This window comes from Microbacterium fluvii (genome assembly GCF_025515205.1).
In the GTDB taxonomy this organism is placed as follows: domain Bacteria; phylum Actinomycetota; class Actinomycetes; order Actinomycetales; family Microbacteriaceae; genus Microbacterium; species Microbacterium fluvii.
Map to the genome: position 1 here is coordinate 167258 of NZ_JAOPFX010000002.1, position 112560 is coordinate 279817.

Genomic DNA, 112560 nt, shown 5'->3' on the forward strand with positions numbered 1-112560 from the left:
CCGCCGTCTCGGCCGCGGCGGGTCTGCACGAGGCCCTTGTCGCGCATGCCCTCGAGCGCCTCGCGCGCCGTGACGACGGCGACGCCGAGGCTGCGGGCGAGCTCGGTCTCGCTGGGCAGGCGCTCGCCGTCGCGCAGCACGCCGCTGACGATCGCGTCGGTGAGGCGCTGTTCCACGAGCTCCGCCCGCCCGAGGTCTTCCAGTGGTGAGAACACGACGGCGCGGGCGGCGTCGACTCGACCCGTCGCGTGCGGCATGGGGCTCTCCCGGGGGCGGCCTCTGGGAGGCGGCGAGCGACCGCATCCGATGAGCCGGCCGGTCGTGACAAGACCGTAACACGACGCGTCCTCTTTTGACATCTGGATCCATATGATTTGATTTACCCCGACATCGAGGGAGATCGTCCATGACCGACCAGCAGCAGCCGGCCATCCGGCTGACCGGGCTCACCAAGGAGTTCGGCGCCGTCAGCGCCGTCGACCACGTCGACCTCGAGATCGCCGCGGGCGAGTTCTTCTCGATGCTCGGCCCCTCCGGCTCTGGGAAGACCACCGTGCTCCGCCTCATCGCCGGCTTCGAGCAGCCCACGAGCGGCACGATCGAGCTGTTCGGGCAGGACGTCACCGCCAAGGCGCCGTTCGACCGCGATGTGAACACGGTGTTCCAGGACTACGCGCTGTTCCCGCACATGACGGTGCTCGACAACGTCGCCTACGGGCTGCGTGTACGCGGCATCAAGCGCGCCGAACGCCGCGAGCGGGCCATGAAGGCGCTCGCCGCCGTGCGCCTCGAGCAGTTCGCCGCCCGCAAGCCCTCGCAGCTCTCCGGCGGCCAGCGCCAGCGCGTCGCGCTCGCCCGCGCCACCGTCGTCGAGCCGAAGGTGCTGCTGCTCGACGAGCCGCTGGGCGCCCTCGACCTCAAGCTCCGTGAGCAGATGCAGGTCGAGCTCAAGCAGATCCAGCGCGACCTCGGCATCACGTTCATCTTCGTGACGCACGACCAGGAAGAGGCGCTGACCCTCTCGGACCGCATCGCGGTGTTCCACGACGGCCGCATCGAGCAGCTCGGCTCGCCGCAGGACCTCTACGAGCGCCCCGCCTCGCGGTTCGTCGCCGACTTCGTCGGCACGTCGAACCTCTTCGACGCCGACCGGTCGGCGGCCCTCATCGGCCGCGCGGGGGAGCACTCGATCCGCCCGGAGAAGCTCACACTGGCGGATGCCGCCGCCACCGGCGCCGGCGAGCGCAGCGCCCCCGGCACCGTGGTCGAGTCGATCTACGTCGGCAGCGGCATCCGCCGGGTCGTCGACCTCGACGAGGGCCCTCGGGTCACGGTGCTCGAGCGCAACGACCGCTCGCGCCGCGGCGACTCCGACCGCGGCGACCGCGTGCACGTCACGTGGCACGACGAGGACGTCGTCGCGCTCGTCCCGCCCGGCGCTTAGCCGGATCGGCGCCCCCACGGCGCCGCCCCAGACCGCGGGCACCTGCCCCGGAGCACCACCACACACAGCAAGACACACAGCATCCGAGAGGAAACCATGTTCACGACACGCGGAATGCGCACCGCCGCGGTCGGCGCGCTGGCGATCGGCACGATCGCCCTGCTGGCCGGCTGCGGAACGTCGTCGGGTAACAGCGCCGGCGGCGGCGAAGAGCAGACCGAGCTCGGCGACACCGAGGGTCAGGTGTCGATCCTCGCGTGGCCCGGCTACGTCGAAGACGGCAGCAACGACCCCACGGTCGACTGGGTCAGCGGATTCGAGGAGAAGACCGGATGCACGGTCACCTCGAAGTCGTACGGCACGAGCGACGAGGCGGTCAGCCTCATGAAGACCGGCGACTACGACGTCGTGGCCGCCTCCGGCGACGCGACGCTCCGCCTCATCGCCGCGGGCGACGTCGCCCCGGTCAACACCGACCTCATCCCGAACTACGCCGGCATCTACGACTTCCTCAAGGACAAGGAGTGGAACTCGGTCGACGGGCAGTCGTACGGCGTGCCGCACGGCTACGGCGCCAACCTGCTGATGTACAACACCGACGAGGTCAGCCCCGCGCCCACCTCGTGGAGCGCCGTCTTCGACGACGCCTCGGAGTACTCGGGCAAGGTCACCGCCTATGACTCGCCCATCTACATCGCCGACGCGGCCGTCTACCTCATGGCCCACCAGCCCGACCTCGGCATCGAGAACCCGTACGCGCTCGATGAGACGCAGTTCGCCGCGGCCGTCGACCTGCTCAAGGCCCAGCGCGAGCACGTGGGCGAGTACTGGTCGGATTACCTCAAGGAGATCCAGGCGTTCGAGACCGGCGACTCGGTCGTCGGCACGACGTGGCAGGTCATCCAGAACGTGCTCGCGTCCGAGGACGCGGCGACCGAGGTCGTGCTGCCGGAAGAGGGCGCGACGGGCTGGTCGGACACGTGGATGATCGCGTCGGAGGCCAAGAACCCGAACTGCGCGTACGCGTGGCTCGACTGGATCGCCAGCCCCGAGGCCAACGCGCAGGCGACGGCCTACTTCGGCGAGGCGCCCTCCAGCGACGCGGCGTGCGACTACCGCGACGACTGCGAGGCCTACCACGCCGGTGACGCCGACTACGCGTCGAAGATCTGGTACTGGACGACGCCCATCGCCGACTGCGTCGACGGCCGTACCGACGTCGAGTGCGTCGACTACGCGCAGTGGACCCAGGCCTGGGCCGAGATCAAGGGCTGAGGCCCGCACGAGCCGGGGGCGTCGCACGACGCGCCGCCCCCGGCATCCGCCTTCATCACTCGAGGAACCGATGAGAATCGAACCGCCCGTCGACACCCGCACCGTGCGGGTGCCCTCGCCCGCGGCGACGCCGGCCCGCAGGGCCTCGGCGTTTCTGAGCACGCACCCTCGGACGCGGCTCGCGCTGCTGCTGACTGCTCCGCTGTTCTGGCTCGTGCTCGTCTACATCGTGGCGCTCGTGCTGCTGCTGGTGACCGCGTTCTGGCAGGTCGACAGCTTCACCGGCGAGATCGTCACCGAGTTCACGTTCGACAACATCATCACGGTCGTCACCGGCTCGCTCTATCAGACGGTGACCCTGCGCACCCTCGGTGTCGCGATCGCCGTGACGATCATCGACGTCGCGATCGCGCTGCCGATCGCCTTCTACATGGCCAAGGTCGCAACGCCCCGCGTGCAGCGGTTCCTCGTGATCGCGGTGCTCATGCCGCTGTGGGCGTCGTACCTCGTCAAGGCCTACGCGTGGCGCTCGGTGCTCTCGCAGGACGGCATCCTCGAGTGGATGCTGGCGCCGCTGGGCCTGCACACCCCCGGTTACGGGTTGACGGCGACCATCATCACGCTGTCGTATCTGTGGCTGCCGTACGTGATACTGCCGATCTACGCGGGGCTCGAGCGGGTGCCCGACTCGCTGCTGGAGGCCTCGGCCGACCTCGGCGGCAAGACGTGGCGCACCGTCGGGTCGGTCGTGATGCCGCTGGCGTTCCCGGCGATCATCGCCGGCACGATCTTCGCGTTCTCGCTGTCGCTGGGCGACTACATCACCGTCAACATCGTCGGCGGCGCCAACCAGATGCTCGGAAACCTCGTCTACACGAACGTCGGAGCCGCCAACAACCTGCCGCTGGCCGCGGCGATCGCCCTCATCCCGATCGTCATCATCTTCGGCTACCTCGCCCTTGTGCGCCGCACCGGCGCCCTCGACAACCTGTAGGCCTCATGCGACTGGGAACCTCCGCGCGCGTCACGCTCGCCATCGTCACCGGCATCATCCTGCTGGCCGTCTATGTGCCGCTGTTCGTCGTGCTCGTCAACTCCTTCTCGACCTCCACGTCGCTGTCGTGGCCGCCACCCGGCTTCACGCTGGAGTGGTGGGCCAAGGCCTTCGAGAGCCAGGGGGCACGGGATGCCGTGGCCACCAGCATCCTGGTCGCCATCGCCTCGACGGCGATCGCCCTCGTGCTCGGCACGCTGATCTCGATGGCGCTGCAGCGCTTCGACTTCTTCGGCAAGCAGACCGTGAACCTGCTGATCATCCTGCCGATCGCGCTGCCCGGCATCATCACCGGCATCGCGCTGAACAACTTCTTCCGCACGATCATGGGGGTGCCGCTGTCGATCTGGACGGTCGTCATCGCCCACGCCACCTTCTGCATCGTGACGGTGTTCAACAACGTCATCGCGCGCCTGCGCCGCATGGGCACGTCGCTCGAAGAGGCGTCGGCCGACCTCGGCGCCGGGGTGTGGACGACCTTCCGTCTCGTGACCTTCCCGCAGCTGCGCTCGGCGCTGCTGGCGGGAGGCCTGCTGGCCTTCGCGCTGAGCTTCGACGAGATCATCGTGACGACTTTCACCGCCGGTTCTGGGGTCGCGACGCTGCCGATCTTCATCCTCAACAACATGTTCCGCCCGTCGCAGGCGCCGATCGTGGCTGTGATCGCGGTCGTGCTGGTGGTCGTCTCGATCGTGCCGATCTATCTGGCCCAGCGCCTGTCGGGCTCGGAGCAGACGCACCGCTGAGCCCGGGTACCCGGCGCGGATGCGGCGAAACCCACCCCTCGAGGTGAAGCCGGCCTTGCAGGGGCGGGTTTCGGTGCGAAGGGTGGGTCTCGGTGATCCGCGGGCGGATCGGGGTGGATGCGGCGTCTCAGGCGCCGTGCTCGGCCCGGCCGCGGGCGAAGCCCGCGTCGAACCCGCGCTCGTAGGAGTGCTCCGCGCCGCGGTGGCGACGGTGGGCGCCCGGGTGCCCGTGGTGGTGGCCGTGCTGCTCGGGGCAGCCGTGGCCGTGCGCGAAGCCGCGGCAGTGGTGCCGGCCTGACTCGCGCTCGGGGCCGAACCCGTCGCGCGGGTCGAAGCCGTCGCGTGGGTCGAAGCCCTGGCCGAAGGCGCGATGGGCGCCCGGGCCGAAGCCCGGGGCGAAGCCGCGACCGGGTCCGAACCCGCGACCGGGTCCGAACCCGCGTCGGCCGAAGCGGCCGCCGAAGGCGCGCGGGTCGGTCTCGTCGAAGCCGAGCTCGCCCGCGATCGCCTCGAGCGAGGCCATCGTGGTGGCGAAGTCCTCGGGCGAGACGGCGCCGGCCACACGGGCGCGGATGCCGTCGACCACGGCGCCGAGGCGCTCCTTGGCCGCGCGGCCCTCGTCTGTCAGCGACCAGGTGCCGTCGCCGGCCTCCTGGATCCAGCCGCGGTCGAGCAGTCGGGTGAGCTTCTTGCCGCGGCGGGCGATGAGCTCGGCCAGGCGCGGCTCCTCGACGTCTCCGGAGACCGCGTTCAGCAGCATCCAGTCGCGTCGCGTGACGCCCTCGGCCTCGAAGGCCGCCGCGAACTCGCGGGTCAGCAGTCCGTCGACGGCGCGCAGCCAGAAGCCGAGCGGGCGGCGGTCGGTGGGTGTGGTTTCTGTGTTCATGTCGTTCATGGGGTGTCCTTTCGGGGGCGGCGCTCAGAGGCCTCCGGTTCAATGCATGTCGAATGGCATGTATATGCAGTGTGACATGGATTGCGGAAGCATGTCAAGTCGCATGTAAAATTTCGGGTATGACCGATTCGGATGCCGACGCCATCGCCGAGGCCCTCTCGCTGCTGCGCGGCCGTCGCCCTCGTCCGCCGTGGGCCGACGCCGGGGGGCGCGATCCGCAGGCGCATCCGGGCTTCGGTCCGCACGGCGGGCCCCGCGGCCACGGCATGGGGCCGCATGCGGGCGGTCTGCACGGCGGCATGCGCGGCATGGGTCCGCAGGCCCGCTTCGCGGGCCCCGCGCGCCTGCGACTGCTCGAGGCACTCGCCGCCGCCGACGGCTCGCTCACGGTCAGTGCGCTCGCCGAGGCGGTCGGCGTCGATCAGCCGCGCGCGTCGCGTCTCGTGCAGCAGTGCGTCGAGCTCGGACTCGTTCGGAGAGAAGCCGACCCCGACGACGCGCGGCGCACCCGCATCGCCCTCACCGACGAGGGGTCGCGGCTGGCCCGTGGGTTCCGCGGTCAGCGCCGGGAGGCGGTCGAGGCTGCCCTGGCCGGCTTCACCGCCGCCGAGCGCGAAGAGCTGGCCCGCCTCCTGACGAAGTTCGCCCAGGCCTGGCCCGACCGCTGACCCGCGCCGGCCGGCCGGTCGGGCGCGACAGCTGCCCCGGTTCCGCCCGGCCCGCCCGGCGGCTGCCGCCGCCAGCATCCTTCAGTCGTCACATATGGCGACTGAACCGCTCGCCAAGGTCGCCACATGTGACGACTGAACTTCGGGCCTCCCCGTTCAGTCGTCGTAAACGGCGACCGAATCGCTGCGGAGGTCGCCATACGTGACGACTGAGCTTCGGGCCTCGCCCGGTCGCACTTTAGTGTGACCGGGCCGCGCGGAGGGGCTACTCGCGCGGGGCGGGCACGTGCTTCGGCAGCTTCACGAGCAGCAGCAGGCCGAGGCCGAGAGCGAGAATGATGACGAGGCCGAGGATGCCGAAGTGCGTCGCGCCGAACCATCCGATGAACAGCGACCACAGCAGCGGCGAGAGGAAGCTCATGACCCGGCCCGTGGTCGCGTAGAGGCCGAAGATCTCGCCCTGCATGCCCTCGGGCGCGACGCGGGCCAGCAGCGATCTGCTCGATGCCTGCGCCGGACCGACGGCGGCCGAGAGCACGATGCCCCCGATCCAGAAGATGAGCTTGCCCTCCTCGCGGAAGACGAAGACGAACAGCGCGCTGACGATGAGGATCGACAGTGCCGCGACGATCACGGCGCGCGCCCCGAAGCGGTCGTCGAGGCGGCCGGCGATGATCGTCGAGATGCCGGCGACGATGTTCAGCGCGATGCCGAAGAGCATGACCTCGGTCGCCGAGAACCCGAATGAGACGGCGGCCAGCACGCCGCCGAACGCGAAGACGCCCGCGAGTCCGTCGCGGTAGACGGCGCTCGCGATGAGGAACCAGAACGTCGGCCGGTGGGTGCGGAACAGCCCGACGATGTCGTGCGCGAGCACGGCGTAGCTCTGGAAGAACCCGACCTTGGGGCGGTCGTCGCGCCCAGGGGTCTCTGGCACGTTGAAGAAGAAGGGCAGCGCGAACACGATCGTCCACACCGCGGCCCCGACGGCGATGAGGCGGTAGGCGAGGCCGTTCGAGACGTCGATTCCGAACCAGTCCAGCTGGGTGAGCACCACCACGACGACGAGGGCGAGGATGCCGCCGATGTACCCGAGTCCCCAGCCCAGGCCGCTCACGCGCCCGACGGTGCGCGGAGTGGAGACCTGCACGAGCATCGCGTTGTAATTGACGCCGCCGATCTCGCTGGCCACCGACCCCAGCGCGACGACGATCGCGCCGAACCAGAAGTACTGCGGCTCGGAGTAGACGAAGAACAGGGCGAACTGCGCGAGCGCGAGCGCGACGGTCGCCCCCACGACCCAGCGCTTCTTGGTGCCGCGGGCATCCGATCGCTGGCCCAGCACGGGGGCGAGCACCAGGACCAGGATGCCGGCGGCGAAGGTGATCCAGCCGTACCACTCGGAGAGGTCGGAGAGCCCTCGACAGTACTCGGTGGCAGCATCCGCCGCCCGCGAGCAGACGAGCTCGCCGTCGGCGTTCTGTGCGGCGACCGAATCGGGCAGGAAGCTGTCGGAGACGAGATAGAGCGAGACCCAGACGAAGGTGAGGATCACCGAGTTGAAGGGCTGGGTCGCCCAGTCCCACAGCGCCCACGAGAACACCTGCTTGCGCGGCACCACGGCCGTAGTCGCCTCAGTCACATCGCTCAGGCTAGTGGTCGCCGAGCCGAACCCCTGGCTGAAAAGTTGATATGTGTCGGCTCAACTTCGTTTGACACCTCGCGAGGCCCGGAGTAGCCTTGAGCCATTGCGACTCAAGTCGCGCAGACTTCACCGATTCAGCCACACAAAGGAGAAACACATGGCACGTGCTGTGGGCATCGACCTGGGTACGACGAACTCCGTCGTCTCCGTCCTCGAGGGCGGCGAGCCCAAGGTCATCGCCAATGCCGAAGGATTCCGCACGACCCCCTCGGTCGTCGCATTCACCAAGGACGGCGAGGTGCTCGTCGGCGAGACCGCCAAGCGCCAGGCCGTCACCAACGTCGACCGCACCGTCGCGTCGGTCAAGCGCCACATGGGCACCGACTGGACGTTCGACGTCGACGGCAAGAAGTGGACGCCGCAGGAGATCTCGGCCCGCATCCTGCAGAAGCTCAAGCGCGACGCCGAGCAGTACCTGGGCGACTCCGTGACGGATGCCGTCATCACCGTGCCCGCGTACTTCAACGACGCCGAGCGCCAGGCCACGAAGGAGGCCGGCGAGATCGCGGGCCTGAACGTGCTGCGCATCATCAACGAGCCCACCGCCGCCGCGCTGGCCTACGGCCTCGACCGCGGCAAGGAGGACGAGTTGATCCTCGTCTTCGACCTCGGTGGTGGAACCTTCGACGTGTCCCTGCTCGAGGTGGGCAAGGACGACGACTTCTCGACCATCCAGGTGCGCTCCACCGCCGGCGACAACCGCCTCGGCGGCGACGACTGGGACCAGCGCCTCGTCGACTACCTGATCAAGCAGTTCAAGGACACCTCGGGTGTCGACGTCTCGGGCGACAAGATCGCGCTGCAGCGCCTCAAGGAGGCCGCCGAGCAGGCGAAGAAGGAGCTGTCGAGCTCGACCTCGACCAGCATCAACCTGCCCTACCTGTCGCTGACCGACTCCGGCCCCGTGTCGCTTTCCGAGACGATCACGCGCGCGAAGTTCGAGGACCTCACCAAAGACCTCCTCGACCGCACCAAGAAGCCGTTCGAAGACGTGATCCGCGAGGCCGGCATCAAGGTCGGCGACATCGCGCACGTCGTGCTCGTCGGCGGCTCGACCCGCATGCCCGCCGTCAGCGAGCTCGTCAACCGCGAGGCCGGCAAGGAGCCCAACAAGGGCGTCAACCCCGATGAGGTCGTCGCCGTGGGCGCGGCCCTGCAGGCCGGCGTCCTCAAGGGCGAGCGCAAGGACGTGCTGCTGATCGACGTCACCCCCCTGAGCCTCGGCATCGAGACCAAGGGCGGCATCATGACCAAGCTCATCGAGCGCAACACGGCCATTCCGACCAAGCGCAGCGAGACCTTCACGACCGCCGACGACAACCAGCCGTCGGTCGCCATCCAGGTCTTCCAGGGCGAGCGTGAGTTCACCCGCGACAACAAGCCGCTGGGCACGTTCGAGCTGACCGGCATCGCGCCGGCGCCTCGGGGCATCCCGCAGGTCGAGGTCACCTTCGACATCGACGCCAACGGAATCGTGCACGTGTCGGCCAAGGACAAGGGCACCGGCAAGGAGCAGTCGATGACGATCACCGGCGGCTCGTCGCTGCCCAAGGACGACATCGAGCGCATGGTGCGCGAGGCCGAGGAGCACGCCGCCGAAGACAAGAAGCGCCGCGAGGCCGCCGAGGTGCGCAACCAGGCCGAGACCCTGTCGTACTCGATCGACAAGCTCATCAAGGAGAACGACGACAAGCTGCCCGACGACGTCAAGTCCGAGGTGCAGGGCGACGTCGACGCTCTGAAGACGGCGCTGGCCGGCGACGACGACGAGGCCGTGAAGGCCGCGTTCGACAAGCTCAACCAGAGCCAGGGCAAGCTGGGCGAGGCGATCTACGCCGCGAGCCAGGCTGCCGGCGAGCAGGGCGACCCCACGGTGACCGACCCGGGTAACGGCGACGTGCCGAACCCCGAGGAAGATGTCATCGACGCCGAGGTCGTCGACGACGAGGACGAGAAGAAGGACTGATGACCGACAAGGACTTCGACAACGAAGAGGTCCTTCCTGACGACGAGGGGTCGGAGGCTTCGGCCTCCGGCCCCGAGCCGCAGGAGGAGGGCCTCACGGTCGACGACATCCTGGGCACCGCCCAGAACGCGGATGCCGCCGCCGAAGACGCCGTGATCGCCGATCTCGAGTCGGCCCTGCTCAACGACCTCAAGCGTCTGCAGGCGGAGTACGCCAACTACCGCCGCCGCACCGAGGAGCAGCGCGAGATCGAGAAGGAGCGCGCCAAGGGCGAGGCCGTCAAGGCCCTCCTGCCGGTGCTCGACGACCTCGACCGGGCCGACAAGCACGGCGACCTCGAAGAGGGCAGCCCGTTCTCGGCGATCGCCGAGAAGGTGCGCGGCGTCGCCGAGAAGCTGGGCGTCGAGTCCTACGGCGTCGCCGGCGAGGCGTTCGATCCGCAGCAGCACGAGGCGATCTTCCAAGTGCCCACCCCGGGTGTCACCGAGTCGACGATCCTCGAGGTCGTCGAGGTCGGCTACCGACTGGGTTCGGTCGAACTGCGACCGGCGAAGGTCGTGGTCGCCGTCCCGGCGGAGTAAGGAGCATCCATGGCCAGTCAGGACTGGTTCGACAAGGACTTCTACAAGACGCTCGGGGTCTCCAAAGACGTCTCCGACGCCGACCTGAAGAAGACCTACCGCAAGCTGGCGCGCAAGTATCACCCCGACTCCAACGCGGGCGATGCGAGCGCGGAGGCGAAGTTCAAGGAGGTCAGCGAGGCGTACTCGGTGCTCTCCGACAAGGAGCAGCGGGCGGAGTACGACCAGATCCGGGCGATGGGCTCCGGCGCACGCTTCACGGCGGGCGGCCAGGGCGCCGGCGGCTTCGAAGACGTCTTCAGCCGCTTCGGCGGGGCCCGCGGCGGGCGCACCGAGAGCGCCGACTTCGACGACATCTTCGCGATGTTCAACCAGCAGCAGGGCGGCGGCTTCGGCTCCGGCCGCTTCGGCCAGTCCACCGGCGGATTCCGCGGTTACGGGGGCCCGCAGCGCGGTGCCGACGTGACGGCCCGCACGACGATCGACTTCCTCACCGCCACGAAGGGCGAGACGATCACGCTGCAGGGCGAAGACGGCAAGCCGTTCAAGGTCAAGATCCCCGCGGGGGTCTCCGACGGGCAGAAGATCCGGCTGCGCGGCCGCGGGCGCCCGTCGCCCGACGGCGGCGAGACCGGCGACATCGTCGTGCAGGTCGCGGTGCGGCCGCATCCGGTCTTCACCCGTGACGGCCTCAACCTGCGGGTCACCGTGCCGGTGACCTTCACAGAGGCCGCTCTGGGTGCGACGATCGAGGTTCCGACGCTCGGGGGCGACCCGGTGAAGCTGCGGGTCGCCCCCGGCACTCCCTCGGGGCGCGTGCTGCGCGTCAAGGGGCGCGGCGTCGAGACGGCCAAGGGCACCGGCGACCTGCTCGCCGAGGTGCAGATCGCCGTGCCGTCGCACCTCGACGAGCGCGCCCGCGAGGCGCTCGAGCAGTTCCAGCAGCTCGAGCCCAAAGAGAACCCGCGCGCCGACCTCATGAGCAAGGCCCGAGGCTGACATCATGCGCTCGAATCAGGAGATCTCGCCGACACAGGAGGTTCCGCGGCGAAACGACCTGCCCCGGCGAGATCTCCTGATCTCAGGCGGGTTGCGGGAGGGGCGGTGGCATCGATGAGTGACAGCCCGATCGACGACGACGCGCCGATCTTCGCGATCGCCGTGGCCGCGGAACTCGCCGGCATGCACCCGCAGACGCTGCGGCAGTACGACCGGCTGGGCCTCGTTGTGCCCGACCGCACCCGCGGCGGATCGCGCCGATACTCGCTGCGCCACGTCGGGCAGCTCCGCGAGGTCGCCAAGATGTCGGCCGAGGGCATGGGGCTTCCGGCCATCTCGCGCATCCTCGAGCTCGAGGGGCGTGTGCGCGAGCTGCACCTGCGGGTGCGCGACCTCGAAGAGCGCGTGCGCACCGAGATGGAGCGCCGCCCCGGCGCCCGCGTGTTCGCGGCCGGTGCCAGCGGCGGCGTCATTCCGCTCCGCCACGGCGTGCGGGTGCGCCGCGCGACCGAGGTCGTGCTGTGGCGCCCCCGGCACACGATCGAGCAGGGCCAAGAGCAGCCAGACGACGACTGAGTCGACACGCGGGGGGCGGATGCTGTCGCGCCCGCGTCCCGACGCGTGCCGGCCCGCGCGTCCGATCCGAGCCGCGTGTCAGCCCTGCAGTCGCCCGGCCCGCCGCATCCGCTGCGCCGTCACCGCGATGCCGGCGACGATCAGCCCGAGGGCGGCCAGCGGCAGGAGGGGCGAGACGCCGCCGCCACCGGTGCCGGCGAGATCGTCGGGCGCTGTGTCGGGGTCGTCCGGCGTGGGTGCGGTGTCGGCCGTGTTGACGAGGGTGATCCGCACGAGCGACTGGTCGTTGATCGCCGCGTTCGGGATCACGACCCTGCCGTCGGGCTCCGGCGTGAGCACCTGACCGTCGACAGTCCACGTCGGCGCCCCCCACGAGACGCCGTCGACGTCGGGCAGGTCGCCTTCCTCCACCTCGACGATCGACGAGACCGGAATCCAGTCGCTGGTCAGCACGATGTCCGGCTCGAGTTCGAGGTGGGTCTGCGGTTCGCTGTCGAGCCACCAGTCGACCGGATAGGTCGTGCCGGCGGGCACCGCGTCGGCCCGCGGGCCGTCGACCCGCTTGACGATCGAATAGCGGGTCAGCTGCTCCACCGAGTTGGTCACGGTCGCCTCGGCGGTCTCGCCGGCGCGGATCACGAGGAAGTTCGAGGGCGTCCAGACGATCTCGCCCCAGTTGTAGTCGTCGGGGAGGGCGGACTCTGCGGGAGTCACCTCTTCGAGGCGCACGACCGTGCCGACCGTGAACCGCACGGGCATCCCGTCGCCGTCGAGGGGCCCCGCCGCCGTGCCGTCGGCCGGCAGCTCGAACGTTCCGGTGGTGACCCCCGAGCTGGGGCTCCAGGCGGTGTAGGTCACCGTGAACGTGTCGTCGAGCAGTTCGTCGGCGCTGATGCCGACGAGGTCTTTCGACACAAGGAAGGTGCCCGTGATCAACGAGGCGTCGTTGGTCACGGTGCCATCGACCGTGCCCTCGCCGCCGGTGCCGATGACCAGGCTCGACGAGGAGTAGCCGGGGGCGCCCCAGCGGAGGAAGGGCACGTTGGGTGCCGTGAGCTCTTCATAAGTGACGACCGTGCCGTAAGGGAACTGCAGCGGATCACCGGCGGCGTCCACCGGTCCCACCGGCGTGCCGTCTGCGGGCAGCCGCAGCACGCCGTCGACGGTGCTGCCGTCGGGCAGCGTCGCCTCCCACGCGACGGTGAACTCGATCGAGGAGGGCAGGTTCTCGCCCGAGATGCCTTCGAACTCCTTCTGCAGGGTGAACGTGCCCTGCCGCAGCGAGTTGGCGACCTCGATCGTGATCGCCCCCTCGTCGGTGGGCAGGTCGACCTCGACGGGCTCGCCGAAAGGCGCCGGGTAATCGGTGGAACCGGTGCCGGTCGTCACGGTGATGACGGGCTCCGCCCACCCGCTCACATCGACCGGAGTGCCGCCGTTGGTGGGCACCTCCTCGGCGAGATAGAGCACATCCGCTGCGGGGTCGACGCCGGTGAGCTCGGCCGGCGCATCGATCGGAAGCGGCACGGTCGTGAGGGCCGACGGGGCTGCGCCGTACGACAGGGTGTAGTCGAAGGCGGCCATGCTCGCATCGCCGATCGACTTGACGATCGTGATGGTGCGGCCGACCCCCTCGGGTGCGTAGGTGTTGGTCACGGTGGCCAGCACGTTCTGCCCGCCCGAGGTGATCTCGACGATCCGAGAGGGGCTCCACGAGACACCCGTGAGGTCGTACCCCGGCACATCGGGCAGCGTCGTGCGGTCTTCGACGAGGAGGATGCGGGTGCCCACAGGGAACTGATCGCCGACGTCGACGGGCGTGCCGTCCAGCGGAACGTCGAGGGTGCCGGTGCCGACGAACCCTCCCTCGAACGCGGCCGCCCACGCGACCGTGACGTCGCCGGAGGGGAGGTCGCCGGGGGCTACGCCCTCGACCTCCTTGGCCACCGAGAAGGTGCCGGTGGGGTCGGCCTCGGCGGTGTTGGTCACCGTCACCAGCTGGGGCTCGTCGCCGATGGTGATCGGCGATGGCGTGATCTCGACGTCGGTCCAGGTGTACCCGGGCACCGAGATCGGTTCGATCTCGGCGAAGGTCACCTCGGTGCCGATCGGGAAGTCGACCCCCGCGTCTACCGTCGTGCCGCCGGCCGGCAGCTCGAGCGACGACGAGTACACGGTGCCGTCCGGCTCGGTCGCGGTGTAATTGACCGTGAAGGTCGTGCCGTCGGGCAGCTCGTCGTCGTCGATGCCGACGAGCGCCTTGCGCATCGAGAAGGTGCCGAGGGTCGGCTCGCAGGTGAGCGTTCCGGCGAACAGGAACGAGTGCACCTCGCCGCCCTGCAGCGTGACGTCGCGCCCGAGCACCTGACCGTCCAGCGGTGCGGCGGTGATCGTCACATCCGCGTCGGGGGCGTAGATCGATCCGTCGATCCGCGCTTCGGCGGCCGCCACCGCGACGTCGCCGGTGAGCTCGGACAGATCCCAGAAGATGTAGGGCGAATAGGCGCCCTGCGGGTCGGCCCTCGCCCCGATCACGGTCGTCGTGGTGGGGTCGGTGACGCGGATCACGAGCGGGTTGACGACGCCGGGCGTCGGGCCGGGGGAGAACTGGATGAGCGCGGTGCCGGCGATGTCCTCATAGTCGACGACGTTGGGCTGGTCGGCACTGAGCGGCTCGAGCACGACGCGGCTGCCCACGTCTTCGGCGACCCCCACGTGATGGCCGACGTCGGTGAAGGCCAGATCGTCGAGACACTGCTTGGCCTGGTCGTAGGTCGCCTCCGCGTTCGCCTCGACGTAGTCGGCGACGGCGGTGGCGGAGGTGTCGAACGTGTAGATGCTGCCGTCTCCCGTCGCGGATGCGGGGGGCGCGGCATTCGCCGGGTAATCCTGCGCCGTGGCGTCGATCAGCGGCGTCGCATCGACGGTCGATGCGTCGAGGTTCAGGCGCAGCCAGTCGGCGCGCGCCGCGGCCTGCCACGGGCCGGTGCGCTCGACCATCTTCAGATCGCCCTGCAGCGTCGGGTCGGACGTTCCGGCGCTCGTGATCGCCAGGATGCCGTTGCTGGCCGGCGAGTACGACCCGACGAGCAGGCGCGTCGGGTCGCCGTCGACCGTGGGCAGCGTGTAGTCGGCGGTGCCGGCCGAGACGTGGATGATCGTGTACTGGTCGCTCTCTGCCTGTGACGTGCGCGCGACCCCGCCCGCGGCGAGCGATCCCTCGGTCTCGTCGTTGGCCATCACGAGGTCTTCGCGGGCATACACGGTGAAGCCGCCGTTCATCGCGAACGGGTTGAGGCTGTCGGGATAGGCAGCAGCGGCGGGCGATGCGGGCGTGAGTGCGACCGCGCCGGAGGCGGCCAGAGCCACGGCGAGGGTCGCCGCGGCGAGACGGCGGCGTCGGGGGTACTGGGCGGCGTCGGTGCGCATCGGTGTCCAACCTGATCGGGGCTCGGAGGTCAGTCAAGCACCTTGTTCGCCGCGCGGAACGCCTCGAAATCCGATCGTGACAGGTCTGCGTAGGCGAGCGCCCAGTCCACGAACACGTCGCCCAGAGTGTGCCCCTTGCCGATGTATCCGGCCACCTGCGATGCGCTCGGCGACTGCGCGTGCGCGCGGGCGAGGATGGCCGCACAGGCCTGTGCGTAGGTCACGAAAGCGCGGTCGTCGAGCGCCTCGACGTCGACGCCGCCCTTCATGTCATGGAACTGCCGCACATAGATGTCACCGAGCGCCGCCCTGACGCTCCCGAGGAACGGGTCGGAGTAGGCCTGCAGCACCCGCTGCATCGCGACGACCCTGGCGCCCTGTCCACCGTGTGCGATCTCGGCCTGAAGCGCGGCCGGCTGGCGGATGCCGCCGTACTCCACCAGCACACTCTGGTTCGCCTCCTTCGCCTGCAGCAGCAGGGCGTTGTCGGCGCCGTCCTGGAAGGCGACCAGGAAGCATCTGGTGCCGACACTGCCGACGCCGACGACACGCAGGGCGACATCGCTGGTGACGTAGTTCGACAGCACGGTGCGGATGTCGACCTGGGCACTGGAGAGGTAATCGCCCACGTTGCCCTCGAGGCGCGCGAGCACCTCGGGATCGCTCAACCTCACCATCGTCGGCGGAGTCTCGACGAATACCAGCCTGCCGTGTTCGTTCGCCCTGGTGAGTCTGCGCACGGCGCGCTCGCCGGTGCGCTTCTGGGCATCCTTGATCGCGGCGGTGATGGCTGCGCGCGACTTCTTGTCGAGGCCGCGCACCACCGACTCGAGATCGAAGTGGGCGAAGTAGCGCTCGGTCGGACTCAGCTGCGCGCTGGTCTCGATCGCGCCGGCATAGGTGGCCACCGCTTCCCGGGCGGCGGTCTCGATCACGCCGGCATCGCGTGAGGTCGCCTGCCCCGCCACGACGACACTGGTCACGAGCCGCTTGAGGTCCCACTCCCACGGCGCCCAGGCCGACTCGTCGAAGTCGTTGAGGTCGAAGACGAGGGTGCGCTGCGGCGAGGCGTAGAACCCGAAGTTGGCCACGTGCGCGTCACCGCAGGAGGCGACCAGGATGCCGGTGTGCGGGTCGCGGGCGAGGTCCGCCGCCATGAGAGCCGCGGTGCCGCGGTAGAAGGCGAACGGACTCTGCGACATGCGCTCCGTGCGCAGCGGCAGCAGCTCCTGCAGTCTCGACGCATTCTGACGGTCGATGATCCCGAGCGGATCCCGGTCGGTCGTGGTGCGCCGGGCGAGCGTGCCCCGCGGCGCGTTCTGCCGGGCGCGGCGCCCGAGCTCTCGAAGAGTGCCGGGCTCGGGAGGGTGAACCCAGGTCGCCGAGATCGGGTCGACAGCATCCGTCATGCCGTCATCCTCGCACCCGCGCGGGCGTCGCGTCGCCTCCCGCGCGGGGCGCGGCGCGGCGATGCTTCCTGTGCGGCGCATGCGGGCGCCCTAGAGTGCTCCCATGAGCGGCGAAGGCAGCGCACGCTGGGAGCAGGCCATCCACTGGCCGATGCTGCTCGCGTCGTTCGCCTGGCTCGTGGCCTACTCGTGGTCGGTGATCGCGGTTCCGGTCGGCGCCGACCGCACACTGGCGCTGGCGGTGATGGGCGTCACCTGGGTGTTCTTCGTCGTGGACTACGTCGTGCGGCTCGTGCAGAGCGGCGGCCATCTCTCCTGGGTGCGCGGGCATCTCTGGGAGCTGCTGGTGGTCGCGCTGCCGATGCTGCGGGCCCTGCGCCTGCTGCAGTTCATGACGCTCGCGCCCGGGCTGCGCCGGAGCGCGGGCACAGCGCTGCGCACCCGCATCGCGATCTACGGGGCGGGAGCGGCGCTGCTGCTGGTCTACCTCGGTGGCCTGATCGTGCTCGACGTCGAGCGCCGCGCTCCCGGCGGCAACATCGACACCTTCGGCGACGCGATCTGGTGGGCGTTCGTGACGCTCGCGACCGTCGGCTACGGCGACTTCTATCCCGTCACGATGATCGGGCGCACGGTCGCGGTCGGCCTCATGCTCAGCGGTATCGCCGTCGTCGGCGTCGTGACCGCGACGCTGTCGTCGTGGATCATCGAACGTGCGGCCCTCGGCCGCGACGACGACGAGCCCTCCACCAGGGGGCAGCTGCGCGCCGTGGCACGGCAGATCGACGATCTCGCCCGGCGGCTGGGCGAACCGGGCGACGGCACGGCCGAGAAGGAGGACGCATGACTGCGGCGGAGGCGACGACCGAAGGCCCAGGAGTGCGGGCGATGCTGATCGCCTCGGTGCCGGCGCTGCTGATCGGCGCGGGCAGCGCGCTGGTGCTGTGGGTCATCGACATGCTGGCCCACGGTCTGCAGCACTGGCTGTGGGACACGCTGCCGGCGCAGTTCGGTGCGAGCAGCACGACGCCCTGGTGGATCTTCGTCGTGCTCACCGCGGTCGGACTGCTCGTCGGCGCCGTCGTGCAGTTCGCGCCGGGGCGCGGCGGCGTCGACTCCGCCACGGTCGAACTCAACGCGCCGCCGCCGCCGATCCTCGCGGTGCCCTCGATCGTCATCGCCGTCACACTGAGCCTCGCCGGCGGCGTGAGCCTGGGCCCCGAGAACCCGATCATCGCGATCAACTCGGCGCTTGCGGTGACGCTGCTGGCCGGGATGTCGAAGGTTCTCCCGCCTCAGCTCGTGATCCTGCTGGCGATCTCGGGCACGATCGGCGCGCTGTTCGCGACCCCGGTGGCCGCGGCTCTCGTGCTCACCGGCACGGTCGGGGCGATGCGCGGACCGGGTTCGCTGTGGGACAAGCTGTTCCTGCCGCTGGCGGCGGCCGGCGCGGGCGCTGTGACGATGCACCTGCTCGGTGGCGAATCGATCGCGTTCACCCTCGAGCCGATGGGCGAGATCCAGCCGATGTACCTCGTGCTCGGCTTCGTCGTGGCGGCCGCCTCCGCCGGCGTCGGCATCCTCGCGGCATGGCTGTTCCCGTACCTGCACCGTGCGTTCCACTCCCTGAAGCACCCGATCGTCTTCACGACGCTCGGCGGCGCCGTGCTGGGCGTGCTCGGGATCATCGGAGGGCCGCTGACGCTGTTCAAGGGACTCAACGAGACCGGTGAGCTGCTCACCCACCCCGATGCCTACTCGGCGGGGCAGCTGGCGCTGTTCGCGGGGGTCAAGGTCGTCGCGCTCCTGGTGGCGGCCAGCGCCGGATTCCGCGGCGGCCGGATCTTCCCCGCGGTCTTCATCGGGACGGCGCTGGGCCTGCTCGGCTACGCGCTGATCCCCGGCATCCCGATCGCGCTGGCGGTCGCCTGCGGCGTGATGGGCATCACCCTGGCCGCCACGAAGGACGGCTGGATGGCGATGTTCATCGGCGTCGTGCTGGTCGGCGACGTGACGGTGCTGGCCCTCCTGTGCATCATCGTGCTGCCGGTGTGGCTGCTGGTGACCAAGGCGCCCGAGCTCGTCGTGCATCCGGCGCCGCACGAGAAGGCGCAGGTCGCCTCATGAGGCGCCGCGTCGCCCCCGTCCCACCGCCGGCGGCCCCCGCCCCTGTGCTGTCGCCGTCGCTGCGCATCCTCCTCGGCCTCGCCGCCGCGGTCGTCGTGCTGGCCGGGCTCTCGTTCGCCCGTGAGCTGGTGGGCCCGCTCGCCCTCGCCGCCGTGATCGTCATCATCTGCCATCCGGTGCGCCGGCCGCTGGAGCGCGCGGGCTGGCCGCGCTGGGCTGCCACCACGGCGGTGATCGTGGTGGCCTACGTCGTGCTGGCGATCCTCGCCGCACTGCTCGTGTTCGCCGGTGTGCAGTTCGGCAGACTCGTGGCCGATATGGCCGGGGATCTGCGGGGCACGGCCGACGAGGTCATGGCGTGGCTCACCTCTCTGGGCCTCGACTCGCAGCTCGCCGGCGCGACCGCCACGCTGCTGGAGCCCACCCGCATCCTCGCCGTCGTCACGTCGCTCGGAGGCACAGCGCTGAACGTGCTGACCGCGTTCTTCTTCGTGCTCGCCTACGTGATCTTCATGGCCGCCGACGGTTCGCGCTACGCCCGCGCCGAGAGCTCGTTCGGGCCGCGGGTGCGACCGGCGATGGCGCGGTTCGACTCCTTCAACCGCGGAGTGCGGCGCTACTACGTCGTCAACGCCTCGTTCGGCGCGGTCGTGGCGATCATCGACGGTCTCGCGCTGTGGTGGCTGCAGATTCCGGGGGCGGCCATCTGGGCGATCCTCGCGTTCGTCACCAACTTCGTCCCCAACATCGGGTTCGTGCTGGGGCTCGTGCCGCCCGCCGTGCTGGCGCTGGTGGTCGGCGGGTGGCCGATGATGCTCGCCGTCATCGCCATCTACTGCGTCGTCAACGTCACGCTCCAGGTGCTGATCCAGCCCAAGTTCGTCAGCCATGCGGTCAACCTGAGTCTCACGCTGAGCTTCTTCTCGGTGATCTTCTGGACGTTCATCATCGGCCCGCTGGGTGCCATCCTCTCGATCCCGCTCACGCTGCTGGTGCGGGCTCTCGTGCTGGAGGGCGACCCGAACACGCGCTGGCTGCGCTGGCTGTCGGGCGACCATGCGGCAGCGCACCGATCGGATGCCGGAGGCCCGCCGTGAACGGCGGATCGGGCGGTCGCGGGCTGCGCCCCCTCTCGGCGATGATCGCGGATCGAACAGAGAAGTCTCTGGAGTCGCTCGCCCTCGGGGTCGGCGCGGTGGCGTTCGTGCTCAGCGCCGTTGCCGCCCTGCTGGTCTTCGGCTTGGAGCCGACCCCCATCTCGGGCCACGGATCGGTCGGGCAGTTCTCGGCGATCGCGTCGGCGGTGGTCGGCATCGGCGCCTTCGCCTTCGGCCGATTCGTGCTGAACCGCCGAGGCGAGGGGCCGCGGCCGCTCGGTCCGCTCGACTATCTCGATGTCGCGGCGCTCGCCTTCGCCCACGGGGTCATCGCGCTGCTGGCGTGGCTGCTGGTGGCCGACATCATGGCCGAGGCCTTCGTCGACGCCGAGGTGTTCGCCCTGCCGACCCTCGCCCTGGCCGGTGCGACCGCCGCCGTGACCGCCTACCTCTCCTTCTTCTCTGCGACCCACATGGACCTGCAGCTCCTGGCCGTCGTGCTGGCGGTCTTCCTGGTGCTCGGCATCACGGCGAGCATGCTGACCGCGAGCGACCCGCTGTGGTGGCACGAGCATCTGAGCGCCCTCGGCATGTCCGACGACATCTCCGCGCTCGCCTTCAACCTCACCCTCATCGTCGCGGGAGTCATCGTCACGACCCTCGCCCGCTACACGACGCGCGCGCTGCCGAACGTGGTCGGCACGGGAGGGCGCAGCATCCGCACGTGTCTCGTGATGATCGGCGTGTTCCTGGGCCTTGTCGGCGTGTTCCCCGTCGACAGGTTCTTCTGGATCCACACGGCCGTCGCCTCGGGCATGGTCGTGGCCTACGGCGTGCTGGTCGTGCGGCTGTCGCACTGGATGCCCGGGCTGTCGCGGCCGTTCCTTCTCATGGGCCTGCTGTTCCTGGCGGCCATCGTCGTGCTCGGCGTGCTCTATGCCGTCGGCTACTACACGCTCACGGCCGTGGAGCTCGTGGCCGGCGTGCTGGTGTTCAGCTGGATCATCGTGTTCATCCGCGGCGCCGCGGTGCTGGGGCAGGATGCGCGCGCAGAGGGGCCGCACCCGCGCTGAACGCCGGTGCGGCCCCTCTGCGGTGGATCAGCCGAGCAGTTTCGCCTTGGCGGCGGCGAACTCGGCGTCGTCGAGCACGCCGGCATCCTTCAGCGCCGCGAGCTTCTGCAGCTCGGCGACGACGTCGACCCCGGATGCCGCCGGCACGGGCGGCGGAGGCGGGGGAGCGGCCTGCGCGACCGCGGCCTGGGCGGCGGCCTGCATCTGCGCCTGCTGCTGAGCAGCCGCGTACTGCTGCTGCTCCCACTCCGACTGAGCCTGCTGCTGGCGTCGATTCGACATGCCGGCGTTGACCGCGTTGGCCGTACCGGCGACGACCGCCGTACGGGCGGCGAGTCCGATGAGGCCGGGCCGGCCCCCTCTTCTCATCATGATTCCTCCTCCTCGCTATCGACGACCGAGTCGACCAGGGCGTTGACGACGGGAGCGGGGATGCGCTCCACGCTGAGCACGCGGCCGCCGGAGGCGGCGACGCGCTCGGCGAGCTTGGTCGCCCAGGCGAGTTCGAGCACCGCGAGCATCGCCGAGGTGCCCGGCGGGATGAGCTCGGCGAGCTCGTCCACGTCGTCGTCGCCGGCCAGGCCCTCGGCGGCGAGCTCGACGGTGCCGAAGCCGTACTGGTCGGTCTCGTCTTCGATCTCGGTGACGGTGACCTCGCCCGCCTCGTCCTTGGAGATGATGAGCAGGTCGAGCAGTCTCAGCGTGCCGTCGGCGATCAGGTCGGCGAGCGCCTCGAAGACGTCGGGTGCCGGCCTGTCGCCCTCGAGGGCGACGAGATAGAACTCGACGGGGCCGAATGTGAACGTAGCCACAGCGCACTCCTGTCTGTCAGGCGAGAGCCTTGGCCTTGATGGCGTCGAACTCGGCCTGCGAGATCGCGCCGCTGTCGAGCAGCGTCTTGGCCTTGGCGATGTCGTCGATCGAGCTGCCAGAGCCCGCCGTCGCGCGGATGTAGGCGTCCTGATCCTCTCGCAGCGCCCGCGCCTGCGCCATGCTGCGCCGGCTCATGCCGTCGCCGCGGGCGATGAGGTAGACCAGGGCCGTGAGGAACGGCACGAAGATCAGGAAGATGATCCACACGGCCTTGAGCCAGCCGTTCAGTGAGCTGTCGCGGAAGATGTCGCTGAGGATCGAGAACAGCGCCATCAGATAGGCGATGAAGACGAAGCACCAGAAGAACCAGGCGATCCAGGACCACAGATCCATTGTTTGACCAATCGTCGAGCGTGCCGGTCGGAGTGCCGGCACCTTCACGCTAGGAGCGGGGCGGATCGTCGAGCGTCACCCCGGCCGGGTGAAAAGCCTCGTCGCCGTCGAGCCGCTGGAACGAGAGCACGTCGATGTGCAGATCCGCCAGCATGTCGAGCAGGCCCATCAGCCGGGCCTGGTCGGGCACGGGGCCGACGATCCTCGTGCGCCCGTCGTCGATCGGCTGCAGGTCGAAGCCTCCGAGGGCGGCGCTGAGGTCTGTGCCCAGCCGGCCCGAGATGACGATCTCGACGAGGTGAGATTCCATGCGCCGACCCCCCGGATCTCGGTCATCACGGCTGCCCGTCGCAGTCGTCGGCCCTGTCGCGATTGTGACGGGAGTCATCGCGCCCCGCCTCACCCGTGTGGAATGATTCGGGAAAAGCGGAGGGATTCCCAGGATGCCGCCTCTTGCCGTGCCCCGGCGGCCACCGGCTCACGCGGTGGACCGCCCCTCCCTGCGCGCCGCGCTCGACGCGGGCCTCGAGGCTCCGCTGTCGCTGCTGGTCGCCCCCGTCGGCGCCGGCAAGAGCGTGCTGCTGGCGCAGTGGGCCGCGACTCTCGGGGCGATGCCGGTCGCCTGGGTCGACATCACCGGCGGCGACGCCGACCCGATCGAGTTCACCGACCGGCTGATCGACGCCCTCCGCGCCGCCGTGCCGTCGCTCGCCCTCCCCGGCGTTCCCGTCGCCTCGGTCGTGGGGCGGCTGGGCGAGCCCTTCCTGCACGAGTTGGCCGACTGCCTCGCCGAGGCGGGCGCGCTCGTCGTGGTCTTCGACGATCTCCACCACCTCGGCGGCACCGAGGTGCTCGCCGATCTCTGGCGGCTCGTCGACCTGCTGCCTCCCGGTATCCATTTCGTCTTCTCGTCGCGCGTCGATCTGCGACTGGGGTGGAGCGGGCTTCGCCTGCGGCACGGCCTGGTCGAACTGCGTCAGCGCGAGCTGGCCTTCGACTCCGACGTCGCGGCCGAGGTGATCCGGCGCATCGGCGGCGTCGAAGTGGCCTCCGAGGCGCTCGCCGCCGTGATGGAGCGCACCGAGGGATGGGCGGCCGGTGTGCAGCTGACGGCGCTGGGGCTGCGCCACCACAGCGACCCCGATCAGCTCGTCGAGGCGATCGCCGAGACCGATCGGCTCGTGGTCGACTACCTCGGCGAAGAGGTGATGGACCGCCTGCCCGACGAGCGCCTGCGGGCGCTCGTGCGGCTCGCGGTGCCCGACGAGCTCACCGGTCCGCTCGTGAGCGAGGTGGCGCGGGTGCCCGACGGCGCGGGCCTGCTCGAAGCCCTCGAGCGCGAGTCGATGTTCCTCGCCCCGGTGCCCGGGCAGCCGGGCGTCTACCGGTTCCACCGCCTCTTCCGCGATCTGCTGACGTACCGGCTGCGCGCCGGGAATCCCGCGCTCGAGCGCGAGCTGCTGCTGCGCACCGCCGCGTGGCACCGCCGCGACGGCGACCGCGACGCCGCCGTCGAATGCCTCCTCCGCGCGCACGCGTGGGATCAGGTGCTCGATGAGCTGCTGGCTGCGGGGCGCGACGTCTACGAGGCCGTGCGCACGCCGCGCCTGGCCCGGTGGCTGGGTGCCGTGCCCGCAGACGCGCGCGCGAAGCGCCCGGTGTCCGACGTGCTCCGTGGCATCGCCGAGGGAATGGCGGGGCACGCGGCGACGTGCATCGACGTGCTCGGCGGGGCGCTGGCCTCCGACGGGCTCGGCGAGGGCGAACGCCAGGCGGCACTCGCCTACCGCGCGGTGTGCGTGCAGTTCCTGCCGGACGCCGAGTTCTTCGTGGCGGCCGCCGAGCGTGCGCTCGCCGAGCTGGCAGCCTTCCCCGATGCGCAGACCCCCGACCTGCTCGGGCTCACCGCCCGCCCCTACCTCGAGATGGTCGCGTGGGTGGCGCTGGGGCGGGCGCGCTTCTTCCAGGGCGACCTCGACGCCGCACGCGTCGCGCTGCGCACGGGACTGCAGACGGATGCCGCCGACTACCTGCCGTATCGGGTCCATGCCCTCGGCAGCCTGGCCCTCGTCGACGCCTTCGCGGGGCACCTGTTGGAGGCGGAGTCGCTGGCGGAGGAGGCCGTGGCGATCGGCCGCGACGTGACCACCCCCGGCCATCCCGCGCCGGCCGATGCGTTCCTGGCGCGATCGGTCATCGCCGCTCAGCGCGGAGCGCACGCCTCCGCCGCGGCCGACCTCGCCGAAGGGTGGCGGTGCGCGACGGCGAACAACCGCACGCAGCTGCAGTGGATCGCCCACCTGATCGCCGAGGCGATCGCCCTCGACGGCGATGCGCCCGCCGCGCAGACGCCCCCCGGGCCCCCGCCCTCGGTCGTCGATCGCGCGCTGCGGAGCCTCCGGGCGCAGAGCGGCGGCGCGGGCACCCGCTTCGGACTGTTCGGCGGCCGGCCGCTCGGGGCGCCGCCCGCGGCCGCACCGGAGCCGCTGCTGGAACCGCTCACCGCGCGCGAGTGCGAGATCCTCGTGTATCTGCCGACCCGACTGACCGTCGCCGAGGTCGGTGCGCGCTGCTTCGTCTCGAGCAACACCGTCAAGACCCACCTCGCGCACATCTACCGCAAGCTCGGGGTCGCGACCCGAGACGAGGCGATCCGCCGTGCGTACGAGCTCGACCTGCTCGACCCAGGCGAGATCGTCCATGCCGGGTGACGTGGGCGGCCGCCGGGGCCGCCAGGGTGAGGGCATGAGCGAAGACGGCGCCGGCGCCGCGCCGGTGCCGGCCGTGCAGCCGGATCGCGCGGCGGAGGACGCGGCATCCCACCGCCGCCTCGCCGGCGTGCTCACCGCGATCGACCGGCCGATGGTCTCGGCCTTCGCGGCGACGCTCGGGGTGCTCGGGGCCCTCGTCATCGGGAGCGCGATCGGGCAGATCTCGACGATCATCGTCTACATCGTGCTGGCGCTCTTCCTGTCTCTCGGGCTCGACCCGATCGTGCGGATGCTGGAGCGGCGAGGCATCAAGCGGGGCGGGGCCATCGCGATCGTGTTCGGCGCGTTCGCCCTGCTCATGGTCGCCTTCCTCGTCTTCGTGCTGCCGTCGGTGCTCGCTCAGATCGGGCAGCTCGTCGAGACGATCCCCGAAGCCCTCGCCGGCGTCCCGCAGTCGGCGTGGTTCCAGTCGCTCACTCCCGACGGGCAGGCGTTCGTCATCGACTGCGCGGCGGAGCTCTCGGCATGGATCGCCGACCCTGCCACCCTCGCGGTGATCGGCGGCGGCGTGCTGGCAGTGGGCGCAGGCATCGTCGGCGGCATCTCGGCGAGCTTCATCGTGGTGGCCCTCACCCTCTACTTCCTCGCGTCGCTCGATGCGATGAAGCGGGCGATGTACTCGCTCGCCCCCGCGCGCCGCAGGTCCAGGCTCGCCGACATGACCGAGCGCATCACGGGGTCGGTGGGCAGCGCCCTGATCGGCTCGGTGATCCTCTCGTCGCTCAACGCCGCCGCCGTGCTCGTGCTGCACCTCGTGATCGGCCTGCCCTTCCCCGCGCTCATGGCGGTCGTCGCCTTCGTCATCACGCTGATCCCGCTGTTCGGCTCGGTGATCTTCTGGGTGCTGGCCTCGGCGATCGCGCTGTTCAGCTCGCCGGGGCAGGCGCTCGCGTTCGCACTCGCCTACCTCGTATACATCCAGCTCGAGTCGTATGTGCTGAGCCCGCGGATCATGAACCGTGCGGTCTCGATCCCCGCGGCCCTCGTGCTGATCGGCGCGATGGTCGGCGGCGCGCTGGCCGGAGTGCTCGGGGTGCTCGTGGCCCTGCCGGTGATGGCGTCGATCCTGCTGATCATCCGCGAGATCGTCGTGCCCCAGCAGGACCTCAAGACCTGAGGGCGCCGACGTCGCCGTCAGGCGGGATCGAGCCGGAGCACGTCGCCCGACTCGGCCAGCGGCAGATCGTCGACGATGCGCAGCGACCGGGCGAGTTCGTCGACGCCGCCGATCACGGTGCCGAAGCGCTCGCGGTCGCCGCACACGGCCGTCAGCGTCACCAGGTGGGTGCCGGTGTCCCACGTGTAGGTCGCGAACGGCGGGGGCGTCGCGCCGTCGTGCGCCGGCGGCAGCGGCATGGCGAGCTTCTCGCCGACCCCGAGGTGAGTGCCGCGGAAGCTCTCGGTGTCGTCGTATTCGATCGGCATCGCCGCACGCGCCGCCCGCAGCTGCGGGGTGAGCTGCTGCAGCTGGGCCATCGCCACCAGCAGCTCGGGGTCGTCCTTCCACACCCACACGAGCACCCGGCCGTCGGCTCGGCGGATGAGCGCCGGCGCGGCCTGACTCATCGCCCACGCGGCGAAGCTGCCGCCGGGGCGGGGCGAGGCGCCCATCGCGGCGCCCGCCTGGGACAGCAGCATCCCGATCGCCTTCTTGCGATGGCGACGACCGCGCCAGCCGAACGAGCCGGTGATCGGCACCCAGTGGAGCGGGTCGGCGTCGGCGTGCAGGCGCGGCATGTCTCCAGGGTAGGCGCGGATGCTGGCGCGCCGCTGTGCTCGGTCGCTCCGGCGGGCCCTCCGGTAGAGTTGAGGCGGCCCCGCACACCGCGCCGGGCCGCCGCAGAGATAGGCAGCCACCGATCCCGTGACTTCCCCCGCGACCCCCGACCTCCCGCCCGCCGAGCAGGCGCGCCCGCTCACGGTGCTCATCGGCGCCGACACCTTCACGCCGCACGTCAACGGCGCCGCCCGCTTCGCCGAGCGACTCGCCGCGGGCCTTGTCGGCCGCGGTCACAACGTGCACGTGATGGCCCCCAGCGCCGGACACCGCAACCACGGCGTCTTCACCGAGACGATCGAAGGGCGGCAGGTGATCATGCACCGCCTGCCGTCGTGGCGCTGGTACCCGCACGACTGGCTCACCTTCGTGCTGCCGTGGATGTCGAAGCACTACGCCCGCAAGGCGCTCGACGAGGTCAGACCCGACGTCGTGCACATCCAGTCGCACATCGTCATCGGCCGGGGCCTGGCCCGCGAGGCGCGCAAGCGCGGCATCCCGATCATCGCGACCAACCACGTGATGGCCGAGAACGTGCTCGACTTCACGGCACTGCCGTCGTTCCTCAACAAGACCATCCTCAAGCTCGCCTGGGCCGACGCCGAGCGCACGCTGTCGATGGCGCGCGCCGTGACGACGCCGACCCGCAAGGCCGCCGACTTCCTCGAGGCGACCGTCGACATCCGCGGCGTGCTGCCGGTCAGCTGCGGCATCGAGGCCTCCGACTACACCGCCGATCTCACCCCGCGAGAGGCGAACCGCATCGTGTTCGTCGGGCGGCTGACCACCGAGAAGCAGATCGACGTGATCCTGCGGGCGCTCGCGAAGCTCGACCCCGCGCTGGATGCCACGTTCGACATCGTCGGCAACGGCGACCAGCGACGCAACCTCGAGCAGCTCACGAAAGAGCTCGGTCTCACCGACCGCGTCACGTTCTACGGACACACCACCGACGAGCAGCTGCGGGGGCTGCTCACGCGCGCGAGCGTGTTCGCGATCGCCTCGATCGCCGAACTGCAGTCCATCGCCACGATGGAGGCCATGGCATCCGGTCTGCCGATCGTCGGCGCGGACGCCGTCGCGCTGCCCCACCTCGTGCACGACGGCGAGAACGGCTACCTGTTCGAGCCGGGGGACGTCGACGACCTCGTCGCGAAGCTGACGACGGTGCTGACGGCGGCGCCGGCAGAGCGGCTGCGCATGCAGCAGGCGTCGCTGGAGGGCGTGAAGGTGCACGACATGACGCGCACCCTCGAGACCTTCGAAGCGCTGTACCGCGACGAACCCCTGCCGGAGTAGCCCGCCGTGCACGTTGTGATGTTCGGCGATCAGCACGTCGAGTCGCTCGGCGGCGCGCAGGTCTCGATGCGGCTGCAGCGGCGGTTCCTCGAGAAGCAGGGGCACGTCGTCACGATGGTCGCCCCGCGCATGCACGGCGCGCGCGCGGCAGCGGTCGCTGAGCCTGTCGAAGCGGCGGGTGCCTACGTCGACCTTCCGTCCGTGCCGATCACGCTCGACCGCGAGTACTCGCTGACCTGGCCGGGGCGGCGCACCGATCGCACGCTCGACGCCCTCATGGCGGCGCGGCCGCCGGTGGACCTCGTGCACGTGCAGGCCGACTTCTGGGGCGCCTACATCGGGCACCGGTTCGCCCAGCGGCACGCGCTGCCGGTGGTGCACACGATGCACAACCGCGTCGACGTGGGCATCGAAGCGGTGGCACCTGCCCCCGGGCTCGTGCTGCGCGTGCTCAACGCCTGGGAGCGGCGCGCGCTCGGCGACGCCACCGGCGGAACCGACGGCTGGGCGTACCTGCGCCGGCTCGCGCAGCGCTCCGCCGCCGTCACGGCTCCCTCGGCCCACTTCGCCCGCCGCCTCGAGGCGCACGGCGCCGTGCCGGCCGGTGGCGGCGTCGATGTGGTCTGGAACGGCATCGACGACGAGCTGCTCGAGGCGGCCCTGGCCGGCACGCCACGTGATGCGGGCAGACCGCGCCTCGTGTGGGTGGGGCGCATGAGCCCCGAGAAGCGCCTGCTGCCCTTCCTCGAGGCGGTGGCGCTGGCGGGCATCGACGCCGACGTCGAGGTGATCGGAGGCGGCGGCCAGCTGCGCGCGGCGCAGCGCCTGGTCGAACGGCTGCAGCCGACCGCATCCGTCTTCTTCGCCGGGCGGATGCCGTATGCCGAGGTGCTCGGCGCCCTGCACGCCGCCGACGCCGTGGTGCAGACCTCGATCGGCTTCGAGACGCAGGGGATGACGCCGTTCGAGGCCGCATCGCTGGGGACGCCGGCGGTCGTGAGCGACCCCGACATCGCCCGGGAGCTGGGCCGGGGGTTCTGGGCGGTCGGGGGCGAGCGCGACGCGCCGCCCGAGGTCGCCGACCCCTCGGTGCCTGCTCTGGCCGCGGCGCTGCGGACCGCGGTGGCCGACATCGCCGCCGGCGCGGTGCCGGCGGTCGATCCGACGATCCGCGAGCGGTTCCGCCAGTCGTCGCGCACGGCGGCGATGGTCGAGATCTACGCGCGCGCCCTCGGCCGCTGAGCCGGCGGGTCTGCGGTCAGGGCAGCCGCGTGCGATCGGTGGGGATGCGACGGTAGCCGTCTTTGGGAAGACCGGTCATCGTCGCGAGGAGCCCGGCGAGGGCGAGGGCGCTGAGAAGAAGAAGAATGACCATGGCAGGAACGCTACGCTTGCGGTGAAACTGCCACGAGTGGCAGGATGGACAGGAAACAACGGAAAACTGCCACCTCGACCTCGCGGAGGAACCCCCATGGAATCGGTCGCCGTCATCGTGCAGCCCGGCTTCTCGCCGTTCGAGTTCGGCCTGGCCTGCGAGGCCTTCGGGCTCGACCGCTCCGACGACGGCATTCCGCCCTTCGACTTCCGCATCGTGGCGCCCGAGCCTGGCGCGATCGAGAGCAACATGGCGTTCTCGATCAACGTCGAGAACGACCTCGCCTTCGCCGACGAGGCCGACCTGGTCGTCGTGACCCCGATTCCGCGGTCGACCTGGTCGCAGGTCGATACGCGGGTCGCGGGCGTCGTGCGACGCGCGGCCGAGCGCGGTGCCTGGGTGCTCAGCGTCTGCAGCGGATCGTTCGTGCTGGCGGCATCCGGCATCCTCGACGGGCGTCGCGCGACGACGCACTGGAAGTACGCCGATCTGATGGCGCGCATGTACCCGGCGATCGACGTCGACCCCGACGTGCTCTATGTGCAGGACGGGCGCATCATCACGAGCGCCGGCACCGCGGCCGGGCTCGACGCGTGCCTGCACCTGCTGCGGCAGGAGCTCGGGGCCGAGATGACCAACACGATCGCCCGCCGCATGGTGGTGCCCCCGCAGCGAGACGGCGGGCAGGCGCAGTTCATCACGAAGCCCCTGGCCGAGGTGCGCAGCCAGTCGCTCGCGCCGGTGACCGACTGGATGCTGCAGCACCTGCGCGAAGACCTCACCGTCGACCAGCTCGCAGCCAAGGCGCACATGTCGCCTCGCACCTTCGCCCGCCGGTTCAAGGCCGATCACGGGGCGACGCCGGCGGCCTGGCTCGGCCGGCAGCGGCTGATCCAGGCGCAGCGGCTGCTCGAGCAGACCGATCTCGGTCTCGACGCGATCGCGTATGAGAGCGGCTTCGGCTCGGCCGCCGTGCTGCGGCAGAACTTCGCCCGGGTGCTCGGCATGACCCCGACCGCCTACCGTGCGCGCTTCACGTGCTCGGGCGAGGCGGCCCCGGCGGCCTGAGCGTCGCAGCTAGCCGCGCGGCGGGTAGACGCCCTGCAGGGCGATCACGAAGTACATGCCGAGGTAGGGCGGCAGGTTGTTGTGCGGCTGGGAGCCGCCCGCGATCGTCAGCGCCTGTGGCGACATCGTCGTCGGTGAGGAGCCGGCTGCTGCATAGGCGGGGCGCGTGACGCGCCCATAGCGAGGGTTCGCCCACGTGGCTCCGGCCGGGTCTCCCGTCGTCGCGGCTCCGGCGACCGCGCGAGCCCCGTGCGTGTGCGCGGGGATCTCTGATTCGAGGAGCGTCACGGTGGCAGAACCCGAGGTCTCGCCGAGGTCGCGCTGAGAAAGGCCGGGCCCCTGCCCAGGGGCGATCGCCATCGCGCCGTTGAGGTTCGGCAGCGCGAAGGTGGACCTGCCGTCGCCGCCGTAGGTCGTGCCCAGCAGTGAGAACAGTGCGGTGTTCTGCGAGATCGGCAGCAGCTGACCCGAGCACAGCGCCCAGCCGCGGGGCGCGAAGTTGAAGCCGACGGTGCGGATCTCGGCGACGAAGGGATCACTCATGGCATCGGGTTCCGATCAGTCTCGCGAGGGGTAGATGCCTGCGGTGGCGATCATGTAGGTGACCGCCAGGACCGGCGGCATGTTCTCGTGCGGCTGGGATCCGCCCGTCGACGCGACGCCGGCGGCTGCCATCGTCGTGCTCGCCCCCGTGCCGTACGCCGGTTGGGGCGTGCCTGCCCACACGGCCCCGGTGGGGTCGGTCGTGGTGGCCTGTGCCGAAGAGGCGGTGACCTGATGAGTGTGGATCGGCATCTCGTTCGCGCGGAGGGTGTGTGCCTCTTCTCCGCCCCGCTCGCCCTGGTCGATGCCGTCGCCGACGGCGAAGGGGATGCGACCGCGCAGGTCGGGCAGGGCGAAGTTCGTCTGCCCGTTGCCGCCGTAGGTCGTGCCCAGCAGCGAGAAGAGGGCCTGGTTCTGGTTGATCGTCAGCAGCTGGCCTTCGCACAGCGCCCAGCCCTTCGGCGCGAAGCCGAAGGCCGCGCGCCGGATCTCGCCCATGAAGGGTTCGCTCATCGGCTGTCTCCTCTCGCTCTCACGTCTGCGACGGGTAGATGCCGTACAGCGAGATGATGTGGTTCACCACGACGTAGGGCGGCATGTTGTCGTGCGGTTGGGATCCGCCCTGCACGCTGATCGCCGTGGGCGAGAGCGCGGCCCCGGGTGTCGCCGGTGAGAACGCGTCGGTCGGCTGCGCGGCCCACACCGCGCCGGCGGCGCTGTTCGAGCCGGCGGCCGCCGCCGCTGTCGGCACGTGCGAATGCGCGGGAAGCTGGGTGACCGCGAGCGTCACCGACTCGACGCCTGTCGTCTCGCCGATGGTGCGCGTGCTCAGGCCGGGCCCGGCGCCCCGGCCGATGGCGGCGCGTCCGCGCAGGTCGGGGAGGGCGAACGTCGTCTGCCCGTCGCCGCCGTAGGTCGTGCCGATGAGCTGGAACAGCGTGTCGTTGTCGGCGATCTGCACCAGCGAACCGTCGCAGAACGCCCAGCCGGCCGGGGCGAAGTTTCCCGCGAACTGACGGATCTCGCCGACATACGGGGTGCTCATCGTTCTGCTCCGTTCTCGATCGGCTCGCGGCGCAGCGCGCGATGCGCGCCGACCGCCGGCGCGCCGCAGAATCCTCGCCGCAGGTACATCGCCTCGGCCACGCTGCCGGGTTCGACCGTCAGGTCTACGGCGCGCCCGGCGGCGTCCGCCTCGGCGGTCACCTCGCGCAGCAGCATCCGCGCCATCCCTCCGCCGCGGTGCGCGGGGTGGACGATCAGATCGACCAGGCGGATGCCGTCGCCACCGCTGAGATCGACGATCGCGTAGCCGGCAGCGTCACCGGCGATCCAGGCCTGCGCCGCCGGGTGAGCCGCGGCGAAGGCGCCCAGGCGCGCGGCTCGCTGCTGGCTGACGAGGCTCTCGCGCAGTTCGGAGGGGAAGGCGGCGAACTGCGCGTCGCAGTGCGCGTCGAGCACCGCGGAGACGGCGGGGTCGGCGATCGTCGTGACGCGCACCGTGTCGACCGCGATCATCGGGTGCGGTCCACGGTCGCCTCGAGCGTCGAGGCGCCGCCGGCTCGCACGAGGAAGAGCACGTGCTCGGCGCCGGAGGCGGAGGTGAGCCGGTAGATCGCGTCGCGGGCGTCGCCGGCGTCGGCGGAGAAGAGCAGGCTGTAGGCGTTCTCCGACCCGGCCGGCGCCCCGGGCAGATCGGCCACTTCATCGAGCACCAGCGATGCCGTACCCCACGGCGACAGCGCGGTGTAGCGCTCGCCGACACGGCCGTCGAAATCGGAGCGCACCGGCAGATCGGGGTCGCCCGTCGTCGACGGCGTCGCCGTGCTGCGGGCGGATCGCGGCGCCGCGGATGCGGGCACGGCGACCGCGCCGAGCGCGGCCACTCCCACAGCGGCCCCCAGCACGGTTCGGCGGTCGACGATCGGCCCCATAGCGCACACCTCCGAGCGGGACACTACCGCACATGAGAGCGGCCTCATGATTTCGCCCCACCGCAATATCTGGCGTGCAAAGGCTCGGCGCACCGCTAGGCTCTGGCTCGTATCGTCGAAATCTTGGGGGTTTCCATGGCGGTTGCCCGTCTGCGTGTGCGCTCTGTCGCGCTGACTCTCGCCGTCGCGCTCGGCATCGGCACCGCCGGGCTCGCCACCGCGCCCGCCCTGGCGGCCACGACCACCATCGCCGTCACCACGACGGCCGACGGCGACCCCGCCGGCGCCTGCACCAGTGATGCGGTCGTCGCCGTGCCGGCCACCGTGACCCTGCGCACCGCGCTGTGCGTGGCCGACAACCTCGGCGGCGCCGCGGTGACGGTGCCGGCCGGCACCTACACGCTCACCGCGGGTGCCCTCGAGTTCGGCACCGACAGCGGCACCGAGATCACCGTCACGGGAGCGGGGGCTGCGGCGACCAAGATCGTCGGCGACGGTGCAGAGCAGCTCATGACCCTCGACCCCGACCTCGTCGGCGGCGTCTCGGTGACGCTCGCCGGCCTGACTCTCACCGGCGGCCGAGACAGCGTCTACGGCGGCGGCGCGATCATCGCCGGCTCCGGGCGCACGGATGCCGGCGACACCCTCGTGATCCGCGACGCGGTGTTCGCCGACAACACCGCGGGCGTGACCGACTCGGCCAGCCCCGGCGGCGCCGTGCAGTTCATGGGCGGCACGCTCACCATCGAGCGTTCGACCTTCCGCGACAACAGCACCGGGGTCGCCCCGGGCGGTGCGGTGTTCTATCTCGCGACGGGCGCGCCGCGCGAGGCGTTCACCGTCACCGGGTCGACGTTCACCGGCAACGCCGTGACGTCGACGGCCGCACTCGGCGGCGGCAGTGCGATCGGCTACGGCGCCGACACCGGCTCGGCGGCGACGATCGCGATCGAGGGCAATGTCTTCACGGGCAACACGGCGGCCGGCACGGCGACCGGTCGCGGCGGAGCGATCTGGCAGCAGAGCGGCACCGCGACCGTCAGCAGGAACGTCTTCACGGGAAACACCTCGCCCGGCGCCCGGTCGTTCGAGGTCGCCGCCGGTTCCGCGACGGCGCGCTTCAACCGGTTCGAAGACGGCGGCACTGCGGTGCGAGGGGCGACCTCGAACTCGATCGACGCGGTGCGCAACTGGTGGGGCTGCAACGGCGCCCCCGGCGCGAGCGGATGCGGCGGCGCGGTGAACGCCGTGACGGCCCCGTATCTGAAGCTCTCGGCGTCGGCGACGCCTGCCGCGATCTTCTCCGACGAGACCGCCGCGCTGCGCGCATCGCTGCGCACCGACTCGGCGGGTGTCGCGGTCGCAGCAGCCGACCTGACCGCGTTCGAGGGCGCCCCCGTGAACTGGGCGTCGGTCGCGCCGAGCGGCGCCGCGGTCTCTTCGGCGACGACCATGAGCGCGGGAGAGGCGACGGTGACCTACACCCCCGCCGCGGCCGACGGCTCCGGCAGCGCGACGGCGACCGTCGCCGGCGGCAGCGCCACCGCGACGGTGACGGTGTCGCTGGTCTCTGCCCCGGCGATCAGCCGTCCGCTGGCCGGCGAGACGTGGGACGTCATCGCCGGAGACGACGTCGACCTCGCCGTCTCGGTCTCGGGTGCACCCGCTCCGACCGTCGGCGTCACCGGGCTGCCCGATGGACTCGCCTTCGCGGCGGCGACGGGCGGCGGCTCGATCGTCGGCAAGATCGACCCCGTCGGCGGTGTCGGCGCACCGGTCACCCACCCTGTGACGGTGTCGGCGTCGAACCGAGGCGGATCGGCGACGGCGAGTGCCGGCATCCGCGTCTCGGAGCGTCCCTCGCTCACCAGCGCCTCTGCGGCAAGCGCCGCGCGCGGCGAGGCGTTCTCGTTCACGGTGCGCGCGACCGGACGCCCGACTCCCGCGATCACGATCACTGATCTGCCCGCCGGAGTGGCCGCCGTCGACAACCACGACGGCACCGCGACCATCAGCGGCACGCCCACCGCCGCGGGCGTCCACGCGATCACCGTGGCAGCGACGAACGCGGCCGGCACCTCGGATCAGACGCTCCGGCTCACCGTGAACGCGGCGCCGTCTTTCTCGAGCGCCGATGCCGCGACGTTCACGGTCGGCTCGGCCGGCGTATTCGCCCCGACGGCAGATCCCGGCCACCCCGACGACGTGGCCTTCTCGCTCGCCTCGGGCACCCTGCCCTCCGGGGTGTCGTTCACGCCGGGGGCGGCGGGAACGGCGGAGTTCTCCGGAACCCCCTCGACGGGCACGGGCGGCCGCTACCCGGTCGTGCTCGAGGCGCAGAACTCCACCGGTTCGGCGACCCAGCCGTTCACCCTGACCGTGCACGAGGCTCCGGCCGTCACGACCGAACCGACCGACGCCACGGCGACCGTCGGGGCGACCGTCGAGCTGTCGGCGGCGGCATCCGGCTACCCGGCGCCGACCGTGAGATGGCAGAAGTCGGTCGGTGGCACGTGGACCGACATCCCCTCGGCGACCTCGACCACCCTGCGCCTGACCGCCGCCCTCGGCGATGCGGGCAGCTACCGGGCGGTGTTCACGAACACCGTCGACAGCGTCGCCACCGACGCCGCGGTCCTCGACGTGCAGCTGCCGCCCTCGATCACCACCCCCGTGGCGGCGGAGACCTGGGACATCACCGCCGGTGCGTCGGTCGCACTGACCGTCTCGGCGCTCGGCGTGCCGGCGCCGGCGGTCACCCTCGACGGCCTGCCCGCAGGACTCGTGTTCGCCCCCGCCGCCGGCGGCGGCACGATCGAAGGAACGGTCGCGGCCACTGCTGCCGCCGGCGCCCCGCTGACCTACGCCGTCACGGTGCACGCCGATAACGCGGCCGGCAGCGCGTCGTCGTCGGCGACCATCCGGGTGTCGCAGCGCCCCGCGATCACGAGCGCGGCGACGGCGACGGCCGCGCGCGATGCGAGCTTCTCGTTCACGGTGCGCACGAGCGGCCGCCCCGCTCCGGCGATCACCGCGCCGATCCTGCCGGCGGGACTCTCGCTCACCGACAACGGCGACGGCACCGCGACGATCGCGGGAACCCCCACCTCTGCCGGTGAGTTCGACATCGACCTCACGGCCGTCAACGCCCTGGACTCGGCCGCGCAGACCCTCGTGCTGGCGGTGACCGCCGCGCCGGAGTTCACCAGCGCGGATGCCGTGGCCTTCACCGCGGGCACGGCAGGGCGATTCGAGCCCGCGGCCTCGGCCGGTCACCCCGACGACGTGACGTTCTCGCTCGCCTCGGGCACGCTGCCCGCGGGGCTCTCGTTCACCCAGGGCGCCCCCGGCACCGCCGCGATCGCCGGCACGCCGGATGCCGGCACGGGCGGCGTCTACGCTCTCGAGCTCGAAGCCGAGAACTCGACCGGATCGGTGCAGCAGTCGTTCACGCTCACGGTGAACGAGGCGCCCGCGGTCACCACCGACCCGGCGGATGCCGCGAAGGTCGTCGGCGACGACGTCGAACTGACGGCGTCGGCTTCGGGCTTCCCCGCTCCTACGGTGCAGTGGCAGCGATCGGTCGGCGGGTCATGGACCGACCTCGCCGGTGCCACGGCGACGACGCTCGCGTTCACGGCCGCGCTCGCTGATGCCGGCGACTACCGCGCCGTCTTCACCAACGGCAGCGGCAGCGCGATCACGGAGACGGCCACCCTCGAGGTCGGCACCGTGCCGGTGCTCGACGCCGTCGCCCCGGCGAGCGTGCTGGCAGGTGCCGCGCACACCGTGACCGTCACCGCAGACGGCGTGCCGGACGCGGGCATCACCGCGACGGGCCTGCCCACCTGGCTCTCGCTCACCGACGCCGGTGACGGCACGGCCGTGCTGACGGGCACGCCCGGCCTCGGCGACGCCGGCACCGTGCGCGTCACGGTGACCGCGACGAACGCGTACGGCAGCGATTCGACGACCGTCGAGATCGAGGTGCGCGACGAGGTCGCCCTGCCGGCGACTGCGCCGACGCCCGACGGCGCGCTTGCGGGGGTGCCGGGGCAGCTGCATCCGGGCGACCGCGTCGCGGTGTCGGGCACGGGGTACCTGCCGGGCGCGACCGTGAACGTCGGCATCTACTCCACACCGACGGCGCTGGGCACCGCGGTCGCCGCAGCCGACGGCTCGTTCGCGCTGACGGTGACGGTGCCCGCCGGCATCACTCCCGGCTCGCACGTGCTCGCCGCGGCCGGCATCGGCGACGACGGCACGGCGCGCGTGATCAGTGCCGCCACGACGGTGGTCGCCGCGGCGACCGACGACGGTGACGACGGCAGCGAGGGCTCGGGTGCGAACGTCGATGACGAGCTCGGTGCGACCGGCGGCGTGCTGCCGGCGGCGGGGATGCTGAGCGCCCTGGCGCTGCTGATCGCCGGGGCTGCGGCGATCGTCATGGCGCGTCGAGAGCGTCGCACGCGCCGCAGCTGATCGGACGGTGCTCCGCCCTCGCGCACGACGCGGGGGCGGAGCATTGCCGCGCCCGAGCGCCGATGCTAAACTTGAGCCACAGCGACTCAACTTTGAGTCGCGCAGGTTTTCAAGGAGACACATGAACGCACAACCCATGCCCGGGCAGGAGGAGCAGGGCAGCGCCCTCGAGCAGTTCGGCATCAACCTCACCGACCGCGCGCGCCAGGGCAAGCTCGACCCCGTCATCGGCCGAGACAGCGAGATCCGCCGCGTCAGCCAGGTGCTCACCCGCCGCACGAAGAACAACCCCGTGCTCATCGGCGAGCCCGGCGTCGGCAAGACGGCCGTCGTCGAGGGGCTCGCCCAGCGCATCGTCGCGGGCGACGTGGCCGAGTCGCTCAAAGACAAAGAGCTCGTCACCCTCGACATCTCTGCGCTCGTGGCCGGCGCGATGTACCGCGGCCAGTTCGAGGAGCGCCTCAAGAGCGTGCTCAAAGAGATCACCGAATCCGATGGGCGCGTCATCACGTTCATCGACGAGCTGCACGTGCTCATGGGCGCGGGCGGCGGCGAGGGGTCGGTCGCGGCCTCCAACATGCTCAAGCCCATGCTCGCCCGCGGCGAGCTGCGCCTCATCGGCGCGACGACGCTCAACGAGTACCGCGAGTTCATCGAGAAGGATGCCGCGCTCGAGCGCCGATTCCAGCAGGTCTACGTCGGCGAGCCCAGCGTCGAAGACACCATCGCGATCCTCCGCGGACTCAAGGAGCGCTACGAGGCGCACCACAAGGTCGCGATCGCCGACGGAGCGCTCGTGGCCGCGGCATCCCTGTCAAGCCGCTACATCCCCTCGCGGCAGCTCCCCGACAAGGCCATCGACCTCATCGACGAGGCCGCGTCGCGGCTGCGCATGGAGATCGACTCGGCGCCGCTGGAGATCGACGAGCTGCGCCGGCACGTCGACCGGCTCAAGCTCGAAGAGCTGGCGCTGAAGAAAGAGAAGGACGACGCGTCGAGGGAGCGCAAGGCGGTGCTGCAGCAGACGCTGCAGGCCGAGGAGTCGCGGCTGAAGGAGCTGCAGGCGCGGTGGGAGCGCGAGCGCGCGTCGCTGAACCTCGTCGGCGAGCTGAAGACCCAGCTCGACCAGGCTCGCAGCGACGCCGAGCGTGCGCAGCGCGAAGGCAACCTCGAGAAGGCGTCGCGGCTGTACTACGCCGAGATCCCCGCCCTCGAGCGTCGCATCGCCGACGCCGAGGGTGCCGAGCCGGCCGAGGGTGAGCGCATGGTGAACGACCAGGTCACCGATGAAGACATCGCGGCCGTCATCGCCGCCTGGACCGGCATCCCGGTCGGAAGGCTCATGCAGGGCGAGACCGAGAAGCTGCTGCACCTCGAGCGGGAGCTCGGCCGGCGCCTGATCGGCCAGAAGGACGCCGTCAAGGCCGTGGCGGATGCGGTGCGGCGCTCGCGCGCCGGCATCGCCGACCCGAACCGGCCCACCGGCTCGTTCCTCTTTCTCGGTCCGACCGGCGTCGGCAAGACCGAGCTGGCCAAGGCGCTCGCGGAGTTCCTCTTCGACGATGAGCACGCCATGGTGCGCATCGACATGAGCGAGTACGGCGAGAAGCACTCCGTCTCGCGCCTGGTCGGCGCCCCTCCCGGCTACATCGGCTACGAGCAGGGCGGTCAGCTCACCGAGGCCGTCAGGCGCCGCCCGTACTCGGTCGTGCTGCTCGACGAGGTCGAGAAGGCGCACCCCGAGGTCTTCGACGTGCTGCTGCAGGTCATGGACGACGGTCGCCTCACCGACGGCCAGGGCCGCACGGTCGACTTCACGAACGTCATCCTGATCCTCACCTCGAACCTCGGCTCGCCCGTGCTGATCGACCCGACGCTGTCGCTCGAGCAGAAGCGCGAGACGGTGCAGGCGATGGTGCGCCAGGCGTTCAAGCCCGAGTTCGTCAACCGGCTCGACGACATCGTGATCTTCCAGGCGCTCACCGAAGACGACCTCGCGCAGATCGTCGAGCTCTCGGTCGATCAGCTGCAGCGGCGCCTGCGCGACCGCAGGCTCACCCTGGCGGTCACGCCCGACGCACGCGCGTGGCTCGCCGAGCGCGGGTACGACCCGGTGTTCGGCGCGCGGCCGCTGCGCCGGCTCATCCAGAGCGAGATCCAGGACCGCCTCGCCATGGCGCTGCTGTCGGGCGGTGTGCGCGACGGCGACGTCGTGAGGGTCGATGTCGACGCGGCGGGCTCGCAGCTCGTGCTGACCAGCACCGGCCCCGCGGCCGCGTCCGAGCCCGAGGACGATGTCATCGAGGCCGAACTGCTCGACGAATGAGGTGACCCTCGCGATACGGTCGGTGCATGCAGCTCAGCAGCACCGGCCGTGTCGTCTTCTGGGCCCAGTGGGTGCTGGCGGTGTTCCTGCCGTTCTTCGTGTTCACCGGGCGCGGCTTCGTCGGCGCCGAGCTCGGCTGGATGGCCGTGCTCGGCATCCTGTACGGCGCGATCCTCATCGTGGCGCTGCTCGTGCCGCCGATCGTGGGCCTGTTCGACGTCACGGCGCGCCGGGTGCGCTCGGTGCGCGAAGCGTACGCCGCGATCACGGGAGTGCTGTGGCTGGCACTCGTGGTCGCCGCCCTCAGCATCCCCGATTCCGGCGACGGCGGGCACCTCGACTCCGCGCTGACGGCATGGACCGGCATGAGCTACGAGACGTCGGTCATCGTGTTCGCCATCGCGTTCGCGGTGGCCGTGCTGGCGTGGATCGCGGCGATCGTCGCGGCCGCGTTGGGCGTGGCCCGCAGCCGCCGCGGAGCCTGACCGGGGCGGATGCGGTCACTCGGCCGCGGTGGGAAGCTCCCGCATCCGCCAGAACGGCCCGATCACGACGGGCAGCGCCGAGAGGGCGCAGCCGATCGCGCCGATCCAGATCGTGGTGACCGTGCCCAGCCACGTGCCGAGCCAGCCGGCGGCGAGGGCCGACAGCGGCATGACGCCCCAGACGCAGAAGCGGATCGACGCGTTCATGCGACCGAGCAGGCGCGGCGGCGTGATGCGCTGACGGAACGTCACCTGGGTGATGTTGTAGACGAGCACGCTGAAGCTCGAGAGGAAGCCCTGCACCGCCAGCAGCGCGAAGGCGGCGGGGGTCGGCAGCACGGCGGCCAGCGGCATCGGCAGCATGATGAGGCTGAAGCCGATCGCGCTGATCGGGATCATGCGGGCTTCGCCGATGCGGGCGGCGATGCGGGGGGTCAGCACCGCGCCGACGAGGCCGCCGACGGCGCCGATCGACAGCAGCAGCCCCATGGCGGAGGGGCTGAACCCGATGATGCGCAGGTAGAAGATCGAGATCAGCGTGAAGATGAGCGTGGAGAAGAGGTTCGAGACGCCGGTCGTCGCGACGATGCGACGCAGGAGCGGATTGCCGAACACCCAGCGCAGACCTTCGCCGATCTCGTGCAGCAGCGGGGCGTGCTCGTGCCGCTCGCGCAGCTTCTCGTCGTCGCGGGTGAACAGCAGGGCGACGAACGAGGCGACATAGGTGCCCACCGTCACCACGATCGCGACCGGCGCGGCGAGCACGCCCACGAGCCAGCCGCCGAAGGCGGGCCCCGCGAGGCCCGCGAGCTGCTCGGTCGACTGCAGCTTGCCGTTGGCCTCGCCGATCTGCGTCGGCCGCACGAGCGAGGGCACGATCGACTGGTTCGACACGTCGAAGAAGACCGTCGCCACGCCCATCACGAGCATGACGGCGTAGAGGTGCCACATCTGCAGGTGCCCGAAGAGGGCGAGCAGCGGCAGTGCGGCGAGCGCCAGGGCGCGCACGATATCGGCGGCGATCATGACGTGGCGCTTGCGCATGCGGTCGATCCAGGCGCCCGCGGGCAGCCCCACCAGCAGGAACGCGGCGGTCTGGGCGACTCCGAGCAGGCCCACCTGCCACTCGGTCGCGTGCAGCAGCAGCACGGCGAGCACGGGCAGCGCGAGCTCCACGATCTGCGCGCCGAACTGGCTGAGCGCCTGGCCGGTCCACATCGTGAGGAAGTTGCGATCGCGCCACAGCGAGCCGGATGCGGGGGCGGCGGCATCCGCCGACGGCTCGACTGATTGGGACATGTCAATCAGTCTTGACGAGTGATTGAGAAAAGTCAATCGCGCGGGTACGGTGGACGGCATGGACGACGCGACGGATGCCGAAGCGCGAGCCCGCGCGCGGGCGCTGAGCTCGCCGCTACGGCTGCGCGTGCTGAGACTGTGCCGGTTCGAGGCGCGCACCAACAAGGAGCTCGCCGAGCTGCTCGAGGTCAATCCCGGCACGATGCTGCACCACGTGCGCGCGCTCGTCGACACCGGCTTCCTCGAGGCGCAGCCCGAGCGGGCCGGCGCGCGGGGAGCGCGCGAGGTTCCCTACCTCGCGACCGGCCGTTCGTGGGACGCGCCGATGGAGGATGCCCCGCAGGTGCTGCTCGAGACCGTGCGGCAGCAGCTGGCCGCCGCCGACCCGGAGCGGGTGATGTTCGGCTGGCTCGGACTGCGTCTGAACGCCGAGAACAAGGCCGAGCTCGACCGGCGCGTGCTCGCGCTGTTCGACGACTACAAGGACCGAGGACCCGACCCCGATGGCGAGGCGTACTCGCTCGCGGTCATCACCTCGCCCGAGGTCAACCCGCCGGGACGGTGATGCGGCTCACTCGTCGACGAGCACCGAGTCGGCGATCGGACGCCGTGTGCGGGGTGCCAGCTCACGCTCGCGCAGCGCCTCGGGCGCGGCGTCGACGTCTCCCAGCACACCGACGGCCATCACGGTGACGGCCGCGAGATCGCCGTCGAAGCCGAACGCCGTGGCCAGCGCGGCGCGGTCGAAGCCGCCCATCTGGTGGGTGTGCAGGCCCGAGGCGTGCGCCTGCACGGTGAAGTGCGCGGCGGCCTGGCCGGCGTCGTAGGCGGCCCACGGCAGCGGGCGTCCGTCGAGGGCGGTCGCGGTGGCGAACACGATCAGGGCGCCCGCGTCGGCGGCCCACGCGCGGTTGAAGCCCATGAGCGCATCCACGATCGCCGCGTGCGCGGCGGAGCCCCGGCGGGCGACGACGAACCGCCACGGCTGCGAGTTGTTCGCCGACGGGGCCCATCGCGCCGCCTCGAGCGCGGCCGTGAGCGCCGCCTCGTCGATCGGCGCGGTCGCGTCGAACACGCGGGTGCTCCAGCGCTCGGCGAGCACGTCGAGAATGGGCGCGTCGGTGCGGGCGGTACGGTCGAGGGCGAGGCTCATGGCGTCTCCTGGGGATCAGTCAGCGGGGGAGGTACGCCGTTGTCCTCTGTCCATCAACAGCGCGGGGGAGCGGAGTGTTCCCGCAGGTTCCGCGCTCGTGAACTCCGCCCGATCTTTCCCGGAGGACGCCGTGCCCACCGCATCCGCTTCGGATTACCGTGAACCCATGACCACCGCGACGGCCGACCTCTACGACGACCGAGGAGACGAGCTCGACTCGCTCGCTCTGCAGCTCCACGACTTCGGTGGGCGCACCGCCTTCGACGGGCCGACCCGCACCGTGCGCTGCCACCGCGACAACGCGCTGGTCAAGGCGACCCTCGCGACACCCGGCGAGGGCGCCGTGCTCGTGATCGACGGCGGCGGCTCGCTGGAGTCGGCTCTCGTCGGCGACCTCATCGCGGCCTCCGCCGTCGAGAACGGCTGGGCGGGCGTCATCGTGCACGGCGCGATCCGCGACCGGGAGGCGATCGCGGCGCTGCCGCTGGGCGTCAAGGCGCTCGGCTCCAACCCGCGCAAGAGCGCGAAAGACGGCGTCGGCGAGGTCGACGCGCCCGTGACGATCGCGGGGGTGACCTTCACCCCCGGCGCGCACGTGTGGGCGGATGCCGACGGCGTGCTGGTCGAGCGGCGCTAGGAGCTCAGCGCCTCCTTCAGCGACACCCGCGCTCCCATCCGCAGCAGCGAGTTCTGGTAGATCCTCGCGCCGACGACGACCGCGACGATGCACGTGACGACGAGGATCGCCAGCGACAGCAGCGGCTCCCACCACTGCGCCGTGCCCAGGAACATGCGCAGCGGCATGCCGACCGGCGCCGAGAACGGCACATACGAGAGCACCGCCAGCACGGTGGGGTTGTCGAAGAAGAAGATCACCAGGAAGTACGGCGCCATGATGAGCATCGTGATGGGGGTGGTGGTCGAGCCGATGTCTTCCTGCCGCGAGACCATCGAGGCGGCCGCGGCGAACATCGAGGCCAGCAGCACGAAGCCGAACAGGAAGAACACGGCGAACCACGCGATCGGCATGCCGAGGCCCTGCAGCAGCTCGGTCTGACCCGTCACGCTCAGCCCCACGACGGCGATCGACGACAGCAGCACGATCTGGGCCATCGCCAGCACGGTGTTGCCGATGACCTTGCCGGCCAGCAGCGCCCTGGTGGGGATGGCCGAGATGAGCAGCTCGACGACGCGCGTCTGCTTCTCTTCGACGACGCTCTGGGCGATCGTGCCGCCGAAGAGCGACGCCGCCAGCAGGAACACGACGCCGAACCCGATCGCGGCGATGTAGCCGAGGAACGGGTTGGTCTCCGAGACCTCGAGCAGTTCGACCTGCGGGGTCTGGCTGAGAAGGGTCATGAGGCTCGTCGGCACGCTGTCGTTCGCGACGACCTTGTAGCCGAACGCGCCGCTCTCGGGCACGAGCGCCGCCTCGACCTCGCCGGACGAGACGAGCGCGATCGCCTCATCGGCGGTGTCGGTGACGGTCGCGGTGACGGTCGGGATCCCCGTGACCGCCGCCTCCGTCTCGCTCGTGACCGCGACGTCGATGCCGTCGATGGTCTGCGCCTGGAACCCGCCCCAGATCACCAGCAGCAGCGCTCCGACGAAGAGGATGCCCGTCGAGATGAGGAACGCCTTGCTGCGCAGCTTCGCGCCGATCTCGCGTGCGGCGACCAGCCACACGCTCCGGGCGAACGGCGGGGCGGTCTCGGTGGCCGCGGTCATCGGATCACCTCCGTGAAGATCTCGGCGAGAGTCGGATGCTGCGGCCCGAACGCGGCGACCGGCCCGCGGGCGAGGGCCTCGCGCAGCACCCGCTGCGCCGTCTCGTCATCGGCGTCGAAGGCGACCGTGTCGCCCTCTGCCGAGACGGCGCTGACGCCCGCCTGGGCGGCGAGCCAGTCGAGGTCGTGCGCCGTGAGCGAGAAGCGCGACGAGGAGTATCTGGCGCGCAGCTCATCGCGCGAGCCGGCTGCACGGATCGTGCCCCCGGCGATGATGACGAGGTCGTCGCACAGGCGCTCGACGACGTCGAGCTGGTGCGACGAGAAGAGGATCGCCGCCCCCGCGCGCGCCTTCTCCTGCAGCACGCCCGCCACGACGTCGACGGCGATCGGGTCGAGACCCGAGAACGGCTCGTCGAGGATCAGCACGCGCGGATCGTGCACGAGGGCCGCGGCGATCTGCGCGCGCTGCTGGTTGCCCAGCGACAGCGCCTCGATGTTGTCGTTCAGGCGCTCGCCGAGGCCGAGCTTGGTCAGCAGCACCGTGGCGCGGTCGGTCGCGTCGTCTTTGGCGAAGCCGTGCAGGCGCGCGAGGTACACGATCTGCTCGAGCACGCGCATCTTGGGGTAGAGCCCGCGCTCTTCCGGCATGTAGCCGAAGGTGCGGCGCTCGGCCGCCGTCAGCGCGGAGCCGTCGAGCGTGACCTCGCCGCCGTCGGCGGCCAGCACGCCGAGGATGATCCGCATCGTGGTGGTCTTGCCGGCGCCGTTGCCCCCGACGAACCCGGTGAGCCGCCCCGGGCGCACCTCGAACCCGACCTCATCGAGCACGAGACGCCCGCCGTAGCTCTTGCTGACTCGATCGAGGCGCAGCATCCACTCTCCTTTTCGCCGCCGTCGTTCCAACCTATGGGAGATCACAAACCGAGTGGCAGGTGCTTTCCTGGGAATGGATCTCAGACTGGTCGAGTTGACTGGGAGTGGATTGTCCACGACGGCCACCGCGTCGTCGGCGGCCGTCATGTCTGAAAGAGGGAATGATGGCCCGCACCATCGGCTACATCGTCGGCAGCATCTCGTCGACGTCGATCAACCGCCGCCTTGCCAAGGCGCTCGAGCGTCTCGCGCCGGAGGGCACGACGCTGGTCGAGATCCCGATCAAGGACCTGCCCTTCTACTCGCCCGACTTCGACGCCGACTACCCGCAGGTCGCGCGCGACTTCAAGCAGGCCATCGCCGACGTCGACGGCGTCATCATCGTCACCCCCGAGTACAGCCGCTCGATCCCCGGTGTGCTCAAGAACGCCCTCGACTGGGCGGCCCGGCCGTGGGGGCAGGGCTCGTTCGACGGCAAGCCCACCGCCGTCATCGGCACCTCGGGCGGCGGCATCGCCACCGCCGCGGCGCAGCAGCACCTCAAGGCCATCCTCAGCCACTACAACGCTCCCACGCTCGGCCAGCCCGAGGGCTACGTGCAGACGCTGCCCGGGCTGATCACCGACGAGTTCGAGGTCACCAACGAGGGCACCGCCGCCTTCCTGACCGCCTACCTGGCCGCCTTCGGCGCGCTGATCGAGCGCTACGCGCCCGCGGAGGTCGCCGCGTAAGCGCCCGGCCGGGCCGTTCGGCCCCCGGGCATCCCCCCGTCCCCTGTCGCGAGCTGCTCCCCTGACTGCAGCTCGCGGCAGGGGATCCGTCGTCCCTGTGCCCCTCGGGGCGGTGGGGTGGCGAGACCCGGGCGGCGCGGCGAGACCGGGGTTCACAAGGGCGGTCTCGGGCGCAACGATGGGTTTCGACGGGGCGGATGCCGCCACCGCAGCCGGGAGGAGCCACCATGGCCGGACGCATCGTCATCGACATCTTCACGACCCTCGACGGGGTTGCGCAGGCCCCAGGCGGCCCGGAGGAAGACCCGAGCGACGGGTTTCCGTTCGGCGGCTGGCAGGCGCCGTTCGCCGACCACTCCGGTGGCGAGCAGATCATCGCCGGCATCCAGGCGATGGACGCGCTGCTGCTGGGTCGGCGCACCTACGACATCTTCGCGGCGTACTGGCCGGGCCAGCTCGATCAGGAGCACGACAACGTCATCGCGGCGGTGTTCGACCGCATCCCCAAGTACGTCGCCTCGCGCGGCACACCGACCCTCGACTGGGTGGGGTCGACGCAGCTCGGCCCCGACCTCGAGACGGAGATCGGGATGCTGCGCGACCGGCACGAGAACGTGCACGTGATCGGCAGCATCGACTTCGCCCATTCGCTGCTCGACGCGGGGCTGTTCGACGAGCTCAACCTGTGGGTGTACCCCGTGGTGCTGGGGCGGGGAAAGCGCGTGTTCCCCGAGGGCTCCGCGCCGCAGACACTGAGGCTCGTCGAGTCGGCGTTCACCTCGGAGACCGGGGCCGTGCGGCTGCGCTATGCGCCCGCGGGCCCCGTGCGCACGGGTGACATGGGCGCCGAGGACCGAGGGATGTAGCCTCAGCCGAATATCATCGGGACGTCGTCGTCATCGGACCCGGCCAGGTCGAGGTCGACGACGACGGGAACGTGGTCGCTCGGGATCTCGCCCTTGCGCTCGTCGCGGTGGATCGCCGCACCCGTGACGGCATCGGCGAGGGCGTGCGAGCCGAGCACGAAGTCGATGCGCATGCCCTCGTTGCGGGGGAAGCGCAGCTGCTTGTAGTCCCAATAGGTGAAGCCCGTCGGCACGAGGGGGCGGACCACGTCCGCGAGACCCGCCGCCTCGAGGTCGGCGAAGGCCGCGCGTTCGGGCGCCGACACGTGGGTCGACGCGCCCTCGATCACGGTGGGGTCGCCGTTGTCTGCGTCGGTCGGGGCGATGTTGAAGTCGCCGACGAGCGCGAGGGCCAGGTCGGGGTTCGCCGCCAGCTCGCTGCGGGTGTGCTCGGCGAGGGCCGACAGCCAGTCGAGCTTGTAGACGTAGTGCGGGTCGTCGAGCGAGCGGCCGTTGGGCACATAGAGGCTCCACACCCGCACGCCGCCGATGGTCGCGCCGATCGCGCGGGCCTCGAGCGGCGCATCAGGGCCCTCGTGGCCCTTCGCGAAGCCCGGCATGCCGGGGAACGACAGCTCCACGTCGTCGATCGGCTCGCGGCTGGCGATCGCGACGCCGTTCCACTGGCTGAGGCCGTGCGCGACGACGTGGTACCCGGCGTCTTCGAACGGTCCGTAGGGGAACTGCTCGGGCTTGCACTTGATCTCCTGCATCGCCAGCACGTCGATGTGCTCGCGCACCGCGAACTCGACGGTGCGCGCGACGCGCGCGCGGATGGAGTTGACGTTCCAGGTGGCCAAGCGCATGAACCCAGCCTACGGGCGGGTGCCGACAGCATCCGCCCGCCTGCGGGGGCTACAGGGCCCGCAGGATGTCCTCCACCCGCTCCTTGGCGTCGCCGAAGAGCATCTGCGCGTTGTCGCGGAAGAACAGCGGGTTCTGCACGCCCGCATACCCGGAGGCCATCGATCGCTTGAAGACGATGACGTTCTCGGCTTCCCACACCCGCAGCACCGGCATGCCGGCGATCGGCGACGAGGGGTCTTCGGCGGCAGCGGGGTTGACGGTGTCGTTGGCGCCGATCACGAGCACGACGTCGGTGCCGGCGAAGTCGTCGTTGATCTCGTCCATCTCGAGCACGATGTCGTAGGGCACCTTGGCCTCGGCCAGCAGCACGTTCATGTGACCGGGGAGGCGGCCTGCGACGGGATGGATGCCGAACCGCACCTCGACGCCGCGCTCGCGGAGCTTGTGCACGAGGTCGGCGACGCCGTGCTGGGCCTGGGCGACCGCCATGCCGTAGCCCGGCGTGATGATAACCGACGACGCTCCCGCGAGCATCTCGGCGACGGTCGCGGCGTCGACCTCGCGGTGCTCGCCGAGGTCTTCCTCGCCGTCTTTGCGCGGCGCCTCGATGCCGAAGCCGCCGGCGATCACCGAGAGGAACGACCGGTTCATCGCCTTGCACATGATGTACGACAGGTACGCACCGGAGGAGCCCACGAGCGCGCCCGTGACGATCAGCAGGTCGTTGTTGAGGAGGAAGCCGGCCGCCGCGGCCGCCCAGCCCGAGTAGCTGTTGAGCATCGAGACGACCACGGGCATGTCGCCGCCGCCGATCGAGGCGACCAGGTGCCAGCCGAGGGCGAGGGCGAGCACCGTGACGACCACGAGCAGCCAGATCGACGGCGTGATGACGTACCAGACCGTCAGCACGAGGAACGCGACGAGGGCCCCGACGTTGAGCACGTTCTTCCCGGGCAGCACGAGGGGCTTCGACGACATGCGCGCCGAGAGCTTGAGGAACGCCACGATCGAGCCCGTGAAGGTCACGCCGCCGATGAAGACGCCGATGAACACCTCGGCGTGGTGGATGTCGTTCAGCGAGCCGGTCAGCCCCGTGTCGTAGAGGGCGCCGTTCCAGCCGACGAGCACGGCGGCGAGGCCCACGAACGAGTGCAGCACCGCGATGAGCTCGGGCATGCCGGTCATCTCGACCACGCGCGCCCGCCACAGCCCGATCGCGCCGCCGACGAGCACGGCGACCACGAGCAGCGTGAGCCCCAGGGCGGCCTGCGGCTCGCCCCACGCGCTCGCCGCGGTGAGCCACACGGTCGCGACGAGGGCGATCGCCATGCCGAGGATGCCGTAGAGCACGCCGCGGCGGCTCGTCTCGTGCTTCGAGAGGCCCGCGAGCGACAGGATGAACAGCAGGGCCGCGACGACGTAGGCGGCGGCGGCGACAGAGGTCGCCAGGGCGAGGGAGGTCACTGGCGGTCGCCCTTCTGGAACATGGCGAGCATGCGCCTGGTCACGGCGAACCCGCCGAAGATGTTGATGGATGCCAGCAGCACCGCGATCGCGGCGAGGATCTGCACGGCGAGGTCGGGCGTCGTGATCTGCACCATCGCGCCGACCACGATGATGCCGCTGATCGCGTTGGTGACGCTCATGAGCGGCGTGTGCAGCGCGTGCGCCACATGCCCGATGACGTAGAAGCCGACGACGATCGACAGGGTCAGCACGAGGAAGTGCTGGGGGAGCGGCGCGGGCGCGAACGCGCACACGAGGAACAGCGCGACGATGCCGGCGAGGATCAGCCCGCCGCTGCGGATCGGCGAGGGCTTCGGGATCGGCTTCGCGGCGACGGATGCGGTGGCCGCCGGCTTCGCGGCGGGTGCCGCCGACACCTGCACCGGCGGCGGCGGCCACGTGACGGCGCCGTCGCGCACGACGGTCGCCGAGCGCTGCACGACGTCGTCGAAGTCGAGCACGAGCTCACCGTCCTTGCCGGGGGTGAGCAGCTTCATCAGGTTGAGCACGTTCGTGCCGTAGAGCTGCGACGCCTGGGCGGGCAGGCGCCCCGCGAGGTCGGTGTAGCCGAGGATCACGACGCCGTTGGCGGTCACGGTGCGCTGCCCCGCGACGGTGCCCGCGACGTTGCCGCCTTGAGCTGCGGCCATGTCGACGATCACCGAGCCGGGCTTCATGTTCGCGACGTCGGCCGCCGTGATGAGCTTCGGCGCGGGGCGCCCTGGAATGAGGGCCGTCGTGATGATGATGTCGACGTCGGCGGCCTGCTCGGAGTAGATCTCGGCGGCGCGCTGGTCGTAGGCGGCGCTCGTGGCCTTGGCGTAGCCGTCGGTGGAGGCCGCGACCTCGACGTCGACCGGCAGGTACTCGCCGCCGATCGAGGCGACCTGGTCGGCGACCTCGGGCCGCGGATCGGTGGCGCGCACGACGGCGCCGAGGCTCGATGCCGCGCCGATGGCGGCGAGCCCCGCCACACCGGCCCCCGCGACGAGCACCTTGGCCGGCGGCACCTTGCCCGCCGCCGTCACCTGGCCGGTGAAGAAGCGGCCGAACTCGTTCGCGGCCTCGACGACCGCGCGGTAGCCCGAGATGTTGGCCATGGAGCTCAGCACATCCATCGACTGGGCGCGCGAGATCCGCGGCACGGCGTCCATCGACAGCGCGGTGATGCCGCGGGTGGCCAGCGACGCCGTGAGCTCGGGCTTGAGGGCGGGGCTCAGCATCCCGACGAGCGTCGCGCCGTCGCGCAGGAGTGCGATCTCGGCGGCGGTCGGCGGCGTGATCGTGAAGACGATGTCGGCGCCCCACGCCTGATCGCGCGCCCCGAGCATCGCTCCGGCGGTCTCGTACGCCGCGTCGGGAAACGCCGACTCCGCGCCCGCACCGTGCTCGACGACGACGTCGTAGCCGAGCGCGATCAGCTTGGCGACGGTGTCGGGGGTGCCGGCGACGCGGGTCTCGCCGTCGGGTTCGGCGACGATGCCGATGAGGCTCATGGGTGCTCCTGTCGTCGTGGCGACGGCGCCCGCATCGGGGTCGCCATCGGTGGTCATTCTGTCGGAAGAGTGCACGCCCGCCCCTTTCTTTACGCGGCGGGTGGTCGAAAGAACACCCCTTCTTGCGTCAGAGATGATCAGGCGCCGTCCGTAGACTCGAACCCATGACCGCCGCCTCCACGCCCGAACTCGAAGCCGACCGCCAGGGGCTCATCGCCCTGATCAAGGCCGAGGCCGTCTTCCACGGCGACTTCACGCTGTCCAGCGGGAAGAAGGCGTCGTACTACGTCGACATGCGCAAGCTCACCCTCGACCACCGCGCGGCGCCGGCGATCGGTCGCATCATGCTCGACCTCGTGCGCGGGATCGACGGCATCGTCGCCGTCGGCGGGCTCACTCTCGGTGCCGACCCCATCGCCAACGCCGTCATGCACGAGTCGGCCCGCACCGACGCGCCCCTCGACGCGTTCGTCGTGCGCAAGGAGCCCAAGGACCACGGCCGCGGCCGCCAGGTCGAGGGTGCCGATGTCGTCGGCAAGCGCGTCGTCGTGGTCGAAGACACCTCGACCACCGGCCAGTCGGCGCTCAAGGCCGTCGAGGCGCTGCGCCGCGAGGGCGCGGAGCCGGTCGCCGTCGCCGTCATCGTCGACCGCAAGACCGGCGCGCAGGCCGCCGTCGAGGCCGAGGGCCTGCAGTGGCTCGCCGCGATCGACCTCGACGACCTGGGGCTCGCGCCGCAGTAGGCGGCAGCATCCGCCCCACGTCGTCCGCCCTCGCGTGAGGCGAGGAGATCGCGCCAGGCGAGGAGGTTTCTGCCGGATCCGGCCCTCGCTACGCGAGAAGTCCTCGCTTCGGGCGAGGATCAGCCGCGGAATGCGGGAAGCTGCGAGGCGAGCCCGAGGGCCAGCCCGAGCAGCGTGAGCACCACGATGGCGCGGCGGTTGGTGGTGGCGCCGTGCTCCGAAGCGGTTTTCGAGGTGCGCACGAACATCACGAGGGCCACCAGCAGCAGAGCCAGGCCCGTCAGGGCGAGCACGATCGACACGTCAGTACGTCCTTTCGGGGCGGATGCGGCATCCGCTCACTCGTCGCGATTGCGGCCGTAGCGCTTCACGTACTGCACGATCGTGAGCACGAGGGCGGTCGCGGTCATCAGCAGCACCGCGACCAGCAGCAGGGTCTGTGGTTCCTGAGTAGCGATGCCCTGCATCGCGTATCGAAGGGCGTTCACTCCAGCCCCTCGGGCAGCTCGGACTCGACCGGCTCGGGCGAGACGAGATCGGCCACGGAGTCGAGGATCTCGTCGGGGCGGAACGGGTAGCGCTCGATCTCGGCGCGGTCGCTGATGCCGGTGAGCACGAGCACCGTGTGCAGGCCCGCCTCGATGCCGGCGACGACATCGGTGTCCATGCGGTCGCCGATCATGCCGGTGTTCTCGGAGTGGGCGCCGATGCGGTTGAGGGCCGAGCGGAACATCATCGGGTTCGGCTTGCCGACGACATACGGCGTCTTGCCGGTCGCGTGCGTGATGAGGGCGGCGAACGATCCGGTCGCCGGCACGACGCCGCTCGGGGTCGGGCCGGTGGCGTCGGGGTTGGTGATGATGAAGCGGGCGCCGGCGTTGATGAAGCGGATCGCCTTGGTGATCGCCTCGAAGGAGTACTGCCGGGTCTCGCCGACCACGACGTAGTCGGGCTGCGTCTCGGTCATGACGTAGCCGGCCTCGTAGAGCGCCGTCGTCAGCCCCGCCTCGCCGATGACGAACGCCGTGCCCCCAGGATGCTGCGACTTCAAGAACTCGGCTGTGGCCAGCGCCGACGTCCAGATGCGCTCCTCCGGCACATCCAGCCCGGAGCGGGCGAGGCGTGCGCTCAGATCGCGGGGCGTGAAGATCGGGTTGTTGGTGAGCACGAGGAACGGGGTTCCCGTGTCGCGCCACTGCGCGAGCAGCTCCGCGGCCCCCGGGATCGGCCGGTTCTCGTGCACGAGCACGCCGTCCATGTCGGTGAGCCAGCATTCGATGTCGGCTGAGGTCCGCATGTGGTCAGCGTATCCGCTGGGCGGGGTTCTAGGCTCGGTGCGTGCCCGCGTGGGATCCCGACCTGCTGCCCGACCTGAACGGGCGTACCTATGTCGTCACCGGTGCCAACGCCGGCCTCGGCTATTTCGCGAGCGAGCAGCTGGTGCGCGCCGGCGCCCACGTCGTGATGACGGGCCGCAACCCGCTGCGGGTGGCCGCCGCCCGCGCCGCCGTGCATCGCCGCGTGCCGGGCGCGGCCGACCGGGGCGCCGTCGACACGCTGCTGCTCGACACCAGCAACCTCGGCTCGGTGCGCGCGGCCGCCGCGACTCTGCGCGGTCGCAAGCGCCTCGACGGGCTGCTCCTGAACGCCGGGATCGTGCACCCTCCCGCGCACCGCCAGACGACCGCCGACGGCAACGAGCTGGTCTACGCCACCAACGTGCTCGGCCACTTCGCCCTGGCCGGCGAGCTGCTGCTGCCGTTGGCGGCGGGCCTCGGGCGCATGGTGTGGCTGGGCAGCATGTCGACCTCGCTCACCCCGTACGATCCCGTCGACCCGCAGCTGGTCGACGGCTACACGCCCTGGCGCGCCTACGTGCAGTCGAAGGTCGCGACGACCGCCCTGGGGCTGGAGGCCGCGCGGCGCCTCGGCGCGGCCGGAGTGCCGGTGTCGAGCATCGTCGCCCACCCCGGCTTCTCGATCGGGGGACGCACCGCCGGCGTCGCCGGTGTCAACGAGCCGACCTCGGCCAAGCGCTTCACCGACAGCCTGCTCACCCCCATCGCGCAGTCCAAGGCGCGCGGAGCGTGGGCGCCGGTGCGCGCGCTCACCGATCCGGCCGCGCGCGGCGGCGACGTCTACGGGCCGCGGTTCGTCGTCAAGGGCGAGCCGAAGCGCGTGCATCCCTCCCGCATCACGCGCGACCGCGACGTGGCGGAGCGACTCTGGCAGGACGCCGAGCAGACCACCCAGGTCAAGTGGCGCCTCGACAAGGCGGCGCGGCCGAGTCTGCGGCGCTGGTGGTTCAGCCGCCGATGAGCGGCGAGGGTTCGCTGTGGCATCGCGCGGTGCGTCGCCTTCGCGAGACGTCGTGGGCGATCGACGCCAACGACGGCATCATCGCGACCGCCGGTCTGCTGCAGGGCTTCGCGGGGGCCGGCGCGAGCGACCGGCTGCTGCTGTTCGCCGCCACCGCCGCGATGCTCGCCGGCGGGCTCAGCGCCGGCGGCGCGAAATGGGCCGAGACGGCCGCCGAGCGCGAGGGCCAGCTCGCGGTGGCCCGCCAGGAGGCCGCGGAGCTGGCCGCGGACCCCGAGGGCGAGCTGGCCGAGCTCACCGCCTATTGGGCGGGTCGCGGCCTCTCGCCGTCGCTCGCGCGCGAGGTCGCCGCCGAGCTCACGGCACGCGACGCCCTCGCCGCCCAACTCGACGCCGAGCACGGCCTGGAAGAGATCCTCGCCCCCAGCGCCCCGTGGTGGGCGGGTGTCGAGACGGCGCTCGCCTTCATGATCGGCGCCGCAGTCCCCGTGCTCATCACCTACTTCGCGCCGGTCGCCATCGAGACCTGGGCGATCGTGGTCGCCGTCATCGTCTCGCTCTCGCTCACCTCGCTCGTCGCGGCCGGCGTCGGCAGGTTCTCGGCATTGCGGATGCTGCTGCGCAGCCTCGCGGTGGGCCTGGGCACGATGGGCGTGAGCTACCTCGCGGGCCTCGTGTTCTTCTGAGCCGGCCTCACTGACAGGCGCTCAGGCGGTGAGCCACACGGCGTGGGCCGCCTCCGGAGGGAGGGCGACCTCGGACTCGCCGATGCGCAGGGTGGCGGCATCCGTCACGGTCACCGGCGCGCCGACGGCGACGCCGGCCGCCTCGACGGCGCGCAGCAGATCGGGGTCGCGGTCGCTCACCCGCAGCACGCGGCCGGTGTGCCCGGCGGGCGCCGCCGCGAGCAGCACGAAGTCCTCGCGGTGCACATGCCCACCTGCGTCGGGGATCGCGTCGCCGTGCGGATCGAACCGCGGATGCCCCAGCCGCTCGTCGATGCGCGCCAGCAGCCGGTCGCTGAGCGCGTGCTCGAGCACCTCGGCCTCGTCGTGCACTTCGTCCCACGCGTAGCCGAACTCGTGCACGAGCCACGTCTCGATGAGCCGGTGGCGGCGGATGATGGCCGCCGCGCGCTCCTCGCCGGCTTCGCTCAGGCGGATCGGCCCGTACGGGCGGTGGGTCACCAGACCCTGCGCGGCGAGCTTCTGCACCATCTCGGTGACGCTCGAGGGAGCCAGCGAGAGCTCGGCGGCCAGCTGAGACGGCGTGATCGGCTGCGTCTGCCACTCGGTGTGGTGGTAGATCGTCTTGAGGTAGTCGTCGATCGCGACCGAGTGCGGCATCCGCCAAGGCTACCCGCCGGTCGCGACCAGCCAGATGAGCACGACGTTGAGGGTGATGAGGAAGACGGATGCCGCCACCCCCGCCACCGTGGTGCCGATGCGGTTGCGATGCCGCCCGAGGGTGCGTCGCTGCGCCGTGAGCACGACCAGCGGCACGAGGGCGAAGGGGATGCCGAAGCTCAGCACGACCTGACTGAGGATCAGCGCGAACGTCGGGTCGACCCCGATCGCGAGGATCACGAGGGCGGGGACGAGCGTGATGAGGCGCCGGGCGAGCAGGGGGATGCGCACCTCGAGCAGGCCGTGCATGATCTCGGCGCCCGCGTAGGCGCCGACGGCGGTCGACGCCAGGCCGCTCGCGAGCAGCCCGACCGCGAAGAGGGTCGCCACGAGCGGGCCGATGCCGTCGCGCAGGGCCGCGTAGGCGCCCTCGAGGCTGTCGGTGCCGGGCACTCCGGCGAGGGCGGCCGCCGCCAGCAGCAGGATGCACAGGTTCACCGTGCCGGCGATCGCGAGGGCGATCGTGACGTCCCACTTGGTCGCACGCAGCAGCCGCTTCGTGTCGTGCGTGCGGTCGCGGAACCGGTCGCGGCTGAGCGCGGAGTGCGCATAGATCGCGTGCGGCATGATCGTCGCGCCGAGGATGGATGCTGCCAGCAGCACCGAATCGGCGCCCTCGAAGCGCGGCACGAGGCCGCCCGCGACGCCTGCCGGGTCGGGCGGCACCACGAACACGCCGAAGACGAAGCCGACGGCGATGATCGCCAGCATCCCGATGATGACGAACTCGAAGGCCCGAGGCCCGCGACGCGACTGGATGAGCAGCAGCACGATCGACACGGCGCCGGTGATCGCGCCTCCCCACACGAGCGGGACGCCGAACAGCAGGTGCAGGGCGACCGCGCCGCCGATGACCTCGGCGATGTCGGTGGCCATCGCCACGAGCTCGGCCTGCAGCCAGTAGGCGCGGCGGCCCCAGCGGTTGCGCAGGCGCTCACCGAGCACTTCGGGAAGGCTCTGGCCGGTGACGATGCCGAGCTTGGCCGAGAGGTACTGGATGAGCCACGCCATGGTGTTGCCGAGCACGACCACCCACACGAGCAGGTAGCCGTAGCGCGCGCCCGCGGTCATGTTGCTCGCGACGTTGCCGGGGTCGAGGTAGGCGACTCCGGCGACCAGCGCGGGCCCGAGCAGCCACGCGAGGCGGGTGCCCCGCACGGTCGGGGCTGCGGCGGGTCTCACGTCGTCGTCGATCGCTGTTTTCGGCACACCGAAACCTTAGCCTGTTTTCGGCACGCCGAAAACCCCTGACCGCCGGGCGGCTGGGCGGCCCTGCTTCGGTCGTCACATACGGTGACCTCTCGCGGGTTCACGTCGCCGTATGTGACGACTGAACCGGCGACCCCTGCGTTCAGTCGTCACATACGGTGGCTTCGCTTCGCCTGGGGTCGCCGTATGTGACGACTGAAGCTCGGCGGGGAGGGCGCTCCCCGCGGGCGGCTGGGTAGCCTGAGGCGGTGAGTGCAGCCGACCCCGAGGTGAACGCCGAGCCGCAGCTGCCGGTGGGGGTCGGGCCGTGGCCTGGCGGCCGCGAGGAGTGGCCCGACGACGAGAGATTCGACCCCGAGCTGCTCGAGCACGGCGACCGCCGCAACGTCGTCGACCGCTACCGCTACTGGACCATGGCGGCGATCGTGGCCGACCTCGACGAGCACCGGCACGCGTTCCACGTCGCGATCGAGAACTGGCAGCACGACATGAACATCGGCTCGATCGTGCGCAGCGCCAACGCGTTCGGCGCCGCCGAGGTGCACATCATCGGCAAGCGCCGCTGGAACCGCCGCGGCGCGATGGTCACCGACCGCTACCAGCACGTGCGTCACCACGACGACGTCGCGGCGTTCGCGGCGTGGGCGACGGATGCCGCACTCCCGGTCATCGCGGTCGACAACGTGCCGGGGTCGGCGCCGGTCGACACCGCCGAGCTCCCCGAGCGCTGCGTGCTGCTGTTCGGGCAGGAGGGGCCGGGGCTCTCGGCCGAGGCGCTGGCGGCAGCATCCGCCGCGGTCGAGATCACGCAGTACGGCTCGACGCGCTCGATCAACGCGAGCGCGGCGGCGGCCGTCGTGATGTACGAGTGGTGCCGCCGCTGGGCGTGATGTACGAGCCGCCGCCGCTGAGGATCAGCCCCCGACGGTGAGCCAGGCGGCCCCCCGCACGCGCCAGCCGAGGGTCGCGAGCCTGGCGAGCATGTAGACGCCGAAGAAGGCGACGGCCAGCCACGCGAGCCCCGCCGCGCCGGTGGGGTGCAGCATCTCGATCGCGATGAGGGCCGGCACGAACGGCACGAGGTTGAGGCCGCCGGCGATTGCGAGGTAGCGCGCGTCGCCCGCGCCCATCAGCACACCGTCGAGCACGAAGACGACGCCGCACACCGGCTGGGCGACGGCGAGCACGACGAGGGCCGGCTGCACGAGCGCCGCGACCGCCGCATCCCCCGTGAACACGAGTCCGATCACGCCCGACAGCGCCGCGATGGCGCCTCCGACGATCACCCCGAACCACGCGCCCCATGCCACCGTGCGCCCGAGCACGCGGCGCACGAACGTCTCGTCGGCTGCGCCGAGGCCCCGCCCGATGAGCGCCTGTGCCGCGATGGCGAGGGCGTCGAGGGCGAAGGCGGCGGTGGAGAAGATCGTGAAGGCGACCTGCCAGCCGGCGAGCTCGTCGGTGTCGAGCAGCGTCGCCACGGCGACCGTGGCCAGGAGCGCCGCCCGCAGCGACACCGTGCGCAGGAACAGCCAGCCGCCCGAGCGCGCCGAGCCCCGAACGCCCTCGCGCTGGGGGAGGACGGATGCCGCATGCGTGCGGGCGAGGCGCCCCACCACGACGACGTACGCGGCCACCATGCCCCACTGCGCGACGACGGTGCCGAGGGCGGAGCCGGCGATCCCCCAGCCGAAGCCGTAGATGAACAGCCAGTTCAGCAGGGCATTGGCGGCGAACCCGAGCCCCGCGATCCACAGCGGCGTCACAGTGTCCTGCATGCCGCGCAGCAGACCCGTCGCCGCGAAGACGATGAGCATCGCCGGCAGCCCCCACATCGACAGCTCGAGGTAGATGCGCGCCTGCTCGGCGACGGCGTCGGATGCGCCGAACAGGCCGACGATGGCCGGTGAGAGCAGAGCGCCCGCGGCGGCGAGCACCGCGCCGATGAGCACGGCGAGCCACATGCCGTCGATGCCCACCGAGACCGCATCGCCCTTCTCGCCCGCGCCGAAGCGCCGAGCGACGGCCGGAGTCGTCGAGTAGGCGAGGAACACCATGAGCCCGACGATCGTCTGCAGCACCGCCGAGGCGATGCCCAGGCCCGCGAGCGGCACGATGCCGAGGTGGCCCACGAGCGCCGAGTCGACGATGAGGAACAGGGGCTCGGCCACGAGCGCCCCGAGCGCGGGAACCGCCAGGCGCAGGATCTCGCGGTTGAGCGTCGGGGCGGGCATGCCCCCGAGCCTACGGCCGGCCGACGACCCCGTGGCCGGCGTGCAACCCGACCGGGCCTACCCTTGATCGATGGCACGCACCGGCTTCTTGAGCCGCTTCCCGCTCGGGCGGCTGCACGCGCGCCTGCCCGGTTGGATGCGCATCGCCGTGGCGATCGTGGCGATCGTGCTCGGCGCGGTCATCGTGATCCGGCCGACCTCCGCGCTCGACACCCTCGCCCTGCTGCTGGGCGGCGGCATGATCCTCACCGGCGTGCTCGATCTCACGGGCAGGGCCGACGACGACGCCGAGCGGCGCTGGTGGCAGATCCCCCTGGCGTTCGCGTGGTTCGCCGCCGGCACCTTCGTGCTGCTGTGGCCCGCCCTCACGGTGCGGATCGTGGCGGGGCTCACCGGCGTGCTGCTGCTGATCAGCGGACTGCTCACGGTCGCGGCGGCCTTCCGCCGTGGCAAGGGCTGGGACGCACGCATCGCCGATGCGGCCTTCGGCGTCACGGGCCTGATCTTCGGCGTGCTCGCGCTGTTCTGGCCCGACATCACGCTGCTGGTGGTCGCCGTCGTCTTCGGCGGCTGGCTCATCATGCAGGGGATCACCGATCTGTGGAAGGCGGTGCGCACGCGCAGGGTGCGCCGCGCAGACGATGCGCCCGCCGCCCCGCACCGGTGGGGACGCACGGCGCTCGCTCTCGTGTCGGTGGCCGCCGCCGTGGCGACCGCCGTGGTCACGATGCCGCTGCGCGAGGGCTCGACGGTCGTCGACGAGTTCTATGCCGCGCCCCGGGACATCCCCGACACGGCGGGCCATCTCGTGCGCGCCGAGGAGTTCACCCGCGATGTGCCGATGGGTGCGCGCGGCTGGCGCATCCTCTACACGACGACCGGCGTCGACGACGAGATCCGGGTGGCCAGTGCGCTGGTCGTGGTGCCAGAGGGCGACGAGCGCTGGCCGGTCGTCGACTGGAACCACGGCACCACCGGTTTCGCCCAGCACTGCGCGCCGTCGCTGCAGTCGCGGCCGTTCTGGTCGGGCACCATGTACATCCTCAAGAAGGTGATCGCCGAGGGGTGGGCGGTCGTGGCCCCCGACTACATCGGCCTCGGCACCGAGGGGCCGCATCCGTACCTCATGGGCGAGCCGAGCGCGCACGCCTCGCTCGACGCGGTGCGCGCGGCGTGGGAGCTCGACGACGCCCGGCTCAGCCGCAGCACCGTCGTGTGGGGCCACTCGCAGGGCGGCGGTGCGGCACTGTGGACCGGCGCGGTCGCGGGCGCCTACGCGCCGCAGGTCTGGGTGCGCGGCGTTGCTGCGCTCGCCCCCGCCGCCGACCCGGTCGGCCTCGTCGAGAACGTGACCGACGTCACCGGCGGCAGCATCTTCGCCTCGTTCGCCTTCGCCGCGTTCTCGCAGATCTACCCCGACGTCACCTACGGCGAATACATCCGCCCAGGGGCGACCACGATCGTGCGGGCGATGGCCCAGCGCTGCCTCACCGACCCTGGCACCGTCGTCTCGGTGCTCGCGTCACTGGGCATGAGCCGCGACCCCGACATCTTCGCCGAAGACCCCACCGAGGGGGCGCTGGGCGAAGACCTCGAAGAGAACACTCCGCCGGCGTGGGTCGCGGCCCCCGTCTTCGTCGGCCAGGGCGCCGCCGACAGCGTCATCTCGGCCGCCACCCAGAACGCCTCGGTCGCGCGCATGTGCGCCGCGGGGCAGACCGTCGACTATCACCTCTATGCCGGCTACGAGCACGCCCAGATCATGGAGGGCTATTCGCCGCTGATCGAGGATCTCTTCGCCTGGACGCACGCCCGGTTCGACGGCGAACAGGCCGGCACCGAGTGCACGCGCACCGACGAGTGAGCCCGACTCCCAGCATCCGCACGTCGCCGTGGTGCTTATTCTGGATGCCATGACCGATGCGCTGCGCTCCGGTCTCGCGCTCGATGAGCTGAGCGCCGAGATCCGCCCCCAGGACGACCTCTTCCGCCACGTCAACGGCGCGTGGCTGGAGCGGACCGAGATCCCCGACGACAAGGCGCGCTGGGGGTCGTTCCACCTCATCGCCGAGCAGGCCGAGCGCGACGTGCGGGCCATCGTCGAGGAGTCGCAGGAGGCCGAGGCCGGCACCGAGGCGCGCAAGATCGGCGATCTGTACTCGAGCTTCATGGACACCGCGCGCATCGAAGAGCAGGGTGCGGCACCGCTGGCCGATCAGCTCGCCAAGGTCGACGCCATCGCGTCGGTCGACGACCTGCTGCGCACCGTCGGCGACCTCGAGCGCGAGGGCGTGCGGGGCCTGTTCGGCCTCTACGTCGAGCCCGACCCGGGCGATCCGACCCGCTACGTGCCCTTCGTCCTGCAGGGCGGCCTGTCGCTGCCCGACGAGAGCTATTACCGGCTCGAGAGCTTCGAAGCGACCCGCACGGCCTTCCGCGCACACGTCGAGCGCATCCTCGACCTCGCCGGCATCGCGGATGCTGCCGCCTCCGCCGACCGGGTGTTCGCGCTCGAGACGGAGCTGGCCACCCATCACTGGGACAACGTGCGCAGCCGCGACGCCGTCGCCACCTACAACCTCACCGAGTGGGCCGACTTCGTCGCACTGGTCGGCCGCGACCTCCAGCCGTGGCTCGACGGCGTCGCCCCCGGCCACCCCGACGCGTTCGGAGTCGTCAACGTCTACCAGCCCTCGTTCGTCGAGGGACTGGGGGCCCTGCTGGTCGAGGAGCGCCTCGACGACTGGAAGGCGTGGCTGCGCCTGGCCGTCGTGCATGCCGCCGCCGCCTTCCTCTCCGAGCCGTTCGTCGACGAGAACTTCTCGTTCTACGGCACGCAGCTCACCGGCGTGCCGGTCAACCGCGAGCGCTGGAAGCGCGGCGTGGGTCTGGCCGAGGCCGCGATGGGCGAGGCCATCGGCCGGGTCTACGTCGAGCGGCACTTCCCGCCGGCGGCCAAAGAGGCGATGGACGAACTGGTCGCGAACCTCATCGAGGCCTATCGGCAGTCGATCACGACCCTCGAGTGGATGAGCCCCGCCACCCGCGAGCGGGCCCTGGCCAAGCTCGAGGCCTTCACGCCGAAGATCGGCTACCCGGTGAAGTGGAAGGACTACAGCGGCCTCGAGATCGACGCGACCGACCTCATCGGCAATGTGCGCCGCGCGCACGTGCACGAGCACGACCGGCAGCTCGGCAAGGTGGGCGAGCCCGTCGACCGCGACGAGTGGTTCATGACGCCGCAGACCGTCAACGCCTACTACAACCCGCTGATGAACGAGATCGTCTTCCCTGCGGCGATCCTGCAGTACCCCTTCTTCGATGCGGAGCGCGATGCGGCAGCCAACTACGGCGGCATCGGCGCCGTGATCGGCCACGAGATCGGCCACGGCTTCGACGACCAGGGCAGCCGGTTCGACGGCGACGGGTCGCTGCGCGACTGGTGGACCGACGACGACCGCGCCGCCTTCGAGGAGCGCACCAAGAGCCTCATCGCCCAGTACGACGCGCTCGTGCCGCGGGGCCTGGCCGAAGAGAACCACGTCAACGGCGCGCTCACGATCGGCGAGAACATCGGCGACCTCGGCGGGCTCGGCATCGCGCTGAAGGCGTACGCGCTGTCGCTGGGCGACGACGCGGCGCCCGCGCTCGACGGGTACACCGGCGTGCAGCGGCTGCTGCTGAGCTGGGGTCAGATCTGGCAGCAGAAGGGACGCGACGCCGAGACCATCCGGCTGCTGACGATCGACCCGCACTCGCCCAACGAATTCCGCTGCAACCAGATCGTGCGCAACATCGACGCGTTCTACGACGCCTTCGGGGTCGTGGAGGGCGATGAGCTCTGGCTCGACCACGCGGAGCGCGTCACCATCTGGTGATCGCCGCAGCATCCGCATCACAACCGAACACACCCCCACCCCACCCCTCATCGGAAGGAAGTGCGCCGATGGGCACGCCCCCCGAGCCCGCCAGGGACACCGCCGCGCCTCGGGAGCTGCGCCGAGGGGGCAAACGCCGGGTGTCGCGGCGCGCGGCGGCCGAGAAGCGCTCGTTCACCGCCACGATGAAGGCGCTCGACACCCTCGCCCAGTCGGGCGCGAATGTGTCGGTGCGGGTGATCGATCTCGACCGTGGCACCCCGGTTCTCGCGGGCGACGACCACGTCACGCTTCCGGTCGCGGGTCTCGGGCTCGTGCCGCTGCTGGTCGAAGTCGCCGCCCAGATCGAGGCGGGCGGCCTCGACCCGCTCGAGATCGTCGACCGCGCCGACGTCGGGGCGGTCGCCGTGTCGGGGGTGTGGCAGCACCTCAAGGCGCCGGCGCTGCCCGTGGTCGATCTGGCCGTGCTGGCGGCATCGGCGGGCGACGCGCTCGCGGCCAACGCCCTCATCGGCAAGGTCGGGCTCGAGGCGGTGCGGGCGCGCATCGAGAAGCTCGGACTCGAGCGCACGGCGCTGATCGACGCGTTCCGCGACGAGCGCGGGCCCGACGATGCACCCCAGGTCGCGCTGAGCTCGGCCCGCGAGCTCGCCGATCTGTTCGCGGCGCTGGTGAACTCCACCGCCGTGTCGCCGGCCGTCAGCGCCCAGGTCGCCGAGTGGCTGAGCCTGAACCACGACCTCTCGCTGGTCGCCTCGGCCACCGGGCTCGACCCGTTCGCGCACGACGACGACGATCACGGTCTGCTGTTCGTCAACAAGACGGGGCGCGACACGGGAGTGCGCGTCGAGGCGGGAGTGCTCGCGGGGCCCAGGGCCGGTGTGGCCTACGCGCTCATCGTGTGCTTCGACGATCTGTCGATCATGCATCGCTCCCGTGCCCACGACGCATTCCGCACGCTGGGCGTCGAACTGATGGAGTACGTGTTCTGAGTCGGCGGGGGGATAGCGTGGGGCGGTGACCGCGCCCAGATCCCTCCCCCCGGTGCGGTCGCTGTGGTGGCTCACGGTCGTGATCGTGCTGACGGCGGGGATGCTGCGCGCACCCTTCGTCGCGGTCGCACCGGTCGCGGGCGACATCGGCGCCGACCTCGGAGTGGGTGCCGGCACGGTGGGGCTGCTCACCAGCATCCCGATCCTCTGCTTCGCCGTGTGCACGCCGTTCGCCGTCGGCATCATCCGCCGAGGCGGCCCCGACTTCGCCCTCACCCTCGCGATGGCGGGGGCCGTGGTCGGCTGCATCGTGCGCTCATCGGGCGGCATCGCGGCAGCCGTGGCCGGCACCGCGATCCTGGGCGCCTTCCTCACGATCGGCAACGTCGTCGTGCCGATCCTCGTGGCGCGGGAGTACGACACGCGACGGGCGCACACCATGACGGGCGTCTACACGTCGGCGTTCAACGTCGGCACCATGACGGTCACCCTGGCCACGGCGCCGCTGGCCGCGCAGGTCGGCTGGCGCACGGCGATCCTCGTGTGGGCGGCATTCGGGCTCGGCGCCGTCGCGGTGTGGATTCCGCTGCGCGGACTGCGCCTCGCCCTCGTGCCGCGCCGCGGGCCTCGACCCTCGCGCGAATCCGACGCGCCGTCGGCCGCCCGCGATGCGGCCACGTGGCTGCTGGCGGCGGCCTTCGCCGGCCAGGCGTTCGCGTTCTATTCGGCCACCGCGTGGCTGCCGACGATCCTCGGCGACCAGGGCTTCACCGCGGCGGCCGCCGGGGCGATCGCGGCGATCTTCCAGGTCGCCGGCATCGCCGGCAGCCTCCTGCTGCCGCAGCTGACCACGCGCACCTCGCTCAGGCTCGCGGTGACGTGCACCGGCCTTGCCTGGCTCACGGTGCCCCTCGGCTTCCTTCTCGCACCCGCCGGCTGGTTCGCCTGGTGCGCGATCGGCGGCGTCGCCCAGGGCGCCGGCATCACCCTCGTCTTCATCATGATCAACGCGTTCCGCGACGATCAGCACACCACCGCCGGCCGCTCGGGCATCGTGCAGGGCGTCGGCTACGCCGTGGCCGGCCTCGGTCCTCTGCTGCTGGGTGCCCTCCACGAGTGGACCGCCACGTGGGTGTGGCCGCTGCTGCTCGTGCTGGCGGCGACGCTGCTGTTCCTGGGCGCAGGAGTCGTCGTCGCGCGGATGCTGGACGGCCGGGCGCGGGTGGGGTGAGGGTGCAGGCCGGGCGCGAGCGGTTTCGACTCGGCGCCTGCGGCGTCTCGCTCAACCTTGACCCGCCGCGCATCAGCGCCGCTGCGCGGCATTGAGCCGCGACGCGTCAAAAGACGATCGTGTGGTTGCCGTGGCGGATCACGCGGTCCTGCGCGTGCCACAGCACGGCCCGCGAGAGCACCTGGCGCTCGACGTCGGCGCCGCGCCGGGCGAGCTCGCCGGCGGTGTCGGCGTGGGTCACGCGCACGGTGTCCTGCTCGATGATCGGGCCCTCGTCGAGGTCGTCGGTGACGTAGTGGCTCGTCGCTCCGATGAGCTTGACGCCGCGCTCCTTGGCCTTCTTGTAGGGCTCGGCGCCGATGAAGGCCGGCAGGAACGAGTGGTGGATGTTGATCACCGGCACGCCGAGCTCGGCGAGGAAGTCGCCGCTGAGGATCTGCATGTAGCGCGCCAGCACGACGAAGTCGACGTTGCCTTTGAGCAGTCGCAGGATCTCGGCCTCCGACGCCGCCTTGTCGGGGCCGGCGACCGAGGGGACGTGGAAGAACGGCACGCCGAAGCTGCGCACGTCTTCGGCCGTCGCGGTGTGGTTCGAGATCACCATCGAGATCGACACCGGGAGGTCGCCGCGGCGGTGGCGCCACAGCAGGTCGAGCAGGCAGTGGTCCTGCTTCGAGGCGAGGATGGCCATGCGCTTGGGCACCGACTGGTCGGTCAGCGACCACTCCAGCTCGAAGGCCGAGAGCGTCTGCGTGATCTCGGCCTCGATCTCGGGCCGCGCCGCCGCGAAGCCGGGGCGATGGAACACGACCCGCTGGAAGTACGCACCGCCCACCGGGTCGTCGGAGTACTGATCGAAGGCGACGATGTTGCCCCCGATGCGCGTGATCATCGCCGAGACGGCCGCGACGATCCCGGGGGAGTCGGTGCCGTGCACGATGAGACAGGCGTGTTCCGGGAGCAGATGCAGGGCGGGCATGCCTTCGATTCTGTCAGGGCCGGGGCCCGAAGCCGGTTCACCCTGCGTCCGCGACCGCAGGGTGAACCGGCTTCGGCCTACGCCTGGGGCGTGCCGCCCGCAGGGGCGACAGCATCCGCCGCCGCCTCGGCGTTCGCCTCGGGGATCTCCGCCACCTCGTCTTCGGTGAGGGGAGCGTCGGTGTGCGTGCCGCGGAGGCCGACGAGGGTCAGCAGGGCGGCGGCTGCCGCGCAGATCGCCGAGACCAGGTAGACGAGCGAGAAGCCGCTGCCGAGGGCGCCGACGGCGAGGCCGAGGATCTGGCCGATGCCGTCCTGCGGGAGGGCCGCCTGGATGTCAGGGCTCGACAGGAACGCGAGCGGCGGCACGTGCGAGAGCTGGGCGATCGCCTCGTCGGGCATGCCGGCACCCGAGGCGACGGCGGGGAAGGCCTGGCCGAAGGTCGACCCCGCCACGCTGAAGGCGATCGCGCCGCCCAGCACGGGGCCGAGGGCGAAGCCGAGGTCGCGCAGCAGGTTGGTCGTGGCGGAGGCCATGCCCGCGTAGTGCAGCGGCACGGTGTTGATCGCCACGGCGGTGATCGAGCCCATCGTGAAGGCGAAGCCGATGCCCACGAGCAGCAGCGGCACGATGAAGCGCGTCCAGTCCTGGTTCGCCACGTCGAAGGTCGACAGGATGAAGCCGCCGATCGCCATGACGGCGAAGCCGATCGTGAGCACCCAGCGCGGCGAGACGTGGCGGATGAGGTACGACACCAGCGGAATGAGCACGAACGCCGGACCCTGGATGAACAGGAACAGGATGCCGATGAAGATGGGCTCCTGCTGCTGGAGGCCGCCGATCCAGATGCTCGTGGCGAAGCAGATCGCGAGGAAGGCGAACATGCCCACGACCGCGACGATGCCGGCGATCGAGAACGCGCGGTTGCGGAACAGGCTCAGGTGGATGAGGGGCGAGGCCGCCTTGCGCTCGATGAGCACGAACGCCACCAGCAGCACGGCGCCGAGCACATAGGCGCCGATGATGTAGGGCTCGCCCCAGCCCGTCTCGGCGCCCTGCACGGTCGCGAACAGCACGGCGGTCAGGCCCAGCGCGAACGTGATCTGGCCCGGGATGTCGAGCGCGCGGCCCTCGGGGGCCGACGAGTCGATGGCGCGGGCGCTGACGAGCACGACGACGAGGGCCGCGACCGCCGAGATGGCGTACGACCAGCGCCACGAGCCGAACTGCGCCGTGAGCCCCGCCAGCAGCGGCGAGATCGCCGCGCCGAGCGAGAGGAACCCGGCCCACGCCGCGATCGCCTTGGCCCGGGCGTGGTGGTCGGGGGTGATCGCGGCGATCATCGCGAGCGAGATCGGGAAGAGGATGCCGGCGCCCAGGCCGTTGAGGGCCTGCGCCGCCCACATCCACTGCACGGTCGGCGCGAGCGACGCCGTGACGGCGCCGGCGGCCGCCAGCAGCCCGCCGATCTGCAGCAGGCGCTTGCGGCCGAACATGTCGCCGAGCACGCCGAAGGTGAGCTCGAACACGACCAGCGGGATCATGAACATCGCCGTGATCCACACCAGCTGCGAGCCCTCGGTGTGGAACTCGGCCTGGAAGGTGCCGTTGAGCGCGCCGGGCAGAGCGTTGATGAGCTGTGCGAGGGCGACGGCGATGTAGGCCGTCGCGAACGTCGCGGAGACCCGCGATTTCGCGGGGGCGTCGTGAGTGGTCACGTGGACTCCTTCGTCCTGTCTCGGGTGGGGCGGCGTCTTCGACCGCACTGCAACAGAGTGGACTTGCATTTACAGAATGTCAAGTGAGTATGCGCAAGGTATGCCGAACGATCGGAGTGCGTGCGACGGCGGATAGGGTGGCGTGCATGGCGAGTCTGCGTGTCGCTCAGAAGGAGCTCACCCGCAAGCGACTGCTCTCGACGGCGTTGGAGCTGTTCGAGAAGCAGGGGTATTCGGCGACCACGATCGACGAGATCGCCGGAGCCGCCGGCACGACCCGGGTCACGTTCTACGCGCACTTCCCGTCGCGGCGCGAGATCATGCGGGCCCTCATCGACGAGCTCAACGAGCTGCTCGAGCGCAGCGAGTCGGCCGACCACGGCTCGACAGCCGTGGGCCTGGTCGAAGCCGTGCGCATCGGCACCGCCGACGCGCTCGGCCCGTGGCTGCGTGCGCAGGCCTCGCGGTGGCCGGCGATCCGGCCCTACATCCTGGCCGCCACCGAGGCCGCCGCGGTCGACGGTGAGCTGCGCGAGGTGTTCCACGCCTGGTTCGACGAGGTCGCCGACGACATCGCCGAGGGCCTCACGCAGGCGGGGCGCTTCGACCCCGAGGGCCGACACGTGCGCGGCGACCTCGCCGTGGGCATGCTCGACCGCACGGCGCTGAACTGGATGACCCACGAGTGGCCGGTCGACTCCGACGTCCGCTTCGCGGTGCTCGTCGACGCCTGGGTCGCACTCTTGGGCGACTGAGCTCGGCGCCCCGGGCCGAGATCAGGTGATGCGGCTGAGACAGGTTGTTTCCGCATCCGATCATCCTGCGTGGGCGAGATCTCCTGATCCGGGCAGGCAGCGGGGCGGATGCTGCTGCCGCCGCCGCCCTATGCTGGCGGCGTGAACAGCACCTCCCGCGTCGCCGGGCGCGACGACCGCATCACGCTGCGGTTCATGTCGACCCCCGCCGACACCGCAGCGGGTGGTCGCTCGGTCGCGGCCGGCAGCGTCATGGAGTGGATCGACAAGGCGGGTTACGCGTGCGCGGTCGGGTGGGCGGGCGCCTACTGCGTCACGGCGTACGTCGGCAACGTGCGGCACCGCCGCGCCATCACTCCCGGGTGCCTCATCGAGGTCGAGGCGCGGCTCGTGCACACCGGTCGCACGAGCATGCACGTCGTGGTCACCGTGTCGTCTGCCGAAGTGGCCGATCGGGTCTATACGCCGGCGACCACCTGCATCCTGATCTTCGTCGCGAAGGGCGCCGACGGGCGGCCGGCCGAGGTGCCGGCCTGGACGCCCGTCAGTCGCTCCGACCACAAGCTCGCCGCCGCGGCGGTCGAGCGCATCGACTCTCGTGCGCAGATCAAGCAGTTCATGCTCGCCGACGACGCGGTCGTGGCCGGCACCGCGCCGGCCACCGCCCTGCGCTTCCTCGTGCCGCCGGGAGTCGTCAACTGGGGCGGCAAAGCGCACGGTGGCACCGTGATGCGGTGGATCGACGAGGCCGCATATGCGTGCACCGTCGCGTGGGCGGCGGAGCTCGGGGATGCCGCGGCCGACGCCGTGGCCGTCTACTCCGGCGGCATCCACTTCTTCGCCCCGGTGCGCATCGGCGACCTCGTCGAGGTGGAGGCGCGGATCGTCCACACGAGCAGGCACAGCGTGCATCTCAGCATCCGCGTGTCGACCGCCGACCCCCGCACTCCGCACGACCTCACCCTCACGACCCAGTGCATGAGCGTGTTCGTCGTGCCCGATGCCGCCGGCGTCGCCGCCGCGCTGCCGCAGTGGACGCCGGCCGACGAGGTCGACACCCGCCGGCACGAGCTCGCGCTCGAGATCATCGCGCTGCGCGAGCACATCGTGCCGATCCCCGCGTCGCTGACCCTCGAGCCGTAGCCCGGCGACCCCGCGCACAGCTCGCTGAGATCCCGGCCGACACGCGGGCCGACGGCATCCGTCACCCGGCGTGGCGGCCGAGACCTCACTCGGCTGTGCAGGCTCAGCTGCGCGCGCGGCGCGACCCCTCGCCGAGCGCGGCGAGCTTCGCCCACGCGAGGTCGGGGTGGATGCGACCGCCCAGGCCGCAGTCGGTCGAGGCGATCACGCGGTCGGCGCCGACGATGCCGGCGAAGCGGCCGATGCGCTCGGCGACGAGGTCGGGGTGCTCGACGACCTGGGTCGCGTGGCTGACGACGCCCGGCACCAGCACGAGGTCGTCGGGGACCCCGGCGTCTTTCCACACCGACCACTCGTGCTCGTGGCGGACGTTGCCGGCCTCGAACGAGATCGAGCCGACGTTCGCGCCGAGCACGACCGGCAGGATGTCGCGCAGCTCGATGTCGGTCGTGTGCGGCCCGTGCCACGAGCCCCAGCACAGGTGCAGGCGCACCTGCTCCTTCGGCAGGCCCTCGATCGCGTGGTTGATCGCGTCGATGCGGATCTTCGTGAAGGCCTGATAGTCGGCGATGGAGGGCTCGGGGTTGATCTGATCGAAGTTCTCGGCCAGTGACGGGTCGTCGAGCTGCACGATGAGCCCCGCGTCGACGATCGCCCGGTACTCCTCGCGCAGCGCCTCGGCCCACGCCCAGATGTGCTCCTCGTCGGTCGCGTAGAAGTCGTTGCGCACGCGCGCCGCCGACCCCGGGGCGATCGCCGTGAGGAAGCCCTGCTCGCCGGGTGCCAGCGCGGCCTTCAGATGGCGGATGTCGGCGGCCACCGCATCCTGCCCCCGATACGAGATCGGGCCCGTCGTTGTGGGGAACGCGGTCGCGGTGCGCCCGGCCTCGACGGCCTCGGCGTAGACGGCGGGGAACAGCTGCCGGTCGCGCCGGTCGAGGAACGACGTGAGGCGGATGCTGCCGGCATCGCTTCTGGCCGGCGGCTCGTTGAAGGCGTTGACCTCGGTCAGTGACAGTCCGTTCACGCGCTGGAACGAGTACGACCACCACGCGCCGTAGTCGACGGCACTCGACATGGCCTTGCCGAACTCGCCGTCGCCGACGAGCGTGATGCCGGCCTCGCGCTGGCGGGCGACGACGTCGGAGACTGCGGCGGCGACCTGGGCGTCGAAGGCGGGCGTCGACTGCAGCGTGAAGCCGTCGTCGGCGAAGGTGCGGGCGCCGTTCGCGTCGATGAGGGCCTGGGTGCGGGGCAGGCTGCCGGCGGTCGTGGTCTGGATATCGGGCATGGGAGCCTCCAAGTGACGAGTGTCGGGACTCTTGCCGCAGCCGTCGGTCGGCTGCGGCTCAAGGCGGAGGCTTCCGGTTTCCGAGCCGGGTGCGACTCTATCGGGCCTGCCGTGGCCTTCGCGGCGCGGTGACGCTATGTGACGGGGTAGCGGAATGTCCGGAGCCGGAGTATTCTGTGTCTGTATAGCGAACACGCGTTCGCACAGCGAACACACGAGGAGGTGCGCATGATCGACAAGACCGTCACCGACGTCGAGGCCGCCGTCGTCGGCATCCCGGACGGCGCCACCGTCATGATCGGCGGCTTCGGCCGCGCCGGGCAGCCCGTCGAGCTCATCGATGCCCTGATCGCGCACGGCGCGACCGACCTGACCATCGTCAACAACAACGCAGGCAACGGCGACACGGGGCTCGCGGCCCTGCTCGCGGCGCGGCGCGTGCGCAAGATCGTCTGCTCGTTCCCTCGGCAGCACGACTCGTGGGTGTTCGACGGCCTCTACCGCTCGGGCGAGATCGAGCTCGAGCTCGTGCCGCAGGGCAACCTCGCCGAGCGCATCCGGGCAGCCGGCGCCGGCATCGGCGCGTTCTTCAGCCCGACGGGCGTGGGCACGGAGTTGGCCGAAGGCAAGGAGGAGCGCGTCATCGACGGGCGCCGCTACCTGCTCGAGTATCCGATCAAGGCCGACTTCGCGCTCATCTCGGCCCTCAAGGCCGACCGCTGGGGCAACCTCGTCTACCGCGAGACGGCCCGCAACTTCGGGCCGATCATGGCCACCGCGGCGACCACCACGATCGTGCAGGTCGACGAGGTGGTGGAGCTCGGGTCGCTCGACCCCGAGGCGGTCGTGACCCCCGGCATCTTCGTCGACCGCGTCGTCGCGGTGGGCGAGCGCCGGTGGCTGCAGGAGGGCGCCTTCGTCGGCGGCGTCGACATCGAAGGGCGTCCGCTGGCGGATGCCGCCACCGAGACGGAGGTCGACCAGTGAGCACCCGCATCACCCGTGACGAGCTGGCCGCGCGCATCGCGGCCGACATCCCCGAGGGCTCGTTCGTGAACCTTGGCATCGGCGCCCCGACCCTCGTGGCCAACTACCTTCCGGCCGACCAGGAGATCATCCTGCACACCGAGAACGGCATGCTGGGCATGGGCGGCGCGCCCGCGGACGGGCTCATCGACCCCGATCTCATCAACGCCGGCAAGCAGCCCGTGACCGCTCAGGCGGGCGCGGCCTACTTCCATCACGCCGACTCGTTCGCGATGATGCGCGGCGGCCACCTCGATGTGTGCGTGCTGGGCGCCTTCCAGGTCGCCCAGAACGGCGACCTGGCCAACTGGTCGACCGGCGCCCCCGGCGCCATCCCCGCGATCGGCGGGGCGATGGACCTCGCCATCGGCGCCAAGAGCGTGTACGTCATGACGGACCTCCTCACCAAGCAGGGCGGGTCGAAGCTCGTCGAGGCCTGCAGCTACCCGCTCACCGGAGCCGGCTGCGTCACCCGCGTCTACACCGACCACGCCGTCTTCGACGTCACGCCCGAGGGCTTCGCGGTGCGCGAAGCGTTCGGCGACAACACCGTCGCCTCGCTGTCGGAGCTCACCGGCCTGGCCCTGGCGGATGCGGTGGCCACCGCATCCGGATCGGAGAACTGAACATGACCGCATCCTTCGTCTACGACGCCGTGCGGACGCCCTTCGGCCGCGCCGGCGGCGCCCTGAGCGGCGTGCGCCCCGACGACCTCGCCGCCCTCGTCATGAAGGCCGCCGTCGAGCGCACGGGGCTCGACCCCGCCCGCATCGACGACGTCATCTTCGGCGACGCCAACCAGGCCGGGGAAGACAACCGCAACGTCGCGCGCTTCGGCGCGCTCTTGGCGGGCTTTCCGACGAGCGTGACCGGCGTCACCGTCAACCGCCTGTGCGCCTCGAGCGTCGAGGCTGTCATCCAGGGCTCTCGCGCCATTGAAGCGAGGGATGCCGACATCATCCTCGCCGGCGGCGTCGAGTCGATGAGCCGCGCGCCGTTCGTCGTGGAGAAGTCGCCGCGGCCGTGGCCGAGCGTGGGCAACCAGACCCTCTGGAACACCTCGATCGGGTGGCGCATGGTCAACAGGGCGCTGCCGAAGCACTGGACGATCTCGAACGGCGAGTCGGCCGAGAAGATCGCGCGCGAGTGGAACCTGAGCCGCGAGCAGCAGGACGAGTTCGCCGTGCGCTCGCACCGCCTCGCCGCCGAGGCGTGGGCTGCCGGCGTCTACGACGGCGAGATCGTGCAGGTGCCAGGGGCCGAGCTCGCCCGTGACGAGGGCATCCGCGACGACTCGAGCGTCGAGAAGCTCGCCGCCCTCAAGCCCCTGTTCGCCGGCGACGGCAACGGGTCGGTGACAGCCGGCAACTCGTCGCCCATCAACGACGGCGCCTCCGCCGTGCTGCTGGCCGGCGAAGGCGTGCTCCCCGGTGAGCCGCTCGCGCGCATCGTGGGCCGTGCCGCGCACGGGGTCGACCCCGACCAGTTCCCGATCGCCCCGATCGAGGCGGCGAACAAGGCGCTCGCCCGCGCCGGCAGGACGTGGGCCGACGTCGACGTCGTCGAGCTCAACGAGGCCTTCGCCTCGCAGTCGCTCGCGTGCATCGCGGGCTGGCCCGACCTCGACCCCGCCAAGGTCAACATCCACGGCGGCGCCCTGGCCATCGGGCATCCGCTCGGCGCCTCGGGCGGCCGCATCATCGGCCACGCCGCGCACGAGCTCGCCCGCCGCGGGTCGGGCGTCGCGGTCGCGGCGATCTGCATCGGCGTGGGCCAGGGCCTCGCGGTCGTGCTCGAGCGCTGAGCCCTCGCTCTCTCGCACCATGTGGCACACATGAAGGGCTCCGGCCCCGCTGAGCCCACGAGGTGTGCCACCTGGTCGACTGACCTCTCGCACGATGTGGCACACATGAAGGGCTCGCGGGCTGCCGAGGGCATCAGGTGTGCCACATGGCCGGGAAGCAGGGCGGATCGGCCAGACTGAGTGCACGGCCAGACCCGGTCGTGCGGCAGGCGAGAGGAGACGACGTGAGCGAGATCGCAGACTCCGGCGACTTCGTGCAGTCGCTGGCCAGAGGGCTCGCGGTGATCCGCGCCTTCGACGGCGAGCACGCCGAGCTGTCGCTGAGCGACGTCGCGCGCCGGGCCGACGTGCCGCGGGCCGCCGCCCGCCGGTTTCTGCGCACCCTCGAGACCCTCGGCTACGTCAGGTTCGACGGCAAGCTGTTCGCGCTCACCCCTCGTGTGCTCGAGCTGGGCTTCAGCTATCTGTCGGCGCTGTCGCTCCCCGAGGTCGTGCAGCCGCACCTCGAGCGCCTCTCGCGCGAGGTCGACGAGTCGGTCTCTGCGGCGGTGCTCGACGGCACCGACATCGTCTACATCGCGCGCGTCCCCACCCGCCGCATCATGAGCGTGCGCATCACGATCGGCACGCGCTTCCCCGCCTACGCGACGAGCATGGGGCGGATGCTGCTGGCCGCCCTCCCCGACGCGGCCCGCGAGCAGGCGATCGCGGCCGCCGCCCTCGAGCAGCTGACGGGCCGCACCCTCACCGAGCCCGCCGCGCTGCGGGCCGAGCTCGACCGCGTGCGCGCCCAGGGCTGGGCGCTCGTCGACGGCGAGCTCGAGCCGGGGCTGAGGTCGGTCGCCGCCCCCGTGCACGGCCGCGACGGAGCGGTCATCGCGGCCCTCAACGTGTCGACGAGTGCGACCCGCGACACGATCGAGCACCTCACCGAGGCGCACCTGCCGAAGCTGCTGGCCACGGCATCCGCCGTCGATGCCGAGCTGCGCCTGGTCTGATCCCCTCGCCCCGCACCGATTACGGTCACGACGCGCCGCGAACGCCCATCGCTCGCACGGCGCGTCGTGACCGTAAACGGATGGGGGGACGGGGCGGGTCAGCGCACGCCGCGCATGAGGGCGAGCACGGGCTTGACACACAGCAGCAGCGCGACCCCGAGACCGATCGCGATGAAGCCGAGGATCGTGAAGTACGGCACCTCGTTCGTGGGGTCGTAGAACTGCGCGAGCCACCCGGCGATCGAGGTGCCCAGCGAGACCGACAGGAAGTACAGCGCGATCATCTGGGTGTGGAAGCGCGCGGGCGCGAGCTTGGTCGACACCGACAGTCCAGGGGGCGAGATGAACAGCTCAGCGATCGTGAACACCAGCAGGATGCCGGTGATCGCCCACAGCGGCGTGGAGTTCGCGGCGCCGTTGGCCCACGGCAGGAACAGCAGGAACGCGCCGCCCATGATGATCGCGCCGATCGAGAACTTCATCGGCGCCGACGGCTGACGGCTGCCCAGGCGCGACCAGATCGCAGCGAACACCCCCGAGAACACGATGACGAAGATCGGGTTGATCGAGTTGATCCACGAGACCGGCATCTCCCACGAGCCGAAGGTGCGGTCGAGGCGCTCGTCGGAATAGATCGTCAGCACCGTGAACTGCTGCTGGTAGAGCGACCAGAAGCCGACGTTCACGATGAACAGCGGAATGAAGCCGGCGACCCGTGAGCGCTCGGTCGCATCGAGCTGCCGCGACCCCAGGATCACCGCGAAGTAGGCGATCGCGGCGACGAGGGTGATCACGATCACGACGCCGGCGAGGTTGTCGGCGCGGATCACGCCGGTCAGCACCAGTGCGGCGATCGCCAGCAGCCCGACGACGCCGATGATGCCCACGAGCAGATAGCGGCTGTGCGGCAGCGGGTTGGGCACGGTGCGCGACGAGGCGGGCAGGCTCTTGCGGCCGAAGGAGTACTGCACGAGGCCCAGCGCCATGCCGACGGCGGCGGCGCCGAAGCCCCAGTGGAACCCGATGCTGCTCTGCAGGAGCCCCGTGATGAGCGGGCCGAAGAAGGCGCCCAGGTTGATGCCGAGGTAGAAGAGCGAGAATCCCGCATCGCGGCGCGGATCCCCCGGCGCATAGAGCGTGCCGACGACCGAGGTGGCGTTGGCCTTGAGTCCGCCCGAGCCGAGCGCCACGAGCACGAGACCGACGCCGAGGCCCGCCACCCCCGGCAGCACGGCGAGGGCGATGTGGCCGCACATGATGACGATCGCGCTGAAGAAGAGCACACGCTCGGACCCCAGCATGCGGTCGGCGATCCATGCGCCGAGGATCGTCGACAGGTACACGGTGCCGCCGTAGGCGCCGACGATGCCGGTCGCGACGGCCTTGTCGATGCCGAGGCCGCCCTCTGCGACCGAGTAGTACATGTAGATCAGCAGGATGCCCTGCATGCCGTAGAAGCTGAACCGCTCCCACATCTCCACGCCGAAGACGTGCGCCAGCGCCCACGGCTGCCCGAAGAACCGGGTGTCGTGGTCGGCGCCGTCGTCGGGTGCCGCGACCTGCGCGCTGCTGCCGTCTCTGCCGCTCATTTCGCCAGGCTAGACCCGGCATCCGGCGCGCCGAAAGGTCAGTGCGGCAGCGACGGATGCTGCTCGCTCGACGCCCGTGGAATGCACAGCGCGAGCGCGAACGCCACGACGGCGGCCGCGCCGCCGAGCACGAACGACAGCTGGAAGGCCGCGGGTGCGGGCACCGGCATCCCGTCGAGATCCGTCGTGAAGGTCGCCAGCACCGCGCCGATGACGGCGGCGGCGGTCGAGGTGCCGAGCGAGCGGAACAGCGCGTTGAGGCCGTTCGACGCACCGGTCTCGCTCTGCGGCACCGAGCGCATGATGAGCATCGGCATCGCGGCGTAGCCGAAGCCGATGCCGACGCCGATGCCGATGTTGGCGAGGAGGATCTGCCACACCTCGGCCGAGAACAGCAGCGTGTAGCCGTAGGAGAGAACCAGCGCGAGCGAGCCCAGCACGAGCAGCAGCTTGGGGCCGACGGAGCGGGCCAGCTGCCCCGAGAAGGGCGAGAGCACCATCATCACGAGGCCCGCCGGCATCACGACGAGGCTCGCCTGCAACAGGGTGAGGCCGAAGCCGCCGACGGCGGTGGGCAGCTCCAGCATCTGCGGGTACGACACGTTCGAGCTGAACAGGGCGAACCCCATCGCGATCGAGGCGATGTTGGTCAGCAGCACCGGCGGACGCGCCGCGACGCGCAGGTCGAGCAGCGGGTCGGCGATGCGCAGCTCATACCAGCCCCACACCAGCAGCACCGCGATGCCGCCGACGCCGCACGTCAGCACGGCGGGCGAGGCCCAGCCCCATTCATTGCCGCGGGACACCGCCAGCAGCACGCCGACCAGGCCCACCGCGAGCCCCGCGGCGCCGAGATAGTCGAACCGGCCCGCCGTGCGCAGCACGCTCTCGGGCACGATCCACACGACGAGGGCGAACACGATGACCCCGAGGCCCGCTGCCACCCAGAACAGCGCGTGCCAGTCGCCGCGCTCGGTGATCAGGGCGCTGATGGGCAGGCCGAGCGCCCCGCCGACGCCGAGGGTCGCGCTGATGAGGGCGATCGCCGAGTCGACGCGGTTCTCGTGCAGCACGTCGCGCAGGATCGAGATGCCGAGCGGGATCACGCCGGTCACGGCTCCCTGCAGGGTGCGGCCGACGATCACCCCGACGATGCCGGGGGATGCTGCGGCGATGACCGATCCGACGACGAGGGCGGCCAGCAGCGCCAGCACGACGCGCTTCTTGCCGTACATGTCGCCCAGGCGCCCCGAGATGGGCGTGATGACGGCGGCCGCCAGCAGCGTCGAGGTCACGACCCACGCGGTGTCTTCTCGGCTCGCGTCGAGCAGCTCGGGGAGCTTCGACTGGATCGGCACGACGAGCGTGAACATGAACGACGAGGCCAGCCCAGCCACGGCGAGCACCGCGACGACGGCGGCCTGCGGGGTCGGGCGGCTCAGTCTGCTCCGGTCGTCGCCGCGTCGTGCCATCGGTCCAGGCTAATCGCGCTCGCGGGGGCGAGGGCCGCACTACCGTGGAGGTATGAGCGAGGCAGCCCCCGGGGGCATCGAGATCCGCGAGCTCGACACGGTCGAGCAGATCCATCTGGCGTCCGCGGTGCTGGCAGAAGTGTGGGGCGGCGACCGCTCCGGCATGCCGCCGAACCTGCTGCGCGCCCTCGCCTATTCGGGCAACTATGCCGTCGGCCTGTACGACGGCGACCGCATGATCGGCGCGTCCGTCGCGTTCTTCGGGCCCCCTGCCTCCCGCTCGATGCACTCCCACATCACCGGTGTGCTGCCCGGCTACCGCTCGCAGGGCCTCGGGCGACTGCTCAAGGAGCACCAGCGCGGCTGGGCGCTCGCCCGCGAGGTCGGGCACATCACGTGGACGTTCGACCCGCTGGTGGCGCGCAACGCGCACTTCAACCTGCTGGTGCTGGGCGCGAAGGTCACCGACTATCTCGTCAACCAGTACGGCGCGATGGACGACGGCGTCAACCGCGGAGACGAGTCCGACCGGCTCATGGTGTCGTGGGCGCTCGCCGCGGCCCGTCCGCGCAATCCGCACGACGACCGGGTCGTCGCGACAGTCGCCGTGCCGCGCGACATCGAGACGATGCGCACCGAGGCGCCCGCCGAGGCGGAGCACTGGCGTCGAGAGGTGCGCGGCGAGTTCCAGCGGCTGATGGGCGAGGGTCTCGTGGTCGCGGGCTTCCGCGACGAGCCGGGTTACCTGTTCGTGCGCGCCTGATCGCCGTCGACCGCCGGCGCAGGCGGGCGGATGCCGCTCGCCCCGGTACCGAACCGGTTCCCGTCGCGCGCCGACCCCGTTGACGGAGCCATGCCGCCGTACGAAGATGAGCGCCGGGTCGCCGCAATCGGCGCCCGCATCTCCGGACGACGGCGCAGGAGAGGGACCACCGCCCGGATCCGCCCGGCGGTCCTGCCGGGTTCTCACTCGGAGGTGTCCATGAACAAGTTCCGCCTGCTCGTCGTCGGCTTCGCCGCCGCAGGGCTCGTCGCCGCCACCCCGGTGGCGGCATCCGCCGGCGGGTCGAAGCCCGCGCCCACGCCCACCCCGGTCGTCGAATCGACCGCCGTGGTGCAGCCGTTCAACCTCGACCTGTCGACCAAGAAGGTGCTCGTCGCCGATGGGGGGCTGGGCCTGGTCGGCTCGCTCGCCTCCGACGGCTCGATCACCCCGATCGCGACCGACCAGCCTGGAGCGTCGGGCATCGCCGTCTCGCGAGACGGTCGGCGCACGGCGTTCACCACGACCGTGATCGACTACTCGACCTTCACGATCACCGACAGCGGGCTCAACGTCTGGGGGCAGGGCGGCTCGAAGCTCTACGCCGACACCCTGGCGTACGAGACGGCGAAAAACCCCGACCAGAGCATCACCTACGGCATCGAGAACCCGTCGCCGTGCGTCGCCGAGGCACTGGCCGCCGCCGGCATCCCGGCCTCCTATACGGGACTCGTCGACTCGCACGCCTACTCGGTTGCCGCCCTCGGGCGGGGCTGGGTCGTCGCGGACGCCGGCGCGAACGCCCTGTTCACGGTCGACCGCAAGGGTCGCGTGAAGACCCTCGCGGTGCTGCCGGCGCAGCCGGCGAAGATCACGGCCGACGCGGCGGCCGAGCTCGGCCTGCCGGACTGCGTCGTGGGCGTCACCTACGCCTTCGAGGCGGTGCCGACCGATGTCGAGGTCGGCCGAGACGGCTGGCTGTACGTCTCGACGCTGCCCGGCGGCCCCGAGAGCGCGGCCCTCGGTGCACGGGGGTCGGTGTACAAGGTCAACCCCTTCACCGGCAAGGCGAAGCGGGTCGCCGGCGGGTTCCTGGGGGCCACCAACCTCGCCCTCGCGCCCAACGGCACGATCTACGTCGCAGAGCTCTTCGGCGGCCAGATCTCGCAGGTGCGCCACGGCAGGACCTCGACGCTCGTGTCGCTGCCGGGCGTCGTGGCGGTGGAGACCAGCGCGCGCGGCGCCGTGTGGGCGGCGACGATGGCGAGCGAAGACCCCGCCGCGCCCGGCACGATCGTGCGGGTGACCGGCGGCAAGGTCTACCAGAAGGGGACCGTGTGGGAGTGATCCGATCGGCCGGGCGTCGACAGCACCGCTTCAGGGGGTGCTGTCGACGGCTCGGAGGTCGGGCACCGACAGCACGATAGGCCCGTTCGTGACGGAGCCGTTCGTGTTGGCCTCGAAGCCCAGATAGCCGGCAGCCTGCAGGCCCGCCGTCGAGTCGGTGGCGGTGCGGTTCCACGTGGTCGGCTCGGTCGATCCCGTCCACACCCGCGCCGTCAGCGTCGTCGGCGAGGTGCCGGTCGCCGTGAAGCGGAGATTGAGCGGTGTGCCCGCGGTGAGGGTGATGCCGGTGATGCGGGTCTCGCTCGCGATGATGGTCTGCGCTCCGGCCGCGTTCAGCCGGCACAGGGTGAGATACACGGCGCCCCCGGGTGCCACGCGGATCTTGGCCCAGTAGCGCCCGTCCGACGTGCGGCGCACGTACGTCGCGAAGGTCGTGCCGGTCGTGCCGCCGACGGGGATCTTGTCGAACGACACCGCCGTTCGCACGTCGACGTCCTGCGCAGACACCGACGGCAGCGCGGGCGAGCGCACCGTCGAGGCCGCGACCGAGATGACGCCGGCGCCCCCGCTGACCGACGTCGAGGCCACCGACGACCAGGCGCCGCCGATGTCGGCGGTGCCCCAACCCGACGTCAGGGTGCGGGCGAACTCGTCGGCCGCGTAGACGGTGGCGGTGCCGGGCTCCGCCACCGTGACGGTCGTGGTCGCACGCCCCGTGTCGCCGTCGTCGTCGGTGACGGTGAGCTCGGCCGTGTACGTGCCCGCCGTGGTGTAGACGTGGTCGGCTTCCGCGGTGGTGGCCGTCTCACCGTCGCCGAAGGTCCACCGGTACGCCGAGACGGTGCCGTCGGAGTCGCTCGAGGTGCGGCCGTCGAAGTGGCACGACATGCCGGTGCAGACGGCATCCGCTCTGGCGACAGGCGCGACGTTCGCCGGCGGCTGGGTCGTGCCCCCGATCGTGAACGAGTCGGTGAACGGGCCGACCGCGTTCTCGAAGTGCGCCGTCATGGTCGTCTCGGTCAGTGTCGTGGAGAGGAAGCCGTAGGACGAGTTCAGGTCCGACCCGCTCAGGGCCGCGAAGTAGGGCGCCTCGGGGTCGTCTTCGTTGATCGTGCGGTTCTGCACTCCGCCCAGGCCCACCGTGAGGAAGACGGTGCCCGCGCCCTTCGCGAGCGCATTGTCGGCGTCGGTGACGCACGCGGAGTTGTACGCGGCGATCGTCAGAGTCGTGCACCCGGCGGCGTGCGCCAGCTGCTTGGTGCGCTGGTAGATGTGCTCGTGGCCGGTCAGCACGAGGTCGACGCGCTTGGAGACGAACAGGTTGGCGAGGTCGGCGCCCATCGGGCAGTCGTAGATGCCGACCGACAGGCACTGGTAGTGCATTCCCGCCACGACCCACGGAATGCCGGCCGACCGCGCGCCGTCGATGGCGGCCGAGGTCCAGTTGTACCGGGCCGAGCCCGCGTTGTAGCTCCAGGCGGCGGCGCCGTTGAACGCCATATTGGGCGAGACCATGATGAACCGCACGAGCGGATCGCTCTGCGGATAGTCGACGTAGTACTGCCGCCCGTAGGTGCCGATCAGTCCAGGCAGCTGATTGGGCAGGCATGCGCTGAAGTCGTTGATGTTGCCGTTGCTGCCGTTGTCGTGGTTGCCTGCGATCAGCTCGAACGGATAGCCGGCGTCGACGCGGGCGGTCACGTAGTCGCAGAAGGTGCCCTCGGTGCCCACGACGCCGCCGGCGCCCAGCATGTCGCCGAGCGCGAGGGTGAGGTCGTTGCCCGACGTCTTCATCGCCCGCAGCACGGCATCGCCGTTCACGTTCATGCCGTAGTCGCCGGCCGCGCTGAAGCTCACCGTCGTGTCGGCGGCCCTCGAGGGCGGCAGCCCCACGATCGCCCCCGCCCCGAAGAGCAGTGCGCCGGCCAGCGCCGCCGCGACGTATCGGCGCCCGAGTCCGGTGCGCGCGGATGAACGAGTCTTGCGATCCACCATGATCGTCAACCCCCCAGGTCGACCCGCCCCCATGGTGATCCCATCCGGCTCGGCGGTCAAGGGGGCAGGCGCCGGCGCGGCCGCGTGCGGCATAGCCTGAAGCCATGCCGATCGCCCGACCCGCCGCATCCGTCGCCCTCGAGGGGATCGAGCTGCGCGTGCTGCACCTGCCGCTCGTCTCGCCGTTCACGACCTCGTTCGGCACCGAGACGGTGCGCGAGGTGATCGTCGTGCGCGCGCTCACCGCCGATGGCGAGGGCTGGGGCGAGATCGTCACGAGTGCCGCGCCGCTGTACTCCAGCGAATACACGCATGGCGCGTGGGACGTCGCGCAGCGCTTCCTCGTGCCGGCGCTCCTCGACGAGCGGATGCTGTCGCCCGAACGCGTCGGCGAGGTGCTCGAGCCGGTCGTCGGGCATCGCATGGTCAAGGCCGGCCTGGAGCTCGCGGTGCTCGATGCCGCGCTGCGGGCCGAGGGGAGGCCCCTCGGCGAATACCTGGGCGCCGTGCGCGATCGGGTGCCCAGCGGCGTGAGCGTCGGCATCCAGTCCAGCCCGGCTGCGCTCGTCGAGACCGTCGGCGGCTACCTCGACGAGGGCTACGTGCGCATCAAGATCAAGATCAAGCCGGGGCGCGATGTGGCCGAGACGGCCGCCGTGCGCGATGCGTTCGGGACGATCCCGCTGCAGGTCGACGCGAACTCGGCCTACACCCTGGCCGACATCGACACGCTCGCCGAGCTCGACCGCTTCGACCTGCTGCTGATCGAGCAGCCCCTGCAGGAAGACGACATCGTCGACCACGCGACCCTCGCCCGACAGCTGACGACGCCGATCTGCCTCGACGAGTCGATCGTGTCGGCCAAGGCCGCCCGCGACGCGCTCGCGCTGAACGCCACGAGCATCATCAACATCAAGGCCGGCCGCGTCGGCGGGTACCTCGAGGCGGTGCGCATCCACGATCTGTGCCTGGCCGCCGGCGTGCCGGTGTGGTGCGGCGGCATGCTCGAGACCGGCATCGGCCGCGCGGCCAATGCGGCGCTCGCGGCCCTTCCCGGCTTCACCCTGCCGGGCGACGTGTCGGCCTCGAGCCGGTTCTACCCTCGCGACATCGTCACCGAGCCCGCCGTGCTCGAAAGCGGTCACGTGCGGGTGCCCACCGGCGCCGGCCTGGGGGTCGAGATCGACCCGCTCGCGCTCGAGGAGTTCACGGTGGAGCGCGTGCTGCTGCGGCGGTGAGGGCGACATTCGGGATAACCGCATGCCGCGGCCTCGGCGCTGGCCCTAGGCTGGCGCCATGACGACTCCTCCTCCGCAGCCTCCGTACGGCGGCCCGCAGCAGGCCCAGCCCCTCAACCAGTCCGACGAGAAGCTGTGGGCGACGCTCATCCACGTGGGCGGCATCTTCTTCAGCTTCGTCCCCGCCCTCATCGGCTACCTGCTGCTCAAAGACCGCGGCCCTTTCGTGCGGGCGCACTCGGCGACCGCGCTCAACTTCCAGATCACGATGGCCATCGCCTACGTCGTCGGCTCCGTGCTCACGGTGGTCGGCATCGGCCTGCTGATCCTGGCCGCCGTGTGGGTGGTGAACCTCGTCTTCTCGATCGTCGCCGCCATCAAGGCGAACCAGGGGCAGTGGTACACCTACCCCCTGTCGATCAAGTTCGTCAGCTGACCCTTCGACAGGCTCAGGGGCCGATCGACAGGCGCAGGCACCGCGCTTTCGGCCGCGGCGCACCTACGCTGTAGCCATGGCACCTGCGCTGCGGCATCTCGCCTCCCGATCGGCTCCTTCTCGCGCGGCCGGGAGGCGGCGCGCCGTGCTGGCGGCTCTCGTGGCCGCCTCGGCGGCGGCGACGCTGACCGGATGCTTCGGCGACACGGTCGACGAGGGATTCGGCGACGGGGGCGACTTCGTCGACGACGGCTGCACGAGCGTGGTCGTGGCGACCTCGTCCGAGAAGGTCAACATGCTCGACGCTCTGGCCGACGCCTTCAAGGAGTCGCCGCAGCACGAGGGCCTCGACGAGTGCGCGACGATCCACCCGATCAACGTGTCGTCGGGCGACGCGACGCGGTTCCTCACCGCAGGCGGCGACTGGCCCGATGCCGACCAGCGGCGCTGGCCGACGATGTGGTCGCCCGCCTCGACCGTGTGGACCGATCGGGTCGCAGCTGCGGCATCCGCTTCTCTCGTCGGCGAACCCGAATCGTTCACGCACACGCCCGTCGTCTTCGGCATGCCCGAGACGATGGCGCGGGCGCTGGGCTGGCCGAACGCCGAGATCGGCATCACCGACCTCGAGAAGCTGTGCCAGGACCCCGACGGCTGGGGCAGCGTCGGCAAGTCGCTGTGGGGCGCCTTCAAGATCTCGAAGACCAATCCGAACACGTCGACGACGGGCCTGTCGGCGATCCTCATGCAGTCCTACGAGGCATCGGGCAAGACCGCCGACCTCACGACCGACGACGTTGCGGCGGCGGCCGACTTCTCGCGGGTGTTCGAGGAGTGCGTCATCCACTACGGCGACACCACGGGCAAGGTGCTCTCGACGCTCTACGACGACACGCAGAACGGCGCGAGCGGCTCGGGTTACGTCTCGGCGATCGCCCTCGAAGAGACCTCGCTGCTCAACTACAACCAGGGCAACCCCGACTCGCACACGGTGCAGCCGGGCGAAGAGCTCACCCCGCCCAAAGAGAAGCTCGTCGCGATCTATCCCTCTGGTGGCTCGATGTGGTCGGATAACCCGATCACGGTGCTCGGCGCCTCGTGGGTGACCGACGTGCAGCGCGAAGCGGGCGAGGCGTTCGCGCAGTTCCTGCAGACCGAGCCCGCGCAGCAGATCCTCCCCGACTACGGGTTCCGCCCGCTCGACGGCTCGGTCGCGCTCGGCGATCTGTTCACCGAGGCCTACGGCGTCGACCCGGCCGGCCCCGCCGTGACCCTGCCCAAGCCCGAGGTCGCGGTGGTCTCGGCGGCCATCGACCAGTGGACCCAGATCCGCAAGCCCTCGTCGGTGCTCGAGCTGATCGACATCTCCGGTTCGATGGATGAGGGCATCGGCGACGGCCGCTCGCGCCTGGACGGTGCGATCGAGGGCGCGCAGTCGACCCTCGGCCACTTCCGCTCCAGCGACGAGGTCGGGGTGTGGGCGTTCACGACGGGGGTGACCTCTGCGGTCGGCGACGGCATCGTGGTACTCCGCGACGTGACGCCACTGGCCTCCGACCGCGAGGCGGTCGACTCGGCCCTCGACGACCTGCGGTTCGCCGAGCGTGAGGGCACGCCGCTGTACGACGCCATCGCGATCGCCTACGACGAGATGTCGGCTCGGGCAGAGCCCGGGCGCATCAACGCGATCGTCGTGCTCTCCGACGGGCAGGACACCGACTCGTCGATCTCGCTCGACTCGCTGCTGGCGCGCATCGGGCAGAGCCAGGGCGAGGGCGGTGACGCCGCGCCGGTGCGCATCTTCCCGATCGCCTACGGCGAGGGCGCAGACACCACGGCGCTTCGGCGCATCGCCGACGCCACCGGCGGACAGTGGTTCGACGCCTCCGACGCGGCCAAGATCGACCTCGTGTTCGCCTCGGTCATCAACAACTTCTGAGGTGCGGATGCTGACTCTCGCCGCCGCAGACGGGTACATCGACGACGCCGTGACGGCGCTGTCCGGCAGCTCGGTCTATGTCTCGCCCGAGGTCGACGGCGCCTCGGAGCTGGCCGCGAGTCTCACCCAGCAGGTCGGCGACGCCTCGATCGGAGTGGCGGTGTTCTCCGACAACGCCGCCCTCGAGGCCTCCGGCCCCGAGATCGTGCAGCAGCTGGCATCGCAGACCTCGTTCGACACCATCGTGGTCGCGGTGGGCGACGACCTCTCGGCGGGCTCGCGCGTGCTCGAGCAGGGCGAGGCCATGCGCATCGCGAACGAGGCCGAGGGTGCGGCCGGCTCGGTCGACGACGCCCTCACCCAGACGGTGCAGCAGGTCGTCGACGAGCTCCCGGCCGGGTCGGCGGGCGCCGGCGCAGACGCGGGGCTGGCGATCGGGGTGGCCGTCGGCGTCGCCGTGGTCGTCGCCCTCGGGGGTGCGGGCCTGGGCGTGTTCCTGCGGCTGCGTCGCCGAGGGCGCCGCGCAGCCCCCGATGAGGTCAGGGGATCGGTGGGCAAGCTCCGGGCGCTGCAGGGGGAGTACGCCGCGACGGCGGCGGCCGGCAGCTCCGTGGCGGCCGAGTTCGCCGACCGCATCGGCACGATCTCCGGCCACGCCGACGAGCTGTTCTCGCGGCTGGAGCGCAAGGGCGACGGCGATCAGCGCTCGGTCGCGGCCGTCGAGTACGGCGAGACGCTGCGCCGACTCACCGCCGCGCTCGACCGCGACTATCTGCTCGACATCGTGCGGCGGCCCGACCTCTGGGACGACCCAGACGAGCGCGTCGCCGAGGTGCGCGAGGCGGCGGCCGCCGTGGCCGACCAGCTCGTCGAGAACATCCGTCAGGTCAATGCGCGGCGGGGCCTGCAGTTCCAGGTGTCGCTGGACTCGCTGATGGGCGGACGCAAAGAGCTGCGCGACTGGCAGCGCGCCTTCGAGAAGGCCGAGGGCGACACCGGCGGCCTCCCCGCCGTCGGCGACTGATCGAGCGAGGCGCGCAGCATCCCTCGATAGAATCGAAGGATGCTGCGGCGCTCTGCCGCGCGCACCCCCTCGCCCCATCCCGACCATTGGAGCCACCGTGGCCGAGCAGTCCCGTCTCGACAAAGTCATCGCCCTCGCCCGTCACCGCGGGTTCGTGTTCCAGGCCGGTGAGATCTACGGCGGCTCGCGCTCGGCATGGGACTACGGCCCCCTGGGCACCGAGCTCAAGGAGAACATCCGTCGGCAGTGGTGGCAGACCTTCGTCCGCGGCCGCGGCGACATGGTGGGCCTGGACTCCTCGGTGATCCTGCCCAAGCGCGTCTGGGAGGCATCCGGTCACGTCGCGACCTTCACCGATCCGCTCGTGGAGTGCCTGCAGTGCCACAAGCGCTTCCGCGCCGACAACCTGATCGAGGACTTCGAGGCGCGCAAGGGCCGTCCCGCCGAGAACGGCCTCGCCGACGTGCCGTGCCCCAACTGCGGCACGAAGGGCCAGTACACCGAGCCCAAGGCGTTCTCGGGTCTTGTGAAGACCTATCTCGGCGTCGTCGACGACGAGAGCGGCCTGCATTTCCTGCGCCCCGAGACCGCGCAGGGCATCTTCGTGAACTTCTCGAACGTGCTCACCGCGAGCCGCAAGAAGCCGCCGTTCGGCATCGGCCAGGTGGGCAAGGCGTTCCGCAACGAGATCACGCCGGGCAACTTCATCTTCCGCACGCGCGAGTTCGAGCAGATGGAGATCGAGTTCTTCACTCCGCCCGCCGAGGCGCAGGAGTGGTTCGAGCACTGGGTGAAGGCGTGCTGGGACTGGTTCATCGACCTCGGCATCGACCCCGAGAACATGCGCCAGTTCGACGTCCCAGAAGACGAGCGCGCGCACTACTCGGCCGGCACGATCGACTTCGAGTACCGCTTCGGCTTCCCCGGCAAGGAGTGGGGCGAGCTCATGGGCGTGGCCAACCGCACCGATTTCGACCTCAACAGCCACATCGAGGCGTCGGGGCAGAAGCTGGCCTACTTCGACCAGGCGTCGGGGTCGACCTATGTGCCCTACGTCATCGAGCCCTCGTTCGGTCTGACCCGCTCGATGATGGCGTTCCTCGTCGACGCCTATGTCGAAGAGGAGGTGCCCACCGCCAAGGGCGGCGTCGACACCCGCACGGTGCTCAAGCTCGACCCGCGCCTGGCGCCGGTCAAGGTCGCCGTGCTGCCGCTCTCGCGCAACGAGAGCCTGTCGCCGCTCGCACGCCAGGTGGCCGACGATCTGCGCGCGGCCGGGTGGAACACCGACTTCGACGACGCAGGGGCCATCGGCCGTCGCTACCGCCGTCAGGACGAGATCGGCACGCCGTTCTGCGTCACGGTCGACTTCGACTCGCTCGACGACCAGGCCGTCACGGTGCGCGACCGCGACACCATGGCGCAGGAGCGCGTGCCGCTCGATTCGCTGCGCGCCTACCTCTCCGAGCGCCTCAAGGGCGCCTGACCCCGCCCTCACCCCGATTACGGTCGCGACGCGCCGCGAGGTCCGCTGTGGGCAGCGGCGCGTCGTGACCGTAACCGTTTCGGGCCGTCAGGCGGGGCGGGTGAGCACCTCGCGCAGCGCCCGCACGGCGGGGGCGGTGGTCATGCTCGCGCGCCACACCAGGCTGACCGGGCGGGTGGGCACGGGGTCGACCACCGGCACCGCGACGACCTGCGGCGGCAGGGTGCCGCGACCGAGTCTCGGCACCAGCGCCACCGCGGCGCCGGCGGCGACCAGCTCGACCTGCGAGGCGAACTCGAGGCAGCGGAAGTCGATCCGCGGCGGTGGCCGGTCGCCGCGGTACATGTGGCAGAACCACTCGTAGCAGATCGTGCCGTCGGGGGTGCACGCCCACGTGCGCTCGCGCACGTCTTCGGGGGTGACGCTCGCGCGTCCGGCGAGCGGGTCATCGGCCGGCAGCAGCACATCGGCGACATCGCTCAGCAGCACGTCGCTCGCGAGATTGGGTGCGAGCGCCAGCCCGACCCCCTCCCAGTGGTGCACGAGGACCAGGTCGAGGGTTCCCGCCGAGACCGCGTCGACCGCGTCCCACGGGTCGAGCTCGGTGACGGTGACGCGAAGATCGGGATGCTGTCGCCGCGCCTCGACGATGAGCTGCGGCACGAGCCCACGAACGGCCGTCGCGAACGCCCCCAGCCGGATCGTGCCGGTCGGCCGCGAGCGCGCGTCGTGCAGCCGCGCGCGCAGCGACTCCACCTGTTCGCGCAGCGCCCCGCCCTCATCGACCATACGCCTGCCCGCGGCCGTGAGCACGACGCCGCGCCCCGCGCGCTCGAGCAGCGGCGCCCCCAGGTCGCGCTCGAGGCGCTTGACCTGCTGCGAGACCGCCGAGGGGGTGAAGCCGAGCTCGCCGGCGGCGGCGTGCACCGATCCGGTGCGGGCGACGGCGACCAGGGCGTCGACGGCGGCGAGATCGATCATGACTCGATTGTGCAGCATCCGCACCGCGTTCTGTGCAGAATCGTGCGCTGGAGGTTCACGGTAGCCGGGATCAGACTGTGATCATGCCCCTTCGCTCCGCCCTTGCCGCCGTGCTCGTCGCCGTCATCTGGGGTGTGAACTTCGTCGTGATCGACGCTGGACTCGACGGCATGCCACCGACGCTGTTCGTCGCGCTGCGGTTCGCGGTGGTGCTCGTGCCGGCGATCTTCTTCGTGCCGCGGCCGACCGCGCGCGTGCGCGACGTGCTGCTCATCGGCGCGTTCATGAGCCTCGGACAGTTCGGCCTGCTCTACACGGCGCTCGCCCTGGGCATGCCGCCGGGGCTCGCCTCGCTCGTGCTGCAGGCGCAGGTCGTGCTCACGGTGGTCTTCGCCGCCTTCGCGCTGCGGGAGCTGCCCACCCGCCGCCAGCTCGCCGGCGTGCTGATCGGTGCGGTCGGGCTGCTCGTCGTCGCAGCGGGCCGAGGGGCCGCCACCCCCGCGGTCGCCTTCGTCGTGACGCTCGCCGCGGCCGCATCGTGGGCGATCGGCAACGTGATCTCGCGGCGGGTGGGCGCCCGCGCCGGGTCGGGGCCGCTCGCGGGTCTGTCGATGACGGTGTGGTCGTCGCTCGTGGTGCCGGTGCCGATGCTGCTGCTCTCGCTCGCGATCGACGGGGCGGATGCGGTCGGCTTCGCGCTCACCCACCTCACGGTTGCGCAGCTGCTGTCGACCGCCTACACGGCGTGGCTCGCGAGCCTCGTCGGCTACGGCGTCTGGAACACGCTGCTGGCCCGGCACGCCGCCTCGGCCGTTGTGCCCTTCACGATGCTCGTGCCGCCGGTCGGGATGCTCGCGGCCTGGCTCGTGCAGGGCGAGGTGCCGACCGTGTTCGAGGCGGTCGGCGGAGTGATCCTGCTCGCCGGGGTGGCCCTCGCCACGAGTGCCGCACGGCCCGGCCCTCCCTTCCGGTTACGGTCACGACGCGCCGCGACGCCCCTCGCGCGCAGCGGCGCGTCGCGACCGTAACCGTCTGGGGTCGGGCGGGTCGGGGTGGCGTGACAGCGGGGCGACAGTGTCCGTCTCCTCGTGACAGCGCGCTGACAGCGCACCGGGAGCACCGTGGAGGCATGACAACTTCCACCACTTCGCTCGCGGTGCGCGCCGAAGGCCTCGTCAAGGTCTTCGGCGACAACCGCGCGGTCGACGGCGTCGACCTGCAGGTGCGCGCCGGCACCGTCTACGGCGTGCTCGGCCCCAACGGCGCCGGCAAGACCACCACCATCAACATGCTCGCGACCCTCATGCGCCCCGACGGCGGCCACGCCGAGATCTTCGGCCACGATGTCGTGCGCGAGCCCAACGTCGTGCGCCAGCTCATCGGCGTGACGGGGCAGTTCGCCTCGGTCGACGAGGCGCTGTCTGCCAGCGAGAACCTCATGATCTTCTCGCGGCTGCTCGGGCTCTCGCGTGCCGAGGCGAAGCGCAAGTCGGCCGACCTGCTGGAGCGCTTCGGTCTCACCGAGGCCGCTCGCCGGCCGCTGAAGAAGTTCTCCGGCGGCATGCGCCGGCGCCTCGACCTGGCCGCATCGCTCATCGCGCAGCCCCCGCTGATCTTCCTCGATGAGCCGACCACCGGTCTCGACCCGCGCACCCGCGGTCAGATGTGGGACACGATCCGCGAGCTCGTCGCCACCGGGTCGACCGTGCTGCTGACGACGCAGTACCTCGACGAGGCCGACCAACTGGCCGACCGCATCGCCGTGATCGACCGCGGACGGGTGGTCGCCGAAGGCACCGCCGACGAGCTCAAGGCGTCGGTGGGCACCTCGTCGCTGCACCTGCGCCTGGCGGACGGCACCGACACCGCCGACGCGCTGCGTGCCATCGAGCAGGTGCTCGGCGTTCGAGGCACCCTGTCGCCCGAGTCGACCCGCATCACGGCGCCGATGGCCGACGCCGATCGCGTCGCCGACCTGCTGATCACGCTCCGAGAGGCCGGCATCGGGCTCACCGAGATGAGCGTGCAGAAGCCGACCCTCGACGAGGTCTTCCTCACCATCACCGGTCACCCCTCCACCGACGCGGATGCCGACGCCGGCCGGAGCGGGTCGGACTCCGAGCAGAAGCAGGAGGTGCCCGCATGAGCGCCATCACCCTGACCCCCATCGCCCCGGCGGCCGAGCGCCGCCTCAGCAACCGCACGAGCCTCACCCAGACCGTGCAGAACACCTTCACGATGGCCTACCGAGGGCTCGTGAAGATCCGCCGCACGCCCGAGCAGCTCATCGACGTGACGGTGCAGCCGATCATCTTCACGCTCATGTTCGCCTACCTCTTCGGTGGGGCCCTGGCCGGCAGCGTCGAGAACTACCTGCCCTCGCTGATCCCCGGCATCCTCGTGCAGACCGTCATCACGACCTCGGTCGTCACCGGCACGCAGCTGCGCGAAGACATGGACAAGGGCGTGTTCGACCGGTTCCGCTCGCTGCCGATCGCGCGTATCGCCCCGCTGTCAGGTGCTCTGCTGGCCGACACCCTGCGCTACGCGATCGCCACGACCATCACCTTCGTCGTCGGCTTCATCATGGGCTACCACCCCGCAGGAGGCCTCGGCGCCGTCGTGCTGGCGGCACTGCTGGTGATCGCCTGCTCGTGGGCGATCAGCTGGGTCTTCGCGTTCTTCGGCGTCGTCGCCCGCACCGCCTCGAGCGTGCAGGGCATCTCGATGCTCGTGCTCTTTCCGCTGACGTTCCTCTCGAACGCCTACGTCGACCCGTCGACGCTGCCGACCTGGCTGCAGTGGTTCGCGAACGTCAACCCGATCTCGCACCTGGTGACCGCCGTGCGCGACCTCGCCAACAGCGGTGTCATCGGCGGCGACTTCTGGATGTCGCTGCTCGGCGCCGGCGTGATCGTCGCGGTGTTCGCCCCGCTGACGGTGCGGGCGTACATGCGCAAGGCCTGAACCCGCGGCATCCGTCCCCTTGCCCGCGCTCACGTCCCGCTGGTTCGCCAGATCAGGAGATCTCGCCGACACAGGTCGTTCGCTCGCGGATTGACCTGCCTTGGCCGAATCACCTGATCTGGCGGGTGGCTGCCCGGCGGGGGAATCAGCGCGAACCGGCGTCAGCCTCGAGGAGCCCCATGAGCTCATCGAGGTCGACGCCGTCGGCGTCGCGCGGATGCGGCTGCCCCAGCCGCTCGATCAGCCTGCGGTAGTTCGGGTCGGTCTCGTCGGCGAGTCCCCGCAGCCGCACCGACAGCGAGAACGCGCGGCGGGCCGTGTCGTCGGCGCCGCGGAAGGCGAACCAGGCCGCAAGGGTCAGTGCCGCCTCGGCCAGGATCGGCTGATCGCCGGTGCGCATCGCCACCGGTATCGCCCGCAGCAGCTCGTCGCGCGCCTGGTCGCCCAGCCCCAGCAGCAGCAGCGCCTGGGCCCTGCGGGCCGCGCTCCAGGCCAGGATCTGGCGCTCCGGACCCACGGCATCCTCGTGCGGCATCGTGTCGAAGGCGCGCAGCGCCGCGGCCCCGTCGCCGGCGGCCAGTTCGAGGTCGCCGAGCGTGAACCCGTACTGCAGGAGCGACCTGACCGAGCCGTCGGCCTCGGCATCCGCTCTGATCGACTCCAGCCGCTCGCGGGCCTGGTCGAACCGGCCCATGCGCACCAGCAGGTTCACGCCGATCGAGCGCTGCTGCAGCAGGTCCCACGCCGAGGTGAGCCCGGCGAGATCGCGGGTCGAGGCGTCGGCGACCTCGAGCGCCTCGTCGAGCAGGCCGTGCAGCATGAGCCACTCGGAGCGCATCTGGCTCGCGAAGGCGGTGCCCCACACGTCGCCGACCTCGCGGAACATCGTCAGCGCGCGCTCGCTCTGCTCGCCGAGCGTCTGGATCTCGCCTGCGTTCTGCGAGAAGGCGGTGCGCAGCAGCGCGACGAAGGCGCGGGTCCACAGCGGGGTGTCGGCGGCGAGGTCGATGTCGAGGTCGAACCCCCACACCTGCGGCGGGCTGTGCTCGGCCTGCTGCAGCCCGCGTGCCGCCGCGGCGAGGAAGGGCGGCAGCACGAGCGACACCTCCGACGCGTGGGCGCGCGCCGCCTGCGAGATCTGCTGCGCCCTGGCCACGAGCGCGGCCACGTCTTCTGGTTCGGCGGGCGGGTCGCCGAACAGCTCCTGCTGCAGCTCGGCCGCGCGATCGTCGGTGCCGTCGCCTGCTTCGGCAGCCATGCTCAGGCGTGCCGCCGTCGCGAACATGCGCACGACCATCTGCAGGCCGTTGACCACCACGGCCGGCTCCGACTCGAGCGGATCGTCGTCGGAGGCGAAGAGGGCGAGCCGGCCGGAGAGGTCGCCGAACCGCTCGCGCATCGCCCAGGCCCAGAAGCAGCCGCGCACGAGCCGCACGCCGGTCTCGTGCAGCGCCGGATCGTCGGCGGTCGCGCGGGCGGCTGCCGAGATGTTCTCGTCGTTGGCGTCGAACCAGGCCAGCGCCGCACGCACCCCCGGCCCCCGCAGCAGCGGGTCGCGTCGCAGGGCGAGTTCGGCGAGCACACGCGCCGCGTCGGCGCGGAAGGATGCGTCATCCCCGCGGCCTCGGAGGCGATCGAGGCCGTATTCGCGCACCGTCTCGAGCAGCCGGAACCGCCCGTCCGAGCGGTGCAGCAGCGAGCGGTCGACGAGGCTGTCGAAGGCGGCCGCATCCGTCGCGAACTGCGCGGCGACCGCCGGCGCGTCGGCCGCCACGATGCCGTCGGGGAAGACCGCCGAGGCCAGCAGCGCCGTACGCTCCGCCTCGGTGAGCATCTCCCAGCTCCAGTCGATGAGCGCCCGCAGCGTCTGATGCCGGGGGTCGGCGGCCCTCGGCCCCGCCGCGAGCAGGGCGAAGCGGTCGTCGAGCCCCTCATCGATCTCGGCGAGCGTCAGGGTGCGGGTCTTGGCGGCGGCGAGCTCGAGGGCGAGCGGCAGCCCATCGAGGCGTCGGGCGATGCGCTGCACCGTCAGGCGGTCGGACGCAAGAGGAGCCGTGCCGCGCGCGGCGCGCACGCGGCGCGAGAAGAGCTCGACGGCATCCGCCTCCGGCAGCGGACCCAGATCGACGAAGGCCTCGCCGGCGATGCCCAGCGGCTCGCGGCTCGTCGCCAGCAGCCGCAGCCCCGGCACCGCCCGCAGCAGGTCGAGCGCGACCGCGGCGGCCTCCGCCGAGACGTGCTCGCAGTTGTCGAGCACGACGAGCACGGTGCGCCCCGAGAGCGCGGTGTGCACGTGCTCGCGGGGGTCGAGGGCGGTCGGCGCCTCGGAGAGCCGCATGCTGCGGCCGATGGCGCCGGCGAGGGCCGGCCACACCTCGCCCGCCGCCGCCGGCGCGAGCTCGACCACGATCGCGCCGGCGTGACGGCGCGCCGTCTCGAGGGCGAGCGTCGTCTTGCCCGCGCCGCCGGGGCCGATCAGGGTCACCAGGCGCGCGGCGGCCAGCTGGGCGGCGACGAGGTCGAGCTCGTCTGCGCGGCCGACGAGCGGCGTGAGGGCGGCCGGCACAGCGGGTGCCGCCTGCGGCGCGGAAGGAACAGCCGGCAGCGCGCGGGTCAGCTGCTCCAGCGCGGCACGGTCTTCGAGCAGGTCGCGCACGGCCCAGTCGAAGCCGTCGGGCGCCCACGGATCGCCCGTCCACAGCGCCAGCGCCGCGTCTGCTCGTGACGGATCGGCGTCATGGCGGGCGGATGCGGCCAGATCCTGGAAGCGGGTGAGGTCGATCTCGTCGCGCGACAGGGTCAGCCGGTAGCCGCCGCTGACAGCCTCGAGCGTGCCGGCCGGCAGCGCGCGGCGCAGGCGCGAGGCGAGCGACTGCAGGGCGGCGCGGGGGTCTTCAGGCGGATCCTGCGGCCAGACGTCTTCAGCCAGTGCGCGATACGAGACGGTCGTCGCCGTGTCGAGGGCCAGCCGAAAGAGCAGCGCCTCCTGCCCGCGGCCGCGCGCGGGCAGCGCCCCGCCGTCCCACGCGGGGCCGCCGAAGTAGGTCAGCCGCACGGATCAACCCTAGAGCCGGGCGCCCCTCAGCCCTTGGCTGCAGCTTTCATGGCGCGCTTGTGCTCGCGCACCTTGGTGAGCGACTCGGGCGAGACGATGTCGGCGACCGAGCGGAACGAGCCCTCCTCGCCGTAGGGGGCGGAGGCCTCCCGCCACCCGTCGCCGTCGTACCCGTACTGCTTGCCGAGCAGCGCCAGGAAGATCTTCGCCTTCTGCTCGCCGAACCCCGGCAGCGTCTTCAGGCGCTTCAGCACGGTCGCCCCGTCGGGGTCGTCCCTGGTCCAGAGGGCGGCGGCATCCCCGCCCCAGTCGTCGACCACCGCCGCGCACAGCGACTGCACGCGGGCGGCCATCGACCCGGGGAAGCGGTGCACGGCGGGGGTCTGCCGGAAGACCTCGACGAACTCCTCCGGCTCGTATCCTGCGATCGCCGCGGCGTCGAGGGCGCCGGTGCGCTCCGAGATCTTCAGCGGCCCCGAGAACGCCGTCTCCATCGCGATCTGCTGGTTGAAGTCTGTGCGTTGGACACCCGCAGCCCGAGCGGATGACATGCCCCCGACCCTAGTCGGCCAGCGTCACTAGGTCGTCGTTCGTTACCGTTCCGTCTACACCGATCGTCGACGTGTCCACGAATACTTCGATCCCTTTGCCTCGGGTGTTGACCTCGCCGATCTTCCCGAAGGGCTGCGACACGTCAGCGTCTCCGTTGAGCAGCCAGAATTCGAGTTCACCCGAATCGTCGATGTAGGCGTTGAAGTTCCATCCATCCAGGGTGCTCTTCTCGTCCGCCATGACGCACTCATTCCAGCCTGCGGGGATGCGGGTGCAGATGGTGAAAGTGCCGTCTCCGATTTCGCCGCTGGTCTTCAGATAGATGCCGATGAGGGTGAGCGGTTCGAGAACGGCGGCATCGACGTCGTCGGGGTTGAGGATCACTCGGTCAGGGTGCTGTTCTTCCGGCGCGGCGTCTTCGATCCCCAGGTAGTCGCGCACTTTGCCTGGTTCGACGAGCGGGAGTCCTGCCAGCAGCTTGTCGCTCTCAGGCCCAAGCTCGTCGTGGAGTGGTATCCGAAGTATTTCGTCCAGGCACTCGCCTGGGAAGAAGACCTCCCCGCCCGCCGTCTCGACCAAGACGTAGCCGACCGTTCCCTGCTCCCAGTACTCGGGGTCGGCCATCGCGAGCCAGACCTTGGCATCATTATTGAAGGCCCATTCGATCCCGGGCCAGAACGAAGAGTGGAGACGCACCGTCTCCTTGCCACCGGACACCGTCTGCACCTCCACGTCACGGGTGCCGGTCACCCCGCTGTCGGGGCGCTGGCCAGTGTTGAGCGCCGCAGCGGCCACCCAGTCCTTGGTCGCGGCTACGGCTTCGATAGGCGACCCGCCCTCGCCGGGGCCACCCGCAGAGCAGGCTCCGAACGCGGCCCCGAGCTGGGCGGCGGACGCCTCGGACGACAACGCAGCGGGGGTCGCACATCCCGCAAGCAGAACGGCCACGGCCAGTGTTGCCAGCGTGGCGAGGGCTTGTGAACGTCGCATGCGCATATCTACCGTTCTTCCATCCGAACGTTATCGAAGCGAACGACATTGTCGGCGCCCGCTGCGTTCCGATAGGCACGAAGTTGTAGTTGATAGCCGTCACGCTTGATGGGGATCGATGACCAATCGGAGGCAACCGCAGTCCAGCTGGTGTCCACGTTCACAAGCGAACTCTCGACCACGAGAATGTAATTCATATCCGCCAACGTGAGGTTGTTGGGGTTCTTGAGCCCGCGCTGGTAGTCGCACGTATTCGTGCCAGATTCGGACAAGTTCTTTCGGTAGACGGCCGCCCTTACGTTCGTGGGATCCGTGGAGTTCGGCGCTTTCGCCCGGAGGTACGCGCGTACCTCGAAGTCGTTTGTGTCGTCTCCCACCCAGAGCAGGATGGTTTGACGGGCGTACGAATCGGCTGACGTTCCGGATGCGTTGAACGCGAGATGTCTTGGGCTTGAGAACCCGCCGCTTGTGGGGGCCGAGATTGATCCGTTGGTACCACCCCATCCGGTCGTGCCATTGTCGAAGCCGATGTTGGAGTTGATCTGGCGGAAGCTGAGGTCGCTATGAAGCCAGTTCAGATAGGCTTCGGCGTCGCGATCAAGGAAGTTCGTGGTCAAGAACTCGGTGTAAGCCACACACGTCGACATGGTCGTCGGGTCTTCACCCGTAGGAGCTGAGTCCGCCCGTCCACCATGGGTTGCCTGCAGTTGGTGCATCATCTCGTGCCTGGCGACTTTCCACAGGAACTTATCTGCACTGATGTTCGCGTTGATCCACATGCTGACGCCGCAGACTGCGTACCCGTATCCCGTCTCCGGAGGGACGTCATTCAGGAAGACAAGAGTGTACGGGAGGGTGCTCGTCTCAGGAAGGCTGACGAGTTGTGTCCCGTCGTAGTCGAGTGCCTCTTCGATGGTCTCGAAAGCATCACGGACCGGCACCTTCTTCGCAGCCGAGAAGCCCGACTCGAATTTCCAACGGATGCTGTCGTTCACCGGGCAGGCGGTCAACGTGTCATTGACGTACGCGGACGCAGCTGTTGCGGGCGGGAACCAGAACGTCGCGACCAATAGCGTCACAACGACTATCCACCCCGGCAAAGACTTGCGCCTCATCGCGCTGATCTCTGGCATGACCGCACTCTGGGCCCGCGGAACTCTGCATATCAATGGCGTGTGCCGTATTCCGAGCTGGACGGCGATGTCTTGCCCGGGGCCGTGAGACGCCTGCGAGTGGGTCAGCCCTTGACCGCGGCCTTCATGGCGCGCTTGTGCTCGCGCACCTTGGTGAGCGACTCGGGCGAGACGATGTCGGCGACCGAGCGGAACGAGCCCTCCTCGCCGTAGGGGGCGGAGGCCTCCCGCCACCCGTCGCCGTCGTACCCGTACTGCTTGCCGAGCAGCGCCAGGAAGATCTTCGCCTTCTGCTCGCCGAACCCCGGCAGCGTCTTCAGGCGCTTCAGCACGGTCGCCCCGTCGGGGTCGTCCCTGGTCCAGAGGGCGGCGGCATCCCCGCCCCAGTCGTCGACCACCGCCGCGCACAGCGACTGCACGCGGGCGGCCATCGACCCGGGGAAGCGGTGCACGGCGGGGGTCTGCCGGAAGACCTCGACGAAATCCTCCGGCTCGTATCCTGCGATCGCCGCAGCGTCGAGGGCGCCGGTGCGCTCCGAGATCTTCAGCGGCCCCGAGAACGCCGTCTCCATCGCGATCTGCTGGTCGAGCAGCATGCCGATCAGCAGCGCCAGCGGGTCGTCGGTGAGCAGGCGGTCGGCTGCGTCGTCGCCGGTGATGTGCAGACTCATGCCTCCATCGTCGCACCCGCGCGGAGGCGCCGCCCAGGCGGCGGGGGCACAATCGTAGGGTGACCGCCGAATCCGAGCTTCTCGACCGCGCCCAGCACACCCGCCTCGTCGTGATCGGCGGCGGCATCGGAGGGCTCGTCGCGGCGCTGCAGTGCGCGAAGGTGGGCATCGCGGTGACGGTGCTCGAGGCGGCCGACCGCCCGGGGGGAGCGATCCGCGCAGCCGAGGTCGCCGGCCTGACCGTCGACGCCGGCGCCGAGAGCTACGCGACCCGCGGCGGCCACGTGCGTGCGCTCATCGACGAACTCGGCCTCACCGACGCCGTCGTCACCCCCTCGGCCGGCCGCGCGTGGGTGCACGGGCTCCCCGGCGCGGCGCCGCTGCCGGCGGGCGGCGTGCTCGGCATCCCGGCCAACCCGTGGAACGACGACGTGCGCCGCATCATCGGGTGGAGCGGGGTGTGGCGCGCCTACCTCGACCGGGTGCGGCCGCCGCTGACGATCGGCCACGAGCGCAGCCTCGGCAAGCTCGTCCGCTCGCGCATGGGCGCCAAGGTGCTCGACCGCCTCGTCGCGCCCGTCGTGGCGGGCGTCTACTCGGCGCGGCCCGACGACGTCGACGTCGAGATCGCGGCGCCGGGGCTGAGCACCGCGCTCACCCGCACCGGCTCGCTCTCGGGCGCCGTCTCGACCCTGCAGGGGCATCGCGACCTGTCGAAGGCGCCCGGCGCCGCCGTCGAGGGACTCGACGGCGGCATGTCGACGCTCATCGATGCGCTCGTGAGCCGTCTGCGCGAGCTCGGCGTCGAGGTGCGCACCGGTGTTCGCGTCGACGCGCTCGCCCGATGCGAGAGCGCGTGGCGCCTCGCGACGACGACGACGGATGCCGATGCCCCCGTCGAAGAAGAGCTCGCCGCCGACATCGTCATCGTCGCCACCGACGAGACCGCGGCCCGTGCGCTGCTGGCACCCGAAGTGCCCGCGCTCGCCGACGAACAGCCCGCCCAGCCCCGCATCGACGTCGTCACCCTCGTGCTCGACGCCGCGGCGCTCGACACGGCGCCCCGCGGCACCGGCGTGCTCGCCGTGCCCGGCACGACGCAGGCCAAGGCGCTGACCCACTCGACCGCCAAATGGCAGTGGCTGGCCGCGCAGGCGCGCTCCCAGCATCCGCACCGCCACGTCGTGCGCGTCTCGTTCGGCGCGCAGGGCGAGGCCCCCGCCACGGATGGCCTCTCCGATGACGACGTCGCGGCGCTGGCGCTGGCCGAGGCATCGGTGCTGCTGGGCGTCGCACTCGAGCCGGCGCAGCTTGTCGCCTCGCACATCGAGCGCTACGCGCAGAGCCAGCCCGCCTCGGTGATCGGCCGGCGAGAGCGCATGGCGGCGGTGCGCGAGGCCGTGCACCGCGTGCCGAGGGTCGGGGTCACCGGTGCGTGGCTGGCCGGCACGGGGCTCGCGCAGGTCGTCCCCGATGCGATCGACGAGGCCGAGCACGTGCGTCGCACCGCACTGTGGGCCGAGCAGGCGCAGGCGTGAAGCACGGCCCCCTGGGCGCTGTCAACCGCGGATGCCGATTTCGGCATACGGGTCTACTCTGGGTAGTCCAGCCGCCGGATCGAGCGTGAGGAGTACCCCATGAGGGGCAAAGTCGGAATCGTCATCGGACTCGCGGCGGGCTACGTGCTGGGTGCGCGCGCCGGTCGTCAGCGCTACGAGCAGATCAAGGAGCAGGCGCTCAAGGTCTGGAACCTCCCGCCCGTGCAGGAGCAGGTCGACAAGGCCAAGGACCTCGCGAAGTCCAGCGCCATGGCGCTGCCGACGACGCTGTGGAACACCGCCGTCAAGGTCACCAAGGCCGCCTCGTCGAAGGGCACGCCGGGCGACCGCCTCGATGCCGCGGTGAAGGCCGGCAAAGAGTCGGTCGACGATGTCGCTCAGGCCGCCGGAACCACCGCCGACGCGGTGAAGGATGCGGCAGAAGACGCCATCGACGGCGTCGCCCAGGCCGCGAAGTCCGCCCGCAAGCGCACCGAGAGCTGACATGACCACCCCCCGCGGGTTCCGCGATCGCGCGGACGACAGCTTGTTCACCCTGATCGGCGAGGTCCCAGAACTCGTCCGCAACCTCGTCACCGCCGAGATCGACGCCGCCAAGGCCTGGCTCGCGCGCACCTCGAAAGACGCCGGCATGGGCGGCCTCTGGTTCTTCGTGGCGCTGTTCGTGCTGTTCTGGACGGTGCCGGTGTTCGGCACCTTCCTCATCGCGGGCCTGTCGAGTTGGTGGCCGGTGTGGCTGTCGGCGCTCGTCGTGATGTTCGTGATGCTGCTGATCACCGCCGTCTTCGCGCTGCTGGGCCTGTTGCGCTTCCGCAAGCTCAAGGCGCGCCAGAACCCCGTGCAGTCGATCGCCCAGGACGTCAAGGAGGTGCGCGATGAGCTCTGACGCGCCCGTGCCCACCCCCCGCACCGCCGTGCCGCTGGGGATCACCGACCCCGTCGAGCGCGCCCGCGCCGAACTGAAGGCGGCGCTGGCCGCGATCGAGCAGAAGGGCAACCTGCCCCGGCGGGCGGGACGCGCGATCGACAGGCAGGTCGAGGCCGCACAGAGGTTCAGCCGCCGGCAGCCGGTGCTCGCAGCATCCGCCGTCGTCGCCGTCGCCGCCACCGTCGGCGGGCTCGTCTGGCTCGCGGTCAAGGCCTTCACCGACTGACCCCATACACCACGCCACCTTGGCTTATCCCGAGTGGGGGGTATGCTCGGGATACTGGCAGTGCAATGGTGCGGATGCTGCCGGCGGCGCGATCCCGAATCAGCAACGGTGCGTCTGTCGGCTGCTCGACGTTGGGGGCGGCCGAACCAGCACCACGAGAGTCCCATGAGCGAAGCACTGCAGCAGGTACCCGAGAAGCCCCTGACGGGCTGGCGCGTCCTCGTGCCCCGTGGCGGCCCGTGGGGAGACGGGGTCGCCGCTTCGCTGCGCCGTCAGGGCGCCGTGCCGGTCGTCGCGCCCCTCATCAACTTCGCGCCCAGCAACGACCAGGCCACCCTCGAGCAGGCGATCGCCGACCTCGCCGCCGGCAGGTTCGACTGGCTCACCCTCACCAGCGCGACGACCGTCGATGTGCTCTACGCCTACCGCGCGGTGATCCCCGAGACCACCAAGGTCGCCGCCGTGGGTGAGACGACGGCAGCGGCCCTGACCGCCGTCGGCTATCGCGTCGATCTCGTGCCCGAGCGCGACAACTCGGCCGCCGGCATGGCCGAGCAGCTCATCGCGCTCGAGCCCGAGCCGCGCGACGTGCTGACCCTCCGCAGCGAGATCGCCAAGCCGGTGCTCACCAAGATGCTCTCCGACGCCGGGCACCGGGTGCGCAGCGTCGTGGCCTACCGCACGGTCGGGGTGCCGGTGACCGAGCGCATCGCCCACGATGTGCGCAACGGCCGCATCAACGCGATCCTCGTGACGAGCGGCTCGGTCGCCGAGCAGGTCTCGCAGCAGTTCCCCGACGTCCCTGACACGACCGTGATCGCCGCGATCGGGCCGCGCACCGCGAAAGACGCCAAGCGCGCGGGGCTCTCGGTCGACGTCGTGGCAGACCGGCAGACCGTCGACGCGCTCATCGAAGCCGTCGGCCGCTTTCCGCTTCCGCACGCGGCAGACGAATTCGCCCTGTGAGCCCGCGGGTCGTCGTCTTCGCCGGCGGCGTGGGCGGGTCGCGGTTCACCCTCGGCGTGCGCGCCGCCCTCGCCGCGCGCGGCGCCGAGCCCACCGTCGTCGTCAACACCGGTGACGACCTGTGGCTGTCGGGGGTGCGGTTGCAGCCCGACGTCGACTCGATCATCTATGCACTGGCGGGGGTGAACGACACCGCACGCGGCTGGGGCCGTGCGGGCGACACCGAGCGCGTCAATGAGGAGCTGCAGGCGTGGGGCGCCGGCTGGCCGTGGTTCACGCTCGGCGACCTCGATCTCGGCACGCACCTCGCGCGCACCGGCTGGCTGCGCGACGGCCTCACTCCGACGCAGGTGCTCGAGCGCCTGTCGGGCCGCTGGCCGCTCGGCGCGAGGCTGCTGCCGATGACCGACGCCGAGGTCGACACCCACGTGGTGGTCGCCGACGGCGAGCGGATGCACTTTCAGGAGTGGTGGACCCGCCACCGCGCGACCCTCACGCCGGAGCGCTTCGAGAACCCGGGCATCGAGCGCGCGACTCCCGCGCCGGGCGTGCTCGAGGCGATCGCCTCGGCGGATGCCGTGCTGCTGGCGCCCTCGAACCCCGTCGTCTCGATCGGGCCCATCCTGGCGGTCCCCGGCATCCGAGGCGCACTGCGCGATACGACGGCCCCCGTCGTCGGTGTCTCGCCGATCATCGGGGGAGCGGTCGTCCGAGGCATGGCCGACGTCTGCCTCGCGGCGATCGGGGTGCCGACGGCCGCGGACGCCGTCGCGGCGCACTACGGCGCTCGCTCGGGCTCGGGCGTGCTGGATGCGTGGCTGGTGGGCGAGGAAGACGGGGAGGCCGCGGCATCCGTCTCCGCCCTCGGAATCGAGGCGCACGTGCGGCCGCTCTGGATGACGGATGCGGCCGCCTCGGCCGCGCTCGCCGAAGGCGCGCTGGCGGCGGCGGGCCTCTGACGTGCCCGAGATCGCGGTGTGGGGCTGGGCGCTGCTCGTGCTGGGCGCCGTCATCATCGGAGTCTCGAAGACGGCGCTGCCCGGCGCCGGCACGGTCGCGGTGGCGATCTTCGCCGCGGTGCTGCCGCCCAAGCAGTCCACCGGCACGATCCTGCTGCTGCTCATCCTCGCCGACCTGTTCGCCATCACCGCCTACCGCCGGCACGTCAACTGGAAGGCGCTGCTGCGGCTCGCGCCCGCCGTCGTGGTGGGGCTCGCGATCGGCATCTGGTTCCTCGCCGTAGCCACCGACGAACTCGTCGGGCGCGTCATCGGGGTGCTGCTGCTCGCGGTGGTCGCCTTCACGCTCGCCCGCCGGTGGATGCGCCGCGGGACGGAGGACTCCGGGCCGCACGTCGTCGCCGCGACCGGCTACGGCGTGCTGGGCGGCTTCACGACGATGGTCGCCAACGCGGCGGGACCGGTGATGTCGATGTACTTTCTCGCGGCGCGGTTTCCGGTCAAGGAGTTCCTCGGCACGGCGGCGTGGTTCTTCTTTCTCGTGAACATCAGCAAGGTGCCGTTCTCGATCGGCCTCGGGCTCATCACGGCGCCCGGGCTGCTGGTGGATCTCGTGCTCGCGCCGGTCGTCGTCGCGGCGACCTTCCTCGGCCGGTGGATCGCGAACCGCCTCGACCAGGCCGTCTTCGAGCGCATCGTGATCGCTCTGACCCTCGTCGGCGCCGCCTACCTCATCCTCGCCTGACCGCCGGGTCGACCCTCCCTCCGCGACTTGGCAGCTCCGGTCGCTCGGCGGCCGTCGGATGCGACCGAAGCTGCCACGTCGCGGGAAGGGATGCGGTCAGTCGAGGAGGGCCGAGGTGCGGGGGCCCAGGCCCAGGGCGCGCGCGGCCTCGAGCTGATCGGCGGTGTCGACGTCGCGGCGCAGGGTCGAGTCGGCAGGGACGTCGAGCGGCGCGCAGCCGAGCGCCACGTGCCGGGCGAGCGACCCGTCGCCGAACGACGACGCCCACGGCACCCCCGCGCCCGCGGTGACCAGGGTCGAGCCGGTGCCCTCGGCATCCGCCACGACGGCGCGGTCGACGGATGCCGCCGCCTCCAGCGCCTGAGCGAGATCCTCCGGCCGCAGCGCGGGCAGATCGCCCAGCAGCGCGGCGGTCGGGCGTCCGTCGGCGACCGCCGCGCCGATCGCCACCGCGGCGTCGAGCCGGCTGCCGCCGGCGGCGAGCACCGCGAGAGCCGCGTCGTGCGGGCGCGAGCTCCCCGGCTCAGGCGGTGCGACGGGCGATGGGGCCGAGTCGCCGGTCGGCGGGGCGGCGGACGCGGGCGTCTCGGGTTCGAAGCGCAGCCCGGGGATGCCGGCGGCCCCGAGCGCCAGCATCCCGTCGTCGGTGACGACCACGACCTGCCCGACCTCGGCGCACGCCGCGGCCGCCGCGATCGTGTCGAGCGCGATCGCACGGGCCAGCGCCACCCGGTCGACGCCGGGCGCCTCGAGCCGCGACTTGCCCGCCGCCGCCGGCTTGACCGGGACGACGACGATCCAGCTCACGCGCCGTAGGTCGCGCGCAGGCGCGGCAGGATCTCTTCGCCGTACATCCGCAGGAACGCGCCCTGGTCATGCCCGGGGTCGTGGAAGACCAGGTGCCGGAAGCCGAGCTCGATGTACCAGCCGATGCGCTCGACATGCTCGTCGGGATCGTCCGAGACGATGAACCGCGACGCCGTGCGCTCGATCGGCAGCTGCTCGCCGAGCCGCTGCATCTCGATGGGGTCGTCGACGCCCATCTTCTCTTCGGGGGTGAGAGCCAGCGGCGCCCAGAACCGGGTCTTCTCGCGCGCGGCCTCCAGCGAGTGGTCGAACGACACCTTGACCTCGATGAGGGTGTCGAGGTCGTCGCGGGTGCGGCCTGCCTTCGACAGGCCGTCGTCGAGGGCCGGCAGCAGCGTCTCGGTGTAGAGCTCGCGCTTCTTGCCGCTGGTGGTGATGAACCCGTCGGCGATGCGCCCGGCCAGGCGCGTCGCGGCGGGGCCCGCGGCGCCGATGTATATCGGCACGGGGTGGGCGGGCTTGTCGTAGATCGTGATGTTGTGCGCGTGGTAGTACGTGCCGTCGAAGGTCACCCGATCCTGCGACCACAGCGTGCGGATGAGGCCGATCGCCTCTTTGAGGCGCTGGAAGCGCTCGGGCGGGTCGGGCCACGCGATGCCGAGGTTGGCCTCGTTGAGCGCCTCGCCCGTGCCGACCCCGAGGATCACCCGGCCGGGGTACATCTCGCCGAGCGTCGCGAAGTCCTGCGCGACCACCGTCGGGTTGTAGCGGAAGGTCGGGGTGAGCACCGACGTGCCGATCAGCACGCGCGAGGTCTTGGCCCCGAGCGCCCCGAGCCACGGGACGGATGCCGGGGCGTGCCCGCCCTCGTGCAGCCACGGCTGCAGGTGGTCGCTGATGAACACCGAGTCGAACCCGGCCTCCTCGGCCTGCACCGCGTAGTCGAGCAGTTCGACGGGACCGAACTGCTCGGCCGACGCCTTGTATCCGAATCGCAGGGGAACCGGCATCCGTTCTTCTCCTCTCACGTCCACGCACGCACGTGGGCGAATTCCGTTCCGTCGGCGCGCGCGAGCCGCGCGCGGAAGGCGTCGACCGTGCCGGGCCACAGCAGCGTGAGCCGGCCGCTGCGCTCGTCGACGTACCAGTTGCGGCAGCCGCCGACCAGCCACGGAGTGGATGCCGCGGCCTGCGCGATCTCGTCGGTGTAGGCCGCCTCGGCCGCAGGGTCGAGCCGCAGCACGCCGCCGGCGCGGTCGCGCGCGACGAGGCATCGCACGGCGTAGGCGGCCTGCTCCTCGATCATGAGCACCGACGACGAGTGGCCGAGGGCGGCGTTCGGTCCGTCGAGGATGAAGAGGTTGGGGAAGCCCGAGACCACGGTCGAGCCGAACGAGGTCATGCCCTCGAACCAGTGCACCGCGAGGGTCTCGCCGCCCTCGCCGTGTACGAGGTCGGCGTAGGGCTGGCGGGTCGTGGCGAAGCCGGTGGCCAGCACGATCGCGTCGGCCTCGTGCCGCGAGCCGTCGGCGGCGACCAGTGTGCTGCCGTGCACCGCCGCGAGCGCCGAGGGCACGAGGGCGATCTCGCCGGCGGCGACGGCGGGATAGAACTCGTCGGAGAGCAGCACCCGCTTGCAGCCGAACGCGTAGTCGGGGGTCAGCAGGGCGCGCAGCGCGAGGTCGGGCACCTGGGCGGCGAGGTGGGCGCGCGCGGTCGCCTCGGCGGCGGCGGATGCGGTCGCATCCCCCGACCGCGACGCGAAGCGCGCCTCGCCCTCGGCATAGAGCTCTGCGCGCAGGCGCGCGAGCTCGCCGGGGTGCGTGGCGAAGCGCTCGCGGTCTTCGTCGGTGTACGGGTGCGCGTCGCGCGGCACGATCCACGCGGGCGTGCGCTGGAAGAGGGTGACGGCGCCGGTGCGGGCGAGCTCAGGAGCCAGCTGCACGGCGCTCGCGCCCGAGCCGACGACGGCGATGCGGCCGGTCAGGTCGGCGGTGTGATCCCACCGCGCGGAGTGGAAGATCGGCCCGGGGAAGGTCTCGAGCCCCGGGATCTCGGGGATGCGCGGCTCGGTGAGCCGGCCGCACGCGAGCACCAGGGTGCGGGCGCGGATGCCGCCGCCCGGCGTGTCGATGACCCAGAGGTCGCCCTCGTCGTCCCAGCGGGCCGAGGTCATCGGCGTGCCGAGCCGCAGCCGGTCGCCCAGCTGCTCGGCCTCGGCGACCCGCTCGAGGTAGGAGCGGATCTCGTCGCCGCCGGCGTAGAGGCCCGACCAGTCGGGGTTCGGGTGCGTCGCGAAGCCGTAGAGGTGGGCGGGCACGTCGCACGCGACTCCGGGGTAGGAGTTGTCGCGCCACGTGCCGCCGACCGACGCAGCCCGCTCGAGCAGCACGAAGTCGTCGCGACCCGCGCGGCGCAGGGCGATCGCCATCGCGAGGCCGGCGAATCCGGCCCCGACGATCGCGACGTCGACCTGCGCGGTCATGCGTCGCCTCCCACCGGTCCCTGAGCTTGTCGAAGGGTCACCGTGCGGTAGTCGGTCGTGCGCAGCCGGAACGGCCGGAACAGGCGCGCGGCGAGGGCGGCGGCATCCGTCGCCGGCAGCTGCTGCCCGTGCTCGATGCCGGCCTCGGGCTTGACGCGTCCGTCGAGGAGCGCCCCGCCCAGGTCGTCGCCGCCGGCGCGCAGCAGCTCGGCAGCCGCCTCGCGGCCGACGCGGGTCCAGGCGATCTGCAGGTGCGGGATGCTGCCGCTGAGCAGCAGCCGCGAGACGGCGACCATCGCGCGGTGCTCGTCGAGCGGGCTGCGCCCGGCGACCAGCGGCACGCCGCCGGCACGGCCCGGCAGCGGAATCGGCACGAACTCGGTGAACCCGCCGGTGGCGGACTGGATGCGCCGCAGCTCCCGCAGGTGCGCGATGCGCTCGGCGGCCGTCTCGACGTGGCCGTAGAACAGCACGCTCGTCGAGCGGAAGCCGGCGCGGTGGGCGGCCGTGATGCCCTCGACCCAGCGATCGATCTCGAGGTCGTCGGGCGCGACGAGGGCGCGCACGCGCTCGCTCAGCACCTTGACCCCCGTGCCGGGCGCCGTGTCGACACCGGCCGCGCGCAGTGCCGCGAGAGCACCGTCGAGCCCGAGGCCGCCGCGGTCGGCGAGGTCCCACACGTCGTGCGGGCGATACGCATGCAGATGGATGCCGGGGGCCCCGGCCGTGGCGGCCCGCGCGATCTCGAGATAGGCGGAAGGGTCTTCCGTGCCGGGCAGGCGCCCCTGGATGCACAGCTCGGTCGCCCCGAGGTCTGCCGCATCGGCCGCGATGGCGGCGACGTCGTCGAGGTCGAACGTATCGGGGCCCACACCGCCGGCCGCCCGGAACCCGCTGGAGGTGAGGTTGCGGTTGACGACGAGGCTCACCGTCTCGCCGACCGTGTAGCGGCGCACGTCGTCGGCGGTGGCCACGAGCGCCTCGAGGTCGGCGCCGGTCGCCGTCAGCAGTGCCGCCCACTCGGCGTCGTCGAGGGCGAGGGGGTCGGCCGCCGCCCGCTCGGCGAGGCCGTGGCCGGTGCCCCGGGTCGGGTTGCGACGTTTCGTCTCGTCGCTTCGCTCCCCGAACCGCGTCTCGTCCATCGCGAGCCCGGTGTCGGGGTCGGTCAGCGCGGCCACGGCGGCGTGCAGACCCTCATCGACCCAGGTCGACGCATCCCGCACGTACTCGGGGTGCGCCGTCAGGCGCTCGCGCAGCTCGAAGCCGCACTCGGCCGTGCGGGCGGCGAGGTCGCTCAGGTGCGGCCACGGGCGCTCGGGGTTGACGTGGTCGGCGGTCAGCGGCGAGACGCCGCCCCAATCGTCGGCCCCCGCGCGCACGAGAAGGGCGAGTTCGGCCGGGTCCGAGAGATTCGGCGGCACCTGGATGCGCATGTGCGGGCCGAACACGAGCCGCGCCGTCGCGACGGCGGCGACGTATTCGAGCATCGAGGCGTCGGGGGCCGCCTGCATCGCGGTCTTCGGCTTCGCGCGGAAGTTCTGCACGATGATCTCCTGCAGGTGCCCTCGGCCGTCGACGGCGTGACGCTCGTGCGCGTCGCGCAGCGCGATGAGCGACTGCGCCCTGTCGTCGAGCGTCTCGCCGATGCCGACGAGCACGCCCGTCGTGAACGGGATGCGCAGCGCGCCGGCATCCTCGATCACCTGCAGGCGCAGTGCGGGGTCTTTGTCTGGCGAGCCGTAGTGCACCTGGCCCGGCTCTTCGAAGAGGCGCCGCGAGGTCGTCTCGAGCATCATGCCCATCGAGGGCGCCGTGGGCCGAAGGATCACGAGTTCGTCGGCGCTCATGACCCCGGGGTTCAGGTGGGCGAGCATGCCGGTCTCGGCGGTGACGAGCCGCGCGATCGCGCCGACGTAGTCGAGGGTCGACGCGTAGCCGTGCTCGTCGAGCCAGGCGCGGGCCTCTGGCCAGCGCTGCTCCGGCCGGTCGCCGAGGGTCAGCAGCACCTCTTTGCAGCCCATCGCCTGCCCCTGCCGCACGACGGCGAGCACCTGCTCGGGCGACATGTAGGCGGGCTTGTGCTTCTTGAGCAGCTGGCCAGGGGTGTCGACGAAGATGCAGTAGTGGCAGCGGTCGCGGCACAGCGTCGTCAACGGCACGAACACCTTGCGCGAATAGGTGATGACGCCGGGGCGGCCGGCTGCCGCCAGACCCTCGTCGCGCATCGCGGCGGCCAGGCGCAGCATCCGCTCCAGATCGTCGCCGGATGCCGCCAGCAGCGCCTGCGCGTCGTGCACGTCGAGCCGCGCTCCGCTCTCGGCGCGATCGAGCACCCCGCGCGCCGAGCGCGCCTGCACCGGTCGCGCCGGATCGAGCAGAGTCATCGCTCCAGTCTTGCACCGCCGCGGCGCCGCGAGGCGACCGATCGTTGCCGCTCTGTAAGCAAAACGACCTGTGGAGGTCACCCTGCCGCTGGCAGACTAGGCGTCATGGTGACGCTCCTGCTCGACTCGACGCAGCTCGAGCTCGCGCTGTCGGTCGCCGAGCGGGCGCTCGCATTCCGCAAGGAGAATGTGGTGCTCGACCGCTCGAGCATCGCGAAGGTGCAGCTCACCGACGACGTGTGGACGTGGCTGCGCGGAGTGCCGAGCCCCGGCACCCACGCGCGCGGCATCATCGCGATGGGCATCTGGCGATCGGCGGGGGGCGACGACTTCGTGCTCGTGCGCCGCCGCCACCCCGGCGTGGTCATCGATCTCGACGGCAGCGGGGAGTTCCAGCGGGTCGTGCTCACCACCCGGCACGGGCTCGCGCTCGTGACGGCGCTGCGGCTCGATGTCGCCGAAGAGGCTGCCGACGTGGCCGAGATCGCCGCGGGCAGGAAGCCGGCCAGGAAGCCGCGCGCAGCCGCGCGGCCCGCCACGGCGTGAGGCCGGATCACGCCACGTCGCGACGCCAGCTGACGAACCAGCCGAGCACGAGCAGCACGACCGCATAGCCCAGCAGCACGAGGCCGCCGACCCACCACTCGAGCTGCTCGCCGCCGGTGCTGGCGGTGAGCACGCTCGCCCCGACCAGCGCGTCGCTGGCCGCTCCTGGGAGGTACTGCACGACGGTGTCGAGGCCCTCGACGAAGGCGGCAGCCGCACGCCCCACCGGCTCGAGGAACTGCGTGAACACCAGCACACCCACGATCGCGCCCACCTGATTGCGCACGAGCGCACCGACTCCGATGCCGATCACCGTCCACAGCACGAAGGCGAGCACCATGCGGCCGAGCATGGCCCAGGTCTGCGCAGCGTCGAGATCGGTCTCCAGCCCGTATCCGGCGAGAAAGGCGACCGACGGTGCGACCGATGCCAGGACGCCGATGATGCCGTAGACGACGCCCAGCACCAGCCCGATCGCGACCTTGGCCACCAGGGCCGTGCCGCGCCGCGGAACGGCGAGAAAGGTCGGGGTGAGGGTCTTGTGGCGGAACTCCGCCGTGACCATGAGCGTTCCGATCAGCAGTGGGAAGACATAGCCGACCGACGTCGCGGTGCTGTAGAGGGTGGCGGCGAGCCCTTCGGTCGGCGTCGGCGCGCCCTGCGTGGGCAGCTCTCCCGCCGCCGATGCCGCGAAGACGAAGCCCAGCACCGCGGCGGTGAAGCCGATGTAGGCGAGCATGACGACCGCGAGAATCCACCAGATCGATGTGGTGAACTGCTTGATCGACTCGGATCGGGTGGCGGCCGCGAGGCTCATCGCTGATCACCTTCCTCCGGGGTGGCGGGTTCGCCGGGTTCGTCGGCCGGATCGGATGCGGATGCTGCGGCGTGCTGCGCAGCCGCGTGCTCGTCGTACGACGAGAAGAACTCATCGGCCGCGACATCGGCCTCGGTCTTGACGTACTGCTCCCACGGGCGGTCGTGCGGCGACTCGTCGTCGACCGGTTCATCGAGCGGCTCGTCGGCCCGCTCGGGTTCCGGCTCGGTGGGGGACTCGGTCTCGGGCTCGACGTCCGCCTCTTCCTCGGGCTCGGGCTCTGGCTCTGCTTCGGGCTCTGGCTCGGGCTCAGGCTCGGGCTCTGGCTCTGCTTCGCGCTCGGCCTCGGTCTCTGCTTCGGGCTCTGACTCTGGCTCTGCTTCGGCCTCGGCTTCCGGCTCCGGCTCTGCTTCGACGGCGACCGGCGCCTCCGCCGAGCCGGGATCGCCCGCGGCGCTCGGGTGCACCCGCACGCCGTTCACAAGCTCGAAGAACACCTCTTCGAGCGATGGCCCCTTGCGCTGCAGCGACGAGAGGGCGACTCCGGCGCCCGCGGCGAGGGCGCCGACGGCGGCGGTGTCGAGGCCGCGCACCGCGAGACCCGTGCGCAGTGTCTCGAAGGTCGCGCCCTCGGCCTCCAGCGCCGCGCGCAGGGCGGCACGGTCGGGGGAGTCGACCACGGTGCGGAACTCCGCCGGGTCGGCCAGGTCGTCGAGGGCTCCCTGATACACAAGGCGACCGCGCGAGATGATGAGGGCGGCATCCACGGTCTGCTGCACCTCGGCGAGCAGGTGCGACGACACGAACACCGTGCGACCCTCGGCGGCCAGCGACCGCAGGAAGCCGCGGATCCACGTGATGCCCTCAGGGTCGAGCCCGTTGGTCGGCTCGTCGAGCACGAGCACACCGGGGTCGCCCAGCAGCGCGAAGGCGAGCCCCAGTCGCTGCCGCATGCCCAGCGAGTAGCCGCCGACCTTGCGCCCGGCCGCATCGGCCAGGCCCACGAGGCCCAGCACTTCATCGACCCTCGCCGCGGGCAGCGCCGCGGCCGCGGCGTAGACGCGCAGGTGGTTCGCGCCGGTGCGGCCGGGGTGGAAGCTCGAGGCCTCGAGCACCGTTCCCACCGTCTGCAGCGGGTGCTTCAGCTGCGCATACGATTCGCCGCCGATGGTCGCCGCGCCGGAGGTCGGCCGCACGAGGCCCACGAGCGTCCGCAGTGTCGTCGTCTTTCCCGCGCCGTTGGGGCCGAGAAAGCCCGTCACGATGCCGGGCTCGACCCTGGCGGTGAAGTCCGAGACGGCGGTGACCGAGCCGAAGCGCTTGGTCACACCCGAGAACTCGAGTACGTCGCCTGCAGGCATGCGGCACCTCTCCTCTGAGCCGTTGCCCCCATCTTGCTGGATGACCCGGCCGACCGGGGGTATTCCGCGCGGTAACGTTGCGGGGGTGACCGCACCCGAGTCCGAGCCCCGCGTGATCGCCCGCCGCGAGAGCGGCCTCGGCCACCTCACCCTCAATCGTCCTCGAGCGATCAACGCCCTCGATCTCGGCATGATCGAGCTGCTGCACGCCGCGCTCGACGAGTGGGAGCACGACCCCGACATCGACACGGTGCTGCTCGACGGCGCGGGCGACCGCGGCCTGTGCGCCGGCGGCGACGTGCGGGGTCTCTACGACCAGATCGTCGGAGGCGCGCCCGACGACGTCACCGCGTTCTTCCGCGCCGAGTACGCCCTCAACGCGCGCATCGCCGAGTACCCCAAGCCCGTCGTCGCTCTCGCCGACGGCATCACGATGGGCGGCGGCATCGGTCTTGCCGGTCACGCCGCCGTGCGGGTGGTCACCGAGCGGTCGAAGCTCGCGATGCCCGAGACGCGCATCGGGCTCACTCCCGACGTCGGCGGCTCGTGGCTGCTGGCGCGCGCCCCCGGACGCATCGGCGAGTTCCTGGGACTCACCGGCGG

Annotated in this window: 104 protein-coding genes (2 of these 104 only partly in view); 58 read left to right on the top strand and 46 right to left on the bottom strand. The window is 71.2% G+C overall.

Features of this window, described 5'->3' with window-relative positions; all coding sequences use genetic code 11:
- Positions 1–257 carry the start of a FadR/GntR family transcriptional regulator gene (locus OAW74_RS09460; RefSeq protein WP_262874111.1) on the bottom strand. It extends 535 nt beyond the left edge of the window, so 257 of the gene's 792 nt are visible here — the first part of the coding sequence; it begins with the start codon at positions 255–257; its stop codon lies beyond the left edge, outside the window.
- 149 nt (positions 258–406) lie between these two features.
- Between OAW74_RS09460 and OAW74_RS09465 the strand changes: the two genes are divergently transcribed.
- The 4 genes from OAW74_RS09465 (at position 407) to OAW74_RS09480 (ending at position 4519) form a co-directional block, all read left to right on the top strand.
- Positions 407–1444, top strand: coding sequence for an ABC transporter ATP-binding protein (locus OAW74_RS09465; protein WP_262874112.1), 1038 nt, complete (start codon positions 407–409; stop codon positions 1442–1444).
- Between the two features lie 96 nt (positions 1445–1540).
- Positions 1541–2719, top strand: coding sequence for an ABC transporter substrate-binding protein (locus OAW74_RS09470; RefSeq protein WP_262874113.1), 1179 nt, complete (start codon positions 1541–1543; stop codon positions 2717–2719).
- Between the two features lie 70 nt (positions 2720–2789).
- Complete coding sequence (locus OAW74_RS09475) at positions 2790–3713, top strand: ABC transporter permease (protein ID WP_262874114.1); 924 nt, start codon at positions 2790–2792, stop codon at positions 3711–3713.
- 5 nt (positions 3714–3718) lie between these two features.
- Positions 3719–4519, top strand: a complete 801-nt coding sequence (locus OAW74_RS09480) for an ABC transporter permease (protein WP_262874115.1) — start codon at positions 3719–3721, stop codon at positions 4517–4519.
- 127 nt (positions 4520–4646) lie between these two features.
- On the opposite strand, the gene OAW74_RS09485 is transcribed toward OAW74_RS09480, so the two are convergent.
- Positions 4647–5405, bottom strand: coding sequence for a MarR family winged helix-turn-helix transcriptional regulator (locus OAW74_RS09485; RefSeq protein ID WP_262874116.1), 759 nt, complete (start codon positions 5403–5405; stop codon positions 4647–4649).
- Between the two features lie 128 nt (positions 5406–5533).
- Between OAW74_RS09485 and OAW74_RS09490 the strand changes: the two genes are divergently transcribed.
- Positions 5534–6082 carry a MarR family winged helix-turn-helix transcriptional regulator gene (locus OAW74_RS09490; protein ID WP_262874117.1) on the top strand — a complete coding sequence of 183 codons (549 nt, stop codon included), beginning with the start codon at positions 5534–5536 and terminating at the stop codon, positions 6080–6082.
- A 265-nt stretch (positions 6083–6347) separates the two neighbouring features.
- Here OAW74_RS09490 and OAW74_RS09495 read toward each other — a convergent pair whose 3' ends face one another.
- Complete coding sequence (locus OAW74_RS09495; RefSeq protein WP_262874118.1) at positions 6348–7724, bottom strand: MFS transporter; 1377 nt, start codon at positions 7722–7724, stop codon at positions 6348–6350.
- A gap of 160 nt (positions 7725–7884) precedes the next feature.
- On the opposite strand from OAW74_RS09495, the gene dnaK reads away from it, so the two are divergent.
- The 4 genes from dnaK (at position 7885) to OAW74_RS09515 (ending at position 11909) form a co-directional block, all read left to right on the top strand.
- On the top strand, positions 7885–9753 hold the full coding sequence (gene dnaK, locus OAW74_RS09500; RefSeq protein ID WP_262874119.1) for a molecular chaperone DnaK: 1869 nt from the start codon (positions 7885–7887) through the stop codon (positions 9751–9753).
- Positions 9753–10334, top strand: coding sequence for a nucleotide exchange factor GrpE (locus OAW74_RS09505; RefSeq protein ID WP_262874120.1), 582 nt, complete (start codon positions 9753–9755; stop codon positions 10332–10334). The genes dnaK and OAW74_RS09505 overlap by 1 nt, the downstream gene beginning before the upstream one ends.
- Before the next feature lie 9 nt (positions 10335–10343).
- Positions 10344–11333, top strand: a complete 990-nt coding sequence (locus tag OAW74_RS09510; RefSeq protein WP_262874121.1) for a DnaJ C-terminal domain-containing protein — start codon at positions 10344–10346, stop codon at positions 11331–11333.
- 114 nt (positions 11334–11447) lie between these two features.
- Complete coding sequence (locus tag OAW74_RS09515; RefSeq protein WP_262874122.1) at positions 11448–11909, top strand: heat shock protein transcriptional repressor HspR; 462 nt, start codon at positions 11448–11450, stop codon at positions 11907–11909.
- 78 nt (positions 11910–11987) lie between these two features.
- Here OAW74_RS09515 and OAW74_RS09520 read toward each other — a convergent pair whose 3' ends face one another.
- Positions 11988–15338 carry a DUF5979 domain-containing protein gene (locus OAW74_RS09520; RefSeq protein ID WP_262874123.1) on the bottom strand — a complete coding sequence of 1117 codons (3351 nt, stop codon included), beginning with the start codon at positions 15336–15338 and terminating at the stop codon, positions 11988–11990.
- A 29-nt stretch (positions 15339–15367) separates the two neighbouring features.
- Positions 15368–16747, bottom strand: coding sequence for a DUF2252 domain-containing protein (locus OAW74_RS09525; protein ID WP_262874124.1), 1380 nt, complete (start codon positions 16745–16747; stop codon positions 15368–15370).
- A 103-nt stretch (positions 16748–16850) separates the two neighbouring features.
- Here OAW74_RS09525 and OAW74_RS09530 point away from each other — a divergent pair, with 103 nt between their 5' ends.
- The 4 genes from OAW74_RS09530 to OAW74_RS09545 are packed head-to-tail and all read left to right on the top strand — an operon-like array spanning position 16851 to position 21044.
- Positions 16851–17594, top strand: a complete 744-nt coding sequence (locus tag OAW74_RS09530; RefSeq protein ID WP_262874125.1) for a potassium channel family protein — start codon at positions 16851–16853, stop codon at positions 17592–17594.
- A complete protein-coding gene (locus tag OAW74_RS09535) occupies positions 17591–18874 on the top strand; it encodes an ion channel protein (RefSeq protein ID WP_262874126.1) in 1284 nt (427 codons plus the stop codon). The genes OAW74_RS09530 and OAW74_RS09535 overlap by 4 nt, the downstream gene beginning before the upstream one ends.
- Positions 18871–19971: an AI-2E family transporter gene (locus OAW74_RS09540; protein ID WP_262874127.1), complete on the top strand. Its 1101-nt coding sequence runs from the start codon at positions 18871–18873 to the stop codon at positions 19969–19971. The genes OAW74_RS09535 and OAW74_RS09540 overlap by 4 nt, the downstream gene beginning before the upstream one ends.
- Positions 19968–21044 carry a DUF998 domain-containing protein gene (locus tag OAW74_RS09545; protein WP_262874128.1) on the top strand — a complete coding sequence of 359 codons (1077 nt, stop codon included), beginning with the start codon at positions 19968–19970 and terminating at the stop codon, positions 21042–21044. Before OAW74_RS09540 ends, OAW74_RS09545 begins: the two co-directional genes overlap by 4 nt.
- A 27-nt stretch (positions 21045–21071) precedes the next feature.
- Here the strand turns inward: OAW74_RS09545 and OAW74_RS09550 are convergent, their stop codons facing one another.
- Genes OAW74_RS09550 through OAW74_RS09565 form a run of 4 tightly spaced genes read right to left on the bottom strand, consistent with a single transcriptional unit; the run spans position 21072 to position 22560 of the window.
- Entirely contained in the window at positions 21072–21416 is a 345-nt protein-coding gene (locus tag OAW74_RS09550; RefSeq protein WP_262874129.1) for an SHOCT domain-containing protein, read from the bottom strand.
- Complete coding sequence (locus OAW74_RS09555; protein WP_262874130.1) at positions 21413–21856, bottom strand: DUF1269 domain-containing protein; 444 nt, start codon at positions 21854–21856, stop codon at positions 21413–21415. The genes OAW74_RS09550 and OAW74_RS09555 overlap by 4 nt, the downstream gene beginning before the upstream one ends.
- Positions 21857–21872: 16 nt before the next feature.
- On the bottom strand, positions 21873–22250 hold the full coding sequence (locus OAW74_RS09560; RefSeq protein WP_262874131.1) for an SHOCT domain-containing protein: 378 nt from the start codon (positions 22248–22250) through the stop codon (positions 21873–21875).
- A 49-nt stretch (positions 22251–22299) separates the two neighbouring features.
- Positions 22300–22560 carry a hypothetical protein gene (locus OAW74_RS09565; RefSeq protein ID WP_262874132.1) on the bottom strand — a complete coding sequence of 87 codons (261 nt, stop codon included), beginning with the start codon at positions 22558–22560 and terminating at the stop codon, positions 22300–22302.
- Positions 22561–22735: 175 nt separating this feature from the next.
- On the opposite strand from OAW74_RS09565, the gene OAW74_RS09570 reads away from it, so the two are divergent.
- Positions 22736–24961: a LuxR C-terminal-related transcriptional regulator gene (locus OAW74_RS09570; protein WP_262874133.1), complete on the top strand. Its 2226-nt coding sequence runs from the start codon at positions 22736–22738 to the stop codon at positions 24959–24961.
- Positions 24962–24995: 34 nt separating this feature from the next.
- Positions 24996–26138 (top strand): AI-2E family transporter, encoded by a 1143-nt coding sequence (locus tag OAW74_RS09575; RefSeq protein WP_262874134.1) that lies wholly within the window; start codon positions 24996–24998, stop codon positions 26136–26138.
- A gap of 17 nt (positions 26139–26155) precedes the next feature.
- Here OAW74_RS09575 and OAW74_RS09580 read toward each other — a convergent pair whose 3' ends face one another.
- Positions 26156–26758, bottom strand: a complete 603-nt coding sequence (locus tag OAW74_RS09580) for a hypothetical protein (RefSeq protein ID WP_262874135.1) — start codon at positions 26756–26758, stop codon at positions 26156–26158.
- Between the two features lie 127 nt (positions 26759–26885).
- On the opposite strand from OAW74_RS09580, the gene OAW74_RS09585 reads away from it, so the two are divergent.
- The 3 genes from OAW74_RS09585 to OAW74_RS09595 all read left to right on the top strand — a co-directional run bounded on the left by OAW74_RS09585 (position 26886) and on the right by OAW74_RS09595 (position 30540).
- Positions 26886–28097: a glycosyltransferase gene (locus OAW74_RS09585; protein ID WP_262874136.1), complete on the top strand. Its 1212-nt coding sequence runs from the start codon at positions 26886–26888 to the stop codon at positions 28095–28097.
- A gap of 6 nt (positions 28098–28103) precedes the next feature.
- On the top strand, positions 28104–29339 hold the full coding sequence (locus OAW74_RS09590; RefSeq protein ID WP_262874137.1) for a glycosyltransferase: 1236 nt from the start codon (positions 28104–28106) through the stop codon (positions 29337–29339).
- Between the two features lie 229 nt (positions 29340–29568).
- A complete protein-coding gene (locus tag OAW74_RS09595) occupies positions 29569–30540 on the top strand; it encodes a GlxA family transcriptional regulator (RefSeq protein WP_262874138.1) in 972 nt (323 codons plus the stop codon).
- A 9-nt stretch (positions 30541–30549) separates the two neighbouring features.
- Here the strand turns inward: OAW74_RS09595 and OAW74_RS09600 are convergent, their stop codons facing one another.
- The 5 genes from OAW74_RS09600 to OAW74_RS09620 are packed head-to-tail and all read right to left on the bottom strand — an operon-like array spanning position 30550 to position 33017.
- Complete coding sequence (locus OAW74_RS09600; RefSeq protein ID WP_262874139.1) at positions 30550–31083, bottom strand: phage tail protein; 534 nt, start codon at positions 31081–31083, stop codon at positions 30550–30552.
- 15 nt (positions 31084–31098) lie between these two features.
- Positions 31099–31596 (bottom strand): phage tail protein, encoded by a 498-nt coding sequence (locus OAW74_RS09605; protein WP_262874140.1) that lies wholly within the window; start codon positions 31594–31596, stop codon positions 31099–31101.
- 19 nt (positions 31597–31615) lie between these two features.
- Positions 31616–32128 carry a phage tail protein gene (locus OAW74_RS09610; protein ID WP_262874141.1) on the bottom strand — a complete coding sequence of 171 codons (513 nt, stop codon included), beginning with the start codon at positions 32126–32128 and terminating at the stop codon, positions 31616–31618.
- Positions 32125–32601 carry a GNAT family N-acetyltransferase gene (locus tag OAW74_RS09615; RefSeq protein WP_262874142.1) on the bottom strand — a complete coding sequence of 159 codons (477 nt, stop codon included), beginning with the start codon at positions 32599–32601 and terminating at the stop codon, positions 32125–32127. The genes OAW74_RS09610 and OAW74_RS09615 overlap by 4 nt, the downstream gene beginning before the upstream one ends.
- A complete protein-coding gene (locus tag OAW74_RS09620; RefSeq protein WP_262874143.1) occupies positions 32598–33017 on the bottom strand; it encodes a DUF6916 family protein in 420 nt (139 codons plus the stop codon). Before OAW74_RS09620 ends, OAW74_RS09615 begins: the two co-directional genes overlap by 4 nt.
- A 135-nt stretch (positions 33018–33152) precedes the next feature.
- Between OAW74_RS09620 and OAW74_RS09625 the strand changes: the two genes are divergently transcribed.
- The 3 genes from OAW74_RS09625 (at position 33153) to OAW74_RS09635 (ending at position 40310) form a co-directional block, all read left to right on the top strand.
- Positions 33153–37499 (top strand): beta strand repeat-containing protein, encoded by a 4347-nt coding sequence (locus OAW74_RS09625; protein ID WP_262874144.1) that lies wholly within the window; start codon positions 33153–33155, stop codon positions 37497–37499.
- 121 nt (positions 37500–37620) lie between these two features.
- Positions 37621–39825: an ATP-dependent Clp protease ATP-binding subunit gene (locus OAW74_RS09630; protein WP_262874145.1), complete on the top strand. Its 2205-nt coding sequence runs from the start codon at positions 37621–37623 to the stop codon at positions 39823–39825.
- A 26-nt stretch (positions 39826–39851) separates the two neighbouring features.
- Entirely contained in the window at positions 39852–40310 is a 459-nt protein-coding gene (locus OAW74_RS09635) for a hypothetical protein (protein WP_262874146.1), read from the top strand.
- A 15-nt stretch (positions 40311–40325) separates the two neighbouring features.
- Here the strand turns inward: OAW74_RS09635 and OAW74_RS09640 are convergent, their stop codons facing one another.
- Positions 40326–41609: an MFS transporter gene (locus OAW74_RS09640; RefSeq protein WP_262874147.1), complete on the bottom strand. Its 1284-nt coding sequence runs from the start codon at positions 41607–41609 to the stop codon at positions 40326–40328.
- Positions 41610–41667: 58 nt separating this feature from the next.
- Between OAW74_RS09640 and OAW74_RS09645 the strand changes: the two genes are divergently transcribed.
- A complete protein-coding gene (locus OAW74_RS09645) occupies positions 41668–42174 on the top strand; it encodes a winged helix-turn-helix domain-containing protein (RefSeq protein WP_262874148.1) in 507 nt (168 codons plus the stop codon).
- 6 nt (positions 42175–42180) lie between these two features.
- Here OAW74_RS09645 and OAW74_RS09650 read toward each other — a convergent pair whose 3' ends face one another.
- Positions 42181–42762, bottom strand: coding sequence for a nitroreductase family protein (locus tag OAW74_RS09650; protein ID WP_262874149.1), 582 nt, complete (start codon positions 42760–42762; stop codon positions 42181–42183).
- 166 nt (positions 42763–42928) lie between these two features.
- Between OAW74_RS09650 and rraA the strand changes: the two genes are divergently transcribed.
- Positions 42929–43399: a ribonuclease E activity regulator RraA gene (rraA, locus tag OAW74_RS09655; protein WP_262874150.1), complete on the top strand. Its 471-nt coding sequence runs from the start codon at positions 42929–42931 to the stop codon at positions 43397–43399.
- Here rraA and OAW74_RS09660 read toward each other — a convergent pair.
- Positions 43396–44490 carry an ABC transporter permease gene (locus OAW74_RS09660; protein ID WP_262874151.1) on the bottom strand — a complete coding sequence of 365 codons (1095 nt, stop codon included), beginning with the start codon at positions 44488–44490 and terminating at the stop codon, positions 43396–43398. The genes rraA and OAW74_RS09660 overlap by 4 nt on opposite strands.
- Positions 44487–45365: an ABC transporter ATP-binding protein gene (locus OAW74_RS09665; protein WP_262874152.1), complete on the bottom strand. Its 879-nt coding sequence runs from the start codon at positions 45363–45365 to the stop codon at positions 44487–44489. The genes OAW74_RS09660 and OAW74_RS09665 overlap by 4 nt, the downstream gene beginning before the upstream one ends.
- A 161-nt stretch (positions 45366–45526) precedes the next feature.
- Between OAW74_RS09665 and OAW74_RS09670 the strand changes: the two genes are divergently transcribed.
- Together OAW74_RS09670 and OAW74_RS09675 are read left to right on the top strand one after the other, a co-directional pair.
- On the top strand, positions 45527–46096 hold the full coding sequence (locus OAW74_RS09670) for an NADPH-dependent FMN reductase (RefSeq protein ID WP_262874153.1): 570 nt from the start codon (positions 45527–45529) through the stop codon (positions 46094–46096).
- Between the two features lie 227 nt (positions 46097–46323).
- Positions 46324–46962 (top strand): dihydrofolate reductase family protein, encoded by a 639-nt coding sequence (locus OAW74_RS09675; RefSeq protein ID WP_262874154.1) that lies wholly within the window; start codon positions 46324–46326, stop codon positions 46960–46962.
- 2 nt (positions 46963–46964) lie between these two features.
- Here the strand turns inward: OAW74_RS09675 and OAW74_RS09680 are convergent, their stop codons facing one another.
- Genes OAW74_RS09680 through OAW74_RS09690 form a run of 3 tightly spaced genes read right to left on the bottom strand, consistent with a single transcriptional unit; the run spans position 46965 to position 50810 of the window.
- Positions 46965–47807, bottom strand: a complete 843-nt coding sequence (locus tag OAW74_RS09680; RefSeq protein WP_262874155.1) for an exodeoxyribonuclease III — start codon at positions 47805–47807, stop codon at positions 46965–46967.
- Between the two features lie 49 nt (positions 47808–47856).
- A complete protein-coding gene (pntB, locus tag OAW74_RS09685) occupies positions 47857–49272 on the bottom strand; it encodes a Re/Si-specific NAD(P)(+) transhydrogenase subunit beta (protein ID WP_262874156.1) in 1416 nt (471 codons plus the stop codon).
- A complete protein-coding gene (locus tag OAW74_RS09690; protein ID WP_262874463.1) occupies positions 49269–50810 on the bottom strand; it encodes a Re/Si-specific NAD(P)(+) transhydrogenase subunit alpha in 1542 nt (513 codons plus the stop codon). Before OAW74_RS09690 ends, pntB begins: the two co-directional genes overlap by 4 nt.
- Before the next feature lie 164 nt (positions 50811–50974).
- On the opposite strand from OAW74_RS09690, the gene pyrE reads away from it, so the two are divergent.
- A complete protein-coding gene (pyrE, locus tag OAW74_RS09695) occupies positions 50975–51553 on the top strand; it encodes an orotate phosphoribosyltransferase (protein ID WP_262874157.1) in 579 nt (192 codons plus the stop codon).
- A gap of 119 nt (positions 51554–51672) precedes the next feature.
- Here the strand turns inward: pyrE and OAW74_RS09700 are convergent, their stop codons facing one another.
- Genes OAW74_RS09700 through OAW74_RS09710 form a run of 3 tightly spaced genes read right to left on the bottom strand, consistent with a single transcriptional unit; the run spans position 51673 to position 52850 of the window.
- Positions 51673–51855, bottom strand: coding sequence for a hypothetical protein (locus OAW74_RS09700; RefSeq protein ID WP_262874158.1), 183 nt, complete (start codon positions 51853–51855; stop codon positions 51673–51675).
- A gap of 36 nt (positions 51856–51891) precedes the next feature.
- Positions 51892–52041 carry a hypothetical protein gene (locus OAW74_RS09705; RefSeq protein ID WP_262874159.1) on the bottom strand — a complete coding sequence of 50 codons (150 nt, stop codon included), beginning with the start codon at positions 52039–52041 and terminating at the stop codon, positions 51892–51894.
- Positions 52038–52850: an HAD-IIA family hydrolase gene (locus OAW74_RS09710; RefSeq protein ID WP_262874160.1), complete on the bottom strand. Its 813-nt coding sequence runs from the start codon at positions 52848–52850 to the stop codon at positions 52038–52040. The genes OAW74_RS09705 and OAW74_RS09710 overlap by 4 nt, the downstream gene beginning before the upstream one ends.
- 41 nt (positions 52851–52891) lie before the next feature.
- Between OAW74_RS09710 and OAW74_RS09715 the strand changes: the two genes are divergently transcribed.
- Positions 52892–53872 carry an SDR family NAD(P)-dependent oxidoreductase gene (locus tag OAW74_RS09715; protein ID WP_262874161.1) on the top strand — a complete coding sequence of 327 codons (981 nt, stop codon included), beginning with the start codon at positions 52892–52894 and terminating at the stop codon, positions 53870–53872.
- 29 nt (positions 53873–53901) lie between these two features.
- Positions 53902–54558, top strand: coding sequence for a VIT1/CCC1 transporter family protein (locus OAW74_RS09720; RefSeq protein WP_262874162.1), 657 nt, complete (start codon positions 53902–53904; stop codon positions 54556–54558).
- Positions 54559–54579: 21 nt separating this feature from the next.
- On the opposite strand, the gene OAW74_RS09725 is transcribed toward OAW74_RS09720, so the two are convergent.
- Positions 54580–55218 (bottom strand): metal-dependent transcriptional regulator, encoded by a 639-nt coding sequence (locus tag OAW74_RS09725; RefSeq protein ID WP_262874163.1) that lies wholly within the window; start codon positions 55216–55218, stop codon positions 54580–54582.
- Between the two features lie 9 nt (positions 55219–55227).
- Positions 55228–56487 (bottom strand): Nramp family divalent metal transporter, encoded by a 1260-nt coding sequence (locus OAW74_RS09730; RefSeq protein WP_378733768.1) that lies wholly within the window; start codon positions 56485–56487, stop codon positions 55228–55230.
- A gap of 248 nt (positions 56488–56735) precedes the next feature.
- On the opposite strand from OAW74_RS09730, the gene OAW74_RS09735 reads away from it, so the two are divergent.
- The gene (locus OAW74_RS09735) at positions 56736–57377 is read left to right on the top strand and encodes a TrmH family RNA methyltransferase (protein WP_262874164.1); all 642 of its coding nucleotides are present in this window, start codon (positions 56736–56738) and stop codon (positions 57375–57377) included.
- A gap of 24 nt (positions 57378–57401) precedes the next feature.
- Here the strand turns inward: OAW74_RS09735 and OAW74_RS09740 are convergent, their stop codons facing one another.
- A complete protein-coding gene (locus OAW74_RS09740) occupies positions 57402–58721 on the bottom strand; it encodes an MATE family efflux transporter (RefSeq protein ID WP_262874165.1) in 1320 nt (439 codons plus the stop codon).
- Between the two features lie 70 nt (positions 58722–58791).
- Here OAW74_RS09740 and OAW74_RS09745 point away from each other — a divergent pair, with 70 nt between their 5' ends.
- The 4 genes from OAW74_RS09745 (at position 58792) to OAW74_RS09760 (ending at position 64822) form a co-directional block, all read left to right on the top strand.
- On the top strand, positions 58792–60585 hold the full coding sequence (locus OAW74_RS09745; RefSeq protein ID WP_262874166.1) for a lipase family protein: 1794 nt from the start codon (positions 58792–58794) through the stop codon (positions 60583–60585).
- 49 nt (positions 60586–60634) lie between these two features.
- On the top strand, positions 60635–62599 hold the full coding sequence (locus tag OAW74_RS09750) for a M13 family metallopeptidase (RefSeq protein WP_262874167.1): 1965 nt from the start codon (positions 60635–60637) through the stop codon (positions 62597–62599).
- A gap of 68 nt (positions 62600–62667) precedes the next feature.
- Entirely contained in the window at positions 62668–63591 is a 924-nt protein-coding gene (locus tag OAW74_RS09755; protein ID WP_262874168.1) for a serine hydrolase, read from the top strand.
- A 25-nt stretch (positions 63592–63616) separates the two neighbouring features.
- Positions 63617–64822 (top strand): MFS transporter, encoded by a 1206-nt coding sequence (locus OAW74_RS09760; RefSeq protein ID WP_262874169.1) that lies wholly within the window; start codon positions 63617–63619, stop codon positions 64820–64822.
- 106 nt (positions 64823–64928) lie between these two features.
- On the opposite strand, the gene purU is transcribed toward OAW74_RS09760, so the two are convergent.
- Together purU and OAW74_RS09770 are read right to left on the bottom strand one after the other, a co-directional pair.
- Entirely contained in the window at positions 64929–65801 is an 873-nt protein-coding gene (gene purU / locus OAW74_RS09765; RefSeq protein WP_262874170.1) for a formyltetrahydrofolate deformylase, read from the bottom strand.
- Positions 65802–65878: 77 nt separating this feature from the next.
- Positions 65879–67519 carry an MFS transporter gene (locus tag OAW74_RS09770; RefSeq protein ID WP_262874171.1) on the bottom strand — a complete coding sequence of 547 codons (1641 nt, stop codon included), beginning with the start codon at positions 67517–67519 and terminating at the stop codon, positions 65879–65881.
- Positions 67520–67665: 146 nt separating this feature from the next.
- Between OAW74_RS09770 and OAW74_RS09775 the strand changes: the two genes are divergently transcribed.
- Both OAW74_RS09775 and OAW74_RS09780 read left to right on the top strand, forming a co-directional pair.
- On the top strand, positions 67666–68274 hold the full coding sequence (locus tag OAW74_RS09775) for a TetR/AcrR family transcriptional regulator (RefSeq protein WP_262874172.1): 609 nt from the start codon (positions 67666–67668) through the stop codon (positions 68272–68274).
- 141 nt (positions 68275–68415) lie between these two features.
- Positions 68416–69417 carry an acyl-CoA thioesterase gene (locus OAW74_RS09780; protein WP_262874173.1) on the top strand — a complete coding sequence of 334 codons (1002 nt, stop codon included), beginning with the start codon at positions 68416–68418 and terminating at the stop codon, positions 69415–69417.
- Between the two features lie 103 nt (positions 69418–69520).
- Here the strand turns inward: OAW74_RS09780 and OAW74_RS09785 are convergent, their stop codons facing one another.
- Positions 69521–70708 carry a cobalamin-independent methionine synthase II family protein gene (locus OAW74_RS09785; RefSeq protein ID WP_262874174.1) on the bottom strand — a complete coding sequence of 396 codons (1188 nt, stop codon included), beginning with the start codon at positions 70706–70708 and terminating at the stop codon, positions 69521–69523.
- Between the two features lie 228 nt (positions 70709–70936).
- Here OAW74_RS09785 and OAW74_RS09790 point away from each other — a divergent pair, with 228 nt between their 5' ends.
- From OAW74_RS09790 to OAW74_RS09805, 4 genes are all read left to right on the top strand, one after another.
- Positions 70937–71695 (top strand): 3-oxoacid CoA-transferase subunit A, encoded by a 759-nt coding sequence (locus tag OAW74_RS09790; protein WP_262874175.1) that lies wholly within the window; start codon positions 70937–70939, stop codon positions 71693–71695.
- A complete protein-coding gene (locus OAW74_RS09795) occupies positions 71692–72360 on the top strand; it encodes a 3-oxoacid CoA-transferase subunit B (RefSeq protein WP_262874176.1) in 669 nt (222 codons plus the stop codon). Before OAW74_RS09790 ends, OAW74_RS09795 begins: the two co-directional genes overlap by 4 nt.
- Positions 72361–72362: 2 nt before the next feature.
- Entirely contained in the window at positions 72363–73538 is a 1176-nt protein-coding gene (locus tag OAW74_RS09800; protein WP_262874177.1) for a thiolase family protein, read from the top strand.
- Between the two features lie 224 nt (positions 73539–73762).
- Positions 73763–74536: an IclR family transcriptional regulator domain-containing protein gene (locus OAW74_RS09805; RefSeq protein ID WP_262874178.1), complete on the top strand. Its 774-nt coding sequence runs from the start codon at positions 73763–73765 to the stop codon at positions 74534–74536.
- 98 nt (positions 74537–74634) lie between these two features.
- Here the strand turns inward: OAW74_RS09805 and OAW74_RS09810 are convergent, their stop codons facing one another.
- A complete protein-coding gene (locus OAW74_RS09810) occupies positions 74635–76125 on the bottom strand; it encodes a peptide MFS transporter (RefSeq protein ID WP_262874179.1) in 1491 nt (496 codons plus the stop codon).
- 38 nt (positions 76126–76163) lie between these two features.
- Complete coding sequence (locus OAW74_RS09815) at positions 76164–77597, bottom strand: MFS transporter (RefSeq protein ID WP_262874180.1); 1434 nt, start codon at positions 77595–77597, stop codon at positions 76164–76166.
- A 52-nt stretch (positions 77598–77649) separates the two neighbouring features.
- On the opposite strand from OAW74_RS09815, the gene OAW74_RS09820 reads away from it, so the two are divergent.
- The gene (locus OAW74_RS09820; RefSeq protein WP_262874181.1) at positions 77650–78360 is read left to right on the top strand and encodes a GNAT family N-acetyltransferase; all 711 of its coding nucleotides are present in this window, start codon (positions 77650–77652) and stop codon (positions 78358–78360) included.
- Between the two features lie 219 nt (positions 78361–78579).
- Positions 78580–79707 carry a ScyD/ScyE family protein gene (locus OAW74_RS09825; RefSeq protein WP_262874182.1) on the top strand — a complete coding sequence of 376 codons (1128 nt, stop codon included), beginning with the start codon at positions 78580–78582 and terminating at the stop codon, positions 79705–79707.
- Between the two features lie 30 nt (positions 79708–79737).
- Here OAW74_RS09825 and OAW74_RS09830 read toward each other — a convergent pair whose 3' ends face one another.
- A complete protein-coding gene (locus OAW74_RS09830) occupies positions 79738–81699 on the bottom strand; it encodes a PKD domain-containing protein (protein ID WP_262874183.1) in 1962 nt (653 codons plus the stop codon).
- Between the two features lie 107 nt (positions 81700–81806).
- Here OAW74_RS09830 and menC point away from each other — a divergent pair, with 107 nt between their 5' ends.
- From menC to OAW74_RS09855, 5 genes are all read left to right on the top strand, one after another.
- The gene (gene menC / locus OAW74_RS09835) at positions 81807–82940 is read left to right on the top strand and encodes an o-succinylbenzoate synthase (RefSeq protein ID WP_262874184.1); all 1134 of its coding nucleotides are present in this window, start codon (positions 81807–81809) and stop codon (positions 82938–82940) included.
- Positions 82941–82998: 58 nt separating this feature from the next.
- Positions 82999–83376, top strand: coding sequence for a DUF4870 domain-containing protein (locus OAW74_RS09840; RefSeq protein WP_262874185.1), 378 nt, complete (start codon positions 82999–83001; stop codon positions 83374–83376).
- Between the two features lie 76 nt (positions 83377–83452).
- Positions 83453–85315: a substrate-binding and vWA domain-containing protein gene (locus tag OAW74_RS09845; protein ID WP_262874186.1), complete on the top strand. Its 1863-nt coding sequence runs from the start codon at positions 83453–83455 to the stop codon at positions 85313–85315.
- A gap of 7 nt (positions 85316–85322) precedes the next feature.
- Positions 85323–86339 (top strand): hypothetical protein, encoded by a 1017-nt coding sequence (locus tag OAW74_RS09850; protein WP_262874187.1) that lies wholly within the window; start codon positions 85323–85325, stop codon positions 86337–86339.
- 97 nt (positions 86340–86436) lie between these two features.
- Positions 86437–87825, top strand: a complete 1389-nt coding sequence (locus tag OAW74_RS09855; protein WP_262874188.1) for a glycine--tRNA ligase — start codon at positions 86437–86439, stop codon at positions 87823–87825.
- A gap of 87 nt (positions 87826–87912) precedes the next feature.
- Here the strand turns inward: OAW74_RS09855 and OAW74_RS09860 are convergent, their stop codons facing one another.
- Entirely contained in the window at positions 87913–88806 is an 894-nt protein-coding gene (locus OAW74_RS09860) for a LysR family transcriptional regulator (protein ID WP_262874189.1), read from the bottom strand.
- Positions 88807–88889: 83 nt separating this feature from the next.
- Between OAW74_RS09860 and OAW74_RS09865 the strand changes: the two genes are divergently transcribed.
- The 3 genes from OAW74_RS09865 to OAW74_RS09875 all read left to right on the top strand — a co-directional run bounded on the left by OAW74_RS09865 (position 88890) and on the right by OAW74_RS09875 (position 91773).
- Positions 88890–89834: an EamA family transporter gene (locus OAW74_RS09865; protein ID WP_262874190.1), complete on the top strand. Its 945-nt coding sequence runs from the start codon at positions 88890–88892 to the stop codon at positions 89832–89834.
- Positions 89835–89935: 101 nt separating this feature from the next.
- The gene (locus OAW74_RS09870) at positions 89936–90952 is read left to right on the top strand and encodes an ATP-binding cassette domain-containing protein (RefSeq protein WP_262874191.1); all 1017 of its coding nucleotides are present in this window, start codon (positions 89936–89938) and stop codon (positions 90950–90952) included.
- Entirely contained in the window at positions 90949–91773 is an 825-nt protein-coding gene (locus OAW74_RS09875; RefSeq protein WP_262874192.1) for an ABC transporter permease, read from the top strand. Before OAW74_RS09870 ends, OAW74_RS09875 begins: the two co-directional genes overlap by 4 nt.
- A gap of 145 nt (positions 91774–91918) precedes the next feature.
- Here the strand turns inward: OAW74_RS09875 and OAW74_RS09880 are convergent, their stop codons facing one another.
- From OAW74_RS09880 to OAW74_RS09900, 5 genes are all read right to left on the bottom strand, one after another.
- Positions 91919–94828, bottom strand: a complete 2910-nt coding sequence (locus OAW74_RS09880; protein ID WP_262874193.1) for an ATP-binding protein — start codon at positions 94826–94828, stop codon at positions 91919–91921.
- 26 nt (positions 94829–94854) lie between these two features.
- Entirely contained in the window at positions 94855–95379 is a 525-nt protein-coding gene (locus OAW74_RS09885; RefSeq protein ID WP_262874194.1) for an HhH-GPD-type base excision DNA repair protein, read from the bottom strand.
- A gap of 10 nt (positions 95380–95389) precedes the next feature.
- Positions 95390–96328 carry a hypothetical protein gene (locus OAW74_RS09890; RefSeq protein ID WP_262874195.1) on the bottom strand — a complete coding sequence of 313 codons (939 nt, stop codon included), beginning with the start codon at positions 96326–96328 and terminating at the stop codon, positions 95390–95392.
- A 50-nt stretch (positions 96329–96378) separates the two neighbouring features.
- On the bottom strand, positions 96379–97503 hold the full coding sequence (locus tag OAW74_RS09895; protein ID WP_262874196.1) for a hypothetical protein: 1125 nt from the start codon (positions 97501–97503) through the stop codon (positions 96379–96381).
- Positions 97504–97607: 104 nt separating this feature from the next.
- The gene (locus OAW74_RS09900; RefSeq protein ID WP_262874197.1) at positions 97608–98174 is read right to left on the bottom strand and encodes an HhH-GPD-type base excision DNA repair protein; all 567 of its coding nucleotides are present in this window, start codon (positions 98172–98174) and stop codon (positions 97608–97610) included.
- Between the two features lie 59 nt (positions 98175–98233).
- Between OAW74_RS09900 and hemG the strand changes: the two genes are divergently transcribed.
- The 7 genes from hemG (at position 98234) to OAW74_RS09935 (ending at position 103557) form a co-directional block, all read left to right on the top strand.
- Positions 98234–99712 carry a protoporphyrinogen oxidase gene (gene hemG, locus OAW74_RS09905; RefSeq protein ID WP_262874198.1) on the top strand — a complete coding sequence of 493 codons (1479 nt, stop codon included), beginning with the start codon at positions 98234–98236 and terminating at the stop codon, positions 99710–99712.
- Positions 99713–99811: 99 nt separating this feature from the next.
- Positions 99812–100216, top strand: coding sequence for a hypothetical protein (locus OAW74_RS09910; RefSeq protein ID WP_262874199.1), 405 nt, complete (start codon positions 99812–99814; stop codon positions 100214–100216).
- A gap of 1 nt (position 100217) precedes the next feature.
- Positions 100218–100619, top strand: a complete 402-nt coding sequence (locus OAW74_RS09915) for a phage holin family protein (RefSeq protein WP_262874200.1) — start codon at positions 100218–100220, stop codon at positions 100617–100619.
- Complete coding sequence (locus OAW74_RS09920; RefSeq protein ID WP_262874201.1) at positions 100609–100887, top strand: hypothetical protein; 279 nt, start codon at positions 100609–100611, stop codon at positions 100885–100887. Before OAW74_RS09915 ends, OAW74_RS09920 begins: the two co-directional genes overlap by 11 nt.
- 165 nt (positions 100888–101052) lie before the next feature.
- The gene (locus OAW74_RS09925; RefSeq protein WP_262874202.1) at positions 101053–101853 is read left to right on the top strand and encodes a uroporphyrinogen-III synthase; all 801 of its coding nucleotides are present in this window, start codon (positions 101053–101055) and stop codon (positions 101851–101853) included.
- Entirely contained in the window at positions 101850–102812 is a 963-nt protein-coding gene (gene cofD, locus OAW74_RS09930; RefSeq protein ID WP_316250216.1) for a 2-phospho-L-lactate transferase, read from the top strand. The genes OAW74_RS09925 and cofD overlap by 4 nt, the downstream gene beginning before the upstream one ends.
- 1 nt (position 102813) lies before the next feature.
- Positions 102814–103557, top strand: a complete 744-nt coding sequence (locus OAW74_RS09935) for a sulfite exporter TauE/SafE family protein (RefSeq protein WP_262874203.1) — start codon at positions 102814–102816, stop codon at positions 103555–103557.
- 96 nt (positions 103558–103653) lie between these two features.
- Here OAW74_RS09935 and cofC read toward each other — a convergent pair whose 3' ends face one another.
- From cofC to cofG, 4 genes are read right to left on the bottom strand one after another with little or no spacing between them, the layout of a single operon-like run.
- Positions 103654–104364 (bottom strand): 2-phospho-L-lactate guanylyltransferase, encoded by a 711-nt coding sequence (gene cofC / locus OAW74_RS09940; protein ID WP_262874204.1) that lies wholly within the window; start codon positions 104362–104364, stop codon positions 103654–103656.
- On the bottom strand, positions 104361–105374 hold the full coding sequence (gene fgd, locus OAW74_RS09945) for a glucose-6-phosphate dehydrogenase (coenzyme-F420) (RefSeq protein ID WP_262874205.1): 1014 nt from the start codon (positions 105372–105374) through the stop codon (positions 104361–104363). Before fgd ends, cofC begins: the two co-directional genes overlap by 4 nt.
- Before the next feature lie 14 nt (positions 105375–105388).
- Positions 105389–106849, bottom strand: a complete 1461-nt coding sequence (locus OAW74_RS09950; RefSeq protein WP_262874206.1) for a flavin-containing monooxygenase — start codon at positions 106847–106849, stop codon at positions 105389–105391.
- Positions 106846–109233, bottom strand: coding sequence for a 7,8-didemethyl-8-hydroxy-5-deazariboflavin synthase CofG (cofG, locus tag OAW74_RS09955; protein ID WP_262874207.1), 2388 nt, complete (start codon positions 109231–109233; stop codon positions 106846–106848). The genes OAW74_RS09950 and cofG overlap by 4 nt, the downstream gene beginning before the upstream one ends.
- Before the next feature lie 105 nt (positions 109234–109338).
- Between cofG and OAW74_RS09960 the strand changes: the two genes are divergently transcribed.
- Entirely contained in the window at positions 109339–109779 is a 441-nt protein-coding gene (locus tag OAW74_RS09960; protein ID WP_262874208.1) for a hypothetical protein, read from the top strand.
- A 7-nt stretch (positions 109780–109786) separates the two neighbouring features.
- Here OAW74_RS09960 and OAW74_RS09965 read toward each other — a convergent pair whose 3' ends face one another.
- Entirely contained in the window at positions 109787–110596 is an 810-nt protein-coding gene (locus tag OAW74_RS09965) for an ABC transporter permease (protein ID WP_262874209.1), read from the bottom strand.
- Positions 110593–111957, bottom strand: a complete 1365-nt coding sequence (locus OAW74_RS09970) for an ABC transporter ATP-binding protein (protein ID WP_262874210.1) — start codon at positions 111955–111957, stop codon at positions 110593–110595. The genes OAW74_RS09965 and OAW74_RS09970 overlap by 4 nt, the downstream gene beginning before the upstream one ends.
- Positions 111958–112042: 85 nt before the next feature.
- On the opposite strand from OAW74_RS09970, the gene OAW74_RS09975 reads away from it, so the two are divergent.
- Positions 112043–112560, top strand: partial view of an enoyl-CoA hydratase/isomerase family protein gene (locus OAW74_RS09975; RefSeq protein WP_262874211.1) — the 5' end (the start) only. It continues 547 nt past the right edge of the window; only the first 518 of its 1065 coding nucleotides appear in the window; the start codon lies at positions 112043–112045; its stop codon lies off the right edge, out of view.

What these genes read in the sequence shown, in the direction of transcription:
- OAW74_RS09950 (WP_262874206.1), bottom strand. Translation starts at nt 106,849, where the DNA reads ATGACCGCGCAGGTCGACGTCGCGATCGTCGGGGCCGGATTCGCCGGC.
- OAW74_RS09465 (WP_262874112.1), top strand. Translation starts at nt 407, where the DNA reads ATGACCGACCAGCAGCAGCCGGCCATCCGGCTGACCGGGCTCACCAAG.
- OAW74_RS09470 (WP_262874113.1), top strand. Translation starts at nt 1,541, where the DNA reads ATGTTCACGACACGCGGAATGCGCACCGCCGCGGTCGGCGCGCTGGCG.
- OAW74_RS09820 (WP_262874181.1), top strand. Translation starts at nt 77,650, where the DNA reads ATGAGCGAGGCAGCCCCCGGGGGCATCGAGATCCGCGAGCTCGACACG.
- OAW74_RS09965 (WP_262874209.1), bottom strand. Translation starts at nt 110,596, where the DNA reads ATGAGCCTCGCGGCCGCCACCCGATCCGAGTCGATCAAGCAGTTCACC.
- OAW74_RS09550 (WP_262874129.1), bottom strand. Translation starts at nt 21,416, where the DNA reads ATGATGAGAAGAGGGGGCCGGCCCGGCCTCATCGGACTCGCCGCCCGT.
- OAW74_RS09920 (WP_262874201.1), top strand. Translation starts at nt 100,609, where the DNA reads ATGAGCTCTGACGCGCCCGTGCCCACCCCCCGCACCGCCGTGCCGCTG.
- OAW74_RS09665 (WP_262874152.1), bottom strand. Translation starts at nt 45,365, where the DNA reads ATGCTGCGCCTCGATCGAGTCAGCAAGAGCTACGGCGGGCGTCTCGTG.
- OAW74_RS09915 (WP_262874200.1), top strand. Translation starts at nt 100,218, where the DNA reads ATGACCACCCCCCGCGGGTTCCGCGATCGCGCGGACGACAGCTTGTTC.
- dnaK (WP_262874119.1), top strand. Translation starts at nt 7,885, where the DNA reads ATGGCACGTGCTGTGGGCATCGACCTGGGTACGACGAACTCCGTCGTC.
- OAW74_RS09885 (WP_262874194.1), bottom strand. Translation starts at nt 95,379, where the DNA reads ATGTCATCCGCTCGGGCTGCGGGTGTCCAACGCACAGACTTCAACCAG.
- OAW74_RS09680 (WP_262874155.1), bottom strand. Translation starts at nt 47,807, where the DNA reads ATGCGCTTGGCCACCTGGAACGTCAACTCCATCCGCGCGCGCGTCGCG.
- OAW74_RS09840 (WP_262874185.1), top strand. Translation starts at nt 82,999, where the DNA reads ATGACGACTCCTCCTCCGCAGCCTCCGTACGGCGGCCCGCAGCAGGCC.
- OAW74_RS09530 (WP_262874125.1), top strand. Translation starts at nt 16,851, where the DNA reads ATGAGCGGCGAAGGCAGCGCACGCTGGGAGCAGGCCATCCACTGGCCG.
- OAW74_RS09505 (WP_262874120.1), top strand. Translation starts at nt 9,753, where the DNA reads ATGACCGACAAGGACTTCGACAACGAAGAGGTCCTTCCTGACGACGAG.
- OAW74_RS09785 (WP_262874174.1), bottom strand. Translation starts at nt 70,708, where the DNA reads ATGCCCGATATCCAGACCACGACCGCCGGCAGCCTGCCCCGCACCCAG.
- OAW74_RS09540 (WP_262874127.1), top strand. Translation starts at nt 18,871, where the DNA reads ATGAGGCGCCGCGTCGCCCCCGTCCCACCGCCGGCGGCCCCCGCCCCT.
- OAW74_RS09790 (WP_262874175.1), top strand. Translation starts at nt 70,937, where the DNA reads ATGATCGACAAGACCGTCACCGACGTCGAGGCCGCCGTCGTCGGCATC.
- OAW74_RS09635 (WP_262874146.1), top strand. Translation starts at nt 39,852, where the DNA reads ATGCAGCTCAGCAGCACCGGCCGTGTCGTCTTCTGGGCCCAGTGGGTG.
- OAW74_RS09775 (WP_262874172.1), top strand. Translation starts at nt 67,666, where the DNA reads ATGGCGAGTCTGCGTGTCGCTCAGAAGGAGCTCACCCGCAAGCGACTG.
- OAW74_RS09650 (WP_262874149.1), bottom strand. Translation starts at nt 42,762, where the DNA reads ATGAGCCTCGCCCTCGACCGTACCGCCCGCACCGACGCGCCCATTCTC.
- menC (WP_262874184.1), top strand. Translation starts at nt 81,807, where the DNA reads ATGCCGATCGCCCGACCCGCCGCATCCGTCGCCCTCGAGGGGATCGAG.
- OAW74_RS09900 (WP_262874197.1), bottom strand. Translation starts at nt 98,174, where the DNA reads ATGAGTCTGCACATCACCGGCGACGACGCAGCCGACCGCCTGCTCACC.
- OAW74_RS09710 (WP_262874160.1), bottom strand. Translation starts at nt 52,850, where the DNA reads ATGCGGACCTCAGCCGACATCGAATGCTGGCTCACCGACATGGACGGC.
- OAW74_RS09810 (WP_262874179.1), bottom strand. Translation starts at nt 76,125, where the DNA reads ATGAGCGGCAGAGACGGCAGCAGCGCGCAGGTCGCGGCACCCGACGAC.
- OAW74_RS09925 (WP_262874202.1), top strand. Translation starts at nt 101,053, where the DNA reads ATGAGCGAAGCACTGCAGCAGGTACCCGAGAAGCCCCTGACGGGCTGG.
- cofG (WP_262874207.1), bottom strand. Translation starts at nt 109,233, where the DNA reads ATGACTCTGCTCGATCCGGCGCGACCGGTGCAGGCGCGCTCGGCGCGC.
- OAW74_RS09525 (WP_262874124.1), bottom strand. Translation starts at nt 16,747, where the DNA reads ATGACGGATGCTGTCGACCCGATCTCGGCGACCTGGGTTCACCCTCCC.
- OAW74_RS09850 (WP_262874187.1), top strand. Translation starts at nt 85,323, where the DNA reads ATGCTGACTCTCGCCGCCGCAGACGGGTACATCGACGACGCCGTGACG.
- OAW74_RS09740 (WP_262874165.1), bottom strand. Translation starts at nt 58,721, where the DNA reads ATGCCCGCCCCGACGCTCAACCGCGAGATCCTGCGCCTGGCGGTTCCC.
- OAW74_RS09575 (WP_262874134.1), top strand. Translation starts at nt 24,996, where the DNA reads ATGAGCGAAGACGGCGCCGGCGCCGCGCCGGTGCCGGCCGTGCAGCCG.
- OAW74_RS09970 (WP_262874210.1), bottom strand. Translation starts at nt 111,957, where the DNA reads ATGCCTGCAGGCGACGTACTCGAGTTCTCGGGTGTGACCAAGCGCTTC.
- OAW74_RS09815 (WP_262874180.1), bottom strand. Translation starts at nt 77,597, where the DNA reads ATGGCACGACGCGGCGACGACCGGAGCAGACTGAGCCGCCCGACCCCG.
- OAW74_RS09800 (WP_262874177.1), top strand. Translation starts at nt 72,363, where the DNA reads ATGACCGCATCCTTCGTCTACGACGCCGTGCGGACGCCCTTCGGCCGC.
- OAW74_RS09490 (WP_262874117.1), top strand. Translation starts at nt 5,534, where the DNA reads ATGACCGATTCGGATGCCGACGCCATCGCCGAGGCCCTCTCGCTGCTG.
- OAW74_RS09515 (WP_262874122.1), top strand. Translation starts at nt 11,448, where the DNA reads ATGAGTGACAGCCCGATCGACGACGACGCGCCGATCTTCGCGATCGCC.
- OAW74_RS09845 (WP_262874186.1), top strand. Translation starts at nt 83,453, where the DNA reads ATGGCACCTGCGCTGCGGCATCTCGCCTCCCGATCGGCTCCTTCTCGC.
- OAW74_RS09675 (WP_262874154.1), top strand. Translation starts at nt 46,324, where the DNA reads ATGGCCGGACGCATCGTCATCGACATCTTCACGACCCTCGACGGGGTT.
- OAW74_RS09560 (WP_262874131.1), bottom strand. Translation starts at nt 22,250, where the DNA reads ATGGATCTGTGGTCCTGGATCGCCTGGTTCTTCTGGTGCTTCGTCTTC.
- OAW74_RS09640 (WP_262874147.1), bottom strand. Translation starts at nt 41,609, where the DNA reads ATGTCCCAATCAGTCGAGCCGTCGGCGGATGCCGCCGCCCCCGCATCC.
- OAW74_RS09475 (WP_262874114.1), top strand. Translation starts at nt 2,790, where the DNA reads ATGAGAATCGAACCGCCCGTCGACACCCGCACCGTGCGGGTGCCCTCG.
- OAW74_RS09645 (WP_262874148.1), top strand. Translation starts at nt 41,668, where the DNA reads ATGGACGACGCGACGGATGCCGAAGCGCGAGCCCGCGCGCGGGCGCTG.
- OAW74_RS09625 (WP_262874144.1), top strand. Translation starts at nt 33,153, where the DNA reads ATGGCGGTTGCCCGTCTGCGTGTGCGCTCTGTCGCGCTGACTCTCGCC.
- pyrE (WP_262874157.1), top strand. Translation starts at nt 50,975, where the DNA reads ATGACCGCCGCCTCCACGCCCGAACTCGAAGCCGACCGCCAGGGGCTC.
- rraA (WP_262874150.1), top strand. Translation starts at nt 42,929, where the DNA reads ATGACCACCGCGACGGCCGACCTCTACGACGACCGAGGAGACGAGCTC.
- OAW74_RS09745 (WP_262874166.1), top strand. Translation starts at nt 58,792, where the DNA reads ATGGCACGCACCGGCTTCTTGAGCCGCTTCCCGCTCGGGCGGCTGCAC.
- OAW74_RS09565 (WP_262874132.1), bottom strand. Translation starts at nt 22,560, where the DNA reads ATGGAATCTCACCTCGTCGAGATCGTCATCTCGGGCCGGCTGGGCACA.
- OAW74_RS09860 (WP_262874189.1), bottom strand. Translation starts at nt 88,806, where the DNA reads ATGATCGATCTCGCCGCCGTCGACGCCCTGGTCGCCGTCGCCCGCACC.
- purU (WP_262874170.1), bottom strand. Translation starts at nt 65,801, where the DNA reads ATGCCCGCCCTGCATCTGCTCCCGGAACACGCCTGTCTCATCGTGCAC.
- OAW74_RS09755 (WP_262874168.1), top strand. Translation starts at nt 62,668, where the DNA reads ATGGGCACGCCCCCCGAGCCCGCCAGGGACACCGCCGCGCCTCGGGAG.
- OAW74_RS09600 (WP_262874139.1), bottom strand. Translation starts at nt 31,083, where the DNA reads ATGAGTGATCCCTTCGTCGCCGAGATCCGCACCGTCGGCTTCAACTTC.
- fgd (WP_262874205.1), bottom strand. Translation starts at nt 105,374, where the DNA reads ATGCCGGTTCCCCTGCGATTCGGATACAAGGCGTCGGCCGAGCAGTTC.
- OAW74_RS09960 (WP_262874208.1), top strand. Translation starts at nt 109,339, where the DNA reads ATGGTGACGCTCCTGCTCGACTCGACGCAGCTCGAGCTCGCGCTGTCG.
- OAW74_RS09535 (WP_262874126.1), top strand. Translation starts at nt 17,591, where the DNA reads ATGACTGCGGCGGAGGCGACGACCGAAGGCCCAGGAGTGCGGGCGATG.
- OAW74_RS09630 (WP_262874145.1), top strand. Translation starts at nt 37,621, where the DNA reads ATGAACGCACAACCCATGCCCGGGCAGGAGGAGCAGGGCAGCGCCCTC.
- OAW74_RS09610 (WP_262874141.1), bottom strand. Translation starts at nt 32,128, where the DNA reads ATGAGCACCCCGTATGTCGGCGAGATCCGTCAGTTCGCGGGAAACTTC.
- OAW74_RS09865 (WP_262874190.1), top strand. Translation starts at nt 88,890, where the DNA reads ATGCCCCTTCGCTCCGCCCTTGCCGCCGTGCTCGTCGCCGTCATCTGG.
- OAW74_RS09825 (WP_262874182.1), top strand. Translation starts at nt 78,580, where the DNA reads ATGAACAAGTTCCGCCTGCTCGTCGTCGGCTTCGCCGCCGCAGGGCTC.
- OAW74_RS09485 (WP_262874116.1), bottom strand. Translation starts at nt 5,405, where the DNA reads ATGAACACAGAAACCACACCCACCGACCGCCGCCCGCTCGGCTTCTGG.
- OAW74_RS09595 (WP_262874138.1), top strand. Translation starts at nt 29,569, where the DNA reads ATGGAATCGGTCGCCGTCATCGTGCAGCCCGGCTTCTCGCCGTTCGAG.
- OAW74_RS09670 (WP_262874153.1), top strand. Translation starts at nt 45,527, where the DNA reads ATGATGGCCCGCACCATCGGCTACATCGTCGGCAGCATCTCGTCGACG.
- OAW74_RS09620 (WP_262874143.1), bottom strand. Translation starts at nt 33,017, where the DNA reads ATGGGGCCGATCGTCGACCGCCGAACCGTGCTGGGGGCCGCTGTGGGA.
- OAW74_RS09520 (WP_262874123.1), bottom strand. Translation starts at nt 15,338, where the DNA reads ATGCGCACCGACGCCGCCCAGTACCCCCGACGCCGCCGTCTCGCCGCG.
- OAW74_RS09750 (WP_262874167.1), top strand. Translation starts at nt 60,635, where the DNA reads ATGACCGATGCGCTGCGCTCCGGTCTCGCGCTCGATGAGCTGAGCGCC.
- OAW74_RS09870 (WP_262874191.1), top strand. Translation starts at nt 89,936, where the DNA reads ATGACAACTTCCACCACTTCGCTCGCGGTGCGCGCCGAAGGCCTCGTC.
- OAW74_RS09580 (WP_262874135.1), bottom strand. Translation starts at nt 26,758, where the DNA reads ATGCCGCGCCTGCACGCCGACGCCGACCCGCTCCACTGGGTGCCGATC.
- OAW74_RS09895 (WP_262874196.1), bottom strand. Translation starts at nt 97,503, where the DNA reads ATGCCAGAGATCAGCGCGATGAGGCGCAAGTCTTTGCCGGGGTGGATA.
- OAW74_RS09510 (WP_262874121.1), top strand. Translation starts at nt 10,344, where the DNA reads ATGGCCAGTCAGGACTGGTTCGACAAGGACTTCTACAAGACGCTCGGG.
- OAW74_RS09910 (WP_262874199.1), top strand. Translation starts at nt 99,812, where the DNA reads ATGAGGGGCAAAGTCGGAATCGTCATCGGACTCGCGGCGGGCTACGTG.
- OAW74_RS09615 (WP_262874142.1), bottom strand. Translation starts at nt 32,601, where the DNA reads ATGATCGCGGTCGACACGGTGCGCGTCACGACGATCGCCGACCCCGCC.
- OAW74_RS09660 (WP_262874151.1), bottom strand. Translation starts at nt 44,490, where the DNA reads ATGACCGCGGCCACCGAGACCGCCCCGCCGTTCGCCCGGAGCGTGTGG.
- OAW74_RS09690 (WP_262874463.1), bottom strand. Translation starts at nt 50,810, where the DNA reads ATGAGCCTCATCGGCATCGTCGCCGAACCCGACGGCGAGACCCGCGTC.
- OAW74_RS09875 (WP_262874192.1), top strand. Translation starts at nt 90,949, where the DNA reads ATGAGCGCCATCACCCTGACCCCCATCGCCCCGGCGGCCGAGCGCCGC.
- OAW74_RS09725 (WP_262874163.1), bottom strand. Translation starts at nt 55,218, where the DNA reads ATGCCGCACTCGGTCGCGATCGACGACTACCTCAAGACGATCTACCAC.
- OAW74_RS09605 (WP_262874140.1), bottom strand. Translation starts at nt 31,596, where the DNA reads ATGAGCGAACCCTTCATGGGCGAGATCCGGCGCGCGGCCTTCGGCTTC.
- OAW74_RS09480 (WP_262874115.1), top strand. Translation starts at nt 3,719, where the DNA reads ATGCGACTGGGAACCTCCGCGCGCGTCACGCTCGCCATCGTCACCGGC.